The organism is Bradyrhizobium sp. SZCCHNS3016 (assembly GCF_032484535.1).
Classification (GTDB): domain Bacteria; phylum Pseudomonadota; class Alphaproteobacteria; order Rhizobiales; family Xanthobacteraceae; genus Bradyrhizobium.
This window is the reverse complement of sequence record NZ_JAUETE010000021.1, coordinates 1-99,509: the sequence shown is the minus strand read 5'-3', so window position 1 is coordinate 99,509 and position 99,509 is coordinate 1. Positions and strand designations below refer to the sequence as shown.

The 99,509-nt window shown below is 65.1% G+C and carries 92 protein-coding genes, 1 tRNA gene and 2 pseudogenes; 51 read left to right on the top strand and 44 right to left on the bottom strand.

Translation table 11 applies throughout. The annotated features are described in order from the left end of the window. Nucleotides 1–171 precede the first annotated feature (171 nt). A complete protein-coding gene (locus QW881_RS29705; protein WP_315755156.1) occupies nt 172–738 on the top strand; it encodes an HPF/RaiA family ribosome-associated protein in 567 nt (188 codons plus the stop codon). Nucleotides 739–820: 82 nt separating this feature from the next. Next, nucleotides 821–1,798: a ribose-phosphate diphosphokinase gene (locus QW881_RS29700; protein WP_315755157.1), complete on the top strand. Its 978-nt coding sequence runs from the start codon at nt 821–823 to the stop codon at nt 1,796–1,798. Nucleotides 1,799–1,814: 16 nt separating this feature from the next. Here QW881_RS29700 and QW881_RS29695 read toward each other — a convergent pair whose 3' ends face one another. Next, entirely contained in the window at nt 1,815–2,882 is a 1,068-nt protein-coding gene (locus QW881_RS29695; protein WP_315755158.1) for a hypothetical protein, read from the bottom strand. A 101-nt stretch (nt 2,883–2,983) separates the two neighbouring features. Here QW881_RS29695 and QW881_RS29690 point away from each other — a divergent pair, with 101 nt between their 5' ends. The 3 genes from QW881_RS29690 (at nt 2,984) to polX (ending at nt 6,791) form a co-directional block, all read left to right on the top strand. Further along, nucleotides 2,984–3,649: a phosphoribosyltransferase gene (locus QW881_RS29690; protein ID WP_315755159.1), complete on the top strand. Its 666-nt coding sequence runs from the start codon at nt 2,984–2,986 to the stop codon at nt 3,647–3,649. Nucleotides 3,650–3,663: 14 nt separating this feature from the next. Further along, nucleotides 3,664–5,001: a nicotinate phosphoribosyltransferase gene (locus tag QW881_RS29685; RefSeq protein ID WP_315755160.1), complete on the top strand. Its 1,338-nt coding sequence runs from the start codon at nt 3,664–3,666 to the stop codon at nt 4,999–5,001. 77 nt (nt 5,002–5,078) lie between these two features. Next, nucleotides 5,079–6,791 (top strand): DNA polymerase/3'-5' exonuclease PolX, encoded by a 1,713-nt coding sequence (polX, locus tag QW881_RS29680; RefSeq protein ID WP_315755161.1) that lies wholly within the window; start codon nt 5,079–5,081, stop codon nt 6,789–6,791. 221 nt (nt 6,792–7,012) lie between these two features. Here the strand turns inward: polX and groL are convergent, their stop codons facing one another. After that, nucleotides 7,013–8,635 (bottom strand): chaperonin GroEL, encoded by a 1,623-nt coding sequence (groL, locus tag QW881_RS29675; protein WP_315755162.1) that lies wholly within the window; start codon nt 8,633–8,635, stop codon nt 7,013–7,015. On the opposite strand from groL, the gene QW881_RS29670 reads away from it, so the two are divergent. The 3 genes from QW881_RS29670 (at nt 8,609) to QW881_RS32660 (ending at nt 9,982) form a co-directional block, all read left to right on the top strand. Next, nucleotides 8,609–9,190 carry a hypothetical protein gene (locus QW881_RS29670; RefSeq protein ID WP_315755163.1) on the top strand — a complete coding sequence of 194 codons (582 nt, stop codon included), beginning with the start codon at nt 8,609–8,611 and terminating at the stop codon, nt 9,188–9,190. The genes groL and QW881_RS29670 overlap by 27 nt on opposite strands. Before the next feature lie 16 nt (nt 9,191–9,206). Next, nucleotides 9,207–9,425: a hypothetical protein gene (locus QW881_RS29665; protein WP_315755164.1), complete on the top strand. Its 219-nt coding sequence runs from the start codon at nt 9,207–9,209 to the stop codon at nt 9,423–9,425. A 164-nt stretch (nt 9,426–9,589) separates the two neighbouring features. Next, the gene (locus tag QW881_RS32660) at nt 9,590–9,982 is read left to right on the top strand and encodes an excisionase family DNA-binding protein (protein WP_410052512.1); all 393 of its coding nucleotides are present in this window, start codon (nt 9,590–9,592) and stop codon (nt 9,980–9,982) included. A gap of 41 nt (nt 9,983–10,023) precedes the next feature. On the opposite strand, the pseudogene QW881_RS29655 reads toward QW881_RS32660, so the two are convergent. Continuing rightward, a pseudogene (locus QW881_RS29655) lies at nt 10,024–10,999 on the bottom strand (transposase); the annotation flags it as partial. 277 nt (nt 11,000–11,276) lie between these two features. After that, nucleotides 11,277–12,125: an outer membrane protein gene (locus QW881_RS29650; protein WP_315755166.1), complete on the bottom strand. Its 849-nt coding sequence runs from the start codon at nt 12,123–12,125 to the stop codon at nt 11,277–11,279. Between the two features lie 389 nt (nt 12,126–12,514). On the opposite strand from QW881_RS29650, the gene QW881_RS29645 reads away from it, so the two are divergent. Then, on the top strand, nt 12,515–12,760 hold the full coding sequence (locus QW881_RS29645; protein ID WP_315755167.1) for a hypothetical protein: 246 nt from the start codon (nt 12,515–12,517) through the stop codon (nt 12,758–12,760). Between the two features lie 137 nt (nt 12,761–12,897). Here the strand turns inward: QW881_RS29645 and QW881_RS29640 are convergent, their stop codons facing one another. Further along, entirely contained in the window at nt 12,898–14,235 is a 1,338-nt protein-coding gene (locus QW881_RS29640; RefSeq protein ID WP_315755168.1) for an MFS transporter, read from the bottom strand. 444 nt (nt 14,236–14,679) lie between these two features. Between QW881_RS29640 and QW881_RS29635 the strand changes: the two genes are divergently transcribed. Together QW881_RS29635 and QW881_RS29630 are read left to right on the top strand one after the other, a co-directional pair. Further along, a complete protein-coding gene (locus QW881_RS29635) occupies nt 14,680–15,705 on the top strand; it encodes a histone deacetylase family protein (protein WP_315755169.1) in 1,026 nt (341 codons plus the stop codon). Between the two features lie 223 nt (nt 15,706–15,928). Further along, complete coding sequence (locus tag QW881_RS29630; protein WP_315755170.1) at nt 15,929–17,362, top strand: lysophospholipase; 1,434 nt, start codon at nt 15,929–15,931, stop codon at nt 17,360–17,362. Nucleotides 17,363–17,375: 13 nt separating this feature from the next. Here QW881_RS29630 and ppsA read toward each other — a convergent pair whose 3' ends face one another. Beyond that, complete coding sequence (ppsA, locus tag QW881_RS29625; RefSeq protein WP_315755171.1) at nt 17,376–19,829, bottom strand: phosphoenolpyruvate synthase; 2,454 nt, start codon at nt 19,827–19,829, stop codon at nt 17,376–17,378. 174 nt (nt 19,830–20,003) lie between these two features. Here ppsA and QW881_RS29620 point away from each other — a divergent pair, with 174 nt between their 5' ends. Beyond that, nucleotides 20,004–21,131, top strand: a complete 1,128-nt coding sequence (locus QW881_RS29620; RefSeq protein ID WP_315755172.1) for an SbmA/BacA-like family transporter — start codon at nt 20,004–20,006, stop codon at nt 21,129–21,131. Here the strand turns inward: QW881_RS29620 and QW881_RS29615 are convergent. Genes QW881_RS29615 through QW881_RS29605 form a run of 3 tightly spaced genes read right to left on the bottom strand, consistent with a single transcriptional unit; the run spans nt 21,091 to nt 24,371 of the window. Continuing rightward, a complete protein-coding gene (locus QW881_RS29615; protein WP_315755173.1) occupies nt 21,091–22,029 on the bottom strand; it encodes a 1-phosphofructokinase family hexose kinase in 939 nt (312 codons plus the stop codon). The genes QW881_RS29620 and QW881_RS29615 overlap by 41 nt on opposite strands. Before the next feature lie 6 nt (nt 22,030–22,035). After that, nucleotides 22,036–23,016, bottom strand: coding sequence for a glucokinase (gene glk, locus QW881_RS29610; RefSeq protein ID WP_315755174.1), 981 nt, complete (start codon nt 23,014–23,016; stop codon nt 22,036–22,038). Between the two features lie 2 nt (nt 23,017–23,018). Continuing rightward, a complete protein-coding gene (locus tag QW881_RS29605; RefSeq protein WP_315755487.1) occupies nt 23,019–24,371 on the bottom strand; it encodes a GH1 family beta-glucosidase in 1,353 nt (450 codons plus the stop codon). A gap of 213 nt (nt 24,372–24,584) precedes the next feature. Here QW881_RS29605 and QW881_RS29600 point away from each other — a divergent pair, with 213 nt between their 5' ends. Genes QW881_RS29600 through QW881_RS29580 form a run of 5 tightly spaced genes read left to right on the top strand, consistent with a single transcriptional unit; the run spans nt 24,585 to nt 29,997 of the window. Beyond that, a complete protein-coding gene (locus tag QW881_RS29600; protein ID WP_315755175.1) occupies nt 24,585–25,535 on the top strand; it encodes an ABC transporter permease in 951 nt (316 codons plus the stop codon). Between the two features lie 8 nt (nt 25,536–25,543). After that, nucleotides 25,544–26,416 (top strand): ABC transporter permease, encoded by an 873-nt coding sequence (locus QW881_RS29595; RefSeq protein WP_409998958.1) that lies wholly within the window; start codon nt 25,544–25,546, stop codon nt 26,414–26,416. Next, on the top strand, nt 26,413–27,423 hold the full coding sequence (locus QW881_RS29590; protein WP_315755177.1) for an ABC transporter ATP-binding protein: 1,011 nt from the start codon (nt 26,413–26,415) through the stop codon (nt 27,421–27,423). Before QW881_RS29595 ends, QW881_RS29590 begins: the two co-directional genes overlap by 4 nt. A gap of 17 nt (nt 27,424–27,440) precedes the next feature. Next, a complete protein-coding gene (locus QW881_RS29585; protein ID WP_315755489.1) occupies nt 27,441–28,472 on the top strand; it encodes an oligopeptide/dipeptide ABC transporter ATP-binding protein in 1,032 nt (343 codons plus the stop codon). Between the two features lie 34 nt (nt 28,473–28,506). Beyond that, nucleotides 28,507–29,997: an ABC transporter substrate-binding protein gene (locus QW881_RS29580; RefSeq protein WP_315755178.1), complete on the top strand. Its 1,491-nt coding sequence runs from the start codon at nt 28,507–28,509 to the stop codon at nt 29,995–29,997. A 146-nt stretch (nt 29,998–30,143) separates the two neighbouring features. On the opposite strand, the gene QW881_RS29575 is transcribed toward QW881_RS29580, so the two are convergent. Beyond that, on the bottom strand, nt 30,144–30,338 hold the full coding sequence (locus QW881_RS29575; protein WP_315755179.1) for a hypothetical protein: 195 nt from the start codon (nt 30,336–30,338) through the stop codon (nt 30,144–30,146). Nucleotides 30,339–30,640: 302 nt separating this feature from the next. Between QW881_RS29575 and QW881_RS29570 the strand changes: the two genes are divergently transcribed. Both QW881_RS29570 and QW881_RS29565 read left to right on the top strand, forming a co-directional pair. Further along, the gene (locus tag QW881_RS29570) at nt 30,641–31,528 is read left to right on the top strand and encodes an NAD(P)/FAD-dependent oxidoreductase (RefSeq protein WP_315755180.1); all 888 of its coding nucleotides are present in this window, start codon (nt 30,641–30,643) and stop codon (nt 31,526–31,528) included. Nucleotides 31,529–31,623: 95 nt separating this feature from the next. Beyond that, nucleotides 31,624–31,812, top strand: coding sequence for a hypothetical protein (locus tag QW881_RS29565; RefSeq protein WP_315755181.1), 189 nt, complete (start codon nt 31,624–31,626; stop codon nt 31,810–31,812). A gap of 6 nt (nt 31,813–31,818) precedes the next feature. Here the strand turns inward: QW881_RS29565 and QW881_RS29560 are convergent, their stop codons facing one another. The 6 genes from QW881_RS29560 to QW881_RS29535 are packed head-to-tail and all read right to left on the bottom strand — an operon-like array spanning nt 31,819 to nt 38,075. Then, nucleotides 31,819–32,676: an ABC transporter permease gene (locus QW881_RS29560; protein ID WP_315755182.1), complete on the bottom strand. Its 858-nt coding sequence runs from the start codon at nt 32,674–32,676 to the stop codon at nt 31,819–31,821. Further along, entirely contained in the window at nt 32,673–33,602 is a 930-nt protein-coding gene (locus QW881_RS29555; protein WP_315755183.1) for an ABC transporter permease, read from the bottom strand. Before QW881_RS29555 ends, QW881_RS29560 begins: the two co-directional genes overlap by 4 nt. Beyond that, the gene (locus QW881_RS29550; protein ID WP_315755184.1) at nt 33,602–34,594 is read right to left on the bottom strand and encodes an oligopeptide/dipeptide ABC transporter ATP-binding protein; all 993 of its coding nucleotides are present in this window, start codon (nt 34,592–34,594) and stop codon (nt 33,602–33,604) included. The genes QW881_RS29555 and QW881_RS29550 overlap by 1 nt, the downstream gene beginning before the upstream one ends. After that, entirely contained in the window at nt 34,591–35,565 is a 975-nt protein-coding gene (locus tag QW881_RS29545; protein WP_315755185.1) for an ABC transporter ATP-binding protein, read from the bottom strand. The genes QW881_RS29550 and QW881_RS29545 overlap by 4 nt, the downstream gene beginning before the upstream one ends. Nucleotides 35,566–35,569: 4 nt before the next feature. Beyond that, entirely contained in the window at nt 35,570–37,207 is a 1,638-nt protein-coding gene (locus QW881_RS29540) for an ABC transporter substrate-binding protein (RefSeq protein ID WP_315755186.1), read from the bottom strand. 46 nt (nt 37,208–37,253) lie between these two features. Further along, complete coding sequence (locus QW881_RS29535; protein ID WP_315755187.1) at nt 37,254–38,075, bottom strand: sugar phosphate isomerase/epimerase family protein; 822 nt, start codon at nt 38,073–38,075, stop codon at nt 37,254–37,256. Between the two features lie 229 nt (nt 38,076–38,304). On the opposite strand from QW881_RS29535, the gene QW881_RS29530 reads away from it, so the two are divergent. Continuing rightward, complete coding sequence (locus tag QW881_RS29530; RefSeq protein ID WP_315755188.1) at nt 38,305–39,435, top strand: hypothetical protein; 1,131 nt, start codon at nt 38,305–38,307, stop codon at nt 39,433–39,435. Between the two features lie 45 nt (nt 39,436–39,480). Here the strand turns inward: QW881_RS29530 and QW881_RS29525 are convergent, their stop codons facing one another. Continuing rightward, on the bottom strand, nt 39,481–40,125 hold the full coding sequence (locus QW881_RS29525) for a PQQ-binding-like beta-propeller repeat protein (RefSeq protein WP_315733775.1): 645 nt from the start codon (nt 40,123–40,125) through the stop codon (nt 39,481–39,483). A 33-nt stretch (nt 40,126–40,158) separates the two neighbouring features. Continuing rightward, nucleotides 40,159–41,379: a helix-turn-helix domain-containing protein gene (locus tag QW881_RS29520; RefSeq protein WP_315755189.1), complete on the bottom strand. Its 1,221-nt coding sequence runs from the start codon at nt 41,377–41,379 to the stop codon at nt 40,159–40,161. Nucleotides 41,380–41,465: 86 nt separating this feature from the next. On the opposite strand from QW881_RS29520, the gene QW881_RS29515 reads away from it, so the two are divergent. Together QW881_RS29515 and QW881_RS29510 are read left to right on the top strand one after the other, a co-directional pair. Continuing rightward, nucleotides 41,466–42,227 carry a DUF899 domain-containing protein gene (locus QW881_RS29515; protein ID WP_316158127.1) on the top strand — a complete coding sequence of 254 codons (762 nt, stop codon included), beginning with the start codon at nt 41,466–41,468 and terminating at the stop codon, nt 42,225–42,227. A gap of 17 nt (nt 42,228–42,244) precedes the next feature. Continuing rightward, on the top strand, nt 42,245–42,547 hold the full coding sequence (locus tag QW881_RS29510) for a hypothetical protein (protein WP_315755191.1): 303 nt from the start codon (nt 42,245–42,247) through the stop codon (nt 42,545–42,547). On the opposite strand, the gene QW881_RS29505 is transcribed toward QW881_RS29510, so the two are convergent. Continuing rightward, nucleotides 42,486–43,343: a LysR substrate-binding domain-containing protein gene (locus tag QW881_RS29505; RefSeq protein WP_315755192.1), complete on the bottom strand. Its 858-nt coding sequence runs from the start codon at nt 43,341–43,343 to the stop codon at nt 42,486–42,488. The two genes, QW881_RS29510 and QW881_RS29505, sit on opposite strands and share 62 nt — an antisense overlap. Before the next feature lie 160 nt (nt 43,344–43,503). Here QW881_RS29505 and QW881_RS29500 point away from each other — a divergent pair, with 160 nt between their 5' ends. Together QW881_RS29500 and QW881_RS29495 are read left to right on the top strand one after the other, a co-directional pair. Continuing rightward, on the top strand, nt 43,504–44,487 hold the full coding sequence (locus QW881_RS29500) for a sodium-dependent bicarbonate transport family permease (RefSeq protein ID WP_315755193.1): 984 nt from the start codon (nt 43,504–43,506) through the stop codon (nt 44,485–44,487). 11 nt (nt 44,488–44,498) lie between these two features. Continuing rightward, nucleotides 44,499–44,810: a DUF190 domain-containing protein gene (locus QW881_RS29495; RefSeq protein ID WP_315755194.1), complete on the top strand. Its 312-nt coding sequence runs from the start codon at nt 44,499–44,501 to the stop codon at nt 44,808–44,810. A 16-nt stretch (nt 44,811–44,826) separates the two neighbouring features. Here QW881_RS29495 and QW881_RS29490 read toward each other — a convergent pair whose 3' ends face one another. The 5 genes from QW881_RS29490 to QW881_RS29470 all read right to left on the bottom strand — a co-directional run bounded on the left by QW881_RS29490 (nt 44,827) and on the right by QW881_RS29470 (nt 49,755). Then, a complete protein-coding gene (locus QW881_RS29490) occupies nt 44,827–45,612 on the bottom strand; it encodes an ABC transporter ATP-binding protein (protein ID WP_315755195.1) in 786 nt (261 codons plus the stop codon). Continuing rightward, the gene (locus QW881_RS29485) at nt 45,609–46,382 is read right to left on the bottom strand and encodes an ABC transporter permease (protein ID WP_315755491.1); all 774 of its coding nucleotides are present in this window, start codon (nt 46,380–46,382) and stop codon (nt 45,609–45,611) included. The genes QW881_RS29490 and QW881_RS29485 overlap by 4 nt, the downstream gene beginning before the upstream one ends. Before the next feature lie 208 nt (nt 46,383–46,590). Continuing rightward, the gene (locus QW881_RS29480) at nt 46,591–47,535 is read right to left on the bottom strand and encodes an ABC transporter substrate-binding protein (RefSeq protein ID WP_315755196.1); all 945 of its coding nucleotides are present in this window, start codon (nt 47,533–47,535) and stop codon (nt 46,591–46,593) included. Between the two features lie 127 nt (nt 47,536–47,662). Then, on the bottom strand, nt 47,663–48,400 hold the full coding sequence (hutC, locus tag QW881_RS29475; protein WP_315755197.1) for a histidine utilization repressor: 738 nt from the start codon (nt 48,398–48,400) through the stop codon (nt 47,663–47,665). Next, nucleotides 48,397–49,755: a formimidoylglutamate deiminase gene (locus QW881_RS29470; protein ID WP_315755198.1), complete on the bottom strand. Its 1,359-nt coding sequence runs from the start codon at nt 49,753–49,755 to the stop codon at nt 48,397–48,399. The genes hutC and QW881_RS29470 overlap by 4 nt, the downstream gene beginning before the upstream one ends. Before the next feature lie 89 nt (nt 49,756–49,844). On the opposite strand from QW881_RS29470, the gene hutI reads away from it, so the two are divergent. The 4 genes and pseudogenes from hutI to QW881_RS32655 all read left to right on the top strand — a co-directional run. Further along, on the top strand, nt 49,845–51,059 hold the full coding sequence (gene hutI, locus QW881_RS29465) for an imidazolonepropionase (RefSeq protein ID WP_315755199.1): 1,215 nt from the start codon (nt 49,845–49,847) through the stop codon (nt 51,057–51,059). Beyond that, nucleotides 51,056–52,603 carry a histidine ammonia-lyase gene (hutH, locus tag QW881_RS29460; protein ID WP_315755200.1) on the top strand — a complete coding sequence of 516 codons (1,548 nt, stop codon included), beginning with the start codon at nt 51,056–51,058 and terminating at the stop codon, nt 52,601–52,603. The genes hutI and hutH overlap by 4 nt, the downstream gene beginning before the upstream one ends. Before the next feature lie 9 nt (nt 52,604–52,612). Then, the gene (gene hutU / locus QW881_RS29455; protein ID WP_315755201.1) at nt 52,613–54,283 is read left to right on the top strand and encodes a urocanate hydratase; all 1,671 of its coding nucleotides are present in this window, start codon (nt 52,613–52,615) and stop codon (nt 54,281–54,283) included. A gap of 107 nt (nt 54,284–54,390) precedes the next feature. Next, nucleotides 54,391–54,509, top strand: a pseudogene (locus tag QW881_RS32655) (magnesium chelatase ATPase subunit I); the annotation flags it as partial. A gap of 5 nt (nt 54,510–54,514) precedes the next feature. Here the strand turns inward: QW881_RS32655 and ppsR are convergent. Then, nucleotides 54,515–55,888, bottom strand: coding sequence for a transcriptional regulator PpsR (gene ppsR / locus QW881_RS29450; protein ID WP_315755202.1), 1,374 nt, complete (start codon nt 55,886–55,888; stop codon nt 54,515–54,517). Between the two features lie 476 nt (nt 55,889–56,364). Then, complete coding sequence (locus QW881_RS29445) at nt 56,365–57,285, bottom strand: LysR family transcriptional regulator (RefSeq protein ID WP_315755203.1); 921 nt, start codon at nt 57,283–57,285, stop codon at nt 56,365–56,367. A 136-nt stretch (nt 57,286–57,421) separates the two neighbouring features. Between QW881_RS29445 and QW881_RS29440 the strand changes: the two genes are divergently transcribed. The 9 genes from QW881_RS29440 (at nt 57,422) to QW881_RS29400 (ending at nt 67,204) form a co-directional block, all read left to right on the top strand. Then, a complete protein-coding gene (locus QW881_RS29440; RefSeq protein WP_315733743.1) occupies nt 57,422–58,465 on the top strand; it encodes a class 1 fructose-bisphosphatase in 1,044 nt (347 codons plus the stop codon). A 35-nt stretch (nt 58,466–58,500) separates the two neighbouring features. Then, complete coding sequence (locus QW881_RS29435; protein WP_315755204.1) at nt 58,501–59,376, top strand: phosphoribulokinase; 876 nt, start codon at nt 58,501–58,503, stop codon at nt 59,374–59,376. Further along, nucleotides 59,373–61,424: a transketolase gene (gene tkt, locus QW881_RS29430; RefSeq protein WP_315755205.1), complete on the top strand. Its 2,052-nt coding sequence runs from the start codon at nt 59,373–59,375 to the stop codon at nt 61,422–61,424. The genes QW881_RS29435 and tkt overlap by 4 nt, the downstream gene beginning before the upstream one ends. A gap of 44 nt (nt 61,425–61,468) precedes the next feature. Beyond that, on the top strand, nt 61,469–62,551 hold the full coding sequence (fba, locus tag QW881_RS29425) for a class II fructose-bisphosphate aldolase (protein WP_315755206.1): 1,083 nt from the start codon (nt 61,469–61,471) through the stop codon (nt 62,549–62,551). 35 nt (nt 62,552–62,586) lie between these two features. Continuing rightward, the gene (locus QW881_RS29420) at nt 62,587–64,047 is read left to right on the top strand and encodes a form I ribulose bisphosphate carboxylase large subunit (RefSeq protein WP_315755207.1); all 1,461 of its coding nucleotides are present in this window, start codon (nt 62,587–62,589) and stop codon (nt 64,045–64,047) included. Between the two features lie 74 nt (nt 64,048–64,121). Beyond that, nucleotides 64,122–64,538: a ribulose bisphosphate carboxylase small subunit gene (locus QW881_RS29415; protein WP_315755208.1), complete on the top strand. Its 417-nt coding sequence runs from the start codon at nt 64,122–64,124 to the stop codon at nt 64,536–64,538. A gap of 164 nt (nt 64,539–64,702) precedes the next feature. Further along, nucleotides 64,703–65,647 (top strand): CbbX protein, encoded by a 945-nt coding sequence (cbbX, locus tag QW881_RS29410; protein ID WP_315755492.1) that lies wholly within the window; start codon nt 64,703–64,705, stop codon nt 65,645–65,647. Next, complete coding sequence (locus QW881_RS29405) at nt 65,644–66,363, top strand: HAD-IA family hydrolase (protein ID WP_315755209.1); 720 nt, start codon at nt 65,644–65,646, stop codon at nt 66,361–66,363. The genes cbbX and QW881_RS29405 overlap by 4 nt, the downstream gene beginning before the upstream one ends. 148 nt (nt 66,364–66,511) lie before the next feature. Further along, a complete protein-coding gene (locus QW881_RS29400; RefSeq protein ID WP_315755210.1) occupies nt 66,512–67,204 on the top strand; it encodes a helix-turn-helix domain-containing protein in 693 nt (230 codons plus the stop codon). Nucleotides 67,205–67,213: 9 nt separating this feature from the next. On the opposite strand, the gene QW881_RS29395 is transcribed toward QW881_RS29400, so the two are convergent. After that, nucleotides 67,214–67,795, bottom strand: a complete 582-nt coding sequence (locus tag QW881_RS29395; RefSeq protein ID WP_316158129.1) for a PepSY domain-containing protein — start codon at nt 67,793–67,795, stop codon at nt 67,214–67,216. A gap of 108 nt (nt 67,796–67,903) precedes the next feature. After that, nucleotides 67,904–69,073, bottom strand: coding sequence for a patatin-like phospholipase family protein (locus QW881_RS29390; protein WP_315755212.1), 1,170 nt, complete (start codon nt 69,071–69,073; stop codon nt 67,904–67,906). A 346-nt stretch (nt 69,074–69,419) separates the two neighbouring features. Here QW881_RS29390 and QW881_RS29385 point away from each other — a divergent pair, with 346 nt between their 5' ends. Then, entirely contained in the window at nt 69,420–70,235 is an 816-nt protein-coding gene (locus QW881_RS29385; protein ID WP_409998861.1) for a lytic transglycosylase domain-containing protein, read from the top strand. A gap of 96 nt (nt 70,236–70,331) precedes the next feature. Here QW881_RS29385 and katG read toward each other — a convergent pair whose 3' ends face one another. Then, nucleotides 70,332–72,512, bottom strand: a complete 2,181-nt coding sequence (gene katG, locus QW881_RS29380) for a catalase/peroxidase HPI (RefSeq protein WP_316158130.1) — start codon at nt 72,510–72,512, stop codon at nt 70,332–70,334. Nucleotides 72,513–72,739: 227 nt separating this feature from the next. Between katG and QW881_RS29375 the strand changes: the two genes are divergently transcribed. The 5 genes from QW881_RS29375 to QW881_RS29355 all read left to right on the top strand — a co-directional run bounded on the left by QW881_RS29375 (nt 72,740) and on the right by QW881_RS29355 (nt 75,796). After that, complete coding sequence (locus tag QW881_RS29375; protein ID WP_316158131.1) at nt 72,740–73,669, top strand: hydrogen peroxide-inducible genes activator; 930 nt, start codon at nt 72,740–72,742, stop codon at nt 73,667–73,669. A 508-nt stretch (nt 73,670–74,177) separates the two neighbouring features. Beyond that, complete coding sequence (locus QW881_RS29370) at nt 74,178–74,792, top strand: hypothetical protein (protein ID WP_316158132.1); 615 nt, start codon at nt 74,178–74,180, stop codon at nt 74,790–74,792. Beyond that, the gene (locus tag QW881_RS29365) at nt 74,789–75,022 is read left to right on the top strand and encodes a type II toxin-antitoxin system HicB family antitoxin (protein ID WP_315755216.1); all 234 of its coding nucleotides are present in this window, start codon (nt 74,789–74,791) and stop codon (nt 75,020–75,022) included. Before QW881_RS29370 ends, QW881_RS29365 begins: the two co-directional genes overlap by 4 nt. A gap of 43 nt (nt 75,023–75,065) precedes the next feature. Continuing rightward, nucleotides 75,066–75,260, top strand: coding sequence for a hypothetical protein (locus tag QW881_RS29360; RefSeq protein ID WP_315733718.1), 195 nt, complete (start codon nt 75,066–75,068; stop codon nt 75,258–75,260). Nucleotides 75,261–75,475: 215 nt separating this feature from the next. Continuing rightward, entirely contained in the window at nt 75,476–75,796 is a 321-nt protein-coding gene (locus QW881_RS29355; protein ID WP_315755217.1) for a hypothetical protein, read from the top strand. Between the two features lie 856 nt (nt 75,797–76,652). Here QW881_RS29355 and QW881_RS29350 read toward each other — a convergent pair. Further along, nucleotides 76,653–77,024, bottom strand: coding sequence for a c-type cytochrome (locus QW881_RS29350; RefSeq protein ID WP_316158133.1), 372 nt, complete (start codon nt 77,022–77,024; stop codon nt 76,653–76,655). Nucleotides 77,025–77,239: 215 nt separating this feature from the next. Here QW881_RS29350 and QW881_RS29345 point away from each other — a divergent pair, with 215 nt between their 5' ends. After that, a complete protein-coding gene (locus QW881_RS29345) occupies nt 77,240–78,412 on the top strand; it encodes an FIST N-terminal domain-containing protein (RefSeq protein WP_315778458.1) in 1,173 nt (390 codons plus the stop codon). Beyond that, the gene (locus QW881_RS29340) at nt 78,409–79,761 is read left to right on the top strand and encodes a hybrid sensor histidine kinase/response regulator (RefSeq protein WP_316158134.1); all 1,353 of its coding nucleotides are present in this window, start codon (nt 78,409–78,411) and stop codon (nt 79,759–79,761) included. Before QW881_RS29345 ends, QW881_RS29340 begins: the two co-directional genes overlap by 4 nt. On the opposite strand, the gene QW881_RS29335 is transcribed toward QW881_RS29340, so the two are convergent. The 6 genes from QW881_RS29335 to QW881_RS29310 form a co-directional block, all read right to left on the bottom strand. After that, complete coding sequence (locus tag QW881_RS29335; RefSeq protein ID WP_316158135.1) at nt 79,715–80,449, bottom strand: response regulator transcription factor; 735 nt, start codon at nt 80,447–80,449, stop codon at nt 79,715–79,717. The genes QW881_RS29340 and QW881_RS29335 overlap by 47 nt on opposite strands. A gap of 210 nt (nt 80,450–80,659) precedes the next feature. After that, nucleotides 80,660–81,349: a response regulator transcription factor gene (locus QW881_RS29330; RefSeq protein WP_315755223.1), complete on the bottom strand. Its 690-nt coding sequence runs from the start codon at nt 81,347–81,349 to the stop codon at nt 80,660–80,662. Nucleotides 81,350–81,421: 72 nt separating this feature from the next. Then, nucleotides 81,422–82,636 (bottom strand): c-type cytochrome, encoded by a 1,215-nt coding sequence (locus tag QW881_RS29325; protein WP_315755224.1) that lies wholly within the window; start codon nt 82,634–82,636, stop codon nt 81,422–81,424. A gap of 141 nt (nt 82,637–82,777) precedes the next feature. After that, a complete protein-coding gene (locus QW881_RS29320) occupies nt 82,778–84,469 on the bottom strand; it encodes a PQQ-dependent methanol/ethanol family dehydrogenase (RefSeq protein WP_409998961.1) in 1,692 nt (563 codons plus the stop codon). Between the two features lie 369 nt (nt 84,470–84,838). Next, nucleotides 84,839–85,393: a hypothetical protein gene (locus QW881_RS29315; RefSeq protein WP_315755226.1), complete on the bottom strand. Its 555-nt coding sequence runs from the start codon at nt 85,391–85,393 to the stop codon at nt 84,839–84,841. Between the two features lie 169 nt (nt 85,394–85,562). Beyond that, nucleotides 85,563–86,783, bottom strand: coding sequence for a glycosyltransferase (locus tag QW881_RS29310; protein ID WP_315755227.1), 1,221 nt, complete (start codon nt 86,781–86,783; stop codon nt 85,563–85,565). Between the two features lie 101 nt (nt 86,784–86,884). Between QW881_RS29310 and QW881_RS29305 the strand changes: the two genes are divergently transcribed. After that, nucleotides 86,885–87,760, top strand: coding sequence for a DUF6502 family protein (locus QW881_RS29305; protein WP_315755228.1), 876 nt, complete (start codon nt 86,885–86,887; stop codon nt 87,758–87,760). Continuing rightward, complete coding sequence (locus QW881_RS29300) at nt 87,757–88,956, top strand: hypothetical protein (protein WP_315755229.1); 1,200 nt, start codon at nt 87,757–87,759, stop codon at nt 88,954–88,956. The genes QW881_RS29305 and QW881_RS29300 overlap by 4 nt, the downstream gene beginning before the upstream one ends. A gap of 900 nt (nt 88,957–89,856) precedes the next feature. Here QW881_RS29300 and QW881_RS29295 read toward each other — a convergent pair. The 5 genes from QW881_RS29295 to mobA form a co-directional block, all read right to left on the bottom strand. Beyond that, a tRNA-Ile gene (locus QW881_RS29295) sits at nt 89,857–89,932 on the bottom strand. A gap of 176 nt (nt 89,933–90,108) precedes the next feature. Continuing rightward, nucleotides 90,109–91,080 carry a tripartite tricarboxylate transporter substrate binding protein gene (locus tag QW881_RS29290; protein ID WP_315755230.1) on the bottom strand — a complete coding sequence of 324 codons (972 nt, stop codon included), beginning with the start codon at nt 91,078–91,080 and terminating at the stop codon, nt 90,109–90,111. A gap of 84 nt (nt 91,081–91,164) precedes the next feature. Continuing rightward, entirely contained in the window at nt 91,165–92,376 is a 1,212-nt protein-coding gene (locus QW881_RS29285; protein WP_315738686.1) for an ABC transporter substrate-binding protein, read from the bottom strand. A 186-nt stretch (nt 92,377–92,562) separates the two neighbouring features. Further along, entirely contained in the window at nt 92,563–93,153 is a 591-nt protein-coding gene (locus QW881_RS29280; RefSeq protein WP_316158136.1) for a cation transporter, read from the bottom strand. Between the two features lie 9 nt (nt 93,154–93,162). Next, nucleotides 93,163–93,792 carry a molybdenum cofactor guanylyltransferase MobA gene (gene mobA / locus QW881_RS29275; RefSeq protein ID WP_316158137.1) on the bottom strand — a complete coding sequence of 210 codons (630 nt, stop codon included), beginning with the start codon at nt 93,790–93,792 and terminating at the stop codon, nt 93,163–93,165. A 240-nt stretch (nt 93,793–94,032) separates the two neighbouring features. Here mobA and mobB point away from each other — a divergent pair, with 240 nt between their 5' ends. The 4 genes from mobB (at nt 94,033) to QW881_RS29255 (ending at nt 97,794) form a co-directional block, all read left to right on the top strand. After that, nucleotides 94,033–94,566 carry a molybdopterin-guanine dinucleotide biosynthesis protein B gene (mobB, locus tag QW881_RS29270; protein ID WP_316158138.1) on the top strand — a complete coding sequence of 178 codons (534 nt, stop codon included), beginning with the start codon at nt 94,033–94,035 and terminating at the stop codon, nt 94,564–94,566. 120 nt (nt 94,567–94,686) lie between these two features. Continuing rightward, a complete protein-coding gene (locus QW881_RS29265; RefSeq protein ID WP_315738740.1) occupies nt 94,687–94,926 on the top strand; it encodes a sulfurtransferase TusA family protein in 240 nt (79 codons plus the stop codon). A 733-nt stretch (nt 94,927–95,659) separates the two neighbouring features. Then, complete coding sequence (locus QW881_RS29260) at nt 95,660–97,315, top strand: OFA family MFS transporter (protein WP_315755233.1); 1,656 nt, start codon at nt 95,660–95,662, stop codon at nt 97,313–97,315. A 227-nt stretch (nt 97,316–97,542) separates the two neighbouring features. Next, nucleotides 97,543–97,794, top strand: a complete 252-nt coding sequence (locus QW881_RS29255) for a hypothetical protein (RefSeq protein ID WP_315738681.1) — start codon at nt 97,543–97,545, stop codon at nt 97,792–97,794. 36 nt (nt 97,795–97,830) lie between these two features. Here the strand turns inward: QW881_RS29255 and dapA are convergent, their stop codons facing one another. The 3 genes from dapA to QW881_RS29240 all read right to left on the bottom strand — a co-directional run bounded on the left by dapA (nt 97,831) and on the right by QW881_RS29240 (nt 99,470). Further along, nucleotides 97,831–98,781 carry a 4-hydroxy-tetrahydrodipicolinate synthase gene (dapA, locus tag QW881_RS29250; protein WP_315755234.1) on the bottom strand — a complete coding sequence of 317 codons (951 nt, stop codon included), beginning with the start codon at nt 98,779–98,781 and terminating at the stop codon, nt 97,831–97,833. After that, complete coding sequence (locus QW881_RS29245; RefSeq protein WP_315755235.1) at nt 98,778–99,053, bottom strand: hypothetical protein; 276 nt, start codon at nt 99,051–99,053, stop codon at nt 98,778–98,780. Before QW881_RS29245 ends, dapA begins: the two co-directional genes overlap by 4 nt. A gap of 132 nt (nt 99,054–99,185) precedes the next feature. After that, nucleotides 99,186–99,470: a hypothetical protein gene (locus QW881_RS29240; RefSeq protein WP_315755236.1), complete on the bottom strand. Its 285-nt coding sequence runs from the start codon at nt 99,468–99,470 to the stop codon at nt 99,186–99,188. Between the last annotated feature and the right edge of the window lie 39 nt (nt 99,471–99,509).

Below are 99,509 nucleotides of genomic sequence, written 5' to 3'. Positions count from 1 at the left end.
CGGCGGCATAAACTCCCAGCCGCCTATCAGCAGACTCGGTTTAACCGAGGACAACCTCCTGAGGCTCCACAGCTAGTTACCTGGTTGAGGGCGTCGGGCCGGGTTGATTTCGCGCAAGGCCGTGCGCGGGCGACGTGCTCAGATCGGTCGCCTTTTCTGAGGAGCAAGATCATGCAAACCCCGGCTCAAATCGAATTCGAGAATCTGACGCCGTCTCCTGAGCTGCAAGCTGCGATTAGCCAGCACATTTCCGAGCTGGAAAAGCGCTTCGGTCGAGCGACCGCAGGTCGCGTCATCGTGCGAGGCCCTGGCGAGCGTCACAAGACGGGCGGTCAGTACCAGGTAAACATCCGGCTCGTTCTTCCCGACGGGCGCGAAGTCAACGTGGGCCGGACGCCCAAGGAGGATGAAAGGTATGCCGACCCGACCTTTGCAGTGGACGACGCTTTCAAGCGGGCGCGGCGGCAACTGCAGGATCAGGTGCTTGTGATGCACCGCGAGACGAAGCACCACCAAGGAGAGCCGGTCGGCACCGTGCTACGGATCGATCCTAGCGGCGAATTCGGGTTCCTCGAGGCGGACGACGGCCACGAGGTTTATTTCAATTGCAACAGTGTTCTGGAAGGCCGCGCGAATATCGCCGTCGGCGCGCGTGTCAGCTATGTCGAGGAGCTCGGAGAAAAGGGGCCTCAGGCCAGCACGGTCAGGCTCCTGAGCAAACACGGCATGCGGACGTAGGTGGTTCCTCATCTCAATTGGTGGTGTGCTCACAATGGACAGTAGCTGGACGCCTCGTACCGCACGGACGCGGAGCGATCGGTTGCGCCTCTTTGCCTTGAATGGCAGCACGGAGCTGGGCGAGCGGATTGCGTCCTCATTGGGCTGCAAGCTGGCGGCCCACGAAGAGCGCAGCTTTGAAGACGGCGAACACAAGGTCCGGCCACTCGATACGGTTGCCGGGTGCGATGTCTTTGTCGTTCACAGTCTTCACGGAGGTCCGATTGAGAGTCCGAACGACAAGCTTTGTCGTCTGTTGTTCATGATCGGCGCACTGAAAGACGCAGGTGCCACGAGCGTGACCGCAGTCACGCCATATCTTTGCTATGCGCGAAAGGATCGCAGAACGAAAGAGAATGATCCCGTGACGATCCGTTACCTGGCGTCGTTGTTCGAGGCGGTCGGCACGGCCAGGATGGTGACGCTCGATGTGCATAACGAGGCTGCCTTCGAGAATGCATTCCGCTGCCCTTCGATTGCACTCACCACGGCGCCGCTGCTGATCGGAAGGATAAAATCAATCGCCGGCGACAGGCCGATCAGCGTCGTCTCTCCCGACCTCGGTGGTGGCAAGCGGGCCGATCTGTTGCGGGAGGCATTGCAAAAGGCCTTGCAGAGACCCATAGGCAAGGCCTTCGTCGAGAAACATCGCAGCTCCGGCCGGGTATCCGGCGACCTCTTTGCCGGCGACGTGGCTGATGCGTTCTGCGTCGTCGTCGACGACCTCATCAGCAGTGGCGGAACCCTGGTGCGTGCGGCGAAAGCGGCGCGCGCGCACGGTGCAGGAAGTGTCATTGCGTGCGTCGCTCACGGCCTGTTCATGCCGGGGGCGGAAGCGGCACTTGCGGACGCGTCTATCGATCACATTATCGCGACGGACACCGTTCCGCCGTTTCGGCTGCGCCCGGGTCCGGTTCTTGCCAAGCTTGAGGTGATCTCGGCGGCTCCGCTGCTGGCAGAAGCCATCAGACGGCTGCATCAGAACGAATCGCTGGCCGATTTGATGATGTATCAGGCTTGATGAAACCTTGCTCGATTCATCGGGCGAGCAGCCGTTCAAGCCGCTTTGCATCGGCTTCGGCAAGGGCGAGATAGTGGTGCGCGACGCGGGGCCATTTTTCCGGCGTGCGCGGCCGGGCATCGAGCAAATGCGCGATGGACAAGCGCGCCCGTAGCATCGCGCGACCAACTCGATAAAACAGGAATACGCCGCTTGCCGGATCATCGTGCAGCGTGCGTGCCAGCCCTTGTCGGATCGTGTCGCCGAACCATCGGCTGCCAAGCCGCTCGCATTCGAGGTGCAGAAACGCGATCTCGTCCAGTGCATCGCTGGCTCGCAAACGCGAATTGAACTCGAGACAGTCGATGATCGGATGGGCAGGCGTGAGCCAGATGTGCTCTGGTCTCAGGTCGCCGTGACCATCGACGATAAGCCTTTGCGAGACCCGATCGATGAGGATCCGGGCGTTCTGCTTGAGAAATCGTCGTTGAACGGACGCAACGCGCAAGATCATGCCGTGCGGCAGGGCGAAGCGTCGATTCAGCAGGACTTGCAAATCGAGGACGGCGGCTTCGTGCAACGAAGCCAAATAGGTCTCTGGGTCGATCAGGACCCGCGAAGCATGCGAATAGAACCCGGCGAGAACCGCTGCGAGCTGGTCGGCATCGGTCTGGCGAGCCGTGCCGTTGCGCAGCATGGCCTCGAGCGTTTCGTCCTCGTTCAGCCGGCGCATGACGACGAGCCAGTCAGCCACCGGACCGGAGCCGCCGATCGCGTACCCCGAAGCAGTCTCGGTCAGCGGAACGACGCCGAGATAGACGTCGGACGCCAGCCGGTGGTTGAGGCTGGCTTCTGCCAGGCAGGCCGCCCTGCGGCGAGCCAGAGTCGAAAAATCGAGATAGGCAAAACGGACCGGCTTCTTGAGCTTGTAGACCCGCCCGCCATTCATGAAGACCCAGGACATGTGGGTCTCGCGCGTCTGAAGGCGGTCGGGAACGGGAGTGTAGCCCTCGGGGCGGCTCAGGAATGCGACCTTGCCGGAAAGGGCAGAAACGCTGACGTTCTCGGCACCGTCCGTCGTGAGCTCGTTCTGGCGGTCCAGCATGACACTCACTTGCCAAACGAAGACCGAGACAGTTTGACACCGATCAACGATCCCGGGCGCCGGAGCAATAATCTGAAAAAAATTCAAGCGGATCTGCGGACATGTTGTTTCAGGACCGGGAAGACGCCGGCCGTCAGCTGGCAAAAACCTTGCTCAAGTACAAGAGCCGCCATCCCGTGATTCTGGCGTTGCCTCGCGGCGGCGTTCCCGTGGCGGCTGAGGTGGCCGAACGGTTGGAAGCGCCGCTCGATCTGGTTCTGGTGCGCAAGATCGGCGCGCCCATGCAGCCGGAGCTCGCGATCGGGGCGGTGGTGGACGGAGACGATCCGATTATCGTTCGCAATCAGGACGTCATCGATCTGACCGGCGTGAGCGAGAAGACGTTCGACGCCATCTGCGCCGGTGAGCTTGCCGAGATCGACAGGCGGCGCGAACTTTATCTTGGCGGTCGCCTGCGGTCCGACGTCAAAGGGCAGGTCGCGATCATCGTCGACGACGGCATTGCGACGGGGGCGACGACGCTCGCAGCGATCCGCGCGCTGCGAAGACGAGAGCCGAAGGAGTTGGTCCTAGCCGTCCCGGTCGCGCCGCTCGAGACCTTGCAGCGGTTGCACACGGAGGTCGATGCAGTCGTTTGCCTGGACACGCCGCGAGACTTCGGCGCGATCGGCTACTATTATCGTGACTTCGGCCAAGTCAGCGATGACGAGGTCATCGCAACCTTAAAGCGGTTCCCGGCGAAGAAGATGACGACACCGGCCTCCTGATCTCGGGGTTGCTCATGAATACGTCGTCAAGCGCGCTCCTGACGGACCTGTACCAACTGAACATGGTGCAGGCGTATCTGGAAGCGGGCCAGACGCAGACCGCCGTCTTCGAATTCTTCGTCCGGAAGCTGCCGCCCCAGCGCAACTTCCTGGTGGCGGCCGGTCTGGAGCAGGCGCTCGAGTTCCTGCGAGGTCTGCGCTTTTCCGACGACGAACTGAGCTGGCTGATACGAAGCGGCCGGTTCAGCGCGAGCTTAATCCATTATATCGCAGATTTCCGCTTCAGCGGTGACGTTCACGCCATGCCGGAGGGCACGGTATTCTTCGCCAACGAACCTATCCTCCGCGTCACGGCGCCTCTCCCCGCGGCTCAACTCGTCGAGACCCGCTTGATCAATCTGTTGCATTTCCAGTCGCTGATCGCGTCCAAGGCCGCCCGCATGGCGCTGCTTGCGCCGAACAAGCTGTTGGTCGATTTCGGGCTGCGCCGGGCTCATGGCGCGGAAGCCGGTCTTTTGGCAGCCCGCGCCAGCTATATCGGGGGCTTTGCCGGGACTGCGACCGTTCTCGCAGAGAAATGCTTCGGAATCCCTTCCTATGGCACGATGGCGCATTCGTTCGTCCAGTCGTTCGATGACGAGACGGCAGCGTTTGAAGCTTTTGCGCGGGCAAGACCGAAGGATCTCGTGCTGTTGATCGACACCTACGACACGGACATGGCGGCCAGAAAGGTGGTGGCCTTGGCTCCCCGGCTGCGGGCCCTTGGCATTTCCATCCGTGGAGTGCGGATCGACAGTGGTGACTTGGTGGCGCTCTCGAGAAGCGTCCGGCTCATCCTTGATGAGGGCGGTCTCGAGGACGTGACCATTTTCGTCAGCGGCGGCATCGATGAAGAAGCTCTGTCTTCCTTTGCTTGCGAAGCCGCCCCCATCGACGGTGTCGGGATCGGCACCAGCCTGGCGACATCCTCCGATGCCCCCGCCCTCGACTGCGCCTATAAGCTGCAAGAGTATGCAGGCACGCCGCGACGAAAGCGTTCGACTGGCAAAGCGACTTGGCCGGGCCGCAAGCAGGTGTGGCGTCGCTATGATCCCGACGGCCACATGGCATCCGACGTGCTCTCGACGGACGATGATGTCCGAGAGGGAGAGGCCCTGATCGTCCCTGTCTTGCAACAAGGGCGTCCGGTCACGCATCAGCCCTCGCTGCAGGATATCCGCGCCTACGCCCGGACTCAATTGGAGCGACTGCCGAGAGCTCTTGAGGGACTCCAGGTCGGCTCGTCCTATCCGGTCCATGTGGCGGCACGGCTCCGAGAATTGGCCGCTGCTGTCGACTTGAAGACGAAGTAGGTTGCTGCGGCTAATTCTCGTCATCTGTGTCAAGAGCGGAACGCGCGGTGTGCACCTAGAAGGCATGGAGAGCGCCTATGCCGGTTCAGAATGCCGAAATTGCCAAGATGTTCGACCAAACCGCGGAGCTCCTGGAGATCAAGGGCGACAATCCCTTCCGTTCCCGCGCGTATCGTAACGCAGCCCGCCTGATCGAGCGCCTGCCCAAGAGCATCACCAGCCTGCTGAAGGCTGGCGAGGATCTCTCCGAGCTACCTGGGATCGGCAAGGACCTCGCGGGCAAGATCGAGGCCATCGTAACGTCGCACAAGTTCGATGTGCTTGACCGGCTCAAGCGCGAGCTGCCGGGTGACCTCGGTGAGATTGCGGCGCTTCCCGGGCTCGGGCCCAAGCGGATCAAACTCCTCTACGACAAGCTGGGCGTCCGTTCACTCGAGGATGTGCGACGCGCGATCAGATCGGGGCGACTGCGCGAGCTGAAAGGGTTCGGGGTCAAGAGCGAGCAGAAGCTCGCGGCGGCCCTGGCCAAGCCGCAGGCGGAAAAGCGTTTCAAGCTGTCGGAGGCCGAGGCTGAAGCAGAAGCGCTGCTCAACTATCTACGTGACGCCAAGCGGAGTGAGATGGCGGTTGCCGGAAGCTATCGCCGCAGGCGTGAGACCGTGGGCGATCTTGACCTCGTCGTAGCCGCGCGCGACGGCGCGGCGATCGGCGGCAAGCTCGCCAAGTACGAGAATGTCGCCAATGTTCTTGCACACGGCCCCACCAGAACGACCGTCGTCCTCCACTCCCGTCTCCAGGTCGATCTGCGGGTGGTTCCGAAGGCGAGCTACGGGGCGGCGCTGATGTACTTCACAGGCTCCAAGGCACACAACATTGCCCTGCGCAGCCTTGCCAACGACCGTGGCTGGAAGCTTAATGAATACGGCCTGTTTGACGGTCAGCGACGCATTGCAGGCGCAAGCGAAGAGGACATCTACCGCAAGCTCGGCCTTGCGGCGATTCCGCCGGAAATGCGTGAAGATCGCGGCGAGATCGCGCTTGCAAGGGCCGGCAATCTTCCCAGGCTGATTGCGCTCGGCGATATCAGGGGCGACCTGCATGTCCATTCCAACTGGAGCGATGGTACGGCGCCGGTTGCCGACATGGCGGCCGCAGCGAAAGCGCGAGGCTATAGCTACATCGCCATCACCGACCACAGCCAGCATGTTACGGTGGCCCATGGTCTGGATGCCGCAAGGCTGGGCCGGCAGATCGATGAGATCGACCGGCTGAACGAGAAACTGGCCGGCTTCACCATCCTCAAGGGCGCGGAGGTCGACATCCTCGCCGATGGGCGCCTCGACCTGCCTGACAAGGTCTTGTCGCGGCTCGATATCGTGATCGCCGCCGTGCACTACAAGTTCGATCTGTCCCGCAGACTGCAGACCGATCGCATCGTTCGTGCGATGGACAACAGACATGTGTCCATCATTGCCCATCCGACGGGAAGACTCATCGGTGAGCGCGAGCCCTATGAGGTGGACGTGGAGGCGATGGCCGCGGCCGCCGCCGCTCGCTGTTGTTGCCTCGAGCTGAATGCGGACCCCGACCGGCTGGATCTTACGGACATAAACGCCCACGCCGCCAAATTAGCCGGCGTCAGGCTCGCCATTTCGACGGACGCGCATGCCGCGGCTGGATTCGCCAACATGCGATTTGGCGTCGATCAGGCGCGGCGCGGCTGGCTGGAGCCGGCCGATGTGATCAATACGCAGCCGCTATCCAGGTTACGAAAGCTGCTAAAGCGATAGCAAACAGGCTGCCGCGGCGTTCACGCTCGTGCCAGCCCCATTCAATTGGCCCTCGACAACCACGGCAGATTGGATGTCCCCGCTCGAACAGGGGGCGCAGGCCTTTTGCTGGCGCTGGATCACGCCACGCTGGACGATAGGACGGCCGAGTTGTGCACCCCACGCCCCTCACAACTCCTTCATGAGGATCATCCAGGATAAAGTTGACCGGCCACCTCGGATCAGACGGCCATCTCCGTTTCGGGCAGTCGGTCTCGCCTCGGCTCTGGAATCTCCGTCATCGTCGCTTCCGTGAGCAGCAGTACGCTTGCCACAGAAACCGCGTTTTCGAGGGCGGTTCGCACAACTTTGACTGGATCCACGATCCCGGCCGCAACGAGATCGACATAGACCTTGCGTGCGGCGTCGAATCCGGTGTTGTCCTGGCTCGCCAACATCCGAGCAACGACGACGCCGCCATCCGTGGCGGAGTTTTCTGCGATCTGGCGTGCAGGCGCCTCAAGTGCGCGCTTGAGGATCTGGACGCCGGTCCTTTCATCCCCTTCGCACTGTGCCTCTTCCTGCTGGACCTTTTCGATGCAACGCAGGAGCGCCAGTCCGCCACCGGGTACAATACCTTCGGCGACTGCTGCTTTGGTCGAGCTGATAGCGTCGTCCAGCGCTTCCTTCTTGGCCTTCATTTCAGTTTCCGTCGGAGCCCCAACGCGGATGACGGCAACGCCGCCGGAGAGCTTGGCCAATCGTTCCTGGAGCTTCTCCCGGTCATAATCGCTGGTCGTCCGCTCGATCTCGCGGCGGATCTGTTGTATCCGGGCCTCAATGTGGCTCTTGTCGCCGCCGCCGCCGATGACGGTGGTGCTCTCCGTATCCGCGACCACGCGCGCGGCGCGGCCTAGCTGGGAGACGCCGGTATTCTCGAGCTTCAGCCCGATGTCGTTCGAGATCACCTGTGCGCCGGTCAGGATCGCGATGTCCTCCAGCATTGCCTTACGACGATCGCCAAAGCCGGGTGCCTTGACTGCGCATGCTTTGAGGATACCTCGGAGCCTGTTGACAATCAGAGTGGCCAGAGCCTCGCCTTCGATGTCCTCAGCGATGATCAACAATGGGCGTCCCGACTTCGCAACCTGTTCGAGCAAGTCGACCAGATCGCGCAACGCTCCGATCTTGTGATCGCAAAGCAGCACATGCGGATCCTCGAGTACGGCCTCCATCCGCTCAGCGTCGGTCACGAAATAGGGCGAAAGAAAGCCGCGATCGAATTTCAAGCCCTGGACGACGTCGAGCGCCGTTTCGGTGGTCTTGGATTCCTCTACCGAGATCACGCCGTCACCGCCAACCTTCTCCAACGCCTCGGCAACGAGGGCTCCGATCGACGCATCGTTGTGAGCGGAAATCGTTGCGACCTGCGCCTTCTCCTCCTGTGTCCTCACCGGTCGCGAGATTGCGCGTAGCGTGTCGATAGCCGCGCGCGCCGCGCGATCGAGACCACGCTTGAGATCAATCGCGCTTGCGCCGGCGACAACATTGCGAACGCCGTCGGCGAGAATGGCATGAGCCAGGATAGTCGAGGTGCTGGTACCGTCGCCGACGACATCGCCGGTGCGCTCGGCGGCCTGTCTGAGCACCTGCGCACCCAGGTTCTCCTCCGGATCCTTCAGATCGAATTCCTTGGCAATGGTGACGCCGTCATTGCAGACGACCGGCGTACCCCAGCTCTTCTGGATCAGGACCGATTTGGATTTTGGCCCCAGCGTCACCCGCACTGCGTCGGCCAGAAGGGTAGCCCCCCGCAGCACCTTTTCACGGGCAGCCGAGTGAAACAGAACCTGCTTGTGGGGCATGGCGGTCTCCGCTCATCTGAATTCCAACAAAATATGGCGCCCGGCGCGGCGCAAATTGATCTTGCTCAAGATCGGCTTCAGCCAGGAGCGAATCCCGATCCGAAACGACATCGGATCACAAACATGCCTGCTGTGAACAAGATCGTATTTCTGGGCGCGAGCAGCGCGGCATTCGGGATGAGCATGTTCCGCGACTTGTTCTCCTCGTCCGACCTTTGCCGGTGGTCAATTGGTTCTCGTGGGCAGGAACGCCGGGCGGCTTGGCGCTCGCTGCGCCTTGCTCAATGGCTGGGCGAACGCGCGAAACTGGTGCGGCTGATTGATGATGTGCTTGCCGGCCGAGCCATGATGCCATCGCGGTGGTTGCAGGCCTCGGGCGAGCGCGCTGCCATGATCATCTCCTCCGTGGTTCACGACCGCAAGCAGCTGATCGAATCGGCAGCTGTCCTTAATCAGGGCGTGATCCCGAACTCGCCAGCCAACGCCGCCGTCGATGTCCCCGTCGTTGCCGACGCCGCCGGGGATTCACCCTGTTTCTCTCGGACCATTGCCTGATGCGGACGCCAAGCTGATGGGCATCCAGGTCAATGTTCAACATCTCGCGGTTGAAGGGGCTATGCACGGCTCGAAGGAGCTTGCACTGCAGGCACTGCTGATCGATCCCGTCGTCAATTCGGAAGATGAAGGTATTCAGCCGCCGTCCCCTTCGGAGCTGACGGAAGCCTCAGAGAATTCGCTGCAACGCTCGCCGGTGTTCTTCAATAGCAGAAAACTCGCCTGCCGTCGTTGATATCCAAATGCTCTCGAATCGCACGTCAATGTGCTCGGCTGCATGCGAGAGTCCTCGGGTGTCCGCATTGACGCCGACCGCGTCACAGCGAGCACTCATCTTGCCGAGTTCAGCGAAGTAGGAGCGGCCATGAGAAGCAGTGAGGAAGGAATGGAAGAGGAGAGTTGCCGATCACTCCGTCCGCGCCGCGATCTGAAGAACTAAAGTCGATTCCGTTCGGCCAATGGCGCGCCTGCACGATCAACGAAGCATGTAAGGTTACGGGCTTGGGACGGACAAAATTTTACGAACTGATCGGTGCGGGGCATCTCACTACTACAACCGTTGGACGCCGGCGGTTGGTGCTCGTAGGCTCGCTCCAAGAACTGCTCGACGTTAACTCCTCGGGGCCAGGAAGTATCAGGCGGAATCGATCGACCATTGTGACGCGAGCAATGCGCGCGCGGCTGCGTAGAAGAACGCCCGGGCGAGACCGGACAGCGCTTGTGCCCCGGCTTCTCACCTGCCATCGTGTTGCAGGCGGACAAGACCACCCAGCGGCGTTCAGCTTGAGTTGACTCTGCTCGCTTGCCGTCAGCAGGCTGTCGTCCACCGGCCCGGACTTCTTAGGAAGGGTTAGCGCGAGCGAAGGCTTGCTCAGGCCGGCAATGTCTCCGGCAACTAGCCCATGGGTGGCGAAATAAGCGATCTTGTAATCGGCGAGGGGGCTGCCCTTCACGTTGGCCTCGGTTGCATTCTCATCGAGGAAGATGTCGCTCGCGGGCATGTTGGCCAGTTGAGCCCGATCCGAGCCGTTGTTCGTTATCTTGCGTGTCACAATCAGATGATGCTCGGCATCCACGTCGACCTGCACGTTGTAGCCGACGACGCCGGAACCGCGCCCGCTCGTCGCCATCGAACGGCTGTCCGGATCGGTCAGTGAGATTTTCTGGTCAGGAGAAGCAAGCATCTGCTTCTCGTAAACGGCAAACTTGCTCATTCCGCATTCAGTTTCTCGGTAAGCCTCGTCACCTTCGGCCAGGGCCTCCGTCAGCTCGTGTCGGTTGGCCGTGTCAAGTTGGCTCGGATAGCGAGCGACGCTCTCCGCCAGTTGCGGCATGCCGCCGTTCTACCTTCGCCCGCGTAAAGTTCTTGTCGCGGTTGTTCACGGCTTTGAACTTGCTGCCATCGATGGCAACACTCGCCGTCGCGAGAAGACCCATCTCGCCGAAGAGTTCGACGAAGCGCGCACATACCGTGCGCAGCGCCAGGCCATTATCTTTGCGGAAGTCCGCGATGATCTTGTGATCAGGTACGACCCGACCCAGCAGCCACATGGCTTCGACATTGCGGCCGGCCTCGCGTTCGAGCCGGCGGCTCGACTGCACCCGGCTGAAACAACCGAAAATGTAAAGCTTGAGGAGAACCGAGGGGGGTACGATGGCCGGCCAGTTGCCGCCGGTTCCACTCCCTCAAGGCTCATCTCAGCCAAATCGAGCGCATCGACAAACACGTCGATCACGCGAACGGGGGTTACTCTCGCCAATGAAATCATCGAGGCATTCGGGCAATAGCGTCCATTGCCCACGGTCCATGCTGAGCGAAGCGCCTCATCGGCGTCCCAGGGGGCAAATCCGGCTGTTGCCGGTCGGATGATGGTACAGACGGTGTACCTCCAGCTTCGGAAATACGCCCTCCCATCGCGGGACCTACGTTTCCTGCCATAAGCGGACCAACCACTTGCCGCTAGATCGTGCGCGCTGTTGATGGACCACCTGCGGGGGGCAGTGACAGTGCAATCAATTGGCAAGCGGCGCCACCAAGGAGCGCCATCGTTGCTCTGCGAGTTCAGTACGCATTCAACGTAGTCCGTTAGAAGCGATAGTTGACGCCCACGCGAACGATCTGGAGTTTCGTGCTCACCGTATGGTTGGCTACTTGTCCAGGGGAGCCAAATCCGGGTCCGTTGTTGAGAGTCGAATAGGAGAAGTCGCCGAGGTCGGCGTAGAGATACTCAGCCTTCGCGGACCAATGGTCTCGGAATGCCCATTCGACGCCACCACCGGCTGTCCAGCCGACACGGGTGCTGCTGCGACCGCCGACATGACATTCATTCAAGCCGTTCACGATCAGGCAGCCGTCGGCAAAATCCCACGCAAATCTCTTTGATGCGTCGACATTGGCGATCGCCGCGCCGCCCGTGCCATAGATCATGAATCGGTCAAAGGCCCAGCCAATGCGCCCTCGGACCGTGGCGAACCAATTCATGCCAATGTCGTCGACTGATGCAACCGTTCTCCCCGATACCGGCTCGACAACATTGCCGGTGTTTCGCGACACTTTGCCGTCAATGCCGTTGAAATCGCCCTCGATACCCAAGACCAGGTGAGACCAGCCTCCGGTTGTTGGCTGCCAGTTGCACCCAACCTGTCCGCCACCGGTAATGCCGGTGTGACTAAGGTTCGCCAGACCGGCATTGTTGATTGCCGTTCTTGCAGCGCCATTGATGAGATTGGGCGGGAACGGAGGCGCGTCGGTCGTCAGGTTGTGTTTCACCTGGCCCCCGCCGAGGTTCGCGCCGACATAGCATCCCGTCCAACTAAATACGGCGAGCGGCGCAGCGAGGGGCGGGGCCTTTAGCGGCAGGTCGGCCGCCGACGCGGCCTGCGCAAATGGAAGGATTGAAACAGCAGAAATGATTGCGATGGATGCGTTACGCATCGTTACCTCCCACCACCAGACCCGAGCCATGCTATTCGGTGCGCGGGTCCGGGGACAATAACGTCTGGTTGTTTCATTTACAAATTTCAACCCAATGTGATGTTTTAACCACAGGTTGGTATGTTGCAAAATATGAAGCTCATCGCGCAACCTTGGATTGGGGATGCATTGCTCACCTAACAACGCCGAGATGCAGGGAGCCGCAGTCCGTTGCTGGGGATCACCGTGGTTTCGGGTGCGCCTATCGCGCCGGGGGCGGGGGACTTTGTGGCGTGTGCCGGGGCAACTTTCCCCGCGCTCCCTTTGCTCGGCTCGATAGGCCTGTCCGCTGATCGGCGGGTTGAGATGATGAGACCGTGTCCGTTTCCACCAGGTCCGGGTTGCTTCTCATGGCTCTGAAAATCGTGCTTGCCGGCTTTGCCGTGTTTCCGCTGGTGCTGCTCTGGTTCGGAGGTCCGGTTGTCTGGACCGCTCTGCGAACTGGGCGGCTGCTAGCGCGTGGCGTCGTCTACGATCGCGACGTGCAGCCCAGGATGTACTTCTTTGGCTTGGTGTTCTGGCTTTGCATATTTCTCGTTATGGCAGGGATTAGCGTATCCGTGCTCGTGCATGTCGACGACTGGCTTTTCAATTGAGCGCTATCCTGCGATTCTTCCTTCCTTCCGCCGCGCTGCCGCGCGTCGCCCCGGAAGGACGGCGAGGCACCGAAAAAAAAACGGCGGCCGGGGGGGCCGCCGTTGGAGTCGAGACCACGCGACGCTAAGCGTGGTGCTCAGGAGGTTCGGAGCTGGACGCGCTGGATCTTGCCGACGATCAGCAAGTAGGCACACGCCGCGACCAGGGCGTTGAGGCCGACGAACACCAGCGCGCCGTTGAACGAGCCGGTGGCCGACAGGATGTAGCCGATCACGATCGGGGTGGTGATGCTGGAGAGGTTGCCGAAGGTGTTGAACAGGCCGCCGGAGACGCCGCCGGCTTCCTTCGGCGAGGTGTCGGAGACGACCGCCCAGCCGAGCGCGCCGATGCCCTTGCCGAAGAAGGCCAGCGCCATCAGGCCGACCACCAGCGCCTGGCCGTCGACATAGTTGCAGCCGATGATCGCCATCGACAGCAGCATGCCGCCGACGATCGGGATCTTGCGGGCGAGCGTCAGCGATCCCGTCTTGCGCAGGATGGCGTCGGAGATGAAACCGCCGAGCACGCCGCCGATGAAGCCGCACAGCGCCGGTAGGGTGGCGACGAAGCCGGCCTGCAGGATCGACAGGCCGCGCTCCTTGACCAGATAGACCGGGAACCAGGTCAGGAAGAAATAGGTCAGCGTGTTGATGCAGTACTGGCCGATATAGACGCCGAGCATCATGCGGTTCGACAGCAACTGTCCGATGTGCGACCAGGTCGGACCACCGGAGGCGGCCTTGGCGTCTTTCGCGCCCTCCATGTCGACCAGCGCGCCGCCGTCCTTGATGTAGTCGAGCTCGGCCTGGTTGACGCTCGCGTGCTCCTTCGGTCCGTACATGGTCCTGATCCACATCAGGCCCATGAGAATGCCGAGCGCGCCCATCACGGTGAAGACGTGGCGCCAGCCGAACGCATGCGCGATCCAGCCCATCAGCGGCGCGAAGATCACGGTCGCGAAATACTGGCCCGAGTTGAAGAAGGCCGACGCCGTGCCGCGCTCGCTGCTCGGAAACCAGGCGGCGACGATGCGGGCATTGGCCGGGAAGCTCGGTGCCTCGGCGAGACCGACCATGAAGCGCAGCGTGAACAGCGCGGTGACGGCGGCGGCGCCGGAGAAGAAGCCGATCCAGCCCTGCATCATGGTGAAGATCGACCAGATCACGATGCTGCAGGCATAGACCCAGCGCGAACCGAAGCGATCGAGCAGCCAGCCGCCCGGCACCTGCGCGAGCACATAGGACCAGCCGAAGGCGGAGAACACATAGCCCATCGCCACGGGATCGAGATGCAGCTCCTTGGACAGCGAAGGTCCTGCGATCGACAAGGTCGCGCGGTCGGCATAGTTCACGGTCGTGACCAGGAACAGCATGGTCACGATAAATAGCCGCACGCGCGATCGGCGCAGTTCGGCCGTGGTTACGATTGCGCTCATGCGCGCCACCTCTCTTGTCACGTTCCTCGAGAACTGTCCTAGAGGAGAGGGAGGGCCGCGGTCCAAACCGAAGCCTGTATCGATCGATCCAAATTTTGGATCAATCCCCGGGGTCTCCATGCCGGGCAAAGGCTTCTCTCCTGACCATACGCGCAGGAGCCGATCAGGCTTGCACGTCGAGGTTTTGCAGATTTCGTGGCGCATTCCGACGGCCGTCGCGGCAACCGCCAGCATGGCGGGCGGATCTCTCCTCACATCCACCGCGCCTCACGCGCCGGATCGCCTGGATCCCGGCAAATTCGCTGCGACAAGATGCGAAGCGCAGCGGTCCGTTCCGCCGGTTGGAAGCCGCGCACGGACCAATGGACGTGCGAACCATCTGTGCTTGTATCGGCTGCTACTGCGTGCACAATCGTCGGTGCAAGCGAACAGGAGCCATTGCGCGTGAAGGCCGTCTACACCGAGCTGCATCGCAGCCATGATCCGCAATTCTATCTGGTGCGCGGCGTCGTCAAGCGCACCACCGAGCAGCCCGAGCGGGCGGATCGTCTGCTTGCGGGATTGAAGGCCGGCCATCACGAGTTGGTCGCGCCGAGTCATTTCGGCCAGGAAGCTCGCGCGCGCGTGCACAGTCCGGAATACCTCAATTTCCTAGAAGAGGCGTGGGACGCGTGGGCCGCGCTCGGCGATGCCGGTGCGGAGATGATTCCGAACATCCATCCCGTTCGCAATGCCGCCACCTATCCGACGCACATCGTCGGGCGGCTGGGCTGGCACACGACCGATACCTCGGCGCCGATCGGGCCGGGGACGTGGGAAGGCGCCTGCGCCGCGACCGACGTGGCGGCGACCGCGGCACAACTGCTGCTCGATGGCGAGGATGCGGCGTATGCGCTGTGCCGGCCGCCGGGCCACCATGCCTATCGGGACATGGCCTCGGGCTTCTGCTTCATGAACAACTCCGCCATCGCAGCCGCGCATCTGCGTCAGCGCCACGAGCGGGTCGCCATCCTCGACGTCGACGTCCACCACGGCAACGGCACGCAGGGCATCTTCTACGAGCGGCCCGACGTGCTCACCATCTCGATCCACGCCGACCCCACGCACTACTACCCGTTCGTCTGGGGCTATACGCATGAGCGCGGCGCAGGCGCGGGCCTTGGCGCCAACCTCAACATTCCGCTGCCGCTGAAGAGCGGCGACGACACCTATCTCAAGGCGTTCGAGACCGCGGCCAAGACGATCCATGCGTTCGCGCCCGGCGCGCTCGTGGTCGCGCTCGGTCTCGATGCCTCCGAGCACGATCCGCTCAAGGGGCTCTCCGTGACGACGCCGGGTTTCCGCCGCATCGGCGGCGCGGTCGCGCGGCTCGGCCTGCCCACGGTGTTCGTGCAGGAGGGGGGCTACCTCTCGGACATTCTCGGGCAGAACCTGACCGCAGTGCTCGGAGGTTTCGAAGCGGCGCGGTAAGCCTTCATCTCCTCCTCGTGATCTCTTCCTGGTGTACGCCGAGAGCGCCATCGCAAATCATTCGCATGGCTGCGCTTGACGTGCGGAGGCGAGCCGCGACGTGGCCGCTTCAGGCTCGACAGTGCAGGCGACTGTCGAGACATTCAGGTCCGATTGCTGCACCATTTAACAAGTGCTAGGCTTTGCGAACTACCCTCGGCTGTAGTCGGCTCGGAGGGACGTGATGAAGCGGCGAATGATCGGCCTGGATATCCCGGTCGCGGGACCCGAAGAGGCGTTGGCCCAGCCGATGGCCAAACTGACCGGGCCGGAGCTCGGCTCTGCAGCCTTGGCCGGCCGGCCATCCCGCCGAAGGCTGCTGGCCTCAGCCGGCCTCGGCCTCGGCGCTGCGGCCGTATCGTTCTCAGCCGGCCCAGCGATCGCGCAACCACGTGACGGCGCAAGCCTCGGTCGGCCGGTGCGCGTCAGCAAGGACCGGCTCGATGCGCTCGCAGCGAAGCTCCACGCCGTCTTCAATGAGCACAATATCTTGCCGCCATTCTCGGCCGAGAAGCACGGGGCGCGAGTCGACGTCGAACTGCGCCGGCTGACGACCTACACGCGCGTCCCCGAGACCGGTGAGCGCGTCAAGGTCAGCGGCTTGCTCGCGCTGCCCGCCGATCACAAGGGTGCACTGCCGGTCGTGTCGTGGCAGCACGGCACCATCCTGTCGTTCGATCAGGTCCCGTCCAATCTCGTCAGACTGGCCGATCCGAACTACGAACCGCGCGACAATGTCGATTCGATCGAGACGTTGTTCAACGTCCAGCGCCTGGTCGGCAACGGCTTTGCATTGATCGCGGCCGACTATCTCGGCAAGGGACCGTATCGCCAGGGGCGAGGCGAGGCCTATGCGGTGAAGGACGCGACCGTGCAGTGCTGCCTGGATGTGCTGAACGCGGGCCTGCTCGCGCTCGATCATCTCGGCCTGCGAAAGACCGGGCTGTTCCTGAACGGCTGGTCGCAGGGTGCCTTGAACACGCAATGGCTGCGCCAGGAGCTGCAGCGGCGGCGCGTCGCGGTGGCGGCGAGCGCAACGCAAAGTCCGTTCAACAATCTTGCGGATTCGATGCGCTATTGGGTGTCGGCCGAACCGGGCAGCGCGTCGACCGACAGCACCTATCCGAAGCAGCCGATTTGGATCACGCCGTGCGTCATCGTCCTCCTGGGCAGCTATCGCCAGTATTACCGGCTCGGCGACCTGTTCAAGACCGCGATCAAGCCGCAACACCTCGCGCTGGCCGAGAAATACTGGGCCGACTACAGCATGGACGAGACGTTCAGCAAGTCGGTGCCGCAGCCCTCGGACCTGCTCGTCGACGGCTTCTTTGAGCGCTTCACCCACGAGACCAACAGCCGCTTCCTCCGCCGCCTGGCCGGCAACAGCTCGACCTATTGGGATTATGACGCCCCGATGCGGTTCTACTACGGCCTTCTCGACGAGGCGCTGCCGCCGAGCCTGGTCAAGATGCCGCTGGCGGCCGACGGCCGCTTTGCGCAAGGCACAGCGGTCACCGGCGCCAGCCATCGCGGGACGTTCCTGGCAAGCCTCTATGGCGGCGGCGACGTCATGGGCGGCGCTTCGACCGTGCTGGACTTCTTCAAGGCCAGCTCTTGAGTTTCGGCCATGATCAGCTCGCCAGTGCCTGCGGCGCGCGCGAGGCAAGCTCCCGCTCCGCGGTGCGGACGATCTCCATGGTGCGTACGACGCTCGCCGGATTGACGCTGATCGAATCGATGCCGAGCTCGGCCAGATAGCGCGCCACTTCGGGATAGTTGGCCGGCGCCTCGCCGCAGATGCCGACATGGCGACGGTTGCGATGCGCGCCTTCGACTGCCATCCTCAGCATCGCCAGCATGCCGGGATCGCGCTCGTCGAAATCGAACGCGACGATGTCGGAATCGCGGTCGACGCCGAGCGTGAGCTGGGTGAGATCATTGGAGCCGATCGAGAAGCCGTCGAAGTGTTTGGCGAACTCGTCGATCAGGATCACGTTGTTCGGGATCTCGCACATCATGTAGATCTCGAGCCCGTTCTCGCCACGCACCAAGCCGTGCCCGGCCATCGCCGCGATCACCTTGCGCGCCTCCTCGACGCGGCGGCAGAACGGGATCATGATCTTCAGATTGGCGAGCCCCATCGTGTCGCGCACGCGCTTCAACGCCGCGCATTCCAGCGCGAAGCCGGCGGCGTAGGCGGGATGCGCATAGCGCGAGGCGCCGCGGAAGCCGAGCATAGGGTTCTCTTCCTTCGGCTCGAAATCGGAGCCACCGATCAGGCTGGCATATTCGTTGGTCTTGAAGTCTGAGAGGCGCACGATCACCGGTCGTGGGTAGAACGCCGCGGCGATGGTGCCGACGCCTTCCGACAGCCGCTCGACGAAGAAGTCGGCGGGCTTCTTGTAGCGCGCAGTCAGGCGCTTGATCATCGCGCGGTCCTTTGCCGCGGTCACCTTTGCGGGCGTCGCTAGCGCCATCGGGTGGATGCCGATCGCCTGGTTGATGATGAACTCCATGCGGGCGAGGCCGACGCCATCGTTCGGCAGCAGCGCGGTCTTGAAGGCCAGTTCGGGATTGCCGAGATTGACCATGATCTCCGTGCGCGGCTTCTCCAGGCTGTCGATCGCCAGGCGCTCGACACCGAACGGCAGTGCGCCGTCGTAGACATGGCCGGCATCGCCCTCCGCACAGCAGACGGTGACGGTCGTTCCGGTCTTCGCGCGCTTGCTGAAATCCTCCGTGCCGACCACGGCCGGCACGCCGAGCTCGCGGGCGATGATCGCGGCATGGCAGGTGCGGCCGCCATGATCGGTGACGATCGCCGCCGCGGTCTTCATCACCGGCTCCCAGTCCGGACTGGTCGATGCGGCGACCAGTACCTCGCCGGGGCGGAACGCGTTCAGATCCTTGGGAGTGCGGATCCGGCGAATCTTGCCGGTGGCGATCCTTTCGCCCACGGCGCGGCCGGTTGCCAGCGCCTTGCCGGTCTTCTTCAGAACGTAGGTCTCGATCGCCTCGGGCCGCCGCTGCGAGGCCACCGTCTCCGGCCGCGCCTGGATGATGTAGAGGGCGCCGTCGCGGCCGTCCTTGGCCCATTCGACGTCCATCGGTGTCGGCCTGCCGGCCTTCTGCGAGTAGTGCTCCTCGACGACGATGGTGGCCTGCGCGAGTTCCAGCACGTCGGCATCGCTGATGCAGAATTTCGCCCTGTCAGCCGGCGGCGTCGCCTCGGTGCGCGTCGTGGGGCCACGGCTGCGCGCGCCGGTCTTTGCGCCGGCTTTGGCATAGACCATCCGTTTGTCCTTGGCGCCGAGCCGGCGCGACAGCACGCTGCGGAAGCCGGCCGCGAAGGTCGGCTTGTGGACGTAGAATTCGTCCGGATCGACCGTGCCCTGCACGATGGTCTCGCCGAGGCCGTAGACCCCGGTGATGAAGGCGACGTCGCGAAAGCCGCTTTCGGTGTCGAGTGAGAACATCACGCCGCTCGCGGCGCGGTCCGAGCGCACCATCTTCATCACGGCGACCGACAACGCGACCTTGTCGTGGTCGAAGCCGTTGTCGATGCGGTAGGAGATCGCGCGGTCCGTATAGAGCGAGGCGAAGCAGCGGCGGCACGCCTCGAACAGATCCTTCGCGCCGCGAATGTTGAGAAAGCTCTCGTGCTGGCCTGCGAAGCTCGCATTCGGCAAGTCCTCGGCGGTGGCCGAGCTGCGCACGGCAACCGCGACGCCGCGGCCATACTCCTGCTCCAACTGCTTGTAGGCCACTGTGACCTCGTGGCGCAGGTCGTCACGGTCGGTCGCCGCGAACACGATCGCGCGGGCCTTCGCCGCGCGCTTGGCGAGGTCGGCAATGCGGCGCTTGTCGAGGCCGGCGAGCAGCCTCCGTAGCTCGTCGTCGGCTCCGGCCGCGCGCAGCGCATCGCGATAGGCGGCCGCCGTCAGTGCGAAGCCGTTGGGCACGCGCACGCCGTGCGACCCCAGCGCCGAATACAGCTCGCCGAGCGACGCCGTCTTGCCGCCGACGCCGGGCACGTCCTCGATGCGGAGATCCTTGAACCAGCGGATATAGCTAGGTGCCGTCATCGGTCATCTCCCGCATCGCAGCGCGAACCTCAGTTTGTCGCGGCGGGCGGCGGCTGCCTTGCGCAAGATCAAGCAGGGCGCTCCGCGAGCTCCTTAAATCGCGGGATGACAACGGTTCCACCATAGGCGAGGATGTTTGCTAAAACCCATCGATCACCTCCATCCGGATCACTGATGATCTCCGACGACCAGAACGAGGACGGCAATCGCGAATGGTCGCGGTTCTGGCTCACGGCGCGGCAATTCTGGCTCGGATCGACGGCATGGCGGGTCTGGCTGCTCTGCGTCGCCCTGGTCGTCCTCGTGGTGCTCCAGCTCTACGTGCAGTTCCGCTTCAATTACTGGAACAGGGATTTCTTCGACGCGCTGGAGGGCCGCGATCCTACACGGCTGCGGCAGCAGGCCGCTCTGCTCATTCCGCTTTGTCTGGCGAGCGTCGTGCTGGCGATCGTCTCGGTGTGGGGCCGCATGGTGATGCAACGCAGCTGGCGGCAATGGTTGAGCGCCAAGGTGATCAATTACTGGGTCGAGAACGACCGCTATGCGCGGCTCGCGACGGTGCAGGGCGATCTGAAGATTCCGGAGTATCGCATTGCCGAGGACGTCCGCATCGCCACCGATGCGCCGATCGACTTCGTGGTCAGTGTGATCTCCTCGCTGCTGACGGCGGTCGTGTTCGTCCAAGTGCTGTGGCAGGTCGGCGGATCCATCGGCTTCGTCGTGGCCGGGCAGCAGTTGTGGATTCCAGGCTACCTGGTGGTCAGCGTCGTCATCTATTCCGGGCTGGTGACCGGGGCCATGCTGTGGGTCGGTTCGCCGCTCACGCGCGTCATCCAGACCAAGAACCAGGCCGAGTCGGAGCTGATCACCGCGGCCCATCACTTGCGCGACATCGGCGAAGGCATCGCGCCCAAGCAGGAGGAACGCAGCGTCATTGCCGGGCTGTGGATGGCGCTCGACCGCACGATCCAGCAATGGAAGCGGCTGTGCTGGCAGCTGATGCGCAACACCCTGGTGTCTCATCTGAATACGCTGCTCGCGCCGATCATCGGCCTCGTGCTGTGCGCGCCGAAGTTCCTCGGCGATCAGATGACCCTGGGCGAACTCACCCAGGCTGCCGCTGCGTTCACGCTGGTGCAGGGGTCGTTCAATTGGATGGTGGACAATTTCAACCGCCTCGCCGAGTGGATGTCGTCGCTGGAGCGCGTCGGCGGGTTGCTGCTCTCGCTCGATCGGCTCAACGGTGATGCGGAGAGCGATGTCACGCCGTCTCGAGCCGCACGTCAGCCTGCAGACGGCTGACGTCGGCGGGATCGCACAGCGCGGTGCCGGTGCGCAGCAGCGCCGCAGCACCTGCGGCGACCGCAAAGCGAAACGCGTCGTCCAGCAACTCGCCCGCGGCGAGCTTCGCGACCAGCGCGCCGAGAAAACTGTCGCCGGCGCCGACCGCATTGACCGGCACCATCGTCAGCGGCTGAGCGCGCAGCACGCGGTCGCGGGTCACCAGCAGGGCGCCGAGATGGCCCATGGTGAGCGCGACGGTGCCGGCCTTGCCGCTCGCGACCAGCGCGTGGGCGGCTTTCTCCCACGCCGTTGCATCGGGCAGCGCGCCGCCGACCAGCTCTTGCATCTCGTGCAGCGACGGCTTCATCAGGTCGATGCCGCCGGCAACCGCCGCGGCCAGAGCTGGACCCGAGGTGTCGAGCACGAATTGCGCGCCGCGTGATCGTGCAAGCGTCGCAGCGCGCGCGTAGAAGTCGGTCGGCACGCCGCGCGGCAGGCTGCCGCTGCCGATGACGAACCGGGGGAACGGATCCTGGGCTGCGAGCAAGGCAAGGCCGGCCTGCCATTCGGCCTCGGTCAGCGTCGGACCCGGCAGGATGAAGCGATAGGGCTGACCGCTGACGCGCTCCTGGACGAAGAAGTCCTCACGCGTGTCCTCGGCCGTCGCCCAGGTGCGGCTGGCGACGCCTTCCTTCTCGACGAGCTGCTTCAGCAGCAGGCCGGTCGGACCGCCGACCGGATAGAGCGCGGTGACGTCGCCGCCGAGGCGGGCGATGACACGGGCGACGTTGATACCGCCACCACCGGGATCTCGCTGTTGCGTCGTGCCGCGCAGCTTGGCCACCGGCACGATTTTCTCGACGGTCGTCGAGACGTCGACGGCCGGGTTCGGCGTGATCGTGACGATGTCGCTCATTCGATCTCAGTGCGTCGGGGAGCCGCCGCTCGCGGTGATGCTGGCCTCGAAGAACGATTTGAGGCCGAGAAAGCTGATGTCGGGCTTGGTGACGAGGTGAACCGGGATCGGACGCAGATAGCTGTCATAGCGCCCCTTGCTCTCGAACTGCCGGCGGAAATCGGATTTGGCAAAGTAGTCCGGAAACCTCGGCGGTATGCCGCCGGCGATGTAGACGCCGCCGCGGGCGCAGAAGGTGAGCGCGAGGTTGCCGGCGACGGCGCCGAGCCAGGCGCAGAACATGTCGAGCGTCGCGCGGCTGGTGGCGCAGCTGCCGTCGAGCGCGGCGCTGGTGATCGCAGCCGCACCGCGCGGCGGCACGTCGACACCATCCACTGCCGCGACGGCTCGATAGACATTCTCAAGGCCCATGCCGGACAATGCGCGCTCGATCGAGACATGGCCGAAGCGCTCGCGCATCTTCGCCAGCACGGTGGCCTCGCGCGCTGTCGTCGCCGGCAGCGTGGCATGACCGGCCTCGGTCACGGCGACCGTGGGGTGGCCGTCGCCCGGCAGATAGCAGGCGGCGCCGAAGCCGGTGCCTGGGCCGATCACCAGCATCGGCGCGCCCGCGACGGCTCCGCTGCCGCCGAGCGGAAACAGGTCGTCCGGATGCAAGGCGGGGAGCGACCAGCCGACGGCTTCGAAATCGTTCAGGAGCTTGGCCGAGCGGAGATTGAAGCGCGTGGCCAGTTCGGCGCCGTCGATGACCCAGGTCGAGTTGGTGAGCATGCCGCGATTGCGTTCGATGGGACCTGCGATGTCGAGCACGGCCGCGTTGGGCGCACCGCCGGTTGCGTGGCGCGAAAGGAAGTCCGTGATCGCCTCAGCGATGGTCGGAAAGTCCGCGACCTTCAGATGTGCGACGTCGCCGATCGCGCCGTCCGTCAGCAGCGCGAAGCGCGCATTGGTGCCGCCGATGTCGCCCAGAAGAACGCGATGGCTCATCCTCAGTCTTCCGCCCGGTTGTGCGGCCTGGCCGGATCGTCGGATGTCCGCCTTGCCGCAATCATGTCCGCATACCACCGCGCAGACGCCTTGGGAATGCGGCGCTGCGTGGCGTGGTCGACATAGACAATGCCGAAGCGCTGCGAATAGCCCGCCCCCCATTCAAAATTATCCAGCAGCGACCAGACGAAGTAGCCGCGCACGTCGGCGCCGGCCCGGATCGCCTGTTCCATCGCTGCCGTGTAGGCCTTGAGATAGGCGATCCGGTCCACATCATGAACCTGGCTGTCGTCGCCGAGGACGTCGGTAGCTGCAGTGCCGTTTTCAAGCACGTAGATCGGAAGCTGGAACCGCTGGTGGATATCCACCAGCGTGTCGTGGAACGCACCGGGCACGACTGGCCAGCCGATCGCGCTGCGCGGCACGGTGTCGGGCGCTGGTCCGAAGCTCGCCCCGATCAGGTTGGTGTCCGCCTTCACGTAATGCGGCGAGTAGTGGTTGAGGCCGAACCAGTCGACGGGCCGCGCGATCTGCGCCATGTCGCCGGGCGCGACATACGGCGCGACAGCCTCCGCCAGCCCGGACGGGTAGCAGGCAAACGCTTGGGGGAACGGGAAGGCATCGTTCCAATAGGCCGCAAGCCGCAGCGCCGCCGCAGCATCGGCCGGGTTGCTGGTGCAGGGATAGCAGGGCTGGCGGTTGTGGATCGCTCCGATCGAGGCGCCGGCAACGTCTTTGCGCAGCACGTCGACGGCGCGGCCATGGCTGAGATTGACGTGATGGATCGCCTTGTGCAGCGCCGTCTTGTCGGCCAAGCCAGGGGCATGCCAGCCGAGGCCGTAGCCGAACAGCGTGAACACGCAGGGCTCGTTGAAGGTGGCGAAGCGCTTGACCCGGTCGCCATAGCGCCGCGCGGCCAGCGCGGCATAGTCGGCGAACCAGCCGGCGATGTCGCGGTTCTGCCAGCCGCCGAGCGCCTCCAGCGCCTGCGGCAGGTCCCAGTGGTAGAGACAGAGCCACGGCTCTATCTCAGCGGCAAGCAGGGCGTCGATCAGGCGGTCGTAGAAGGCGAGGCCGACTTCGTTGGCCGCGCCGCGGCCTTGCGGCAGCACCCGCGGCCAGGAGATCGAGAAGCGATAGGCGTTGAGGCCGAGCTCTTGCATCAGCGCCACGTCGCCGGCGTAGCGATGATAATGGTCGCATGCAGTCTCGGCCGTGTCGTTGGTCTTGGTGCGGCCCGGCGCGCGCAGAAAGACATCCCAGATGCTGTCGGCGCGGCCGTCGAGATGGGCTGCGCCCTCGATCTGGAAGGCCGAGGTCGAGGCACCCCAGAGAAAGCTCGGACGGATGGTCATGATCGAGAGGGGCCCTTGCGTTGTTGCGATCAGCCGCATGATGGCGGTCGCCGGCGCTCCGCCGTTGACCGGGATCAAGCCGGCGATATCGTGCCCGGTGTGGCGTGCGAAGATGTCCTGCGCCGGGCAACGGCAATCATGCAGGCAACGGGCTTGCATCGGAGCCGAAAGCTGTGGAACGTGCGGCCGCCGAAAACTGGAGTCCCGGCGCGAATGAGCGTTTTTCTGCTGCGGCGCTGCCTGACCTTGCTGGCGACCCTCGTCGGCGCGTCGCTGATCATCTTCCTGGTCCTGGACGCGCTTCCGGGCAACGCCGCCCAGATGCTGATGGGCGCGGATGCCTCGCCCGATGCGGTCAGGGCGCTGACGGTCAAGCTCGGGCTGGATCAGCCGCTGGCCTGGCGCTACCTGCACTGGATCGGCGGCATGCTGAGCGGCAATCTCGGCAACAGCTATGCCTATGGCACGCCGGTGGCCGAGCTGATCCGCGAGCGGCTGGCGATGACGATTCCACTCGCGATCCTGGCCATGGGACTCACGACCGTGCTGGCGCTCGCGGCCGGCATCTACACGGCCGCCAATCACAACCGCCTCGGCGATGTCGGCGTGATGTCCCTGACCCAGATCGGCATCGCCTTGCCGAACTTCTGGTTCGCGATCCTCCTGATCCTCCTGTTTGCGGTGAAGCTGCAATGGCTGTCGGCCGGCGGCTTCCCCGGCTGGGAGGACGGCATCTGGCCGGGGCTGCGCGCGCTGCTGTTGCCGGCTGTGGCGCTGGCGGTGGTGCAGGCCGCGATCCTGGCGCGGGTGACGCGCTCTGCGGTGCTCGACGTTCTGCGCGAGGATTTCGTCCGGACCGCGCGCGCCAAGGGTCTGACGAAGCGCGAGGTGCTGTGGCAGCACGTCTTGCGCAACGCGATGATCCCGGTGCTCACCGTGATGGGCCTGCAATTCGCAAACCTGCTGGCCGGCACCATCGTGATCGAGAACGTGTTCTATCTGCCGGGCCTGGGGCGTCTCATCTTCCAGTCGATCGCCAATCGTGATCTCATCGTGGTGCGCAATTGCGTCATGCTGCTGGCGGCGATGGTGATCGTCGTCAACTTCGTGGTCGACGTGCTGTATGCGGTGATCGATCCGCGCATCAAGGTGCACGAGCTGTGAGTTCGTCCGTGATCGTTCAAGCCGCAGCCGGCACGGCCCCCGCGCCGAGCGCGTTCTGGCGCCGCGCGCTGCGCCATCGCAGCTTCATCGTCGGCGCGCTGCTGTGTCTGCTGGTGCTCGGCGCTGCGCTGCTGTCGCTGGTGTGGACGCCGTGGTCGGCCTTTGAGATCGACATCGCCTCGAAGCTGCGGCCGCCGTCATCAGCGCATTGGCTCGGCACCGACGTGCTCGGCCGCGATATCGTCTCGCTGCTCTTGGTCGGCGCGCGAGCGACCATTCTGGTCGGCATCATCGCCGTCGGCATCGGTCTCACCTGCGGCGTCTGCCTCGGCCTGATCGCAGCCGCGCAGCGCGGCTGGACCGAGGAGCTGATCATGCGCTTCAGCGATTTCACCTTCGCCTTTCCGGCGGTGTTGTCGGCGATCATGCTGGCGGCTGTGATCGGCCCGGGCATGGTGACCTCGATCACCGCGATCGGCATCTTCCAGATCCCGGTGTTCGTGCGCGTCACCCGCGGCCAGGCCGGTGCTGTCTGGGCGCGCGAGTTCATCCTGGCGGCACGCGCTGCCGGCAAGGGCCGCTTCCGCATCACCATCGAGCACGTGCTGCCGAACATCCTGTCGATCCTGATCGTGCAGGCGACGATCCAGTTTGCGCTGGCGATCCTGGCGGAGGCGGCGCTGTCTTATCTCGGCTTGGGCACCCAGCCGCCGCAGCCGTCCTGGGGGCGCATGCTGAACGATGCGCAGACCTTGCTGTTCCAGTCGCCGAGCCTCGCCGTGTATCCCGGCGCCGCCATCGCGCTCGCGGTGCTCGGCCTCAACCTGCTCGGCGACGGCCTGCGTGATCTGCTCGACCCACGGCTGGCGAGGCAGCGATGATGGTGAGCGATCAACCTCTGCTCGATGTGTCGGGTCTCGGCATCCGGCTCGATACCAGCCGCGGCCCGGCGCAAGCGGTGCGCGAGGTGTCGTTCGCGCTCCGGCGCGGCGAGACCTTGGGCATCGTCGGCGAGTCCGGCTGCGGCAAGTCGATCACGGCGCTCGCTCTGCTCGGGCTTCTGCCCGACAGCGCTGTCGTCAGCGGCAGCATCAAGCTCGATGGCCGCGAGCTGGTCGGATTGCCCGATGCCGATTACTGCAAGCTGCGCGGCAACCGCATCAGCATGATCTTTCAGGAGCCGATGACCGCGCTCAACCCGATGCATACGATCGGCCACCAGGTGGCCGAGCCGCTGCTGCGACATACCGGCTGCTCGGCGACTGAAGCGAAACGCCAGGCGATCGCGCTGCTCGACCGCGTCGGTCTGCCGGACCCCACCCGACGCTACGACGCCTATCCGCACCAGTTTTCCGGCGGCCAGCGCCAGCGCGTTACCATCGCGATGGCGCTCGCCTGCAAGCCCGACGTGCTGATTGCCGACGAGCCGACCACCGCGCTCGACGTCACCATCCAGCGCCAGATCCTCGACCTCATCGCCGATCTCGTGGCCGAGCAGGGCATGGCGATGATCCTGATCTCGCACGATCTCGGCGTCATCGCCGAGAATGTGCAGCGCATGATCGTGATGTATGGCGGCACGGTGGTCGAGAGCGGCAGCACCGACGCGGTGTTCTCGCGCATGGGCCATCCCTATACGCAGGGCCTGTTCCGGGCGCGGCCGCGGCTCGGGGCCCGCAAGGGTACGCGGCTTGCGACCATTGCCGGCGCCGTGCCGGAGCTCGCCGATCTGCCGGTCGGCTGTCCGTTCGCCGATCGCTGTGCGCTGGTCGTCGACGCCTGCCGCGCGGCGCTGCCGCCGGCGATCGAGATCGGCATCGGTCATGGCGTCCGTTGCATCCGGACCGATGTCGCGTTGGCGCGTGATCCGATGGGGGTGGTCGCTTGAGCACCGCCGCGCAAGGAATTGCAGAGACGCCGCTGCTCGAGGTCAGGGAGCTCGTGCAGCGCTACGCGCTGCCGCGCGAGAGCCTGCTGCGGCCGCCGGGCCAGGTGCTCGCGCTCGACGGCGTGTCGCTGACGTTGATGCCGGGTAAGAGCCTCGGCATCGTCGGCGAGTCCGGCTCCGGCAAATCGACCCTGGCGCGGCTGATCATGGCGTTGGAGCGGCCGTCATCGGGATCGGTGCTGATGTCCGGGCGCGATCTCCACCGCCTCTCGGTGGATGAGCTGCGGCGAGCCCGTCGCGATTTCCAGATGGTGTTTCAGGACCCATATGGATCGCTCGATCCGCGCCAGATCATCGCGCGCATCGTCGCCGAGCCGCTGACCGCCTTGGAAAGCCCGGATCGCAACAGCCTGCGCACGCGCGTGGCAACGGTGCTGCGGCAGGTCGGATTGCGCGACGCCGACATGGACAAGTATCCGCACGAGTTCTCCGGCGGCCAGCGTCAGCGCATCGCGATCGCGCGGGCGCTGATCACGCAGCCGAAGCTGATCGTCGCCGACGAGCCCGTCAGCGCGCTCGACGTCTCGGTGCAGGCGCAGGTGCTCAATTTGATGCAGGACCTGCAGGAGCAATTCGGCCTCAGCTATGTGCTGATCAGTCATGATCTGGCAGTCGTCGACTATCTCTGCGACGAGGTCGCGGTGATGTATCTCGGGCGCATCGTCGAGCGCGGACGGCCCGAGGATCTGTTCGGCCAGTGCGCGCACCCGTACACCCGGGCGCTGCTCGACGCCGTGCCGCGGGCGCAGGCCGGCGCGATCCGGCGCCGGCGCGAGAGCGTCGCGATCGCGTCGCAATCCCTCGGCGCGGCCGGATGCGCCTACGCGCCGCGCTGTCCACTCGCCGATGCCCAGTGCCGGGCGACGGCACCCTCCCTGCGGGCGCTCACGGGGCTGCATTCCGCTGCCTGCCACAAGGCGGAAAGCGTGATGGCGCTGCCGGTGCTCGTCGCTGCAGAACACCAGCCTCTTGTCTCGAAGCCGCTTTGACGCGTAACTTGGTTCCGTCCGGGAGAAACGAACAATGTTGAAAAGACTATCCATCGTCGCATTGGCCGCGCTCGTCGCGGCCACCGCTGTGCCGGCCTCGGCACAAAGCAAGAAGGACAGCGTCGTCGTCGGCATGACCTTGGAGCCGCCGGGGCTCGATCCGACCAGCGCGGCCGCCGCGGCCATCGCCGAGGTCACGCTCTACAACGTCTATGAGACGCTGACCAAGATCAACGAGGACGGCTCGGTGTCGCCGCTGTTGGCGCAGAGCTGGCAGGCCTCGTCGGATCTGAAGAGTTACACTTTCAAGCTCGTCAAGGGCGTGAAATTCCAGAACGGCGAGGCGTTCGATTCCGCCGCCGTGAAGTTCTCGTTCGAGCGCGCCGGCGCCGCGAACAGCACCAACAAGGACAAGGCGCTGTTCCAGGCGATGGAGGCGGTCAACGCGCCCGATGCCGAGACGATCGAGGTCAAGCTCAAATATTCCGAGCCCAACCTGCCGTTCCTGCTCGGACAGGCCACAGCCGCGATCGTGGAGCCGAAGAGCGCGCCGACCAACGCGACGCAGCCGGTCGGCACCGGGCCGTACACGCTGGGTGCCTGGGCCAAGGGCTCGTCCCTGAGCTTGAACAAATGGCCGGACTATCGCAACGCCGCGGCCGTCAAGATGTCCAAGGTGACGATCCGCTTCATCTCCGATCCGGCGGCGCAGGTCGCGGCGCTGCTGTCGGGCGACGTCGACGCCTTTCCGCGCGGCACCTCGGCGCGCACGCTGCCGCAGTTCAAGTCCGACCCGCGCTTCACCGTGCTGATCGGCGGCTCCAAGGCGAAGACGATCGTCACGATCAACAACAAGAAGAAACCGCTCGACGACGTCCGCGTCCGCCGTGCCATTCTCGCCGCCATCGACCGCAAGGCGATGATCGAGGGCGCCGTCGACGGGCTCGGCACGCCGATCGGCAGCTTCTACGTGCCGGGCTCGCTCGGCTATGTCGACACCACCGACATCAATCCCTACGATCCGGAGAAGGCCAAGAAGCTGCTGGCGGAAGCCGGTATCACCACGCCGTTGCAGCTCTCGCTGCGGCTGCCGCCGCCGGCCTATGCGCGGCAGGGCGGCGAGGTGCTCGCGGCTCAATTGGCCAAGGTCGGCATCGTCGCCAAGATCGAGAACCTCGAATGGGCGGCGTGGCTGTCGCAGGTCTTCAACGGACCGCATGATTTCGACCTGACCATCGTCTCGCATGTCGAGCCGTTCGACCTCGTGAAGTTCACCGAGAAGAACTACTATTTCGGCTATCAGTCCGAGGCCTTCGACAAGCTGTATCAGAAGATCGTCGACACGCCGAACGAGGCGCAGCGCGCCAAGCTGCTCGGCGACGCCCAGCGCATGCTGGCAACGGATGCGGCCGCCGGCTTCCTGTTCCAGCCGCAGTGGATCACGGTGATCAACAAGAAGTTGAAGGGCGTCTGGAAGGACGTGCCTCAGTTCGAGAACGATTTCGCGAGCTGGTCGTGGGAATGATCGTGAGCCCGTTTTGCTTTGCTGCGAAATAATCCCTGCGCAATGCGGTGCTCTCTCCCCTTGTGGAAGAGGGCATCGCCGGTCCATCCATATGTGCGGTCGCGTGAGGGGTATCTCTCCACGAACGACACCATTAATTCTACAGATCAGTTCGGCCATTCGATCGGCGTGAACCGCATCTGCCGCCGTCGCATTTCAGCCTGAAGCTCCTGGGCGTATTGCTTGGCCCGGTCTCCGATGAGCCGATAGGGTCCCCCGATCCGACTATCAGCGGCAACTTGCTTTCGGACACTCTCATAATAGGCCAACAGACTTTCGTCGGTTGAATTCTCAAATCGCATCGATGCTCCCCGCAACACAACCTTAGGTGTCAAATTTTGCCACTATCGCCGCGGCACGGCAGTGACATAGGTTAAGTTCCGGTGCCCAAAAAAAGTTCCTTGTGTGTTCCGGATCATGGCCAAGCGAATTTTGCTCCGGAGCCCGGGGGTGGGAACTTAGGACCTCGGGCTGCGTAGAATTTGGGGTGTCGGCGTCGACCGAGCGCTCAGGAACCTGCGGTTCGGCAGCGGTCGCGCGCATGGGACGAACAACGGTTTCGCGGCAGACGCGGCCGAGCTGTCAGGAAGGGCGAGGGGCTGCGATGCGCACCGAAGTTCTCGTCGTCGGCGGCGGGCCGGCCGGCCTGATGGCCGCGATCTATCTGGCGCGGTTCCGACGGGACGTCGTGATCATCGACAGCGGCGCATCTCGGGCAGCCCTGATTCCCCGCAGTCATAATCTACCTGGCTTTCCTGACGGCATTTCGGGACATGAGCTGCTCGCGCGGATGGAGCATCAGGTGGAGGACCTCCGCGTTCCGATCATCCGCGGCACGGTGACATCGCTCGACAGGACCGGCGCGGACGTCGTCGCGACATATGCTGACGGTGCAATCGCCGCGCAGCGGGTGATTTTGGCGACGGGGATCGTCGACAAGCAGTTTCCTCTTCCCGACTGGATAGAGGCGGTTCGCCAGGGTGAGCTGCGCTACTGCCCTGTCTGCGATGGTTACGAGGCGGCCGGCCGCAAGATCGGGATCGTCGGCGCACTCGGTCATGCTGCGGGCAAGGCGCTGTTCATGCGTGTCTACAGCGCCGACATCACGTTGATCCCGAGCGATGACGCGCAGAACGACGCAGCGCGGCAGCAGCTGGCCGCGGTCGGGGTTCGCGTGATGCCGCCTCTCCAGTCGCTTCAGCGCCGGAGCGGTGCCATCGAGGCGGTGTTCGCAGATGGCGCCAGCGAACGCTTCGAGGTCATCTATCCCGCGCTGGGGGCTGAGGTCCGCTCGGAGCTCGCCATCCGGATGGGCGCGCGACACACGGCCGAGGATTTTCTGGAGGTGGACGCCAAGCAGCGCTGCGGCGTCGACGGGCTTTATGGTATCGGCGACGTCGTCACCGACCTACACCAGATCTCGGTCGCGTTCGGCCATGCCGCGGTGGCCGCCTGCCACGCACATCATTCGCTGCCGATGCGCTATGTGTGACCTGCGGGCAGGACAATCATGCGAAGTCGATCACAACCTCAGATCGCGCTATCCTATGTTAACGCGTTTGGTGTTGATCTGTCGGACCTTGGCGCATGGACCGGAAATCGGCATATTTGGCGGCGGCGTCGAGCTGCCATGAGGAAGCCGCACGCGATCCGGCACGCCGCGACCTTTGGCTGCAGGAAGCAGCGAAATGGACGGCGCTGGCGGGCGAGCCGGCTGGCAACGCGGTGATCGTCTGCGAACAGGGCGCCTCTGCGACCAAGGAAGCCCGCGGCTGAGTGCAGCTATTGCAGCGTCGGGTCGAGCCGGTCGCGCAGCCAGTCGCCGATCACGGACACCGCAAGCGTGGTCACGACGATGATGATCGCCGGCGCCAGCATGATCCACGGCGCGCGCGTGAGATATTCGCGGCCATAGCCGACCATGTTGCCGAGGCTCGTCATCGGCGGCTGCACGCCGAGCCCGAGGAACGAGAGGCCGGACTCCAGCAGGATGACTTCCGGAAACACCAGCGTCATCGACACGATCAGGGTCGAGGCGATGTTCGGCAGGATGTGCTTGAGATACACGCGCTGCGGCGTCGCGCCGAGCTGGCGCACGGCGGCGGCGTAGCCTTGGGCATTGGCCGAGATCGCGAGCCCGCGCGCGATTCGCGCATAGCGCTCCCAGCCGAACAGGCCCATCAGCCCGATCAGGAGCGGCAGCGAGTTGCCGAAGAAGGCGAGCACGGCGAGCGCCAGGATCAGGAATGGCATGCTGGCCTGGAAGTCGGCCAGCATCAGCACGAATTGTTCGATGAGGCCGCGGAAATGCGCGGCGAGAAAGCCGAGCGTGGTCCCGGCGATGGCGGAGATCGCGGTTGCGCCGAACGCGATCAGGAGCGAGATCCGGATCGAGACGATCAGGCGCGACAGCACGTCGCGGCCGAGTTCGTCGGTGCCGAGCCAATGCGCGGCGTTGCCGGGCAGCGCCAGGCGATTGCGCAGGTCGAACTTGGTGAAGCCATAAGGTGCGAACTGGTCGGCGAAGACGGCCAGCAGCAGCATTGCCGCGATCCAGCACGCGGCGATCGTGACGGAGATGGGAACGTTGGGCCAGCGCAGCCGCAGCGCGGCCGGTGCCTTCATCGCAACGTCGGTCATGCCTCCGCTCCCTTGCTGCGCAGCCGCGGATCGAGCAGGCCGTAGAGGAAATCGACGATCAGGTTGGACGTCACCATCGTCATTGCTACCAGCAGCAGGATGCATTGCACGACGGCGAGGTCACGATTGGCGACGGCGACGACGAGCAGGCGGCCGACGCCGGGCCAGGAGAACACGCTTTCCACCACGACCGCGCCCGCGATCAGGCTGCCGACCATGAAGCCGAGGATGGTGACGGTGGGGATCGCGGCGTTCGGCAGCGCATGGTCGGTGATGACCCGGCGCCAGGGCACGCCCTTGGCTGATGCGGTCCGTATATAGGGCTGGCCGAGGATCTCGAGCATCGCGCTACGCGTGAAACGCGCCAGCACCGCAGCGCCGCCGAAGCCGAGCGTCACGATCGGCAGGATGGCATGACGCCAGGAGTCCTGCCCGCCCGACGGCAGCCAGCCGAGCTGGACGGCGAAGATCAGCACCAGAATCAGCGCCAGCACGAAGCTCGGCACCGTGAAGCCGGCCACCGCCGTGATCATCACGGCGCGGTCGATGGCCGAGCCGCGGTGAAGGGCTGCATAGATGCCGGCGGGAATGCCGAGCAACACCTTCACCAGGAACGCCGGGATGGTCAGCGCCAGGGTCGCCGGGATGCGCTCGATGACGAGCTGGATCGCCGGCCGGCCGTCGCGCATCGAGCGTCCGAGCTCGCCCTGGCTGATTGCCTTGAAGTAGTCGAGATATTGCATCCAGATCGGATGATCGAGGCCCCACGCCTTGCGAAACGCGGCGATGACCTCGGGCGGCGCTTCCGGCCCCATGATCATCAGCGCGGGATCGCCGGACAGCCGAAGCACGATGAAGGCGAAGGTGACGACGAGCGCGATCGTCAGCAGCGCGCGGGCGAAGCGGATCGCGAAGAAGCGCAGCATCACGCGGCATCCTGGGTCTGGGACTGCGGGCCCGTGACGAGATGGCAGGCGACCTGGCGCTGATCGTCGAGCGCGGTGAGCTCGGGCACCTCGACGCTGCAGCGTGCCGTTGCATGGCGGCAGCGGGGATGGAAGGCGCAGCCCTGCGGGCGCGCGGCGGGATTGGGCGGGTCGCCGGTCAGCACGATGCGTGCGGAGCTGCGGCGGCCCGGCGCCGGCGACGCCGACACCAGCGCCTGCGTGTAAGGATGCTGCGGCCGCGCGAACAGATCGTCGGCGGCGCCCCGCTCGACGATGCGGCCGAGATACATCACCGCGACCTTGGTGCTGATCTGCCTGACGACGCGCAGGTCGTGGCTGATGAACAGCATGGTCAGCCCGAGCCGCGCCTGCAGATTGACGAGCAGGTTGACCACCTGCGCCTGGATCGAGACGTCGAGCGCGCTGACCGGCTCGTCGCAGACGAGAAAGTCCGGCCTGGTCGCCAGTGCGCGAGCGAGCACGATGCGCTGACGCTGGCCGCCCGACAGTGCGCCGGGATAGCGCCGGCCATGGCTGTCGTTGAGATCGACGGCGTGCAGCAGCTCGCGCACGCGCGCCTCGCGCTCTGGCTTGGTCCCGATGTCATGGATGTCGAGCGGCTCGCGGATCTGCTCGGCGACGGCAAGCCTGCGGTCGAGTGCGCCGAGCGGATCCTGGAAGATCATCTGCATGCGCGCGCGCTGGGCGCGCCACGCCGCCGAGCCCGGGGCCGCGATCGGCGCGCCGCCGAAGCGCACGCTGCCCTGGTCGGGCGGCTCGAGCCCGAGCACCATGCGGCCGGTGGTGGATTTGCCGGAGCCGGACTCGCCGACGATGCCGAGCGTCTCGCCTTTCAGAATCGAGAAGCTCAAGCCGTCCACGGCCTGGACGGCGGTCGGACGCCCGAACAGGCCGGAGCGCATCCGGTAGGTGCGCGAGATCCCCTGGACCTCGACGAGCGGCGCGGTCATTCGGCGGCGAGCTCCACCGGCAGCCGCTGCGGCCGCAGGCAGGCCACGGCGCGATCCTGCTCGAACGGGGCGAGCGGCGGCACGCCGGCATCGCAGCCGTCGCCGGCAAACGTGCAGCGCGGCGCGAAGGCGCAGCCGCTCGGCAGCGCGCGCGGATCGGGCACCGTGCCGGGAATGGCCTGCAGCCGCCGCCTGATGCCGTCGAGCGGCGGCAACGCGCCGATCAGGCCCTGTGCATAGGGATGCCAGGGATCGTCGAACAGCCGCGTCGCCGGGGCGCGCTCGACGATGCGGCCCGCATACATCACGCAGACGCGGTCGCAATTCTCGGCGACGACGCCGAGGTCGTGGCTAATCAGCACCATCGCCATGTCGAACTCGCGCCGCACCGCCGACAACAAGTCCAGGATCTGCGCCTGGATGGTGGCATCGAGCGCCGTGGTCGGCTCGTCGGCGATCAAGACGTCCGGCTGGCCGGCCAGCGCCATCGCGATCATGATGCGCTGGACCTGGCCGCCGGAAAATTCATGCGGATAGGCCGACAGCCGGCGTGCCGCGTCGGGAATGCCGACGAGGTCGAGCAGCCTGAGCGCCTCGACCCGCGCAGCCTCGCCGCGCAGGCCACGATGCAGCGCGAGGCTCTCGCACAGTTGGCGGCGGATCGTGAGCACGGGATTGAGCGCGCTCGCGGGATCCTGGAAGATCATCGCGATGCGCCGGCCGCGCACCTGGTCGAGCACCGCGCCATCAGCGCCGAGCAGCTCCCGGCCGTCGAGCTGCACGGAGCCCGAGACCTTGGCTTTTCCAGGCAACAGGCCGAGCGCCGCGAGCCACGTCACCGACTTGCCGGATCCGGACTCGCCGACGAGGCCGATGGCCTCGCCCTTGCGGATGTCGAGATCGGTGCCATGCAGCACGGGCGTGCCGTCGAACGCGACCCTGAGGCCGGAGATGCTGACCAGCGGCGCCACGGCATCACGCTCCGTAGTTGCCGGTGCGGAAGTCCATCGCGAAGGCCGGCGAGGCCTTCCACTTGATCGACTTCGGCTTGGCGGTGAAGGTCGCGTTCTGGTGCAGCACCGTGTAGGCCGGATCCTCGCGCTCGGCGATCTCCAGCATCCGCCGGAACGCCTTCTTGCGCGCCTCGCGATCGGTCGAGGTTTCCAGGAACTCCGACAGCCGGTTGAGCTCGTCGTTGCTCCATTCGCCGACCTGCTGCTGCTGGCCGTTCGGACCGTGCTGGGCGACCAGCGAGGAGACCGGATCGTTGAACGCGGCCGAGTTCGACCAGTCGCGCACGGCGCGGGTGGGCGCGCGCTCCAGGATCTGCGACCAGTTCTCCTTGGTCTCGATCTGCACGTTCAGGCCGACCGCCTGCCACATCTCGACCAGCACCTGCGCGGTCGCGACCTGGTTGGTGTAGTAGTTGTTCAGCAGGCGGTAGGGGATCGGGTCGCCCTTGTAGCCGGCCTGCTTCAGCAGGTCCTGCGCCAGCTTGGGATCGAATGCCGGCACGCTCCAATCGGCGACGAACATGTCGCCGTAGAACTCCCACTGCAGGCCCTTCGGCACGCGGGTGCGGCCGGCCCACAGGCTGTCGACGATGGCCTGGCGGTCGATCGCGTGGGTGAAGGCGCGCCGCACCAGCGGATTGGCGAGCTGCGGATGGTTCTTGTCGAACACCGTCAGGCGGTGGTTGAGAATGGTGCCGCCCTGGACCTCGAACGCCGCATTCTTCTCGATGCCGGCGATCTGGTCCGGTGGGATGTCGCAGGCGAACTGATACTCGCCCGACAGCAGCCCGTTGATGCGGCTCGCGACTTCCGGCACTTCGAGGAAGCGGATGCGCTTCAGCGGCGGGCGGCCGCCCCAATATTCGTCGTGCGCTTCGAGGGTCAGCGACACGTCGGGCTTGAACTCGACGATCTTGTAGGGGCCGGTGGTGATCGGCTTGCGTGCCCAGTCGAGGTAGCTCGCGGCTTCCTCCCAGCCGCGCCGGCTCATGATGTCCGAGCCGTAGCGCATCAGGCGGCCTTCGATGGTGACGTCCGGCGTCGCGTTGACGAAGCGCACGGTGTATTTGTCGACGGCATCGACGCGGACCAGATCCGGCCACATCCGGCGGGCGACGCCGATCACGTCCGGCGGCAGCTCCTTGCCTGGGCGCGGCGCCGGGATCTTCTCGAACGCCTTGATCGTGGTGCGGCTTTTGGCCTCGCTGTCGCCGAACATGCGCTCGCGGCTGAACGAGAATACGACGTCCTCGGACGTCATCTCGTCGCCATTGTGGAACTTGACGCCCTGGCGCAGTTTCAGCTCGACGGTCTGGTCGTCGATCCGCTTCCACTCGGTGGCAAGGCCGGGAACGGCTTCGAGATTGCCGCGGAAGTTCTTCGAGATCAGGCTTTCCCACAGCGACGAGTAGAACACGCGCTCGCCGACATTGGACTGCTCGCGCAGCACGTCGAGCACGTTCGAGTTGGTCACCTTCTGCACGGCGATGGTGACCGAGGGACGGTTGTCGGCTTGCGCGATCGACACGCGCGGTAAGATGAAGCTGCCGCCGATCGCGGCGCCGGCGCCGAGCAGGCCGCGGCGGGTGAGCTTGGTCATGGCAATCTCTCGTTTGTCAGCGTGTCTGGATTGGAAACGGATCGGCCTAGACGGCCAGGCCGAGCGAAGCGAGATGCGCAGCGCCGTCCCTGACCTGATCGTGGTTACGCAGTTCGAGGATCAGGCGCGGGTTGGAGCTCAGCCTCGACAGCGCCCGGAACACGGCGACCCAGCGGATGTTGCCTTCGCCCGGTGCCCAGTGGCGATCGGCGTAGCCGTCGGTGTCCTGCAGATGGACATGGGTCAGCATGTCGCCGGCAGCATCTACGTAGTAGTCGACGGGTGGCGCGCCGGTCGAATGGTGCGCGTAGTTGGCATGGCCGGTATCGAGCGAAACCCGCACCTTGCTGCTGCCCAGCGCCTTCGCCAGTCCAACGCGATCCTGCGGGTTCTTGTCCTCGATGTTCTCGATCACGATCTCGCAGTTGGCCTGCTCGGCAGAGGCAATGACGTCGGTCAAGGTCGCCCTGACACGCTCGATCAGCGCCTCGCGATTGTCCGGCAGCATGTCGATGTTGTTGGCATCCCAGGTCGTGTACGGCGAGTGGATCACCATCTGGGTGGCGCCGAGAAATTCGGCGACCTCGAGCCCCTGCAGCAGGCGTTTGGTCACGGCGCGGCGGATCATCGGGTCGTGGCTGTCGATCTTGAAGCCCCAGAACGGGCCGTGGATGCCCAGCCGACCCGAGTGACCTGACAGCATCGATTTGATCTCCTTGGCGGTGCTGCGCCAGTCGCTGTCGAGAAGGTCCGCTCGGAAGAAGTCCTGGATCTCGAGATCGCGTTGACCTTCGAGCAGCCAGTCGCGATGAGCCGGAATGGACTTGACGGAGAGGGCGGCGCCGAGCACCGGCAGCGTGGTGGTCATGTCGAGGAAACCCTTTCGAGGAAGCCCTTGGCCTGCGTGAGACCCGGCAAGCGCTAGCGGAGTTCGATGACGCTCCCATGAAGGGCTGTGGAGGACGTCCGCGACATGTTGTGCCTTCGTGGGCACGAGGCCGGTCAGCCTCGCAATCCCTGGGGTAGTCGCACGTTCTTCGCTGCTACTTGACGTAGCCGCGGGAATTGCAACAATGCGGCGAAAACGGGGAATTGGGATGACGGTGCGGCGTACGATCGTTGGAATGATGCTTTCGCTCCTGGCGCTGGCGACAGCTGCGTTGAATGAGCCTGCGCATGCGAAGGGGCCTTACGGCTCCATCTCCGTCGCGGGCTGGTCGGGCGGCGCCTACACCGACGACAACACCGGAAAATTCTCGAGCTGCATCGCTTCCGCCAGCTACAAGAGCGGCATCAATTTCGGCGTTCTGGCGCTGCCGACCTTCAACTGGGCTCTCGCCTTCATCCATCCCGGCTGGTCGCTGTCGCAGGGACAGAAGTTTCCCATCGTGCTCAGCTTCGACGGGCGCAATTCCTACAATGTCGAGGGCTCGGTATGGTCGGCCAACATGGTCGTCGTGCCGATGCCGAACGACTCCAGCCTGATCAAGGCGTTCAGGGCGGCACGGACGATGTCGGCCTTCGCGCAGGGCAATCTGTTCCAGTTCGATCTGAACGGCACGTCCGTGCTGCTGCCGTCGCTGGCGAATTGCGTGCGCATGATCAATGCCGGCGGAATGGCGGCCGCGACGAATTTCACCGTGCAGCACGGCGCTCCTTCGGCGCAGCGTCAGGGAGCGCCGCCCGCCGCCACCGCGACGGCGAGCACGCAGCCGGCGCGGGCGTCGGAGGACTCTCCCGAGTTGCAATTGGAAGCGATGCAGATCGCCTCCAACTTCATTCTCAAAGCCGCGCTGTCGCATCCGGCCATTCTGGGCGGGGGCGAACGGCCAGTGTGGTTGACATCGGGCGGGGTCGCCTGGAAGGCGGACAACGCCACCGGGTTCGTTCGGATCGTGCCGCCGCAGCGGAATGTCGACGGCCTCGAAGTCGCCGCCACCATCATCGGCAACGACGCCCGCGACTGCAAGGGCAAGTTCATTTCGGCGCGCAACAGCGAGCTGGTCGACAGCGCCGTGGTGTTCCGCGGCATGTCGTCCTGCGAGGACAGCGAGAAGTCTGATATCGCCGAGTACTTCATCTTCCCGCGCAAGGCCGGCGGCTTCGTCCTGTTCTCGGTGGTCACGCCAACCAAGCCGGTCGGTGGCGGCGGTGGCCAGCAGCTGCAGACCCGCGAGGAAGCCAACGCCAACTTCCGCAAGGCGGCCTATACGTCGATCGGGAAATAGGGCTGCCTTCCCTTCGTTACGCCGTCCGCGGGTCGATTTGCCGGCTCACCCTCGCGACCGCTTCGGCCGCCTGACGGCGCGGACCTTGCCGCTGCCGCCGCCGCCGCAATACAGCGTCTCGCCGCCGTCGGATTCCATGCCGGAGACGCCGGTGCCAGCGGGCATGTCGAGCTGGTCGAGCACCTCGCCGGTCGCGGGATCGATGCGCCTGATGTCGCTGACGTCGTCTTCCCAGGTGCCATGCCAAAGCTCGCCATCGACCCAGGTGACGCCGGTGACGAAACGCGTGCACGGGATGCTGCGCAGGATTTGCCCGGTCGCGGGATCGATCTGGTGGATCTTGCGATCGCGATAGGCGCCGACCCAGAGCGATCCCTCGGCCCAGGCGAGCCCCGAGTCCCCGCCGCCCGACGGCGCCGGGATCGTCGCGAGCACGCGGCCATTATCGGGATCGACCTTGTGAATGCGATCTTCGGCAATCTGATAGAGGTGCCGGCCATCGAACGCCGTGCCGGCATGCGAGGGGATATCCAATGACTTCCGTACCGCGCCGTCGGCCGGATCGAACGCCTTGATGCTGTTGCCGGTCGCGATCCACACCTGCCGGCCGTCATAGCTGACGCCGTTGACGCGCTCGGCGTCGTCGAACGGGCCGTACTCGCGAATGATCTCTGCGGTTGCTCGTGTCATGTCTGCCATCCCACTTTTTCCGATGGACCCACGCTAGTCGAGCGACGACCACGCCGGGAGTAACAACGCGGTCGCGAATTCCGGCACGACGGGGCAGGTCCAGCGTTGCGCGCGGCCCCGACCGAACGACTGGACCCTGCCGGACGATGCCAGTCCATCGAGGGCACGCTGCACCGTCCGCTGGCTCGCGCCCAGCGCCAGCGCAAGGCCGGAGCTCGACCATGCCTCACCGTCGGCGAGGCAAGCAAGCACGGTGGCATTGTCGTCCTCGATCGGCTGTGCGAGGACGACGACGTCGTGATCGCGACACGGCACCAGGGCAAAGCCGTCGCGCGTGGCATTGATATCGGCCAGGCCATGGAGGAGCTGGCGCAACCGTCCGATCTCGACGCGCAGGCGGGCGCGGTGCGACTCGTCGGCTTCCTTGCCGCGGAATGCATGCGCGATCAGTGCGGCCCGCGGCACATCATCGGGGACCCCCTCGGCCAGTCGCCGGGCGAGTGCAAACAGCACCGGGCGCCGCGCCAGCGACACGATCTGGCTCGCCCGGCGTACCGCCAATCGGCAGGCATCGATGATCAGCACATCCGACCGGAACAGCGATTCGACGTCGTCGAGCTGCAGCAGGCGTTCCTCGCCGCGCAGGATCATCCGCGCGGCCGGCGCCGACAGCGCCGACGAGGCCCGCTCGATCTCCGCCTGGAGCTCCGGAATGCGGGCCTGCCGCGCCGACCGCGTCGCGCGCTCGAGCGCCGATCGCGCGGTCTTTGTTTGTAGACGGCGCAAGGCCAGTCCGGCGACGATCAGCTCGTAGATCGTGCGCGCGGCCGGCCGCAGCGGCGAGGGATCGAGATCGGCGAGGCCTCGCTCGGCGTCGTCGAGGTGCCCGATCAGAATCATGCGCCTGATCTCTAGGCTGCGCGCATAGGCGGCATTGGCGCGGTCGCCCTGCTGCTCCAGGGTCTCACGCGCCGCTGCGAGCGACTTGGTCGGCCAGCCGAGATCGCGCGCTGCGAGTGCGATCTCGGCCTCTGCGACGGTGCAGCGGGCGCGGGCCAGAACTGCCTTGGGGCCAAAGCTTCGCGCGGCCTGCCGCAGCAGCGCCTTCGCGCGCCCGAAATCGCCAAGCCGCGCCATCGCGATGCCGCGCAGCGCCAGCGCCGGGGGATCATCGCGCAACGCAACCCGGTTCAATGCGCCGAGCGGATCGCCCGCAGCGAGTGCCTGCGCCGCCGCTGAGATCAGCGAGTCCATGCAAATCCCGCCATACTTGTCACTCCCGGCCCCTCCCGTGCCGATCCTAGTCTGAGCTGCGGTCAACACGCAAAAGGATGACGATCATGACCATGCATATCACCGGGACGCGCGAAGATTGGTTGAAGGCCCGGCTCGACCTGCTGCAAGCCGAGAAGGAACTCACCCGCCGCAGCGACGAGTTGGCGGAGCGCCGCCAGGCCCTGCCATGGGTGCGCGTCGACAAGGCCTATCGCTTCGACACCGAGGACGGCCCCGCTGCGTTGCCCGACCTGTTCAGGGGGCGCTCACAGCTGCTGGTCTATCACTTCATGTTCGGACCCGACTTCCAGGCCGGCTGCCCGTCCTGCTCGATGATTGCCGACGGCTTCAACGGCTTCCAGGTCCATCTCGCCAATCACGACGTGATGCTGTGGGCGGTGTCACGCGCGCCGCTGGCGAAGCTGAAGGCGTACAAGGCGCGCATGGGCTGGACCTTCCCGTGGGCGTCATCGGCGAGCAGCGACTTCAATTTCGACTTCAACGTCGCGATCACCGAGGAGCAGCAGCGCCGGGGCGGCAGCGAATACAACTATCGCACCAGTCCTCCGCTCGGGGCTGGCGACGTGCCGGCCATGGTGGCGGAGATCGCCGCCGGTGCAGGGACGGATGGCGCGACCTTCATGCGTGATCGCCCGGGCATGAGCGCCTTCATCATCGAGGATGGCGTCGTCTATCACACCTATTCGAGCTATGCCCGTGGCCTCGACGGGCTGTGGGGCGCCTATCAATGGCTCGATCGCGCACCGAAGGGCCGCAACGAGCAGGGCGTGTGGTGGCGCCGCCGCGACGAATACGGCAAGCGCTGACACGCAGGAGTAAAGCCATGGCGTTCTTCCACTCCAGGATGCGCGCGATGCCCGGCATCGCCAATGGTCTCCGCTTCGCCGCGGCGCCGACCTTCGCGCTGATGGCCGTGCTGAACGCCATGGCGCGTGACGGCCGGTCGGACGTGATCTGCTCCGCTATGCCGGCGGGCGCGCCGCTCGGCGACATGACGGTGATGTATCTGCTGATGAGCGCATTCCACCTCGTGCCATGGTTGAAGCGTATCGGCCGCTACCTTGCTATTCGAGCGAGCGGACGATGTGCTGCTTCAGCCGTTGCGCCGGCAGCGACAGACCTTTGACCTCGAGCAGCGCGATCTCGGTGTCCTTGAGATCCGGCAGGTCATGGCCGTCGAGCACGTGCAGGCCTGCCGGCACCATGTCCTTCGGCAGCACCGCGAGCCCGAGCCCTGCCTTGACCGCGGCATGCGCGCCGGACAAGGCGGCGCAGGTGTAGGAGATGCGCCATGGCTTCCTCGCTCTGTCGAGCGCCGTGGTGGCGCGCTTGCGGTAGACGCAGGGCGGCGGCGACACCACCAGCGGCACCTTCGCGCCATGATGTAGGAAGTCGCGGCTGCCTGACACCCATACCAGCGGCTCGCGCCAGACGCGCAGGCCCTTGGCGCGCACCGATGGCTCCTGCTTGACCAGCACCAGATCGAAATCGCCAGCGCGGAAGCGGTCGACCAGATTGAGCGTCAGGTCGCAGGTGACTTCGAGCGCGACCGACGGATAGGCCTGCGCGAATCGCGCGAGCACCTCGGGGAGATGGCGGGTCGCGAAATCCTCCGGCGTCCCCAGGCGCACCACGCCGGTCACCATCGGCTCGCCGAACCGCGCCACCGCCTCGTCGTTCAGGTCGAGCAGCTTCTGCGCGTAGTCCAGGAACAGCTTGCCCTCAGTGGTCAGCGCCACCGCGCGCGGCGAGCGCTCCAGCAGCTTGGCGTTGACCGCGCTTTCGAGTCGCCCGATCTGCAGCGAGATCGTCGATTGCTGGCGTCCGAGCTGCTCGGCGGCCTGGGTGAAGCTGCCCAGCCGCGCGATGGTCGCGAAGGTACGCACGAGATCGATGTCGAGATTGGTCAGCGTCTTCGGCATGGGGCGGTCATGATTGATAAATACAATGGTAAAGCTTTCAATTATCAATTTTACAAATTATCGCCCTTTGCTGCAAGTGCGGCCGGCGCCCATTGGGGGGCGCCCTTGGAGGGCGGAGGCCGGCACCGGAGGCCGTCCGCCCGATGCGGAGTAGGGCTTCATGGGGCTGACCGAGCTTGCGTTTCAGAATCTGCTGTCGCCGATGGTATTGTTCTTCGTGGTCGGCCTCGCCGCCGCGCTGGCGAAGTCCGATCTCACTGTGCCTGAGGCGGTGGCGAAGCTGCTGTCGCTTTATCTCCTGATGTCGATCGGCTTCCGCGGCGGCGTCGAGGTCGCGCATCACGGCATGAGCTGGGATCTGGTCGCCGCGATCTGCGCAGGTGTCCTGCTGTCCTATTTCACGCCGATCCTGGCCTATCTGCTGCTGACGCGAATGAGCCGGCTGTCGCCGGTCGACGCCGCGGCCGTGGCCGGACACTACGGCTCGATCTCGGCGGTGACATTTGCCGCTGTCACCGGCGCGCTCAATCTCGTGTCGTTGCCGTTCGCGGGCTACATGGTCGCGGTCGCGGCTGCGATGGAGACGCCCGCGATCGTGTCGGCGCTGCAGCTCGCGCGTTCGCATCGCAAGACTGAAACGGGGGACGGGCATTCGATGTGGCGCGAGGTGATGCTGAACGGCTCCGTGGTCACTCTGCTCGGTGCCTTCGTGGTGGGCATGATCACCGGCCCCAAGGGGCTCGCGACGGTGAAGCCGTTCCTGGTCGATCTCTTCCCAGGCTTCCTCTGCGTGTTCCTGCTCGACATGGGCTTGATCGCAGGCCGCGGCCTGCAGCACGGACGCAAATATCTCAGCGTGCCGCTGTGCAGCTTCGCCGTGCTGATGCCGCTGATCGGCGCAGCGCTGGGCGCTCTGCTCGCAAGTGCCATCGGGCTATCGGCCGGCTCGGCCGCCGTGCTGATGACGCTCGCGGCGTCGGCGTCCTACATCGCCGTGCCCGCCGCGCTGCGGCTGGCGCTGCCGGAGGCCAATGCAGCGATCCCGCTCACGCTCTCGCTCGGGATCACCTTTCCGTTCAACCTGCTGGTCGGAATTCCGCTCTATATCGGCGCTGCGACGATGCTCGCCGGCGCCGTGAAATGAGGGAGGAGACGATGAAGACATTCGCCAAGAAGCGCATCGATTTGATCATCGAGATGCCGCTGCTGCGCCGGGTCACCGAGCGCTTCGACCAAGCCGGCGTGACCGGCTACTCCGTGTTGCCGGTGATCGCCGGGCGTGGCCAGTCCGGCCCCTGGTCGGCCGGCGGCCAGGTCTCGGAGGTCGGCCAGATGGCGGCCATTATGTGCATCGTCGATGGCGGCCGCATCGATGCCGTGCTCGATGCCGTCCTTGCCGTGGTCCAGCATCAGATCGGCCTCGTCACCGTGTCCGATGTCGAGGTGGTCAGGCCCGAGCGGTTCTGATCGGGCGCGGCGGGGATTACGCCTCCGCCGCTACCTTCAGCGCCTCGGCGCGGATCTCCTCGACCAGCCGCTCCTTGAGCGCCACGAATTCCGACGAGGTCTTGATCTTGTAGGAGCGCGGGTGCGGCAGTTCGATCTTGATGTCGGCCTTGATGCGGCCGGGCCGCGCGCTCATCACCAGCACGCGGCTGCCGAGGAAGATCGCCTCCTCGATGTCGTGGGTGACGAACAGCACCGTCTTCTGGTCGCGCTCCCAGATGCCGAGCAGCATCTCCTGCATCAGCACCCGCGTCTGGTTGTCGAGCGCGCCGAACGGCTCGTCGAGTAGCAGGATCTTCGGATCGTTGGCGAGCGCGCGGGCGATCGCGCAGCGCTGCTGCATACCGCCGGAGAGCTGCTTGGGCCAATGGTTCTCGAAACCCTTCAGCCCGATCTGCTGAATGTAGCGGTCGGCGATGGCGTTGCGCTCGGCCTCGTCCACGCCGCGCTCGCGCAGGCCAAAGGCGATGTTCTCGCGCACGGTGAGCCAGGGAAACAGCGTGTAGGACTGGAACACCATGCCGCGGTCAGCGCCGGGACCGGTCACCTCGCGGCCGTCGAGCAGCACCTTGCCGCTGGTCGGGCGGTCGAGGCCGGCGACGATGCGCAGCAGGGTCGACTTGCCGCAGCCGGAGGGGCCGAGGATGGTGACGAAGTCGTTGGTGCCGATCGTGAGCTCGACCGGCTCCAACGCGCGTGTCGGCGCATGGCCCTGGCGGGCCGGAAAGGTGCGCGTGACGTTGTTGATGACGAGCGTGGTCATGCGAGCTTCCACGGGAACAGCCAGGCGTTGAACGCCTTGAACAGGAAGTCCGAGATCAGCCCGATCAGGCCGATCACGATGATGCCGAAGATGATCTGTCCGGTGTTGAGCAACGCCTGGCTGTCGGTGATCATGTGGCCGATGCCGGAGGAGGAGCCGATCAGCTCGGCGACGATGACGTAGGTCCAGGCCCAGCCGAGCACGAGGCGCAGGACCTCGGCGATATCAGGCGCAGCGGACGGCAGCAGCACCCGGCCGATGATGCCGCGGTCGCTGGCGCCCAGCGTATACGCAGCCTCGACGAGATCGCGCCTGGTATTGCCGACAGTCACGGTGATCATCAGGATGATCTGGAACACCGAGCCGATGAAGATGATCAGAAGCTTCTGGAGCTCGCCGATGCCGGCCCACAGGATCAACAGCGGAATGAAAGCGGAGGCGGGCAGATAGCGCGCGAAGGACACGAACGGCTCGAGGAACGCCTCGACCGGCTTGTAGGCGCCCATCAGCAGGCCGAGCGGGACGGCGATGGCAGCCGCGAGCACGAACCCGCCGACGACACGCCAGACGGTCATGCCGATGTCATAGAGGAAGCCGAACTTGGTCAGCAGATCCCAGCCCTCGCGCACCATTGTCAGCGGATCGGCAAGGAAGGTCTTCGACACGTAACCGCCGAACGTCGCCAGCGACCACGCCGCGACGAAGACGACGAAGAAGGCGAGGCCGAGCGCTGTTCTTGACCTGGCGCTGACGGGATCGAGAGGTCGGATCACGGAGAAAGGCTTTCGTGGTGGAGGCGGTACGCCCGGTGTCGCGGGCTGCTGGTGGTCGGTTCGAATAAATTCACTTCCGAGGGCATGATGTCTCCACATCGTCATTGCGAGGAGCGAAGCGACGAAGCAATCCAGAGTCGCACCCCGGGCCCTGGATTGCTTCGCTACGCTCGCAATGACGGATCACTCAGAGCTTAGCTCCGAGTTACTTGATGAAGCTCGCATCATACAGATCCTCGATTTTCGGGATCTGCTTGATGATGCCGACCTCGAGCAGCAGCTCGGCGGCCTCCTTGTTGAAGGTCTTGAACTCCGTCTCGAAGAATTTCTGGCTCGCCGCCTTGTCCTGCCAGCGCAGATACTTCGCCGAGTTGCCGAATTGCTCGCCACTCTGCTTCACATCCGCGCCCATGATCTCGTACGCCTTGGCCTGGTCCTTGGCGATCATGTCCAGCGCCTCGAAATAGCTGTCGGCGAGCGCCTTGGCGGCCTTCGGGTTCTCGGACAGGAACTTCGGCGTGCAGCCGAACGTGTCCATCACCATCGGATAATCGAGGGTGGTGGCGATGATCTTGCCCTTGTCGGGGGCGGCGCGCACCGTCGACAGATACGGCTCGTAGGTCATCGCCGCATCGTTCTGGCCGGAGACGAAGGCCTGCGCGGCGGCGGCCGGCTCCAGGTTCACGATGGTGACGTCCTTTACCGTGAGGCCGTTCTTCTTGAGCATCCAGGCCAGCCCGAAATAGGGCGAGGTGCCGGGCGCGGACGCGGCGACGGTCTTGCCCTTCAGGTCCTTGATGGAAGCGATGTCGTTGCGCACGGCCATGCCGTCGGCGCCGTAGCTCTTGTCGAGCTGGAAGATCTGCTTGGTGGCGACGCCGTTGGCGTTCCAGGAGATCCAGGTCTCCACCGTGGTCGCCGCGCACTGCACGTCACCCGCCGCGATTGCGAGGTGGCGATCCTTCTGCGGGATCTTCTTGATGGTGACGTCGAGGCCGTTCTTCTTGAAGATGCCGGCCTCCTTCGCCAAGGTCAGCGGTGCGAAGCCGGTCCAGCCGGAAATGCCGATGCCGACCTTGACGTCGTCGGCGAAAGCGGTGGTGGAGGCCAGCAGCGCGGCCGTTACTGCAAGTAGCCCGAATCTGCGCATCGTCATCGTCCTTTGCGGTGGGAGGAAACTGGTCGCGCGGCTCGCGCGCCGTCAAGGCTGCGCGATCCGCCTGCGTCTGCAAGCGTGCTTGCAAATCTCGTGCTCGGGCCGGGCGGGCAGGAGCGTCTCATTCGCTGCCCCTGAAGCGCGCCACCAGCCGGTGCTGCTCGCCCGGATAGATCAGCCGCACCGCCGTGAGCGGGCGCCCGCTGCGCCAGGTGTGCCGCTCGATTACGAGGCAGGGCGCGCCGATCGCGATGTCGAGACCTTCAGCAATGGTGTCGTCGGCGACGATGGCGCTGATCGCGTGCTCGGCCTCGGTCCAGGGCACGTGATGCAGCAGCCAAGAGCCTGGCGGATCGATCTTGAAATTGGCCTTGGCCGCATCCGGAACGGCGTCGAGATCGATCAGGCGGTCCTCGATCGCGAACGGCAAATTGTCGGCGCTGTGGCGGCAGCGGATCGCGATCACCTTGCACGGCGTCTTGACGCCGAGGCGCTCGCGATCGGCGGCGTTGGCGGTGCGGCGCGTGGACGAGATCAGCTCATAGCCATAGGCGCGGCCGAGCGCGCCGATCTCGGCGCGAATGTCGGGGATCTTCAGCACGGCCGACAGGAACTGCGGCCGCCGCACGAAAGTGCCAGCACGACGCCGCCGCTCGATCAGGTCGGCCTGGGCAAGCTCTGATAACGCCTTGTTCACGGTCATGCGCGAGCAGCCGTAGCGCGCCATGATCTCGTGCTCGAACGGGATGCGATGGCCCGGCGGCCATTCGCCGGTCAGAATGCGGCGCTCGATGTCGTGCCGGATCTTCTTGTAGAGCGTACCGGCTCCCGGCTTGGCGCGATCCTCGGCGAGGCTCATGCGAGCAGCCTCCGGATGGAATCGTTGAAGCGGCGCCGCGCCGACTCGCGCAAGCGATGCCGGCCTGACGTGACGACCTTGTCGCCGCCGGACCAGACGCAGTCGACCGCGTCGTTCGATGTGGCAAAGATCCAGCCGTCGAGCAGCGCATCCCGCGCGCGGCCGGCGAGTGAGGGATGTGCCGGATCGAGGCTGAGGATATCGGCCCGTGCGCCGGGCCGCAGGCCGGCGAGCGGCTGCGCCAGTGCCTGCGCGCCGCCGGCGAGCGCGGCGTCGAACAGCGTGCGGCCAGTCGACGCACCCGGCCCCGATGTCAGCACGTTGCGCTCGCGATGGCTCAGGCGCTGACCGTATTCCAGTTGCCGTAACTCGTCGCTCACGCCGACGAGCACGTTGGAGTCGGTGCCGATGCCGATGCGACCACGTGCGCGCACATAGTTGCGCGCCGGGAAGATGCCGTCGCCGAGGCTCGCTTCCGTGACGGGGCACAGGCCGGCGACGGCGCCGCTCTTGGCGAGCGCCGCCGTCTCGTCTGCCGTCATGTGCGTCGCATGGATCAGGCACCAGCGAGGATCGACGTCATGATGATCGAGCAGCCATTGCACCGGGCGCTGGCCGGACCAGGCGAGGCAGTCCTCGACCTCCTTGACCTGCTCGGCGGCGTGGATGTGCACGGGGCCGCCGTCGGCAAGAGCGACGATTGCACGGAGCTCATCGGGCGCCACCGCCCGCAGGCTGTGCGGCGCAAGGCCGAGATCGGCGCCCGGGAGCGTGCTGACGGCTTGGCGGGATGCTGCAACGAGCTTCGCGAACTGATCGACATCGCAGAGGAAGCGGCGCTGTCCGTCATGCGGCGCCGCGCCGCCGAAGCCGCCATGCGCGTAGAAGCTCGGCAGCAAGGTCAGTCCGATGCCGGATGCCTGTGCCGCAGCCGCGATCCGCACCGCCATCTCCGCGATGTCCGCGTAAGGCCGCCCGTCACGATCGTGATGCAGATAGTGGAATTCGCCGACCCGCGTGAAGCCGCGCTCCAGCATCTCGACATAGAGCAGCGTCGCGACCGCCTCGACATCGTCGGGGCTCATCGCCAGCGCGAAGCGGTACATCGTCTCGCGCCAGGTCCAGAACGTATCGGTGGAATGGCCGCTGATCTCGGCGAGCCCGGCCATGCCGCGCTGGAACGCGTGGCTGTGCAGGCTGGCGATGCCGGGAACGGCGAGCGTGTGACGTTCGTCGCCGGGTGCGAATGGAACGCCTGTGGTCACGGCCGCGATCGCGCCGTTGCTGATCACGACCTGCACGTCCTCAGCCCATCCCGTGGGCAGAAGCGCAGATGCGAAGTGCAGTGACGCCATGATCGAAAGCCCGCTGGACAGAACGGCGGAAGCGAGTTTATGTATAGACATATCGCCCGTCAAGCTTTCGTGAAGGTGGAGGCAGCAGCATGGCCGAGCGCTTCGATCGGATCTGGCACAATGCGCGGCTGGCAACGCTACGCGAGAGCGAGCCCGGACTTGGTGTGATCGAGCAGGGCGTGGTGGCTGCGCGCGACGGCCGCATCGCCTTTGCCGGCCCGCAGTCCGATTTTCCAGCCAGTGCGGATGCGCCCGAACGCATCGATTGCGAGGGCCGCTGGATCACGCCGGGCCTCGTCGATTGTCACACCCATCTCGTCTACGGCGGCGACCGCGCCCATGAGTTCGAGCTGCGCCTGGCGGGCGCGAGCTATGAGGAGATCGCCCGCGCTGGCGGCGGCATCGTCTCGACCGTCGCTGCAACGCGCGCCGCCAGCGAGGAGGCGCTGGTTGCAAGCGCTCTGCCGCGGCTCGATGCACTGCTCGCCGAGGGCGTCACCACGGTCGAGATCAAGTCCGGCTATGGGCTGGAAACCGCAACCGAGCTGCGGCAATTGTCCGCAGCCCGCGCGCTCGGCAGCCGGCGGCCGGTCAGCGTGCGCACCAGCTTTCTCGGCGCCCACGCGCTGCCGGTGGAGGCTGGCGGCGACAAGGACCGCTACATCGATCTCGTCTGCAATGAGATGCTGCCGGCTGTCGCAAAGTCGGGCCTCGCCGATGCCGTCGATGCGTTCATGGAAAACATCGCCTTCTCTCACGCGCAAACGTCGCGGGTATTTGCCGCGGCGAAAGCGCTCGGCCTGCCGGTCAAGCTGCATGCCGACCAACTGTCCAATCTCGGCGGCGCTGCGCTTGCGGCCCAGTACGGCGCGCTCTCGGCCGATCATCTCGAGCACACCGATGAAGCCGGCGCGGCCGCGATGGCGCGAGGTGGAACGGTCGCAGTGCTGCTGCCTGGCGCCTACTACTTCATCCGCGAGACGCAGAAGCCGCCGGTCGAGCTGTTCCGCAAACATGGCGTGAGGCTGGCGCTCGCCACCGACTGCAATCCGGGCTCGTCGCCTTTGACCTCGCTGCTGCTCACGATGAACATGGCCGCGACCTTGTTTCGAATGACCGTTGACGAGTGTCTTGCCGCAGTGACGCGCGAAGGCGCCCGCGCACTTGGTCTGTTGGCTGAGACCGGCACGCTCGACGCCGGCAAATGGTGCGATCTCGCGATCTGGGACATCCGCCGTCCCGCGGAGCTGGTCTACCGCATGGGCTTCAATCCCCTGCATCAGCGCGTCTGGAGGGGCCGATGAGCACCATCATTGCAGCGCCGGGCCGCATCGGCCTGTACGATCTCGCGAAGATCTACGCCGGAGCCGCGGTCGCGCTCGATGCTTCCTATTGGCCTGACGTCGAGGCGGCGGCCGCGATCGTCGCCAAGGCGGCGCAAGGCGCCGAGCCGGTCTATGGCATCAATACCGGTTTCGGCAAGCTGGCCTCGAAGCGCATCCCGCCCGATCAGACCGCGCAGCTCCAGCGCAACCTGATCCTCTCGCATTGTTGCGGCGTCGGTCCGGCGACGCCGCAACCAATTGTGCGGCTGATGATGGCGCTGAAGATCATCTCGCTCGGCCGCGGCGCTTCCGGCGTGCGGCGCGAGATCATCGAGCAGCTCCAGGCGATGCTGGCGCACGGCGTGTCTCCGTTCGTGCCGCAGCAGGGCTCCGTCGGCGCCTCCGGCGATCTGGCGCCGCTCGCGCACATGACGGCGGTCATGATCGGCGAGGGCCAGGCCTTCCACGATGGCCGGCTGGTGCCCGGGCGCGAGGCGCTGGCGCACGCCGGCCTGACGCCGGTCACGCTCGGGCCGAAGGAAGGCCTCGCGCTGATCAATGGCACGCAGTTCTCGACGGCCTATGCGCTCGCTGGCCTGCTGCGCGCTCATGATCTCCTCAATGCGGCGCTGGTGGCCGGCGCGCTGTCGGTCGATGCCGCGATGGCCTCGACCGCGCCGTTCCGGCCTGAGATCCAGGCGCTGCGCGGTCATCCCGGTCAGATCGAGGCTGGCCGCGTGCTGATGGAGCTGCTTGACGGCAGCGCCATCCGCCTGTCGCATCTGGAAGGCGACGAGCGCGTGCAGGATCCGTATTGCCTGCGCTGCCAGCCGCAGGTCGCAGGCGCCGCGCTCGATCTGTTGACGCAGGCGGCGCGCACACTGGTGATCGAGGCCAATGCCGTCACCGATAATCCCCTGGTGCTGGTCGAGACCGGCGAGATCATCTCCGGCGGCAACTTCCATGCCGAGCCGGCGGCGTTCGCAGCGGACCAGATCGCGCTGGCGCTGTCCGAGCTCGGCGCCATCAGCGAGCGGCGCATCGCCACGCTGGTCGATCCCGCGCTGAACTTCGGCCTTCCGCCGTTCCTCACGCCGGAGCCTGGCCTGAACTCCGGCTTCATGATCGCCGAGGTGACGGCGGCGGCTTTGTTCGCCGAGAACAAGCAGCGCGCGCTGCCATGCTCGATCGACTCCACGCCGACCAGCGCCAACCAGGAAGACCACGTCTCGATGGCCGCGCATGCGGCGCGGCGGCTGCACGACATGGCTGACAATCTCGCTGCTATCATCGGCATCGAGCTGCTCGTCGCCGCCCAAGGCATCGAGCTGCGAGCGCCGCACGGCACCAGCGCGGCGCTGTCTGGTGTCATTGCCGCGCTTCGCGCGCATGTGCCGGCGCTGGTGCACGACCGCTACATGGCCGACGATCTCGCCAAGGCGGCCGCGCTCGTCGGTGGCGGTGTACTGGCCACGGTTGCAACGCATGCACTCGGACGCGATCCGTTTCCCAAGCTTGGATGAGAGGGACTCATGAACCGACGCCTGGACAATGCGCGGGTGATCCGCGCCCCCATTGGCAGCGACATCAGCGCCAAGAGCTGGCTCACCGAAGCGCCCTTGCGCATGCTGATGAACAATCTCGATCCTGATGTGGCCGAGAAGCCGAGCGAACTGATCGTCTATGGCGGCATCGGCCGCGCCGCGCGCGACTGGGAGAGTTTTGATCGCATCGTCGCGTCCTTGCGCAAGCTGGAGGCAGATCAGACTTTGGTCGTGCAATCCGGCAAGCCGGTCGGAATCTTCCGCACCCATCCCGACGCGCCGCGCGTGCTGATCGCCAACTCCAACATCGTGCCGCATTGGGCGACGCTCGATCATTTCAACGCGCTCGATAAAATGGGCCTGATGATGTACGGCCAGATGACGGCCGGCTCCTGGATCTATATCGGCAGCCAGGGCATCGTGCAGGGCACCTATGAGACCTTCGTCGAGGTCGGCCGCCGTCACTACAATGGCGATCTCGCTGGCAAGTGGATCCTGACCGCGGGCCTCGGCGGCATGGGCGGCGCGCAGCCGTTGGCCGCCACGATGGCTGGCGCCTCGATGCTCGCCGTCGAATGCCAACCGAGCCGCATCGAGATGCGGCTGCGCACCGGCTATCTCGATCGCCAGGCGGCCACGCTCGACGAGGCGCTGGCGCTGATGGCGGAGGCCGCGACGACGAAGAAGGCGGTCTCGGTCGGCCTGCTCGGCAATGCTGCCGAGATCTTCCCGGAGCTCGTGCGCCGCGGCGTGCGCCCCGACATCGTCACCGACCAGACCAGCGCGCATGATCCGATCAACGGCTATCTGCCGAAGGGCTGGACGCTCGCCGAGTGGGAGGCCAAGCGCGCGTCGGAGCCGAAGGCCGTCGAGCAGGCGGCGAAGACCTCGATGGTCGGCCACGTCCAGGCGATGCTGGATTTCCACGCCATGGGCATCCCGACGCTCGACTACGGCAACAACATCCGCCAAATGGCGAAGGACATGGGCCTCGCCAACGCGTTCGATTTTCCCGGCTTCGTGCCGGCGTATATTCGCCCGTTGTTCTGCCGCGGCATCGGCCCGTTCCGCTGGGCTGCGCTGTCGGGTGATCCGCAAGACATCTACAAGACCGATGCCAAGGTGAAGGAGCTGCTGCCGGACAACAAGCACCTGCACAATTGGCTCGACATGGCGAGGCAGCGCATCAAGTTCCAGGGGCTGCCGGCGCGGATCTGCTGGGTCGGTCTCGGCGATCGCCATCGCCTCGGGCTCGCCTTCAACGAGATGGTCGCGCGTGGTGAATTGAAGGCGCCGATCGTGATCGGCCGCGACCATCTCGACTCGGGCTCGGTGGCGAGCCCGAACCGCGAGACCGAGGCAATGAAGGACGGCTCCGACGCGGTGTCGGACTGGCCGCTGCTCAATGCGCTGCTCAACTGCGCGAGCGGCGCGACCTGGGTGTCGCTGCACCATGGTGGCGGCGTCGGCATCGGCTATTCGCAGCATGCCGGCATGGTGATCGTCGCCGACGGCACGGCGGACGCGGCGCGGCGGCTGGAGCGTGTGTTGTGGAACGACCCGGCCACCGGCGTGATGCGCCATGCCGACGCCGGCTACGAGGACGCGATCGCCTGCGCCGACGCCAACGGCCTCGATCTGCCGAGCCTCGCACGCTGAGGGCATGCATTCCTCACGGGTTGAAGTGCGGCCCCTGATTGTGATCTCATGCTGACAACGCGACGGGAACTCGTCGCGGTGCAGGGGAAGCTCATGGGGATCGCCTTCCGTTCTCGGCCATCGTCGGCCAGGACGAAATGAAGCTGATGCTGATGATCGCGGCTGTCGATCCCAGGGTCGGCGGCGTGCTGGCGGCAAGTCGACCGCGGTCCGCGCGCTCGCAGCGGGCAACTAGCTCCCCTTTTCGGTTTCCTCGTCGTCGCTTTCTTCTGGTTGGCTGAGGTCATACCGATCGAGCTTGGCGTAAAGGCTTTGGCGGCTGAGACCAAGAATTTCGGCGGCCGACGTCCGATTCCCATTGGCGAGCTCGAGCGCGGCACGGACGTAATGCTGTTCAACGACCTCGACCGTGCTCTTCACCAGCTTGCGCAGCGGAGTCTTGCCGACGGATTCGTTCAGGGCGGCCAGCGCGACCCTGAGGTTGTCATGCTCCGCAGTCGGCAACAGCCGCCTGGCGACGTTGCGCAGCACCAGCGCAATCCGGGGATGGCCGTCCAGACCATAGGCCGCAGCCGAGATCTCGACCTCCGTTTCGGTGCCGAGCTCGCCTTGGATGGTCGTGGATAGCAGCCGAACGGTGCCGTGGCGCTCGACGTTGGAGATCAGGACCGAAAGGTCGGCGCCGGGGCGCGTCAACCAGCGGCTCAGCTTCTCGCCGATGACCGCCTCCGTCGACCCGATCTCGACCAGTTCCAGAAACGCGCGATTCGCGCGCTTGATGGCACCGCCGCCGTCGATGCTGATGACGGCGTCGGGGAGGTTGTCGATCAGCGCTTCGGGATTGTCCGGCACGAGGCCGGGCTGCGCAGCCTTGCCGATCGGCGCCATCTGCAGCAGGAACATCGGCCCGGTATTGCTGGTCATCAGGGATCCCCTGAGCATCCAGGGGACGGCCTCTTCGCCGAGATGGACCACGAGGCCGGGCGCCTTGCCCTGGTCGCGCACGCGTCTCAGCATCTGTTCAACCAGCTCGCGGTCCGTGGCTGGAATCTCCTCCAGGAACTCGCGGCCGACCAGATTGTCCCTGCGGCGGCCGGATGTCCCCAGCGCGGAGGCCGCGGTCCGGTTGGCTTCGACGATGCGCAGATCCCGGACCTTCGTCAGCAGTACGGCCTCGTTGGAATCCTCGATCACGAGCCGGTAGCGCGTTTCGATCTCGCGCAGCTTCCAATAGTCGCGCTCGATGGTCTGCTGGGCCGAGATCAGCCGGGCCTGCAGCTCGGCCACGGCCTGCAGGTTCTTGCCGATCGCGAGCATGCCAGCCCGACCGCCGAGCAGTACAGTCGTGAATTCCATCGGAAGTTCGAGGCCGCTGGGGAAGCGCTGCGTGATCTGGCGGAATGCGGAAATGCCGGTCCGCTTGGTGTCCTGCATGATGCGTTCGATCTTCTCGCTCGCACCGTCGACGATCTCGGACCAGGGACGGCCAAGCCACGCGGCGACATTTTCGGATGACATGTTGGGAGACAGCGTCGCCTCACGGATCACGCCGTCCATGTCGAGCAGCAATGTCACGTCGGCGCGTGGACCGTGAAATTCGGCCATGGTCTAGGCACCCGTTGGAGACGCTCAAGGACCACGGCCGACGCCGTCGGCGCGCATCTTGAAGGCGCTAGGTCGCATCCCGCTAACGTCTTGAGAGACTCGACAGTCCATGCTGCGCCCTCAGTGTCAAGGCTTATTTACAAACACATACTTCCAACTGTATCCCTGCGCCTGCCGCATGTTCAAACTGCGGCTTGACCGCTCATTTTCAGCGATCATTTCACCGACACATGGCATGACAAGTATCCATTGCACTAATAACTGTAAGGAATAGCTGCGCGAGGACTCGGAAAATCGGGACAACGCAGGATGCTGAGAGCGGGTGTGGTTGCGACGATCGTGTTGGCAATTTCGGCCGACGGCACTCTCGGCGATCTGGGCCGAGATGGGGCTGGTGCAGGCCGCGTGAGGTCTGGTGCGCGCGCACATCGACGTGCGCGCGCACGGTGCCACCACGCCGGTCCCTCACCGTGCCGTCAACGGGGCAGGAACCGTGCGCCCTCCTTGCCGAGGAAATCCAGCATGGCCTGCGCCGGCGGCAGCAGCAGCTTGTCGGCGCGCCGTACCGCATGCCATTGCCGGATCACGGGCAGTCCGGGCACCTTCAAGGTGACCAGGCGGCCCTCGGAGAGTTCGTGCGACACCGTGTGCTGCGAGATGAAGGCGATGCCGAGGCCGGCGATGACGGCCTGCTTGATGGTCTCGTTGCTGTCCATCTCCATGCTGGTCTTGAGATGCAGACCGTGCTTCTCAAGGAAGGTTTCCATCAGCATGCGGGTTCCCGAGCCGCTCTCGCGCGTGATGAACACCTCGCCCGCGAGCTCTGCGGCCGCGATCCGTTTTCGGCGCGCGAGCCGGTGCCCCGCCGGCGCGACGATGACATGCGGATGCTTGCCCATCGGCCGCATGTCGACGGGAATGTCCGCCGGCGGCCGTCCCATGATGGCGATGTCGAGATCGTATCCTCTGAGCGCTTCGCGGATGGTGTCGCGATTGCCGATCCGCAGGGTGACGTCGATCTTGGGGAACCGTCGCGAGAATTCCGCGATGGCGAAGGGAACGAAATATTTCGCCGTGCTGACCGCGCCGATCGCGACCCTGCCGCCGCTGCGCCCCGCCAAAATGTCGAGCGCCTGCTCGCAATCCTGCAGCGCCGCCTCGACGCGTTCGGCCAGCGCCAGAACGCTGCGTCCGGCTTCGGTGAGGATCATGCCGTCGGTGGTGCGCTGGATCAGCGGCAGGCCGGCGAGCTCCTGAAGGTTGCGAATTTGCAGCGTGACCGCAGGCTGCGTCAGGTGAAGACGGCCGGCCGCGGAGGTGACCGATCCGGACTCCTGCACGGCTGCGAGCGCGCGCAGCTGGCGAATGGTGAGGTCGCGTGAGAAGCGCCGGCTCATGGAACCCCCGATATAAGGAAAACTTTTGTCGATCCAAAGATAAAGAAATTTCCCTAATCACGCAAACCAGGCCTTGATGGGGGTGCGGCACGACCCCTTCGTGCCGCACGCATCAAGCTCTCCAAAGAATGGGCTGATGGCAAGGGAGTGGCCCATGGATCATCATCAGACATTGCAGGCACATCTAGCGGCGCAGGGTGCCGACGCCGATTGTGCCGCGGTCATCGAGGCTCTGGCCGAGGCGGCGCGCGAGCTCGCGCGGCAGATCGCTATCGCGCCGCTGTCCGGCGTCGACGAAGGCGCCGCCACCGTGAACGCCGACGGCGACGTCCAGAAGGCGCTCGACATCGTCGCCGACAATCTGATGCGGGATGCGCTGCGCCGGGCTCCTGTCGCCGGCATCCTGTCCGAAGAGGTCGATCGGCCGGAAACGGTCAACGCTGCTGCTCCACTTTGCGTGGCGATCGACCCGCTCGACGGCTCCTCGAACCTGCAGAACAACATCTCGGTCGGCACCATCTTCTCGATCCGGCCGCGCGGCCGCGACGTGCTCTCCAGCTTCTTCGAGCCCGGCACCGCGCAGCGTGCCGCCGGCTTTTTCGTCTACGGACCGCAGACCTGCCTGGTGCTCGCGATCGACCGCCGCGTCGATCTCTACGTCCTGCATCCGACCTTGCACGAGTTCATGCTCGCCAAGTCCGGAATCCGCATCCCGCAGGATACGCCGGAGTTCGCCATCAACGCCTCGAACCGCCGGCACTGGAGCGGGACGGTGCGCAACTATGTCGACGAATGCCTGGCGGGCGCCGCGGGCCCGCGCGGCCGCGACTTCAACATGCGTTGGATCGCCTCGCTGGTCGCCGAGGCCTATCGCATCCTGATGCGCGGCGGCGTGTTCCTCTATCCGGCCGACTCCCGCCCCGGCTATCGTGAGGGCCGGCTGCGGCTGGTCTACGAGGCGCATCCGATGGCGCTGATCATGGAATGGGCCGGCGGCTCGGCCTCGAGCGGCCGTTCGCGCATTCTCGAACTGTCGGCGCGCTCGCCGCATCAGCGCGCGCCGCTGATCATGGGCGACGTTCGCCTTGTCCGCGACGTCGACCAGCTGCATGAGGGTGTCGAGCCGCTGTTCGAAACCAGCGATGCGCCCCTGTTCGCGCGGCGCGGCCTGTTCCGCTGAGCCAGCCTGCCGAACGCGCCTTCCGGAGAAAAGTCATGTCACGTCGTCATCCCATCATCTCGATCACGGGCTCATCGGGCGCCGGCACCACGTCGGTCAAGAAGACCTTCGAGAACATTTTCCGCCGCGAGAACGTCAAGGCGGCCTATATCGAGGGCGATGCCTTCCATCGCTACAATCGCGAGGAGATGCGCCGCAAGATGGTCGAAGAGGCCGAGCGCGGCAACAAGCACTTCAGCCATTTCAGCCCCGACACCAACCTGTTCGAGGAGCTCGAGAAGACCTTCCGCGACTACTCCGAGACCGGCACGGGCATGACGCGCCACTACGTCCATGACGAGGAGGAGGCGCGGCTCTACGACACAAGGCCCGGCAACTTCACCGACTGGACGCGGCTGCCGGAAGAGTCCGATCTTCTGTTCTACGAAGGCCTGCATGGCGCTGTCGTCACCGAGACGGTCAACATTGCCCAGCATGCGGACCTCAAGATCGGTGTTGTTCCGGTCATCAATCTCGAATGGATCCAGAAGCTGCACCGCGACCGTGCCTCGCGCGGCTATACCACCGAGGCGGTCACCGACACGATCCTGCGGCGCATGCCGGACTATGTGAACTACATCATTCCGCAATTCTCCGAGACCGACATCAACTTCCAGCGGGTGCCGACCGTCGATACGTCGAATCCCTTCATCGCGCGCTGGATTCCCACACCCGACGAATCGATGGTCGTCATCCGTCTGAAGAATCCGCGCGGCATCGACTTTCCTTATCTGCTCTCGATGATCCAGGGCAGCTTCATGTCGCGCGCGAATTCGATCGTGATCCATGGTTCCAGGCTCGATCTCGCCATGCAGCTCATTCTCACCCCCATGATCATGCAACTGATGGACCGAAAGAGGCGCACGCTATGACCGCCACCGCCGTGCAGACGCTGGCCCCCAAGACTGATAGCAAGACCGATATCAAGGCCGATCCCAGCCATGCGGAGATGGCGAATGCCATCCGCTTCCTCGCGATCGACGCCGTCGAAAAGGCGAAGTCGGGCCACCCCGGCATGCCGATGGGCATGGCCGATGTCGCCACTGTGCTGTATCAGCGCTTCCTGAAGTTCGATCCCGCCGATCCGGCCTGGCCCGATCGCGACCGGTTCGTGCTGTCGGCCGGACACGGCTCGATGCTGCTTTATGCGCTGCTGCATCTGACCGGCTATGAGGCGGTCACGATCGCTGAGCTGAAGAAGTTCCGGCAATGGGGCGCCAAGACGCCCGGGCATCCGGAGTATGGCCACACGCCGGGCGTCGAGACCACGACCGGTCCGCTCGGGCAGGGCATCGCGACGGCGGTCGGCATGGCGCTCGCCGAGCGCCTGATGAACGCGCGCTATGGCGACGATTTGGTCGATCACTACACCTACGTGATCGCCGGCGACGGCTGCCTGATGGAGGGCATCAGCCATGAGGCGATCTCGCTCGCGGGTCATCTCAAGCTGAATCGTTTGATCGTGCTGTTCGACGACAACGGCATCTCGATCGACGGCTCGACCGGGCTGGCGTGCTCCGATGATCAGCTCGCGCGCTTTGCCGCCTCTGGCTGGGCGACCTGCCGCATCGACGGCCATGATCCGGAAGCGATTGCCACGGCGATCGCAGCGGCGCGGCAGAGCGATCGTCCCAGCATGATCGCGTGCCGGACGACGATCGGCTTCGGCTCACCCGGACGGCAGGGCTCGGAGAAGGCGCATGGCGCGCCGCTCGGGCCGGAGGAGGTCGAGAAGACCCGCGCGGCACTGCACTGGCCCCACCGCCCGTTCGAGGTGCCGGCCGACGTGCTGGTGAGCTGGCGCGAGATCGGCGCGCGCGGCCGCAGCGTGCGCCAGGCCTGGAAGGAGCGTGCGCGCAAGCTGTGCACCGCGGACCGGTCGCCCTGCCACGACGCGCTGAACAAGAAGCTTCCGGCCACCTATACCGAGCGCATGGCGCAGTTCATCGCGCAGCTCACCGCCGAGCGGCCGAAGATCGCCACCCGACAGGCCTCGCAGAACGTCATCGATGTCATTGCGACGGTGCTGCCCAATCTGCTCGGTGGCTCGGCGGATCTCACTCACTCCAACCTCACGAAGGCAAAAACGCACAAGTCCGTCACGCCCGCGACCATGGACGGCAACTACATCCACTATGGCGTGCGCGAGCATGCGATGGCCGCGGCCATGAACGGCATCGCGCTGCATGGCGGCTTCATTCCCTATGGCGGCACCTTCCTCGCGTTCGCCGACTACAGCCGGCCGGCGATTCGCCTGGCCGCGCTGATGGGCATCCGCGTCATCCACGTCATGACCCACGATTCCATCGGCCTCGGCGAGGACGGCCCGACGCATCAGCCGGTCGAGCATGTCGCGAGCTTGCGCGCCATTCCGAACCTCCTGGTATTCCGCCCGGCCGACGCGGTCGAGACGGCGGAAGCCTGGGATTGCGCGCTGCGTGCGGAGACCTCGCCGTCAGTGCTGTGCCTGTCGCGGCAGGCGCTGCCGGCGTTCCGCACCGAGGCATCGGATCACAACAAGGTAGCGCTCGGCGCTTACGTGGTCATCGAGCCCGAGGCCGGTCGCGACGTGACTTTGATTGCGACCGGCTCGGAGGTGGCCATCGCGCTGGAGGCGGCCAAGCTGCTGGCGGCCGAAGGCGTCCAGGCGGCGGTGGTGTCGGCGCCGTGCTTCGAATTGTTCCGCAAGCAGGCGGCAGAGTATCGCGCCGAGGTGCTCGGCCATGCGCCACGCATCGGGGTCGAAGCTGCGATCGAGGGCGACTGGGCGCGCTGGCTCGGTGATGCCGGCGAGTTCGTCGGCATGCAGGGCTTTGGTGCCTCGGCGCCGGCCGAGGTGCTGTACCGCGAATTCGGCATCACGCCTGCGGCGGTCGCCGATGCGGCCATGCGCAACATCATCCGGGCGCGGGCTTCCTGAGCCGCGTCACAGAACAGAACATCGAAACAGGGACGGAGATCAACATGGCGCGGATCACGCTCAGACAATTGCTGGACCATGCTGCCGAGCGCGGCTATGGCGTGCCGGCTTTCAACATCAACAACATGGAGCAGGGGCTCGCGATCATGGAGGCGGCCGCGGCGGTCGACGCCCCCGTGATCATCCAGGCCTCGCGTGGCGCGCGCTCCTATGCCGGCGACATCATGCTGGCGAAGATGATCGACGCGCTGGAGGAGATGTATCCGCAGATTCCGCTCTGCCTGCACCAGGACCACGGCAACGACGAGGCGACCTGCGCCACCGCGATCAAGTACGGCTTCACCTCTGTCATGATGGACGGATCGCTCAAGGCCGACGCCAAGACCGCGGCTGACTACGACTACAATGTCGACATCACCCGCCGTGTCACTGACATGGCGCATTGGGTCGGTGCCTCGGTCGAGGGCGAGCTCGGCGTGCTCGGCTCGCTCGAGCATGGCGGCGGCGAGCAGGAGGATGGTCACGGCCTCGAGGGCAAGGTCAGCCGCGACCAGCTGCTGACCGATCCCGACCAGGCGGTCGACTTCGTCCGCGCCACCAAGGTCGATGCGCTCGCGATCGCGATGGGCACCTCGCACGGCGCCTACAAGTTTTCGCGCAAGCCGGACGGCGAGATCCTCGCCATGAATGTGATCGAGGAGATCCATCGCCGGCTGCCGAACACGCATCTGGTGATGCACGGCTCGTCCTCGGTGCCCCAGGCGCTGCAGGACATGTTCAATCAGTTCGGCGGCGAGATGCCGCAGACCTGGGGCGTCCCGGTCGAGGAGATCGTGCGCGGCATCCGCCACGGCGTCCGCAAGGTCAACATCGACACCGACTGCCGGCTGGCGATGACCGCGATCTTCCGCAAGGTCGGCGCGTCGTCGAAGGTCGAGTTCGATCCGCGCAAGTTCCTGAAGCCGGCGATGGATTCGATGCGCGAGTTGTGCCGCGAGCGGTTCGAGCAGTTCGGCGCTGCCGGCAATGCATCCAGGATCAAGGTCATTCCGCTCGCCGAAATGGCCAAGCGCTACCGCTCCGGCGCACTCGATCCGCGAGTTGGGGGAATGACTGAAGCTGCCTGACATCCACGGCCATAACGAACATTCAGGAGGAACACATGAACGACCCATCGATCACGGTGCGCGGCAAGGATCGCTACAAGTCCGGCGTCATGGAATACAAGCGCATGGGCTATTGGGAGCCGTCCTATCAGCCAAAGGACACCGACGTGATCGCGCTGTTCCGCGTCACGCCGCAGGACGGTGTCGATCCGACCGAGGCCTGCGCCGCGGTCGCCGGCGAATCCTCGACCGCGACCTGGACCGTGGTGTGGACCGACCGGCTGACGGCGGCCGAGAAGTACCGCGCCAAATGCTACCGCGTCGAGCCGGTGCCGGGCTCGCCCGGCAGCTACTTCGCCTATATCGCCTATGACCTCGATCTGTTCGAGCCGGGCTCGATCTCCAACCTGACGGCGTCGATCATCGGCAACGTGTTCGGCTTCAAGCCGCTGAAGGCGCTGCGGCTGGAGGACATGCGGCTGCCGGTTGCCTATGTTAAGACGTTCCAGGGACCGGCGACCGGCATCGTCGTCGAGCGCGAGCGGCTCGACAAGTTCGGCCGGCCGCTGCTGGGCGCCACCGTCAAGCCGAAGCTCGGCCTGTCCGGCCGCAACTACGGCCGCGTCGTCTACGAGGCGCTGAAGGGCGGGCTCGACTTCACCAAGGACGACGAGAACATCAACTCGCAGCCGTTCATGCATTGGCGCGAGCGCTTCCTGTACTGCATGGAGGCGGTCAACAAGGCGCAGGCGGCCACCGGTGAGATGAAGGGGACTTATCTCAACATTACCGCAGCGACCATGGAAGACATGTATGAGCGCGCCGAGTTCGCCAAGGAGCTCGGGTCATGCGTTGTCATGATCGACCTCGTGATCGGCTACACCGCGATCCAGTCGATGGCGAAGTGGGCCCGCCGGAACGACATGATCCTGCATCTGCATCGCGCCGGACACTCGACCTACACGCGGCAGCGCGCGCACGGCGTGTCGTTCCGCGTCATCGCCAAGTGGATGCGGCTCGCCGGTGTCGACCACATCCATGCCGGCACCGTGGTCGGCAAGCTCGAGGGCGACCCGAACACCACACGCGGCTACTACGACATCTGCCGCGAGGACTTCAATCCGATGCGGCTGGAGCATGGCGTGTTCTTCGACCAGAACTGGGCGAGCCTGAACAAGCTGATGCCGGTGGCCTCGGGCGGCATCCATGCCGGCCAGATGCACCAGCTGCTTGACCTGCTCGGCGAGGACGTCGTGCTGCAGTTCGGCGGCGGCACCATCGGCCATCCGCGCGGCATCGCCGCCGGTGCGACCGCCAACCGCGTCGCGCTGGAGGCGATGATCCTCGCCCGCAACGAGGGCCGCGACTACGTGCATGAGGGCCCGGAGATCCTGGCCAAGGCGGCGCAGACCTGCACGCCGCTGCGCGAGGCGCTGGAGATCTGGAAGGACGTCACCTTCAACTACGAATCGACCGACTCGCCGGACTTCGTGCCGACCGTCACTCCCGCCGCCTAGTCATTATTCGATGCGCCGCCGCGACGCGGGCCGGAGCCCGCTCGCCCGCATCAGCCACATCAGGAGACATCAACATGCGCGTGACCCAAGGCTGCTTTTCCTTCCTACCCGATCTGACCGACGCGCAGATCACGGCCCAGATCCAGTATTGCCTCGAGAAGAATTGGGCGGTGAACATCGAGTTCACCGACGATCCGCATCCCCGCAACACCTATTGGGAGATGTGGGGCCTGCCGATGTTCGACCTGCGTGACGCCGCCGGGATCATGCGCGAGCTGGCCGAATGCCGGAAGATCTATGGCGACCGCTACATCCGCATCTCGGCCTTCGACTCCACCCACGGCTGGGAGTCGACCCGGCTGTCCTTCATCGTCAACCGGCCGCAGAACGAGCCGGGCTTCCGGCTCGACCGGCAGGAAACCGTCGGGCGCAATCAGCGTTATTCGACGCGGTCCTACGCGGCCGAGCGCCCCGAAGGCCAGCGTTACTGATCCCTGGCGGGCGGAGGTCGCTGCTGCGCCTGCAGGTCTGCAGCGTGGCAGGGATCTCCGCCCGGAGCGGCCATATCACCTTCTATTTGCCGTTGCTTCGTTGCTGCCAGGTTCGAACGCACGGCGATCTGATGCGAGCGTCCCGAACGGAGCACGAGCGGATGATGCAGGCCACGCAGGCGGACACCACCCAGGCGACGCCGGTCGATACCGTCGACCTGCGCCGCGAGTTCGAGAGCGTCGATATTGCGCCCGTGCTGGAGCAGCTCGACCGCGAGCTGGTCGGGCTCGCGCCGGTCAAGACGCGGATCCGCGAGATCGCCTCGCTGCTGATGATGGAGCGGATCCGCCGCAAGATGGGGCTGGCGACGACGTTTCCGACCCTGCACATGTCGTTCACCGGCAATCCCGGCACCGGCAAGACCACGGTCGCGCTGCGCATGGCGGGGATCCTGCACCGGCTCGGCTTCGTCCGTCGCGGCCATGTCATCAGCGTCACCCGCGACGATCTCGTCGGCCAATATATCGGCCACACCGCGCCGAAGACCAAGGAGGTGCTGAAGAAGGCGATGGGGGGCGTCCTGTTCATTGACGAGGCCTACTATCTCTACCGTCCTGAGAACGAGCGCGACTATGGCCAGGAGTCGATCGAGATCCTGCTGCAGATCATGGAGTCGCAGCGCGAGGACCTCGTGGTCATTCTTGCCGGCTATGCCGACCGGATGGAGAAGTTCTTCCAGAGCAATCCCGGCTTCCGCTCGCGCATCGCCCACCACATCGACTTCCCCGACTATTCGGAATCCGAGCTGCTGACGATCTCCGAGATGATGCTGGAGGGGCAGAATTACCGCTTCACCCCGGAGGCCCGCGCCGCTTTCGAGAAGTACATCGCCGTCCGGCGCACCCAATCCTTGTTCTCGAACGCGCGCTCGATCCGCAACGCGCTGGATCGGATCCGCCTGCGCCAGGCCAACCGGCTGGTGTCGCGGCTCGACCGCGTGCTGACGTCCGATGACGTGATGTCGATCGAAGCCAGCGACGTGCTGGCGAGTCGCGTGTTCGCCAAGGGCGCCGACGCGGGCGACGGCAGAGCGGAGGCGCAATCATGAGTCTCGCTTTGGTGATGAACGCGCCGCTCGACGATCTCAGGCGCCGCATCGCCGACGCCGGCGCGCTGATCTTCGATGTCGACGGCACCATGGCCGAGACCGAGGAGATCCATCGCGAGGCCTTCAACGAGGCGTTTGTCGCGGTCGGCATCGACTGGCACTGGGGCCGCCGCATCTACAAGGAGCTGCTGCGCGTCGCCGGCGGCAAGGAGCGCATTCGCGCCTTCGACCAGATGCGGCGCACGGGGCCGCCGCTGAGCGACGCCGTCATTGCCCGGCTTCATCGCATCAAGACGGAGCGGTTTGCCGCGCTGATGGCCGACAAGGGATGCCCATTGCGCCCGGGCGTTCAAGCATTGCTGGGGGCTGCCTCGGCACGCGGGCAGCGGCTCGCGATCGCGACGACGACCACGCGCGCCAATATCGATGCCCTGCTGGCGCCCGTGTTGGGCGTGGATTGGGAGGCAGGATTTGCCGCCGTCGTGGCGGCCGACGATGTCGCGCGCAAGAAGCCTGCGCCCGATGTCTACCTGGAGGTCCTGTCGCAGCTCGATCTACCGGCGGCCAGTTGCATCGCGATCGAGGACTCCGGTAACGGGTTGATGGCTGCGACCCGCGCCGGCGTTCCCGTGCTGATCACGCGCAGCCTCTACTTTCATGACGACACGTTCGACGGTGCGCTCGCTGTGCTCGACGACCTCGTGCTTGTTGCCTGAGGTATTTTGAGGTGTCTGTGTTGATGCATTGCCGATTATGTACGCCATCATGCGCATAGCCGCGTGGCGTAGTCGTTCTATTGCCGTCTCGACAAGAACGTGTAATCCCTTAACGATATGTCTTCATGTCGAGTCGAGGTCGTTGAGTATGGCCCGCACGCAGGCCAAATTGAAACGTACGGACGTTGCACGCACGGAAGCGTTTCGCGGTCGGGTGGGACGGCCGCCGAAGGCGCTGGCTGGAAACATCGAGGAACGTATTCTGGACGCTGCGCGCGCGGTGTTTCTCGAGCGCGGCTTTGACGGCGCGAGCATCGACGAGATCGCCGAACGCGCGCCCGCCAGCAAGCCGACGATTTATGCCCGATACACCGGCAAGGCCGCCTTGTTTGCCGCCGTCGTCGAGCACTCCATCAACGACGTGATGAATCTCGGGGCCTACACGCCGGTCGCCGGCACTGCACAGGAAAAGCTGGTTGGACTTGCCATCGCCATCGTCGATCGCGCGCTGAAGGAATCGCTCGGATTGTTACGGGTCACGATCGGGGAGGCCTACCGGTTTCCCGATCTCAGTTGTCAGTTTCATGACGTCTCGCGTAAGCGCGCCACCCATGCCGTGGCGGTGCTGCTCGCCGAGACGATCAGCGCCTCGGCCACGACCGCCCGCCGCGCGCCGTCGAAGGCGTCGGCTGCCTCCGCCGAGATCTTCATCGACCTGATCGTCATGCCGGTGATCATGCGCTCGCTGATGGGCGAAAGCGAACGGACCATCCGCAGGGAGCTGCCCGGCTTCGTCCGTGACCGGGTCAAGACGTTCCTGGCGCTGCAGCCGAAGGCCTGAGCAGCGCGATCAGCGTCGCCGCAGCAATGACGGTTCGAGCGTCACCTGCTTGAGATCGTTGCCGCTGACGACGACCACGATGAAGGCGAGCTTGCCGTCCTTGTTCATCAGGCCGCCACTGATCGCCCGGCCGGCCGCCGAGCGCTCGGCGATCCGAATCGCATCCGACATCTTGAGCCGGACCGTGGTGAGGGCGGCCAGGCTGTTACGGTCGCTTTCGCTCAGTCCGTCCACGGTCGAGAACAGCACGCTGTTGCGCACCTTTGCCGTGGTGCCGTCGATGTCGGATTCCCAGATCCGTCCGCGCTGCAGGGTTCGGACCTTGTAGACGGGGGCGTCGAGCCCACCCTCGAAGCTGATGTCCGCGGTCTTGGAGCCAGGATGAATCCTTTCGGCGATTCGCAGCGCCTGGTGCAGTGACACCTCCGTCCGCCTGAACTTGTCGAGCTCGCGATCAATCGTCTCCTGGCTCAGCGCCGGATCGGTGGAGGCTTGCGGATCCCCCTCCGTCTGCATGCCGGTCCCGGCGACGGCGTGCGCCAGGGGAGTCCATGACAGCAGGATCAAGGTCAACAGAATGATTCGTTTCATGACGGCCTGCTGTCTCCGATCTCGGTCGGTGCTTGTAGAGCATTCCCTTGGGAAACGGTTGCGATAAAACGAAACTGTATCGTTTTATAATTGTCGGCGGCGCGGTTGTCAAGGTAACGGCGCCGGCGGCGTCTGGATCCAGAAGCGACCCGAGCGCGCGCCGTCATGGCCGAGGGTGTAGAGCGAGCGCATGTAGTCGGTGTCGAAGCCGACGCCTTGGCCCTCGGGGACGGACGGGTCGATCGCCGTCATGTTGAAGGCCAGGCCATTGTGCCGGGCGAACTGATAGGTGGCCGAGAGGTAGCTCCGGATCTCGCGTTTGCTCTTCATGGCCAGCGAGCGGATCGCGATCGCCTTGGCGCTGTTTTCGACCGGCTGGAAATCGGTGGACGTCCGGCCGTTCATGATGATGTAGATGGCGGGCCTCGCTGAGGCCATGCGCCGCGATGATTCGGGCTGCATCAACAGACGGTCCGGAAAGGTGAACACCTGGGTCGAGACACCGCCGTCGACATGCATCTCCTCGATCGGCTTGCCGTCGGAGGAGGCCGCGATCAGCGACGGCGGAAACGCCACGGGAACGCTGGCGGACGCGGTCAGGACCTGCCGGAACAGGTCGAGCGCGCGCGGCGTCCGCGCCGAGGCGATCTCACCCATGTTCCACAACACCGGGCGCCCCGCGTCCAGGTCGGTGGTCACGACGAACAGTCTCCGGCCCTTGGCGTGTTCTCTGGCGATCGCCGCGAGCAGGTCCGGCGTCGTGTAGTGGCTGATCGCGTCGCGGAGCGGCTGCCCATCGAACAGGGATGAGCCGAACACGGCGTTGAGCGCGTTGGGGGAGGCCGCGAACGAGCTGGCGAGCCCGCTCGTATACATCTCCTTCAGCGTCGCATCGTAGGCTGGCCCGAGGAAGGCGAACGGAGCGATCAGGGCACCGGTGCTGACGCCCGAGACGATCGTGAATTCGGGACGAGCGCCGCTTTCGCTCCAGCCGTTGAGAACGCCGGCGCCGAATGCGCCGTCGCCGCCGCCGCCGGACAGCGCAAGATAGGCGAAGGGCTTGCCAGGTTGCGGCTGCGGCTTGAACGCGGCGTTGTCGAAGCTCGCGGCCGGCGCATCGGCCCACATCCGGATCGCGCGAAAGCCGTCGATCGTGGCGCGTTTGGCGTCGTCGGCCGAATAGGCCGCGCGCTGAACGGCGGCACAGCCGCCGAGCAGGAGAGCCAGGCTGCAGAATGCGGCCAGACTCCCTGCCGCTCGGATCCAACGCGATCGCACGTCCCACCCATCCGTTCACTAAACGAAACCGTATAGTATAGTTATTGCGATTTGATCAAGCCCGAAGGCGATCGACGCGTATCCGCGTATCCGCGGATCACGATTGCGGGAGCTGGATCTTGGAACCTGCACGGCAGCCTGGGCCGATCGTCCTGCTGCTCGATCGCAGGCGGCGCTCGGCGCGTTCATCTGCGGCTCACGCGCCGCCGGCTATGATTTTCTTCCATTTCCGATAGGTTGTCGCCGTTTCAACCAGGGGCGGCCGATATTGCCGCGCAGCGGCGTCTGATGTTCCGACAGGGGCACGATGCAGGCCGCATCGGCGGACGCGACCAGAGGAGTCTGAATGATCAACCGGCGGGCCATGATCACCTTCACGTTCACTGCCGCGACGCTGCTCGCAGCCTGCGGCGGCGTTGCGCAGGCGGCGCAGTGCGGCTCGTCGCCGGCGGGGTTCGAGGCGTGGAAGCGCGAATTCAGCGAGGAGGCGAGGGCGAAGGGGGTCGGCGGCACCGCGATCGCCGCGTTGATGCAGACCAACTACGCCTCGGCGACGGTCGCCGCCGATCGCGGCCAGCGCAGCTTCCAGCTCTCGCTCGATCAGTTCCTCGCCAAGCGCGGGGCTGCGGCGATCGTCGCGCGCGGCCGCCAGCTCAAGCAGTCGCAGGCGGCGATGTTCGCCTCGATCGAGCAGCGCTACGGCGTGCCGCCCGGACCCCTGATCGCGATCTGGGGCATGGAAAGCGCGTTTGGCAGCCAGCGCGGCAATCAGCACATGCTGTCGTCGATCGCGACGCTCGCCTATGATTGCCGCCGTCCGGAGTTCTTCACCGACCAGCTCTATGCCGCGCTCAAGCTGATCGACCGCGGCGTGCTCTCGGGCAACACCCGCGGCTCGATGCATGGCGAGGTCGGGCAGACGCAATTCATGCCGAAGAACATCCTCGCTTACGGAGTCGGCAATCTCGACGTCGCCGCCAACGCGCTGGCCTCGACCGCGAACTTCCTGCGCGCCAACGGCTGGAAGGCAGGCGCCGGCTATCAGCCGGGCGAGCCGAACTTCGCCGCCATCGAGGCCTGGAACGCCGCCGGCGTCTATCAGAAGGCGATCGCGCTGATGGGCCGCCAGATCGATGGCGGCGGCTCGGCCGCGGCGCGCTGACAGGCTTGCAACTGGCAAGCATGTTGAAATGAAAGAAGCGGCGCTTCATCACTGAAGCGCCGCTTCTCTTTGGTGTCGGTCAGTCGGCTTGTCGCCTCAGGCCTTCAGCTCGAACCGATCCAGGTTCATCACCTTGGTCCAGGCGGCGACGAAGTCCTTTACGAACTTCTGCTTGGCATCCGAGCTCGCATAGACCTCGGCCAGCGCGCGCAACTGCGAGTGCGAGCCGAAGATCAGGTCGGCGCGGGTGGCCGTCCACTTGATCGCGCCTGACTTGCGCTCGCGGCCCTCGAAGGTGTGCTCGCCCTGATCGACCGGACGCCAGACCACGCCCATGTCGAGCAGGTTGGCGAAGAAGTCGTTCGAGAGCGTTTCGGTCTGCGCCGTGAACACACCATGCTTGGAGCCGTTGGCGTTGGCGCCGAGCACGCGCAGGCCGCCGACCAGCACGGTCATCTCCGGCGCGGTCAAGGTGAGCAGTTGCGCCTTGTCGACCAGCAGCTCCTCGCCCGACAGCCACTGCTGGCCGCTGAGATAGTTGCGGAAGCCGTCATATTTCGGCTCGAGCACCGCGAACGACTCGACGTCGGTCTGCTCCTGCGAGGCATCGGTGCGGCCGGGCACGAACGGCACGGTCACCTCGACGCCGGCCTTCTTGGCCGCCGCTTCGACCCCGGCATTGCCGGCCAGCACGATCAGGTCGGCGAGCGAGATCTTCTTGCCGCCGGAGGCCTGCGCGTTGAACTCCTTCTGGATGCCCTCGAGCGTCGAGAGCACCTTGGCGAGCTCGGCCGGGTTGTTGACCGCCCAGTCCTTCTGCGGAGCGAGACGAATGCGCGCGCCATTGGCGCCGCCGCGCTTGTCCGAGCCGCGGAAGGTCGAGGCCGAGGCCCAGGCCGTCGACGCCAGTTGCGACACCGACAGACCCGAGGCGAGGATCTTCGCCTTGAGCGACGCGACGTCGTTGTCGTCCACGAGCGGATGGTCGACCGGCGGCACCGGATCCTGCCAGATCAGGTCCTCCTTCGGCACCAGCGGGCCGAGGTAGCGCACCTTCGGACCCATGTCGCGATGGGTCAGCTTGAACCAGGCGCGGGCGAAGGCATCGGCGAACTGATCCGGGTTCTCCATGAACCGGCGCGAGATCTTCTCGTAGGCCGGATCGAACCGCAGCGCGAGGTCGGTGGTCAGCATCGACGGCGCGTGGCGCTTGGACTTGTCATGCGCATCCGGCACGGTGTTGGCGCCGGCGCCATGCTTCGGCTTCCACTGGTGCGCGCCGGCCGGGCTCTTGGTCAGCTCCCATTCATAGCCGAACAGATTCCAGAAGAAGTTGTTGCTCCACTTGGTCGGCGTCGTCGTCCAGATCACTTCGAGGCCGGAGGTGATGGTATCGCCGCCCTTGCCGGAGCCGTACTTGCTGGCCCAGCCGAGACCCTGCTGCGCGATGTCGGCGCCTTCCGGCTCGGCCCCGACCAGCGACGCATCACCCGCGCCGTGGGTCTTGCCGAAGGTGTGACCGCCAGCGATCAGCGCCACCGTCTCTTCGTCGTTCATCGCCATGCGGGCGAAGGTCTCGCGGATGTCGCGCGCGGCAGCCAGCGGATCGGGATTGCCGTTCGGGCCTTCCGGGTTGACGTAGATGAGGCCCATCTGCACGGCGGCGAGCGAGCCCGCGAGCTCGCGGTCGCCGCTGTAGCGCTCGTCCGCGAGCCACTTGCCTTCGGGCCCCCAATAGATGTCCTGCTCGGGCTCCCAGGTATCGGCGCGACCACCGCCGAAGCCGAAGGTCTTGAAGCCCATCGATTCCAGCGCGACGTTGCCGGTCAGCACGAACAGGTCGGCCCAGGAGATCTTCTGGCCGTACTTCTGCTTGATCGGCCACAGCAGGCGGCGCGCCTTGTCGAGGTTGGCGTTGTCTGGCCAGCTATTCAGCGGCGCAAAGCGCTGCTGACCAGTGCCGGCGCCGCCACGGCCATCGCCGATGCGATAGGTGCCGGCGGCGTGCCAGGCCATGCGGATGAACAGCGGACCGTAATGGCCGAAATCGGCCGGCCACCATTCCTGCGAATCGGTCATCAGCGCGTGCAGATCCTTGACCAGCGCGTCGAGATCGAGGCTCTTGAATTCCTTGGAGTAATCGAACGCCTCGCCGAGCGGGGCGGACAGGTTCGAGTGCTGATGCAGGACCGACAGATTGAGCTGGTTCGGCCACCAATCCTTGTTCGAAAATCCCTTCAAGCCGCCCGAGAACGGGCACTTGCTGACGTCATCCATGTTTGCCTCCTGACGTGATCGTCATGGTTCCCCCTGGGGTGGGAGCCGGGACCCTACGCGGCTACTTCGATCAGGGGAAATTGAGATTGATGATCGTAACGATAAGATTATCTGATGAATATGGTGTGACGCTGTCCAAACGCATATGGACACGGTGCGTTACGTCCGCATCTCAAGATTGTGGTCAGGAAAATTGACTTCGTGGCGATGATCGATAAGATAATCTGATGATACATTTGACGATGCGGCAGCTTCGCTATTTCGACGCGCTGGCGCGTCTGGGGCATTTCGGCCGCGCCGCCGAGGCCTGCGCGATCTCGCAGCCGGCGCTGTCGATGCAGATCAAGGAGATGGAGGAGGCGCTCGGCGGCGTGCTGCTGGAGCGCAACGCCCGCCAGGTCGTGCTGACCCGGTTCGGCGAGCAGCTCGCCGAGCGCGTGCGCGAGATCCTGCGCTCGGTCGATGAGCTCGGCGACTTCGCCCGCGCCTCGCGCGACAAGCTCACCGGCCGGCTCCGGCTCGGCATGATCCCGACGATTGCGCCTTATCTGCTGCCCAAGGTGATCGGGAACCTGACGCGCAAACATCCCGAGATCGACATCCACGTCCGCGAGTCCAAGACCCCGACCTTGATCGAGGAGCTGGTCGAGGGCCGCCTCGATGCCGCCATCGTCGCGCTGCCGGTCTCGGAGCCGTCGCTGACTGAGGTCGCGCTGTTCGCGGAGAACTTCCTGCTGGTGCGGCCGCCGGAATATGAAGGCGCGGCGGTGCCGAGTGGCGAGATGCTGCGCGAGATGCGGCTGCTGTTGCTGGAGGAGGGGCACTGCTTTCGCGACCAGGCGCTGTCGTTCTGCAACATGCAGGCGCCGCGCGAGATGCTCGATGCCTCCTCGCTGTCGACCCTGGTGCAGATGGTGGGCGCCGGCATGGGCGTGACGTTGATTCCGGAGATGGCGGTCGGCGTCGAGACGCGCTCGGCGTCGGTGTCGCTGGCGCGCTTCGCCGATCCGCAGCCGCAGCGCACGGTCGGCATGGTCTGGCGCAAGACCAGCCCGCTCGCCAAGCAACTGATGCAGATTTCCGAGATCGTCGGCAGCGCGGCCGAGGGTCTGCGCAAGCAGGCCGCGACCGGGCAGGGCCGCAAGCGGCGAGGGTGAGCGCAGCCGTCGTGCGTTTCCTCCCGGAACGTCCCGCGATGCGGAGATTTGTCCGTCTCCTGCCGGAGAAGGAGAACGGGCGGCAGCAGCTCTCTACGGCTATGTCGGCGTCGGCTACGGGCCGTACTACGGTCGTCCATACGATGCCCGTCCATATTGGCGGCATCGCTATGATGGTTGGGTGGTCCTTCGCGCGGCCCGTGGTGGTGAGATCGGCCGATTGATCCTCTGACACGAGATCGTCTGCGCGCCAGATCGCGCAGGCGATCTGGCGTGACGGCTTGCCGGATGATGAGACCTCCGCTGCGCCCCGCTGGGTCGGAACGCGCCGTCGTGATGGCCTCTGATGTTCTGCTTTCCCATGGCATAAGTCTTGTATCGATCTCCGCGAGCGGTTGAACGTCCGACGCGCATGCGGTGTGGCGATGCCGTCGGATTGTGATCTCGGTCGGTCGGTTCGCCGCTCGCGCGGCTTGCTGGTCGAGACCGCGTGCCTGGAGAACGGTCCATGTCTGAGCCGCGCAATGCCCGGGAGCTCTGGGCTGCCACGATTATCGATTGGCTCATCGAGAACGCGAGCCTCAGGCGGGAGCGCGTCGACCTCGCGCGGAAGTTCACCCAGGAGCCCTACAATCTAAGCGTCGTCAGGGTCCTGACCATGATGGACGAACTCGTTGCGCGCTACAATGCAGCGAGCGGCGCCAGCCTCGTGCTGTCGCAGAACTGGCGCCTGGCGCATCGCAGCGACACGGTCGGTGACTTCATCGCGGCTTTCCTGCAACTGGTACTTCCCGAGGGCCGCGGCGCCACGACGGACGACGCCGCGAGGGACAACGGCGTAGCGACGTGCGGCGGCGTGTCGGAAAGCCGACAGGGCCGGACGCAGTCACGCCGCATCGATGCGCTGCGGGCTAGTCCGGGCGGCGACTGGAAGCCGGTCGATTTCGAGATCATCGCCTCGCAATACGCGATCAAGTTTCGCAAGATCACCGGCACCCACGAGGTGTTCCTGCATCCCGCGGTCCCGAATTGCGTGACGATCCCGCTGAAGGCGAGGATCAGGCCGCCGCATGTCCGGGCCTTCGTGGCGATGATCGACGGAATGGACGAGGCGGCGCGATGAGCGATTCCCGCGTCTATGCCTATGAGGTCACGGCGCTCGGCGCCGAGGATGGTGGCGGCTTTCTCGTCACCTTCCCTGACATCCCCGGGGTCATCGGCATCGGCGCCCACGCTGAGGAGGCGGTTGCCGACGGTCAGCAGGCGCTGTTGGCATGTCTCGATGCGCTCAAGGCCGTCGATCGCGGGCCGCCGGTCCCGGCCGCGGCGCGAGCTGCCGTGCCGTTGGCGTGATTCTTGATGTGAGGTCCGGGACGCCAATGCGACGGGAGACAGCATGCCATTGACAGAGGACGCCATCCAGGTCGGCAAGTGCTACAAGACGAAGATCGCCGAGAGCTACAAGGTGCTGTCGATCACGCGCGGCATCGTCACCTATCAGACGCTGACCTCGCCCTTGCGTATCAACACCGGCATCAAGGCGTTCGCCGACGCCGTCTACAAGGAGATCAACTGTCCGCGGCAGGGCTAGCGATCCGGCGGCGGCCGTATCGTGCGGCACGCGGACCGGGGGCAGGCGGCAGGCTCGGGGCGGACAGAGAGCGCATCACGTCTCCTCCGTCATTGCGAGGAGTGTCAGCGACGAAGCAATCCAGACTGCCTCTACGGAAAGACTCTGGATTGCGTCGCAGCGCTCACAATGACGTGGAGAAGGCTCGCCTTTGTTCACGCGCTGCGGAGGTAGGAATGAAAGTCGAACAGCGCGATGACGGCGTGCTGGCCGTCGTCGACGAGGAAGGCCGCGTCTGGGCGCAATGCGCGCGGTCCTCGCAACATGCCGATGAGACGGATTACGTGATCGAGGGGCCCCTCAGTGGATTCGTCTATGAGGACGGCACGTTCACGGCGGACAGCGAGCAGGCCTTCCGCGCCTGGCTCGCCGACCGCCTGATCAGCGACGAGCTCTTCCATGTGAAGGACAGGGAGACCGCGTTGGCTCTGTGCCGGCGTATCGCGATCGCGGCCCGCGAGATCCTGAAGGACAAAGCTGGCCCGGCTCATTGTTGAGTGTCCCTGCGTTCCCCTGCGCCATCGCAGATCGCGATCCGGGCCTCAGCCGGGGTCCGGCCTTCCTCTCGCGCTCTCCTCATTCAGAGGGACATGATCGATGCACGACCTGGGCGCAGGGCGCCGCGCGGGATGAGCGGCAAGGTATCGATCGGCTTCGTCGATTTTGCGGCGTTCTCGTTCGATTTCGATTGAGTTCGTTGCGGTTTGTTCGGATCGTTTCTGGTGCGGGACTGGTGCGGCCCGTCAGGGGCAACATCCTCTCTAGGCTGAAACAGGGGCTCGATTCCGCAGGGAACCTTAAGATCACTTGGCAATCAGGGGGCCACCTCGTGTTGTCCGGACGCCATCATTGGTACACAATGCATTTTCCGAGAGCTGGCAAACGCTGAGTCCTCAAAAAAAGACCGGCTGGAGGCATGCCTGGGCCGTAGAGCCTTCCTGCACACAAGCGGCTGAGCTTCGCGATTGGGAAGTCCCGCCCAGTCTAACTGAGGGAGTGTCGGTCAAACTCCCCCGTCAGATAACGACCTTCCGCCACTTGCAGCGCATGATCGTCTCGGTGTTGCCGGATGGATTGATGCCGGTGCCGACAATGACCGTGCCATCGGCGGCGACGCTGTTGTGCCGGCCTGAGATATTAATCCGGAAGCAGTCGGCGGACAGGGATCGATCGCATACCAGCGGCCGCAGTCTGGCGAACCGCGTTCTGACGCGGGAAGCAGGAAGACGTGAGAGTGTTGCCCCGCAACAGCCGCCCTTTGCGGGTCAACGTGGAGAGCAGAGTACAGATTCTGTGACGAGTGCAGTTAACGCGTAAGGAGGCCTTGCGGTAGCGTAGGCTTCCTCGGCTGCGCTATTTCAGCGTCGACAGATAGGCGACGACGTCGGCCCGCTCCTTCGCGTCCGCCAATCCCTTGAAATACATCTTGACGCCGTGAACGTCCCCGCGCGGATCGGCGATATAGGCATCCAGCGCGGTCGTGGTCCAAGGCGCGCTGTTTTTTTTCATGCCCTCGGAATAGGCGTAGTCCGGTACAGCCGCCGGTTGCCGTCCGACGATGTTCCAGAGGCTCGGGCCGACCTTGTTGATGCCTATCTCGGCAGAGTGGCAATTCTGGCAGATGCGCTGGAAGATGCCCTTCCCAGCGACGGGATCCCCATCCAGCGCCCGGGCGCTCGACGCCAGACTTGCGAGAACAACGACAAGAACGATGCGGCGGAGCATGCGAATCCTTCCCTTTTTGATCCGGAGCGGGCGCGGGCCAGCCTCGCGGCCATGCCGCTGAGCCGATCCGCGCAGATGATCTGACGACAGCCCGGCTCAAGTCCTTGTTCTGGATCAAGCCGCGCAGTTGCCGTTGCTGCTCAATTGGCTTAATCTTCTAAAAAAACGAACGATCACCAACACGAAACCCAAAGTGTCGTTCTGGGAGGTGCCCGGTGGGAGACGCCGATCCTCGGCCCGCGCGTCCGTCTGGCGTGATTGCGGCGAAGTCGAAGGCTGCGACGGAGGCCGCCGCGGCGGCCGACATCTGCGGCCAGTTGCCGGCTGACGGCTTGGCCATGGTGCTGATCTTCCTGTCGCCCCACTACGACCCAAACGCGTTCATGGCGGAAGTGACGACCCGTCTCGCAGACATCCCCGTGTATGGTTGTACGACGGCTGGAGAGCTGTCGCCCGATGGCTGGGACGACAACAGCGTCGTCGCTCTCGGCTTTGCCGCCGATGATTTCACGGTATTCGCACAGCCCATCTTCGGGCTGTCGGGCTTCCGCGTCGACGAGGGCCGCCGCCTTGGCATCCAGTTGAGGCAGGATCTGTCGCGGCACGGCGGTCGCGACGATGACGGCGTGTTCGGGCTCGTCCTGATCGATGGCATGTGCCAGCGCGAAGAGGCGATCATGTCGGCGATCTATGCGTCGCTCGACAATATCCCCTTGGTCGGCGGGTCGGCCGGCGATGGTCTGCGCTTCGAGCGCACCTGGGTCTTTCACGACGGCAAAGCGCATACGGACATGGCGGTGCTGATCCTGATCAGGACGTCATTGCCGTTCCGGCTGTTCAAATGTGACAATTTCGAGCCGACCTCGACCAAGATGGTGGTGACGGAGGCCGATCTCGAACAGCGTATCGTCAAGCAGCTCAATGCCGAGCCGGCGGCGGAGGAATATTGCCGCGCGGTGGGCATCGCGGATTCCGAGCTCGACCCGTTCCTGTTTGCAGCCCATCCGGTGCTGGTGCGCGTCGGCGGCTCCTATTTCGCGCGCTCGATTCAGCGCGTCAGCCCTGACGGCTCGCTGCGGTTCTTCTGCGCGATCGACGAAGGAATGGTGCTGACGGCGGCAAGGTCGCGCAACTCCGTGGCCGCCGCCCGCGAGATGCTGGCCGAGGTTCGAGACGACATCGGCGAGGTCTCGATCTTCATCGGTTTCGAGTGCATCCTCCGTCGTCTCGACGCTGAGCAGCATCAGTTCGCGCGGGAAATGTCCGAGCTCTATCGCGATAACCGGATCGTCGGGTTCCATACCTATGGCGAGCAGTACGGTTCAATGCACGTCAATCAGACGCTGACCGGCGTCGCGATCGGCAAGCGTCCAGGGGCGCAGCAATGACTGTTGCCGGGTCTCCGGAAGACCTGCAGCGCGAGGCGGCCAAGCTCAGGAAGATCAATGCCGCACTGATGTCCCGGGTCGAGCGCTCGATAGACCAGCAGTTCAATGCGTTCTCACTGTTCGAAACGGCGATCGCACTCGATCAGCAGGTGCGCGAGCGGACGCGGCAGCTGCGCGATGCGCTGCGTTCGATCGAAACGGCCAACAAGGACCTGTTTCGGGCCAAGCAGCAGGCCGAAGCGGCCAGCTCCCTGAAATCCTCGGTTCTCATCTCCGTCACGCATGATCTGCTTCAGCCACTCAACGCGGCGCGGCTGACGCTGTCGACCTTGGCGGACGAAGTCTCGTCCGATCGTGGCACAGCCATGGTCGGCCAGGTCGACCATTCGCTGGCCATGCTGGAAGATTTGCTGCGGTCCCTGCTGGAGATTGCCAAGCTCGATGCCGGAGCCCTGCGGCCCGACGTGAGGCCCGTTCTGATCTCGAGCCTGTTCGAGCCGCTCGAACGCGAATTCGCCCCGATCGCGGCCAAACGCGGGTTGTCCTTGCGCATTTGTCCCTGCTCGGTCGCGGTGGTCTCGGATGCTATGATGCTGCGGCGCATCTTGCAGAATCTCCTCGCGAACGCTCTGCGCTACACGCGGCGAGGCGGCGTCGTCATGGGATGCCGGCGCGGACCGGGGGCAGGCCGGGTTCGCATCGAGGTCTACGATACCGGCCCTGGCATTCCCAAGCCGCAGCAGGAAGCGATCTTCCTCGAATTCCAGCGCGGTCATTCGAGCGCCGAGGACCAGGCCGGCTTTGGGCTCGGCCTGTCGATCGTCCGTCGCTTCGCCAATGCATTGGACCATGAGGTCGGGCTGGCTTCGCGGGTTGGCCATGGATCCACATTCAAGCTCGCGCTCGACCGGGCAGACCCGGCAGCCGTACCGCCGGATCCGCATCCTGCTGAGCACGTCGAGCACGATTATGGCGGGCTCGAAGGCGCCAAGATCCTGTTGATCGAAAACGACCTGGCCACCGCCGATGCCATGGTCGGTCTGCTGGAGAAATGGGGCTGCGACGTCGTGGCCACGGTCTCGTCGAAGGACGCGCTGCAGCGCCTGAGTGCGCTCGGGGCGGCCCCCGAGGCGATCATCGCGGATCTTCACCTGGATGGCGACGAGAGCGGGCTTGCCGCCATCCGGGACATCCGGCAATTCCTCAGCCGAGATGTTGCGGCCATGATCGTCACCGCTGACTATTCCGAAGATGCAGCCAGGGAAGCGAGCCAATACGGGCTCGAGATCCTGACCAAGCCGGTCAGGCCTGCGGAGCTTCGCGCGCTGTTGTCGTTCCTGCTGTCATGAGCGCGTCAACGCCGCTCGCCCGCGCCGGCATGCGCGGCCCGCTGATGAGGTTCACGAAGTCGATCTTTTCCATCTCGATGATGGCCTTGGTCCGGCTCATCACGCGGAGCTTTCGCAGGATCTCAGAGACGTGGACCTTCACCGTCGTCTCGCAGATCCCGAGCTCGAAGGCGATCTGCTTGTTCTGCAGTCCGCGGCGGATCAGGTCGAGCACGCGCAGCTGCTGCGGCGTCAGCTCGTGAAGACGCTTCAGGAGATATTGAGCGGGAAGTCGGCCACGGCGCACGCCGGCGCAGAGGGAGCCACCTTCAATGTGGACCTCGCCGCGCAGCACCGCCTTGATCGCGTCGGCCAGTTGCTGCTTCGAGGTTGATTTCGAGATATAGCCGGAGACACCCAGCGCGAGAACATGGGCGACGAGGCGCGGGTCCTGATGCGCGGAAACCACCAGGATCGGTGTGCGCGGCGCGGTCTTGCGGATGCGGATCACGCCGGAGAGCCCGGTCGTTCCGGGTGTTGAGAGGTCGAGCAGGATCAGGTCGAATCTCGGAGGCGATGACAGAAGATCGACGGCCATGTCGATGGATGTTGCCTCGCGCATCTCGGCATCAGCCAGAGCGGAGCGGATCGCGCTCTCCAGCGCCTCGCGAAACAGCGGATGGTCCTCGACGATGAGCAATCGAGCCACGTGCCTGTCACCCCCCGGCCGGATCGGAGATCCGGTTTGTTCATTGTCGCGGATCTGACATTCAAACCAGTGCGCGCGCTGCGTCTTCGAAAGAACGTCAGGGCCGGAGCACCAGCGATAGCGCGTCGGTCGGCCTCAATCAACGACCAAGACGCCATCAACGGTGCGACGCCTGCGGCGGCCGTCACCTCTTGCAGCGCAGCAATAGCGCTACGGGTGCTTTCTGCGCGAGGCGTTGCGCGATCCCTGGCGGTCGGCCGGAACGGGCAGCGCGATCTTGCCGATCTCGATAACGGCCTTGTTGCGGCTGAACAGGCGGAGTTTTCTCAGGATCTCCGTGATGTGCGCCTTGACGGTCGACTCCGCGAGTTGAAGCTCGCCCGCGATTTCCCGGTTCTGATAGCCACGCCTGATCAGGTCGAGGACGCGAAGCTGTTGCGGGGTCAGCTCCTCGAGGCGCGCCTGCAGCGCGCGGGCGGAGCCGTTGCCGTGGCGCTCGGCCACGGGCACGAAGTCCTTCGGGACCGAGATCGAGCCGCTGAGCACGCGCTCAATCGCGGACGTCAGCTCACGCTTCGAGGTGGACTTCGGCAGATAGCCGGCGGCGCCGAGCGAAAGCGCCTCGCGCACGACGTTGAGGTCTTCATCACTGGAGACGATCGCGACCGGAAGCCGGGGATGCGTGGCACGAAGCCGCAGGAATCCTGAGAAGCCCACGGCATCGGGCAGCGTCAGGTCGAGCAGCGCCAGGTCGATGTCGGGTTCTAGCGCGAGGGTGTTGAGCGCATCGGCAATCGACAGCGCCTCGAAGATCTCGGCGTCAGGATGCGCCAGACGCACCGCATTGCCAAGGGCTTCGCGAAACAGCGGATGATCGTCGATGATCAGAAAGCGCGTCATGTCCGCCCCCCTCACTTGCCCCCTGCACGCGCCAGGTGATCCGGCAGATCGAGCGGCCGGTGTCCGCCTCCTTCAATTGGCCGTTTCGGACGACTGCACGGTCTGCAGGAACGCATAGATGCTCTCGAACTGCTCGTCGGTAAAGACCTCCTTCCAGGCCGGCATGCCCTTGGACGGACGGCCTTCATGCACGGTGGTCCAAAACTTGTCGCGCATATCCTCGCCATAACGGGTCTGCAGCCGCCGCAGGTCGATCTTCCGTTCCGCCTGCACGGCGTCCGGTCCATGACAATGTGCGCAGGTGCCGTTGAAGATCTCCTTGCCGGCGCTGACCGCCTCGGTCTTGGAATCGCTCGCAGCAGCCGAGTCCGAAACCCTGATCACGGCCGCCTCGGCGACCGGCTGGCGGAGAAGCTGAGCAGGGTCAGTCGTCGACGCCAGCTTGATCGGGCGCGGCACGGCGCCGAGCCTGATCGACGGCTCGCTTGGCAGTCCGTATTTGACCGCCAGCTCGGCGATCCGCGATGCGAGCTGCGGCAGGGCGGCGTCGATCTGATCGCGCAATTGCGTGGAGCTCTTGGCAAGGCCGATTGCGGCATCCCAGGACAGACCGTCGCCCTCGACCGGCTGGATCCGGAAGCTGCTCTGGTAGGTCGTCTTGTTAAGCCAGCCTGCAACCGGCCCCCAGACGAAGGCGATGTCGGCCTTGCCGTGAGCCAGCGCCGCCAAGCCTTCGTCCGGCGTCAGCACCGTCACCTTCTCGATGTCGTCGCGCTGGGCCAGCAGATTTTGCGGCGTGGTCTGGTATTGCACGGCGACGCGCTTGCCTCGGAGTTCGTCGATGCTGTGGACGACGAGCGTTCCGCGGCTGACAAGCGCGTAGGTCTCGGTCGCGATCTTCTTCGAGAAGATCACCGTCGGTCCCATGAAATCCGAGGACAGCGGCAGGCCGATCATCGCGTCGCACTGCTTGCCCAGCAGCGTCACGCGCACGGTTCGCTTGCCGAAATAGGATTTGTACCAGTCATACGTCACGGGGCGGCCGAGCTCACGCGACAGCGCCTGGCCGACCTCGAGATAGAATCCCGGCTGCGTTGGATTGTTGCTCGAAAACGGAAGATTGGTCGGATCCGCACAAAGCCGCAGCGGCTCCGCCTCGTTGGCCAGGCCCGCCGCCGACGCGACCAGCACGGTGGAGGCCACCAAGGCGACGAGAGCTGTCGCGCTTGCTGCCAGTTCGGCGGCGGCCCGCCAATTAGAGCCAGTCTGACGGCGATTCAGGCGCATCCTCGATCCCTCAGGTCTTGTTTATCTGTTTGTACGGCTCGGTCTCGCGGCCGGACCGTCTTCGTCCGCTTGATGCGGATTGGCTGAACGCTGCGCGTGTCCCGCGTCCGGGGACACGCGCATCCGTCGCGAGCGTTGCGGCTATTGAACCGCGAAGACGAACAGGGCGCCGCCTTCGGGAGCCGCGTTCGTCATCTTCTTGCCGATCTCGCCCAGGAAGGCCGGGATCGAGGCGGTGCGGCCGACGACGACGGCGACGTACTGCTTGCCGTCCACCGAATAGGTCACCGGACCGGCGCCGATGCCGGAGCCGAGATTCTTCTTCCACAGGATCTTGCCGGTCTTGGCGTCGATGGCGCGGAAATCGCCGTGCAGATTGCCGGAGAACACCAGGCCGCCGGCGGTGCTGAGCGTGCCTCCGTTGAACGGAAGGTCTTCCTGGATCGACCACACCTTCTTGTTGTTCACGGGATCCCAGGCGATGAGCTCACCGAGGAAGCCGCCGGGGCCTTCCTTGGTCGGGAATTCCGCACCGAGATAGAACACACCGCGCTTGTAGGAGACGTCGCTGACCGACCAGTCCATGCAGACATTGTTCGCCGGGATGTAGACCAGGCCGGTGTCCGGATTGTACGACATCGGCTGCCAGTTCTTGCCGCCGATCAGGTTCGGGCAGACGTCCTTGACGGGATGTCCAGGGCCCGGCCGTTTGTCCGGATCCTCGACCGCGCGCAACGTCGAGGTGTCCCATTTCTGCGCCCAGTTGGCGAAGACGTACTTCTCGGCCGAGATCACCTTGCCGGTCTCGCGGTTGGCCACGAAGAAGAAGCCGTTGCGATCGGCCTTCATCAGCGTCGGGACAGCCGCACCGCCAACCTTGAGATCGGCGAGAATAGCCTCGTTGACGCCGTCATAGTCCCAGGCATCGGCAGGCGTCGTCTGGATGTGCCACTTGATCTTGCCGGTGTTTGGATCGAGCGCCAGCGTGGACGCCGTATACAGATTGGTCAGCTTGCCGAAATCGCCATTGCCGGTCGAGCGCACAGCGGTGTTCCAAGGACCGGGGTTGCTGGTGCCCCAATAGACCGTGTCGCTCTTCGGATCGTAGGAGCCGACCAGCCAGGCCGCGCCGCCGCCATGCAGGCCGGTGTCGCCCTTCCAGGTCTCGCTGCCAGGCTCGCCGGGCGCAGGCACGGTATAGGTCTGCCAGACCATCTTGCCGGAGTTGATGTCGTAGGCCTGCAGCGAGCCGCGCACGCCGTACTCGCCGCCGCCGAAGCCGGTGATGACCTTGTCGCGCACGACCAGCGGCGGCGAGGTGATCACCGAGCCCTGCTTGTAGTCGACCACCTTGGACGTCCACAGCTCCTTGCCGGTGGCGGCATCGAGCGCGGTCAGCTTGCCGTCGAGCCGGCCGACGAACAGCTTGCCGTCGGCATAGGAGATGCCGCGGCTGTTCACGTCGCAGCAGGCATATTGCAGTGTATCGTCCGGAATGTCCGGCTCATAGGTCCATTTGCGCGCGCCGGTCGCGGCATCAAGCGCATAGACGTATTTCGGCCCCCACGACGTCGAGACGTAGAGCGTGTTGCCGATCACGATCGGCGAGGCCTCGTTCGAGCGTAGCGAGGCCAGAGAGAACGAATAGACCAGCGACAGCTTGCCGGCGTTCTCGGTGTTGATCTCCTTGAGCGGGCTGAACCGGGTGTTGCCGTAATCATGGCCCGCCATCGCCCAGGCGCCGGGCTCGCCGGCGGCCTTCAGCGCCGAGTCGTTGGCGCGGACGCCAAGCGTGCCGGCGACGAGGAAGGCAACCGTCGAGATGCCAGCCAAGAATCTCCTGCTCGTGAAATTCATCAGTTCCCTCCGCATACTTCTTTGTTGTGGCACGTGCGCGCCAAGCCCCAGATGTGCAGTCGCGCTGCAAGCATCGGGAGCGATTACAGCATCAGCTCTGCCAGGCTCTCATAGGCGGAAGGTAGTAGGCCGTGGGGCTGCCGTTGAACGTCGATTCTCCAGCAGTTTCGTGGACTTATGAAGTCGGGGCGCCAAATGTCCGACTTCAACACGATGGTCAATCGCGTGATCAAGGAAGCGGGTATCGACAAATTCACGATACGTGACTTGAGGCGCAGCTTACGCACCGTCGTGCCGCGCGCGTCTACGTCCCATCGATAAAAAGCTCGCCGGCAATCTGGGCCATCAGCGCGGGAGCAGGGGTGGTCCGGCAGAGGGCAGCGGACGAGGCACTGACGACTGCACAGCCGATGACTGCGCCCTGGGTTGCGTCGGTTTATGCTGCGGGATCGGGGCCGCTAGCTGCTGGGACGGCGACGAAGGCGGGGTTGTCGACATTCTCTGTCTGATGTCGTCTGCGACAGCTTGCAGCGTCGCAATGCTCTGGGCCATCTGCTCTTGCTTGCCGGTGAGTTGCTCGACGCTGCGCCGCACGACATCGAGATTGAACGCCAGGGGCTCAAGCTGCTGCATCGGGTCCGGGACAGTTGCAGCAATGGCTGGCGACTTCGTCGTCGAGACGGATAACAACCAGCCCAGCGATGGAGCCCGGGCCACCACCTTGTCCCTTGCTGCGTTACCGTAGGACTGCCAGGCAAGGGTGGCGCCGATACCGATGAGAACTGCAATAACGAGCCGGGCAAGGGTGTGGAGTGTTCGCCTGCCAATCGACGGCCGGTCGCTCGCGACATTGTCGTCGTTGAGGCCGGAGGGGCGAGGAGAACGGCCAGGCGGTTTCATGGGCCGTCCAATCCGCGGATCGAATCGGGCGTTTGGATCGCGCGCAGGCCCGTCCCACGCATTCTCTACGAGAGGTATGCTTTGCGAGTACATAAGTAGCTCCTTCCTGACTATTCACGGATCGTGATCGCGAGCTAAGCCTGCGCGACGAGTTTCAGCACAATCAGTCTCAGCAATGTCGATTTTCCGGACCCGTTCCGATTGTTCCGGGGCGTGAAGCCAGGGTCGACCGGCTTGATGCCTTGGTCATCACGGCATGGCGATAGACAGTTTCGATTCCTTTCCCGAAGGCGTCGACGGAATATTGCGTCGTTGCGCGAAGCCGGGCGGCATGGCCCATGCGCCAGCGCCGCTCTGGATCGCGGAGCAATGTCTCGATTGCTTCCGCCAACCGAACATGATTGCCAGGTGGAACGGTGATGGCCTCGATGCCGTCGCGCGCCACGCGTGGAACGGCCGTGTCAAGCCATGTATTGATGATCGGCCGTCCCGCCGCCATCGCTTCCAGTTGAGCGATGCCAAACGTTTCCGCATTGGTCACGGACGGCAGGACAAAGACGTCCGCTGTACACATGAGACTGGCGAGTTTGGCCTTCGGCGCGGAGCCGAGCAGGCGGACGCGATCCGCGACGCCGAGGCTATGAATCATTCGTTCAAGCCGCGCCCGTTCTGGACCCTCGCCGATGATCCAGACCTCAAAGCGGTGGCCGACCGCCGCTCGCACCAGCACATCGAAACCCTTGTAGGGGACGAGTTGCCCGCAAGCCAGCACAAGCCGTCCACGATCGCGTTCGGCAGCGTCATTGTCGCGCGGCTCCGGCCAATCGTACTTCGAGGCATCGACGCCGAACGGAACGACGTGACATTTCTCAGCGAATTCCTGCAGCAGCGGGCTGCTGTACAGCAGAATGGCATTGGACACGATGATTGCGTCCGCCTGCCGCAGCGTCCGGCGCAACAGCGGTTTCATAAACCACCTCAGTCCGGCATGCGAAACGATGTCCGCATGGTAGTGCACGACCAAAGGTCGATCGCGGCCCAACCCCAGGGCGAGCATGAGATCGGCGAGCGAAAACGGTGCATGAAGCGCGAGCAGATCGTGATCGGCGACCTGGCGCCACAACCGCAGCGGATAAGTCGGCGCGGCCGGAAGCGAACCTACATCGCCGAACGAGCGCACGCGCTCGATCGTAACGCCGTTCACGACGATGCGCCGTTGCCCGTTCGACTTGGAGCAGACCAGCACGCAGGCGGTGAACGCGTCTTTCAGTCCTGCGCATATGTCGCGGATCACCGACGGGGCTCCGCCGAACAGGTCGGGATAGCAGTCATTGAAGATGTGAAGCACCGAGAGGCGCCGAGAGGGAGCGAGCATGGCCGAACTCTCCATGACTGAGCGCCTCCTTTATATGTGGGAAAATTTCACACGTCAATTGATCTCGACGGAAAAGTGGGATTGTATCCCACGGGACTCGCCGCTACAATTTCGCCATGAACGCCAAATCCCGGAGATCGAAGTCGGCTGCGCATCAGCCGATTGCGGCGGCGAGCCTGCGCGCGCCCTTGGCGCGCCTGCTGCGCCCGCTGGTGCGGCTATGCATCCGCGGCGGAATGACATTTCCTGAGCTGGCTCAGCTGTTGCGAGAACTCTTCGTCAATGTTGCCGAGCACGACTTTGCCCTGGAGGGAAAGGAGCAGACTGACAGCCGCGTGAGTCTGCTCACCGGAATTCACCGCAAGGAGGTTGCGCGGCTGCGCGGCGCCGGTGCGCCGGTCAATGAAACGCCTGCCACTCTGTCGCTGACCAGCGCGATCATGGCACGCTGGCTCGCCGCTCCGGAGTTCACGGACGCGAACGGCGATCCGCTGCCCTTGCCGCGCATGGCCAGTGGCGATGCGCCCTCGTTCGAGCAGCTCGTCAGTTCGATCACGAAGGATGTCCGCCCGCGCGCAGTGCTGGATGAATGGCTGGACCGCGAGCTCGTGACCATCAACGGCGATGAAGAGATCGTGTTGGTGGATACTGGCTTCGTTCCGCGCGGCGACGACGAGCGCAAATGGCACTATCTCGGCCGTAACCTGCATGATCATATCGCGGCAGCCGCCGAAAACGTATCCGGGCCAGCACCCCGTTTCCTCGAACGCGCGGTGCACTATGACGGCCTTTCGGCCAAGCTCGCAAAACGTCTCGAAGGGCGTTCGCGCGAACTGGCCATGGACGCCCTGAAGATCGCCAACCGGGAAGCAAACCGCGCGCTCGCCAGGGACAAGGGCGGCGACCACCGCTGGAATTTCGGCATCTACATTTACAGCGAAGGTCCGGACGACGCGGCGAATGGTGATGCTGACGAAGGCGGCTCGTCATGACCAAGCAGCCCGTCATCTCGCGCCGCTCGTTGCTTTTGGGACTCTGGCTTGCCGGATCGTCCTCCGCCTGGGCGCAGGTGCGCCGCGGCAGCGATCAGGGTATCGGCGGCACCGGTATCACGCGTGGCCACGATCAGGGCATCGGCGGCACCGGCATTGTTGGCGTCATTCAGCGTTTCGGCAGCATTTTCGTCAACGGCCAACGCATCAGCTATGCGCCGAACGTCCCGGTGCGGATCGATGGCGAACCGGTATCGGCGAAGGCGCTCAAGATCGGACATCTGGCTCGTGTGCTGGCGCTGCCGCAGGCGAACGGTTCGCTGATCACCCGTGGCGTCAACGTGGTCAGCGAGGTGATGGGGCCGATCGAAAGCGTCAGGGACGGCGAGATGACCGTGCTGGGCCAGCGGATCATAGCGGCCGGCCACGAAAGCTGGCGCCATCCGGGCGTCAATGTCGCGGTCTTCGGAGTGCGCCGCATCGACGGCGTGATCGTCTCAAGCCTGGTCGAGCAACGCCTTAACGCGACAACGCGGGTTTCCGGACCACTCGAACGCGATCGCGGCGGCCTGCGAATAGGCGGGTTGCGACTCAACGGCGCCGATGCCGCACTCGTCGGACAACGTGTTCAGGCTGAGGGCCGCGTTACGCAAGGCGTGATGCAAATCTCGCGCATAAGGGCTGACGACCTCTCTGATTTCTTCGGCGCGAACCGTCTGTCGATCGAAGGCTATGTCCGCCGCGTCGGCAGCTATCTGCAATTCGGCTCGGGCTATGTCGCGCATGACAATAGTCGCTTCGCATCCTCAGGTAATGCCCGCGTGGTCGTGAACGCCACCTTTGACAGTTCCCGTGGCTTGCGGGTTGAATCCATCCAGTCCGTCAACAAATTTCCGGGTGACTCGATCCAAGGCACGAGATCCGAGCAAACTCCGGGCGCGACGCCCGGCGGCTCGGACGTCCCGGGCGGCGCTACTGTGCCAGGCGGCGGTCCTCCCGGGCTGGGCGGTGGCGGTCCTCCCGGCCTTGGCGGCGGCGGTCCTCCCGGCCTTGGCGGTGGCGGTCCTCCCGGCCTTGGCGGTGGCGGTCCTCCCGGCCTTGGCGGTGGCGGTCCTCCCGGCCTTGGCGGCGGCGGTCCTCCCGGCCTGGGCGGCGGCAGTCCTCCCGGCCTGGGCGGCGGCCGCGGCCGGCGATGAACAACGAAGATTTGGCAGAGCGGGCGAGAGGCGCGCGCTCGCAGCGTCGTCCAGCTTCGCTATGCGATTCATCGCGAGCAACTTGCGCTGCGAACAGCTAGCCCGAGTTCGCGGATTCGCGCTCGAAAATCGGGATTTTGCGATTTTTTGTGGAGCTAAGTAATTGATCTGCAAAGGGTGGGGTGTTCGATTTCGGCCGAGAATGGCTGTAGTGAAGACCTCCCCGATTCCCAAGGGCGCGGCGATGCGGGTGGATTCGCCGCGCGATGTTTCTGCGACGCACGGAGCGACGAGCCCGCGGCTGAGCAGAATATGAACAACCCGACGGCGCTCGCCGCTCTGGCGAGCGCCGTCTCGCAGACAGTGCGACGACAGAAGATTGGCTGAGTTTCCGCTGATCGGCGGAGAGACGTTTGGTGGATCGAAGCGGATGCGGAGAGCACGCTATCTTGCCGGCGATGACAACTCGATTGAGACGTCGAGCGCGCTATTGTGTCTGTGTTGCCCCGCGATCCTGACGAGGACATGTGCGCCCGCTTGGCAGGCGGGGCTGAGCACGGACTCCCGGATGGACCACCAGATGTCATCACCGCGAGATCACGACGGAAGCCGGACCAATGCTATGTTGTCGACCGCTCGTGTGTAGCCGTGTAGTATCGAACAGAGGAGACGATCATGTCGAATAAGAAGGCGGAGAGACGCCCGATGTAAGCGTCCGGCCGCTGCACATGGCCTCAGATCTTGACATGATCGGCCGGCTTCCAGCTCCACGGCAGCACGTCGCCGTTGTGAGCCATCGGACGCCGAACCTGGCAGTGTTTCCGCACGAACGAAAAGTGGACGTTTCTGGTGCGCCGAGCCCGCAATGGCAAAATCACACAAGCCGTTCATTGAGATCGCTGGTGGGCCCGGCAGGACTCGAACCTGCAACCAGACCGTTATGAGCGGTCGGCTCTAACCATTGAGCTACAGGCCCCGCGGCGCGGAGGTCTTGCCGGCGGCGGGCAGGAGCGGGCCTGTCCGGCGCGGCGTGGGAACCCCAACGACGGTTCGGGCTCCGTTTACAGCCTGGCCAGCCATCCGGCAATGCCGCTACTGGATCGTTTTGGCGCGCCGCCGTCGCCGCCGGCCCGGTCTCGGCCCGCCGCGACGCTAGTCCACCGAAACCCCGGCGAATTCCACCACCTTGCGCCACTTCTCGGTCTCGTCGACGACCAGCTTGCCGAACTCCGCCGGCGTCATCGCGCGCGGGATGCCGCCGGTCTCGGTGAGCCTTGCCACCAGCTTGGGGTCCTTCAGCGCCTCGCCGACCGCCTTGTTGAGAATCTCGACGATCTCAGGCGGCGTGCCCTTGGGCGCCGAGATGCCGTAGAAGCCGACCGATTCGTAGCCCGGCACGGTCTCGGCGATCGCCGGGACGTCCGGCACCGTCGGCCAGCGCTGCGGCGAGGTGACGCCGAGCGCGCGCACGCTGCCGCCGCGCGCCTGCTCCAGCGCCGTCGGCAGATTGTCGAAGATCAACTGCACCTTGTTGGAGATGATGTCCGGGAACGCCAACGCCGAGCCGCGATAGGGCACGTGCAGCATGTCGCATTTGGTCATCGCCTTGAACAGCTCGGCCGCCATGTGCACCGAGGTGCCATTGCCCGAGGAGGCGAAGGCGATCTTGCCGGGGTTGGCCTTGCAATAGTCGATGAACTCCTTGACGGTCTTGGCCGGCACGTCGTTGCTCACCACCAGCATGTTGGTGAGCTGCATGATGCTGGCGACCGGCACCGTGTCGCGGATGAAGTCGTAAGGCAGCTTCTTGTAGAGCGAGGTGCTGATCGCGTTGTTGGGCGCGACGAACAGCAGCGTGTAGCCGTCGGGCGGCGAGTTGATCGCGGCGGCGGCCGCGATGTTGCCGCCCGAGCCGGTGCGGTTCTCGACCACGACCTGCTGGCCCAGTCGGTCGGACAGCCACTGCGCCATGATACGGGCGACGATGTCGACCGGCCCGCCGGGGGCGAAACCGATCAGCCAGCGGATGGGACGGTCCGGATAGGCGGCGAGCGCCGGCCCCGGTTTGGCGGCGAGTCCCGCCGCCACGATCAGCCCGAACAGCAGCGCGCGCGCCAGCTTCATGCTCGTCTTCCCCCATCGATTGTTGCCGTTCAGCTCGCGTGCGGCGGCCCGGTCGCCCGCGGCCGCCGATCGTTCAGTGCGCCATCACTTCTTGATCAGCGGACACGCCGGATCGGGCGGTCCGAACGCGTCATCGCCTTTGATGGTCGCGAGGATTTTGTAGTAGTCCCACGGATATTTGCTCTCCTCCGGCGATTTCACCTGCGCCAGCACGAGATCGTGCACCATGAGATTGTCGGCGCGCAGCTTGCCGTTGCGGGCGAAGAAGTCCTCGACCGGCGTGTCCCGCATCTTCGCGGCGACCGCGAGCGGATCGTCGCTGCCCGCCGCCTTGATGGCGTTGAGATAGTGCATGACTGCGGAATAGACGCCGGCCTGCCACATCGTCGGCATCCGGTTCATCTTGGCGAAATAGCGCTTCGACCATTCGCGCGTCTTGTCGTCCATGTCCCAGTAGAACGAGGTGGTGAGCAGGAGCCCCTGCGCCGCCGGAAGGCCGAGCGAATGGATGTCGGTGACCAGCGCGAGCAGCGCCGCCATCTGCTGGCCTCCCTTGAGCAGGCCGAACTCGGATGCGGTCTTGATCTCGTTCATGTTGTTGGGCGGGCCGGCGGCGATGCCGATGATCTTGGCCTTGGAGGCCTGCGCCTGCAGGATGAAGGACGACAGATCCGGCGTCGCGAATGGCGGCCGCACCGCGCCCACGACCTTGCCGCCATTGGCGGTGACGACGCTCGACGCGTCGCGCTCCAGCGAATGGCCGAAAGCGTAGTCGTCGGTGATGAAGAACCAGCTGTCGCCGCCGCGCTTGACGACCTCCTTCGCCGTGCCGGTGGCGAGTGCGCGGGTGTCGAACACCCATTGCATCGCGTAGGGCGAGCAGAACTTGCCGTGGAAATCGGCGGAACCGGTCGACTGCGTGATGAACAGCTTCTTCTTCTCGGTCGCGATGGTCTGCACGGCGAGGCCCACCGCGGAGACCGGCACGTCGACGATGAGATCGACCTGCTCGGTGTCGTACCAGCGGCGCGCGATCGCCGCGCCGATGTCGGGCTTGAGCTGATGATCGCCAACGATGACGCTGATCGGCTTGTCCAGCACCTTGCCGCCGAAATCATCGACCGCCATCTGCGCCGCGGTGACGGACCCTTGTCCGGTCGGCGTCGAGGCCGGGCCGTTCATGTCGCTGAGCACGCCGATCTTGACGACGTTGTCGGAGATCTCGGCCTGCGCGGCGGTCGTGACCAGCAGCGCGGCTGCGGCCCACGCCGCTCGCTTCAAACAGCTGAGTTGCAATCAGTCCTCCACCGATACCGGCATGATGCCGTTGTTTGTTCCGGCTCTGCCGGCCGGTCCGCCTATCTGCAATCAATCCGGGGCGGCCGTCAATCATGCCGGACGGCGGAGTGGTGGGGCGATCCTGTGCGCTGCAACGCCGCAAGCAGCGAGGTCGTCGCTCACGCGCGCAGGCTCCTCGGCCGTTCAGGCCTTGGCGGTCTTTTGCTCCTCGTGCGCAGCCTCCCACACCTCGCGTGCGGCGTCGGCGTTCATCAGCGCGATGCCGACGCCCACGATCAGGTCGGGCCAGATCGAGGGCCACACAAAGGCGGTCACGAGACCGACCGCGATGATCGCGATGTTGGCGAAGGCGTCGTTGCGTGCGGACAGGAAGGCGGCGCGGGTCAGGCTGCCCCGGTGGTCCCTGACCCGCGCCAGGATCAGCGCGCAGCCGAGATTGACGATCAGCGCGCCGAGGCCGGTCACGGTGAGCGGCAGCGGCGCGGGCACGATCGGCGTGAAGAACTTCTCGCCGGCGGTCCACAGTCCGGCGACCGCCGGCGCCAGCAGGATCAGCGCCAGCACCTTGCCGAGCAGCGCCCGCCGCGGCGGGCTCCAGCGCAGCGCCAGCGCAATCAGGATGTTGACCGAGGCATCTTCCAGAAAGTCGACGCTGTCGGCGAACAGTGACACCGAGCCGATCGCCAACGCCACGGCGAACTCGATGCCGAAATATCCGAGATTGAGCACGGCAACGGCGAGCACGGCGCGGCGGACCATGGTTGTCGCGTCCATCAGGCGTCCTCAATCCTCGAGAGCTGCGAGCCGCTCCGCCTCGGCGAGGTCGAGCGCGGTATTGGCATTGAAGAACGGATCCAGCGGAACCGACGGCCAGCTCACGGTCGCGACCTTGTAGCGCGCCGTGAAGCGGGTGACCTTCCGGATGTCCTCCGCGACCAGGGCGTGGCGGAGGTCCTCGCGCAGCCCGACCGGCCACAGCCCGATCACTGGGTGGATCTGTCCGGCGGACGCCGCCAACGCCAGTTCGGCCTGCTCCGCCGCCCGCGCTGTCGCCAGCCGTGCGACCAGATCACGCGGCAGGAATGGACAGTCGCCGGCGGCGCTCAGCATCCACCGTGCCTCCGGCATGTGCGCCGCAACCCAGTCGAGGCCGGCGAGAATGCCGGCGAGCGGGCCCGGAAAGCCGACGACACCATCCGGCACGACTGTCAGGCCGTTGCCTGCGAAGCGCGCCGGGTCGCCATTGGCATTGAGGATCAGCCGGCTGCACTGCGGCGCCAGCCGCGCGATCACGCGCTCCAGGATGGTGCGGCCGTCGACCATGCGCAACGGCTTGTCGCCGCCGCCCATCCGCTGCGCGCGACCGCCGGCGAGCAGCACGCCGGGGATCGAAGTCGAGGTCATGGCTGTCATCGCGGGTTCGTTACCACGACTGCTGCCAGGGCGTCAGCGTTGGGCGCGCACGATCCACCATTTGCGCCTGCGGGGCGGCCGCCCCGGGCACGCCCCTCGCTTACGGGCCTTGCCTGGTCCGCGGGGCTGCTGGCATGACAGCGCGAAGCGTGGATATGGCGTTCCACCCGGCCTTCGGGCCATCGATCGATCCCGCGCTCCTGGCTGTGCGAAAGCGCCGGGGCTTTTCTGGAGACCGCGATGAAAGTCATCGGCCTCGCCGGCTGGAGCGGCGCCGGCAAGACCACGCTGCTGACGCGGCTGATTCCTTATCTCAAGGGGCAGGGACTGCGCGTCTCGGTGATCAAGCATGTCCATCACAAGTTCGACGTCGACGTTCCCGGCAAGGATTCGTGGCGGCATCGCGAGGCCGGTGCCGAGGAGGTCCTCGTCGCGTCGGGCACGCGCTGGGCGCTGATGCACGAGCTGCGCGGCGCAAGGGAGCCGGCACTCGCGGAGCTTCTGGCGAAGTTGTCTCCCGTCGATCTGGTCGTCATCGAAGGCTACAAGGCCGGGCCGCATCGCCGCATCGAGGTGCATCGCACAGCCAACGGCAAGCCGCTGCTGTTTCCCGATGATCCAGGCATCGTCGGGCTCGCCAGCGACGGCGATGTCGAGACCGCGCTGCCGCGCGTTCATCTCGACGATATCCCGGCGATCGCGGCGCTCGTCCACCATCTGGCGATGCCGCTGGCGGACGTTCTGGCGTTGTGCGACAAACTTGGTGTTCCGTGATGGAACTCGCGCGAGTTCGCAACGCCAGTGTTCCTCTGGCATCCCAGGAACCCAGTTCAGGGTTCCCGTGATGGTGCGGCCCGGTTGACGTGCCGGAACCGCTTGGCCATGGTCGCGCACATGATGATGACGAGGCTGGATCTGACGGGCCTGAAGTGCCCACTGCCGGTGCTGAAGACCCGGAAGGCGTTACGGACGCTCAAGGCGGGAGAGCGGCTCGAAGTGTGCTGTACCGACCCGCTTGCGGTGATCGACATCCCGAATCTGGTACGGGAGACCGGAGATCGGGTGGAGAGCGTCGATCGCACCGAGCGCGGGATTCTGTTTCGGATCGAGAAGGCGGCGGGACCGGCCGGATGACCCGTGCGGCGGTGAACATCCTCTGCTGCAGGTTGCTCGAACTACGTAGTTCGCGGGTGCGATCTCGACGCATCGATGTGTCAAGGGATCGTGCTGCTTCCTATCGTCGCAGCGGCGTCAACCCGAGCTCACAACAATGCCGCGTTCTCAGTCCAGGCTTGCGACGCTGTTGCCAGGCAAGGACAAGTTGCTTCGTCTTCACGTTTCCGCGAGCGCCGCGCATGCGGCGTTAAGCCGTGTCCCGTCGCTGATCGCCCGGACATCTCATTAGTTGATTCCATCAGGAATGGTCGTGACGCGTCCGGAAAGTAATCGAGAGCAATGTGGCTACAGCCGTGAGTGGCGGTCGCGTTGGTTGCACGTGAATTTGTGTGTTTGTTAGCAACACATTCCCGCTGCATTGCGATCAATCCACGAAGATCGACCGATTATTACCATTTTACTATCGACAATTTGCCTCAGTTCTGCACCAATTGAGACGCTTCCGCGGAGGTTGCGGGAGACGAGTCATGCCCGCTGGGGAGCGGGCCAGGCAGAACAGCGGCACAAAGATGGTGAGGGCATAACGTCTCGGGTGGGGTGTTATGCGCATCGAGCCAATGATGAACGTTTGTGCGTTGCGGGACTGCTCTGGTACGCGATAGCGGGCGGGGTGAGTGGGCGTATTGATTCTGATCAAGGGGACAGAACATGACGTTGTTGCGTTGGACGGGAGTCCGTAGGGGAGGAATGCATGGCTACCATTGAAAGCGCGGGCACGCTCCCGGGCTCGCAAGCGGGGATCTTCGACCGTGAGCACACGGTCGCCAAGGCGGGGTTCAACCGCTGGCTGGTTCCTCCGGCTGCGCTGTGCATCCATCTGTGCATCGGCATGGCGTATGGCTTCTCGGTGTTCTGGCTGCCGCTGTCGCGCGCGATCGGCGTGACCAAGACCCAGGCCTGCCCGGACATGACCCTGGTGCAGGAGCTGTTCACGACGACCTGCGACTGGAAGGTCGCAAGCCTTGGCTGGATGTACACCCTGTTCTTCGTACTGCTGGGTGGCTCCGCGGCGGTCTGGGGTGGCTGGCTCGAGCGGGCCGGACCGCGCAAGGCGGGTGCCGTCGCGGCCTGCTGCTGGGGTGGCGGCCTGCTGATCGCAGCGCTTGGCATCTATGTGCACCAGCTCTGGATGATGTGGGTCGGCGCCGGCGTCATCGGCGGCATCGGCCTCGGCCTCGGCTACATCTCGCCGGTGTCGACCCTGGTGAAATGGTTCCCGGACCGGCGCGGCATGGCGACCGGCATGGCCATCATGGGCTTCGGCGGCGGCGCGATGATCGGTGCTCCGCTCGCCAACCTGCTGATGAACTACTTCAAGACCCCGACCTCGGTGGGTGTCTGGGAGACTTTCGTCACGATGGGCGTGATCTACTTCGTCTTCATGATGATCGGTGCCTTTGCCTATCGCGTCGCTCCGGTCGGTTGGCAGCCCGAAGGCTGGACGCCGCCTGCGGTCAAGAAGGCAATGATCTCGGAGCACCATGTGCATCTCGACAACGCGCACAAGACTCCGCAGTTCTGGCTGGTCTGGTGGGTGCTCTGCTTGAACGTGTCGGCAGGCATCGGCGTGATCGGCATGGCCTCGCCGATGCTGCAGGAGATCTTCGCCGGCAAGCTGATCGGTCTGCCCGACGTCAGCTTCAACCAGCTCGACGCCGGCCAGAAGGCCGCGATCGCGGGCATCGCGGCAGGCTTTGCCGGCCTGTTGTCGTTGTTCAACATCGGCGGCCGCTTCTTCTGGGCGTCGCTCTCGGATCACATCGGCCGCAAGAACACCTATTACTGCTTCTTCCTGATCGGCATCGTGCTCTATGCGCTGGCGCCGACCTTCGCAGCGATGGGGTCCAAGCTGCTCTTCGTGGGGGCCTTCGCCATCATCCTGTCGATGTATGGCGGCGGCTTCTCGACCGTACCTGCCTATCTGGCCGACCTGTTCGGAACCCAGTTCGTCGGTGCCATCCACGGCCGGCTGCTGACCGCCTGGGCGACAGCCGGCATCATCGGCCCGGTGGTCGTCAACTACATCCGCGAGTTCCAGCTCGCCGCCGGCGTGCCGCGCGACCAGCTGTACAACACGACGATGTATATTCTCTGCGCCATGCTGCTCGCCGGCCTGATCTGCAACTTCCTGATCAAGCCCGTCGATGACAAGTGGAACATGAGCGCGGACGAAGTCGCGAAGTACCAGGCGGAGCTCGCCAAGAACGAGTCGGCGATCCAGCACGGGTCGTTCGGCATCGGCAAGGGCGGCCTCGACGTCAAGGCCGCCCTGTTCTGGGCCTTCGTCGGCGTGCCGCTGGCCTGGGGCGTCTGGAAGACGTTGGAAAGCGCGGTCAAGATCTTCTGACCGATCGACGATGATACAAAAGGGGCGGCCGGATCGGCCGCCCCTTTTTTTGCGCGGTGCTGCGCGGCCGCTAGGTGGAAGCTCGCTTACCGCGAAAGCGCCGAACCTCCTTGCACTTATTGATTTCCTATACGAGACGAATTCGGCCTCTCTCGCATTCCTACGCTGCTGGGCTCCATCTTCCGCCTTGCCGGCCGGATCTGGCGCCGGCCCGACGGAGAATGGACATGAGCGCGGTTGACCTGTTTCGCGAAGCCCGCGGCGCTATCGGCCTGAGAGCCATCCGGCGGCCGCATCCAATCAAGACGCTGCGCGGCATCTTCAGGACCATTCATGCCGCGATCGCCGCGGCCAAGCTGCGGCGCTTGCGCAACGAGCTGCTCTGTCGGCGCAGTTCCGTGGCGTCTCCGTCGCTGCCGGGTGATGCGAGAGTCCGGCCGCGGTCGCCGCAGATTGTTGACGACAAAGGGAGCTTCTGAACGATCGGTCCTCGCGGCACCGCGCGGTGGGCCCTCTCAACACCGGACCTCCTGCCTCCGTGACGCGGCTGCGGTGTGAGCGCTGAGCAGCGTCATGGCCTGCATGACGGCTGCCATCGTGGGAGAGTCCAAAGCTGTCAATGGCAGACGAACGCCGGCCGCGATGAGCCCCTGGAGACTGAGCGCGTATTTGACCGAGGCCGGCGTATCGCGGCTGAACGCCTCGATCAGCGGCAGCAACTGATGATGCAGCCGTCGCGCCGCGCGCCAGCGGGCGCGCTGACAATAGGCGAAAAGCGCGCGGCAGAGCTGCGGTGCGACGTTGGCTACCAGCGAGATGTTGCCGTCACCTCCGGCGGCCGCGAACGGCACGGCCATCGCATCGTCGCCTGACAGCAGGCGGAAGCCGATCGGAAGCCGTGATCGCAGATGTACGGTCCGTGCGATATCGCCGGTGCCGTCACGCAGGCCGACGAATTGCGCCCACCGCGCAAGGCGCACCAATGTATCGTCGGGCAGTGCGCGTCCCGTGCGCGACGGGCAATCGTGCAGAATGACCGGCAGCGCCGTCGCGTCGCCGACGGCGCGGAAATGCGCGTAGATTCCCTCTGCCGTAGGTCGGTTGTAGTAAGGGACCACCGACATGATCGCATCCGCGCCGGCGGCTGCTGCCTGGCGGGTGTTCTGCACGGCCTGGAGCGTCGCGTTGGATCCCGCTCCGGCGATGACGTGGACCCGATTGGCGGCCGCCGTCACTGCCGTGCGAATGACCTGTTCGCGCTCTGCCGTGGTGAGCGTAGATGCTTCGCCTGCGGTCTCGCAGACCAGGATCGCGCTGGCGCCCGCTTCGATCTGCCGCTCGCACAGTCTGGCGAGCGCCGGGCGGTCGAGCGCACCATTGGCATCGAACGGGGTTGGAATGTCCGCGATGGTGCCGGCGAGCCAGCGTGCGGCCGATCCAGGCCGCATCCTGAGCGCATCGCTCATGCGACCGGGCGCCTTCCGCTCGCGAACAGCAAGCCGATCGGAGCAAGCCGGCCGTCGGTATCGAGCTCGATCGTGCGCGAGAGCTCGACGATGGTTTCCGGATGGTGGCCGTTCTCGAACAGCGCATATTTCATCGCCTCGGCACGGCTCACGAACAGCCCGCCATAGAGCCCATTCTGCTCCTGGGCGACCCACTGGCCACGGCCGTTCTTGCCGATGAAGACGAGCGCAGGGGCCGGCATGCTGCACGATGGGGGTTCGAGACTTTTCACGGGAGTGATCCTTGCTGTGGTGTGAGCAGGCCGGTCGGAACGATCGGCGCTCATGGTCGGCAATATCGAAGGCGAGGGGTAGGAATTCGAGATGGCGCCGCGTGCGATCGCATAAGAGCGGCGTAGGGGCGCTTAGTTTCCGGACGGCTGGATCAGCGCCATCACCGCGCAATAGAGCGCGGTGTAGCCGATCATCTCGTCCCAATGGTTCAGGCTCGCAGCGAACGCGCGCTCCCGGCGCAGCATCGCGAGCACGGCACACAGGATCGTGGTCATCCAGAGCAGGGCGGCGAGGCTGCGACCGAAGCCGATGCTGCCGAAGGTCGCGAACAGGATGAGGATCGCCATTCGCAGCAGAAATCGAACCAGCACCCTGGCGGCCGGAAGCTCCGCAGACTTGTCAGTGGAAAAGAACATCGCGGCAATGACGGCGGCTCAGAAATTGTCGCAGCAGAG

Coding starts and splice junctions, on each gene's coding strand:
- QW881_RS29705 (WP_315755156.1), top strand. CDS start 172: ATGCAAACCCCGGCTCAAATCGAATTCGAGAATCTGACGCCGTCTCCT.
- QW881_RS29695 (WP_315755158.1), bottom strand. CDS start 2,882: ATGCTGGACCGCCAGAACGAGCTCACGACGGACGGTGCCGAGAACGTC.
- QW881_RS29690 (WP_315755159.1), top strand. CDS start 2,984: ATGTTGTTTCAGGACCGGGAAGACGCCGGCCGTCAGCTGGCAAAAACC.
- QW881_RS29685 (WP_315755160.1), top strand. CDS start 3,664: ATGAATACGTCGTCAAGCGCGCTCCTGACGGACCTGTACCAACTGAAC.
- polX (WP_315755161.1), top strand. CDS start 5,079: ATGCCGGTTCAGAATGCCGAAATTGCCAAGATGTTCGACCAAACCGCG.
- groL (WP_315755162.1), bottom strand. CDS start 8,635: ATGCCCCACAAGCAGGTTCTGTTTCACTCGGCTGCCCGTGAAAAGGTG.
- QW881_RS29665 (WP_315755164.1), top strand. CDS start 9,207: ATGGGCATCCAGGTCAATGTTCAACATCTCGCGGTTGAAGGGGCTATG.
- QW881_RS29650 (WP_315755166.1), bottom strand. CDS start 12,125: ATGCGTAACGCATCCATCGCAATCATTTCTGCTGTTTCAATCCTTCCA.
- QW881_RS29645 (WP_315755167.1), top strand. CDS start 12,515: ATGGCTCTGAAAATCGTGCTTGCCGGCTTTGCCGTGTTTCCGCTGGTG.
- QW881_RS29640 (WP_315755168.1), bottom strand. CDS start 14,235: ATGAGCGCAATCGTAACCACGGCCGAACTGCGCCGATCGCGCGTGCGG.
- QW881_RS29630 (WP_315755170.1), top strand. CDS start 15,929: ATGAAGCGGCGAATGATCGGCCTGGATATCCCGGTCGCGGGACCCGAA.
- ppsA (WP_315755171.1), bottom strand. CDS start 19,829: ATGACGGCACCTAGCTATATCCGCTGGTTCAAGGATCTCCGCATCGAG.
- QW881_RS29620 (WP_315755172.1), top strand. CDS start 20,004: ATGATCTCCGACGACCAGAACGAGGACGGCAATCGCGAATGGTCGCGG.
- QW881_RS29615 (WP_315755173.1), bottom strand. CDS start 22,029: ATGAGCGACATCGTCACGATCACGCCGAACCCGGCCGTCGACGTCTCG.
- glk (WP_315755174.1), bottom strand. CDS start 23,016: ATGAGCCATCGCGTTCTTCTGGGCGACATCGGCGGCACCAATGCGCGC.
- QW881_RS29605 (WP_315755487.1), bottom strand. CDS start 24,371: ATGACCATCCGTCCGAGCTTTCTCTGGGGTGCCTCGACCTCGGCCTTC.
- QW881_RS29600 (WP_315755175.1), top strand. CDS start 24,585: ATGAGCGTTTTTCTGCTGCGGCGCTGCCTGACCTTGCTGGCGACCCTC.
- QW881_RS29590 (WP_315755177.1), top strand. CDS start 26,413: ATGATGGTGAGCGATCAACCTCTGCTCGATGTGTCGGGTCTCGGCATC.
- QW881_RS29580 (WP_315755178.1), top strand. CDS start 28,507: ATGTTGAAAAGACTATCCATCGTCGCATTGGCCGCGCTCGTCGCGGCC.
- QW881_RS29575 (WP_315755179.1), bottom strand. CDS start 30,338: ATGCGATTTGAGAATTCAACCGACGAAAGTCTGTTGGCCTATTATGAG.
- QW881_RS29570 (WP_315755180.1), top strand. CDS start 30,641: ATGCGCACCGAAGTTCTCGTCGTCGGCGGCGGGCCGGCCGGCCTGATG.
- QW881_RS29565 (WP_315755181.1), top strand. CDS start 31,624: ATGGACCGGAAATCGGCATATTTGGCGGCGGCGTCGAGCTGCCATGAG.
- QW881_RS29560 (WP_315755182.1), bottom strand. CDS start 32,676: ATGACCGACGTTGCGATGAAGGCACCGGCCGCGCTGCGGCTGCGCTGG.
- QW881_RS29555 (WP_315755183.1), bottom strand. CDS start 33,602: ATGCTGCGCTTCTTCGCGATCCGCTTCGCCCGCGCGCTGCTGACGATC.
- QW881_RS29550 (WP_315755184.1), bottom strand. CDS start 34,594: ATGACCGCGCCGCTCGTCGAGGTCCAGGGGATCTCGCGCACCTACCGG.
- QW881_RS29540 (WP_315755186.1), bottom strand. CDS start 37,207: ATGACCAAGCTCACCCGCCGCGGCCTGCTCGGCGCCGGCGCCGCGATC.
- QW881_RS29535 (WP_315755187.1), bottom strand. CDS start 38,075: ATGACCACCACGCTGCCGGTGCTCGGCGCCGCCCTCTCCGTCAAGTCC.
- QW881_RS29530 (WP_315755188.1), top strand. CDS start 38,305: ATGACGGTGCGGCGTACGATCGTTGGAATGATGCTTTCGCTCCTGGCG.
- QW881_RS29525 (WP_315733775.1), bottom strand. CDS start 40,125: ATGACACGAGCAACCGCAGAGATCATTCGCGAGTACGGCCCGTTCGAC.
- QW881_RS29520 (WP_315755189.1), bottom strand. CDS start 41,379: ATGGACTCGCTGATCTCAGCGGCGGCGCAGGCACTCGCTGCGGGCGAT.
- QW881_RS29515 (WP_316158127.1), top strand. CDS start 41,466: ATGACCATGCATATCACCGGGACGCGCGAAGATTGGTTGAAGGCCCGG.
- QW881_RS29510 (WP_315755191.1), top strand. CDS start 42,245: ATGGCGTTCTTCCACTCCAGGATGCGCGCGATGCCCGGCATCGCCAAT.
- QW881_RS29505 (WP_315755192.1), bottom strand. CDS start 43,343: ATGCCGAAGACGCTGACCAATCTCGACATCGATCTCGTGCGTACCTTC.
- QW881_RS29500 (WP_315755193.1), top strand. CDS start 43,504: ATGGGGCTGACCGAGCTTGCGTTTCAGAATCTGCTGTCGCCGATGGTA.
- QW881_RS29495 (WP_315755194.1), top strand. CDS start 44,499: ATGAAGACATTCGCCAAGAAGCGCATCGATTTGATCATCGAGATGCCG.
- QW881_RS29490 (WP_315755195.1), bottom strand. CDS start 45,612: ATGACCACGCTCGTCATCAACAACGTCACGCGCACCTTTCCGGCCCGC.
- QW881_RS29480 (WP_315755196.1), bottom strand. CDS start 47,535: ATGCGCAGATTCGGGCTACTTGCAGTAACGGCCGCGCTGCTGGCCTCC.
- hutC (WP_315755197.1), bottom strand. CDS start 48,400: ATGAGCCTCGCCGAGGATCGCGCCAAGCCGGGAGCCGGTACGCTCTAC.
- QW881_RS29470 (WP_315755198.1), bottom strand. CDS start 49,755: ATGGCGTCACTGCACTTCGCATCTGCGCTTCTGCCCACGGGATGGGCT.
- hutI (WP_315755199.1), top strand. CDS start 49,845: ATGGCCGAGCGCTTCGATCGGATCTGGCACAATGCGCGGCTGGCAACG.
- hutH (WP_315755200.1), top strand. CDS start 51,056: ATGAGCACCATCATTGCAGCGCCGGGCCGCATCGGCCTGTACGATCTC.
- hutU (WP_315755201.1), top strand. CDS start 52,613: ATGAACCGACGCCTGGACAATGCGCGGGTGATCCGCGCCCCCATTGGC.
- ppsR (WP_315755202.1), bottom strand. CDS start 55,888: ATGGCCGAATTTCACGGTCCACGCGCCGACGTGACATTGCTGCTCGAC.
- QW881_RS29445 (WP_315755203.1), bottom strand. CDS start 57,285: ATGAGCCGGCGCTTCTCACGCGACCTCACCATTCGCCAGCTGCGCGCG.
- QW881_RS29440 (WP_315733743.1), top strand. CDS start 57,422: ATGGCAAGGGAGTGGCCCATGGATCATCATCAGACATTGCAGGCACAT.
- QW881_RS29435 (WP_315755204.1), top strand. CDS start 58,501: ATGTCACGTCGTCATCCCATCATCTCGATCACGGGCTCATCGGGCGCC.
- tkt (WP_315755205.1), top strand. CDS start 59,373: ATGACCGCCACCGCCGTGCAGACGCTGGCCCCCAAGACTGATAGCAAG.
- fba (WP_315755206.1), top strand. CDS start 61,469: ATGGCGCGGATCACGCTCAGACAATTGCTGGACCATGCTGCCGAGCGC.
- QW881_RS29420 (WP_315755207.1), top strand. CDS start 62,587: ATGAACGACCCATCGATCACGGTGCGCGGCAAGGATCGCTACAAGTCC.
- QW881_RS29415 (WP_315755208.1), top strand. CDS start 64,122: ATGCGCGTGACCCAAGGCTGCTTTTCCTTCCTACCCGATCTGACCGAC.
- cbbX (WP_315755492.1), top strand. CDS start 64,703: ATGCAGGCCACGCAGGCGGACACCACCCAGGCGACGCCGGTCGATACC.
- QW881_RS29405 (WP_315755209.1), top strand. CDS start 65,644: ATGAGTCTCGCTTTGGTGATGAACGCGCCGCTCGACGATCTCAGGCGC.
- QW881_RS29400 (WP_315755210.1), top strand. CDS start 66,512: ATGGCCCGCACGCAGGCCAAATTGAAACGTACGGACGTTGCACGCACG.
- QW881_RS29395 (WP_316158129.1), bottom strand. CDS start 67,795: ATGAAACGAATCATTCTGTTGACCTTGATCCTGCTGTCATGGACTCCC.
- QW881_RS29385 (WP_409998861.1), top strand. CDS start 69,420: ATGATCAACCGGCGGGCCATGATCACCTTCACGTTCACTGCCGCGACG.
- katG (WP_316158130.1), bottom strand. CDS start 72,512: ATGGATGACGTCAGCAAGTGCCCGTTCTCGGGCGGCTTGAAGGGATTT.
- QW881_RS29375 (WP_316158131.1), top strand. CDS start 72,740: ATGATACATTTGACGATGCGGCAGCTTCGCTATTTCGACGCGCTGGCG.
- QW881_RS29370 (WP_316158132.1), top strand. CDS start 74,178: ATGTCTGAGCCGCGCAATGCCCGGGAGCTCTGGGCTGCCACGATTATC.
- QW881_RS29365 (WP_315755216.1), top strand. CDS start 74,789: ATGAGCGATTCCCGCGTCTATGCCTATGAGGTCACGGCGCTCGGCGCC.
- QW881_RS29360 (WP_315733718.1), top strand. CDS start 75,066: ATGCCATTGACAGAGGACGCCATCCAGGTCGGCAAGTGCTACAAGACG.
- QW881_RS29355 (WP_315755217.1), top strand. CDS start 75,476: ATGAAAGTCGAACAGCGCGATGACGGCGTGCTGGCCGTCGTCGACGAG.
- QW881_RS29350 (WP_316158133.1), bottom strand. CDS start 77,024: ATGCTCCGCCGCATCGTTCTTGTCGTTGTTCTCGCAAGTCTGGCGTCG.
- QW881_RS29340 (WP_316158134.1), top strand. CDS start 78,409: ATGACTGTTGCCGGGTCTCCGGAAGACCTGCAGCGCGAGGCGGCCAAG.
- QW881_RS29330 (WP_315755223.1), bottom strand. CDS start 81,349: ATGACGCGCTTTCTGATCATCGACGATCATCCGCTGTTTCGCGAAGCC.
- QW881_RS29325 (WP_315755224.1), bottom strand. CDS start 82,636: ATGCGCCTGAATCGCCGTCAGACTGGCTCTAATTGGCGGGCCGCCGCC.
- QW881_RS29315 (WP_315755226.1), bottom strand. CDS start 85,393: ATGAAACCGCCTGGCCGTTCTCCTCGCCCCTCCGGCCTCAACGACGAC.
- QW881_RS29310 (WP_315755227.1), bottom strand. CDS start 86,783: ATGGAGAGTTCGGCCATGCTCGCTCCCTCTCGGCGCCTCTCGGTGCTT.
- QW881_RS29305 (WP_315755228.1), top strand. CDS start 86,885: ATGAACGCCAAATCCCGGAGATCGAAGTCGGCTGCGCATCAGCCGATT.
- QW881_RS29300 (WP_315755229.1), top strand. CDS start 87,757: ATGACCAAGCAGCCCGTCATCTCGCGCCGCTCGTTGCTTTTGGGACTC.
- QW881_RS29290 (WP_315755230.1), bottom strand. CDS start 91,080: ATGAAGCTGGCGCGCGCGCTGCTGTTCGGGCTGATCGTGGCGGCGGGA.
- QW881_RS29280 (WP_316158136.1), bottom strand. CDS start 93,153: ATGGACGCGACAACCATGGTCCGCCGCGCCGTGCTCGCCGTTGCCGTG.
- mobA (WP_316158137.1), bottom strand. CDS start 93,792: ATGACAGCCATGACCTCGACTTCGATCCCCGGCGTGCTGCTCGCCGGC.
- mobB (WP_316158138.1), top strand. CDS start 94,033: ATGAAAGTCATCGGCCTCGCCGGCTGGAGCGGCGCCGGCAAGACCACG.
- QW881_RS29265 (WP_315738740.1), top strand. CDS start 94,687: ATGATGATGACGAGGCTGGATCTGACGGGCCTGAAGTGCCCACTGCCG.
- QW881_RS29260 (WP_315755233.1), top strand. CDS start 95,660: ATGGCTACCATTGAAAGCGCGGGCACGCTCCCGGGCTCGCAAGCGGGG.
- QW881_RS29255 (WP_315738681.1), top strand. CDS start 97,543: ATGAGCGCGGTTGACCTGTTTCGCGAAGCCCGCGGCGCTATCGGCCTG.
- dapA (WP_315755234.1), bottom strand. CDS start 98,781: ATGAGCGATGCGCTCAGGATGCGGCCTGGATCGGCCGCACGCTGGCTC.
- QW881_RS29240 (WP_315755236.1), bottom strand. CDS start 99,470: ATGTTCTTTTCCACTGACAAGTCTGCGGAGCTTCCGGCCGCCAGGGTG.